Annotated in this window: 82 protein-coding genes and 1 pseudogene (1 of these 83 cut by a window edge); 53 read left to right on the top strand and 30 right to left on the bottom strand. The window is 69.0% G+C overall.

Features of this window, described 5'->3' with window-relative positions; all coding sequences use genetic code 11:
• The 3 genes and pseudogenes from BU124_RS01500 to crtA all read right to left on the bottom strand — a co-directional run.
• Window positions 1-937 (bottom strand): annotated as a pseudogene (locus BU124_RS01500) (magnesium chelatase subunit D); the annotation flags it as partial.
• The gene (gene bchI / locus BU124_RS01495) at window positions 934-1938 is read right to left on the bottom strand and encodes a magnesium chelatase ATPase subunit I (protein WP_084860661.1); all 1005 of its coding nucleotides are present in this window, start codon (window positions 1936-1938) and stop codon (window positions 934-936) included. The pseudogene BU124_RS01500 and the gene bchI, both read right to left, overlap by 4 nt.
• A complete protein-coding gene (gene crtA / locus BU124_RS01490) occupies window positions 1935-2708 on the bottom strand; it encodes a spheroidene monooxygenase (protein ID WP_425442435.1) in 774 nt (257 codons plus the stop codon). Before crtA ends, bchI begins: the two co-directional genes overlap by 4 nt.
• Before the next feature lie 44 nt (window positions 2709-2752).
• Here crtA and BU124_RS01485 point away from each other — a divergent pair, with 44 nt between their 5' ends.
• From BU124_RS01485 to tspO, 3 genes are read left to right on the top strand one after another with little or no spacing between them, the layout of a single operon-like run.
• The gene (locus BU124_RS01485; RefSeq protein ID WP_084860660.1) at window positions 2753-4330 is read left to right on the top strand and encodes a phytoene desaturase; all 1578 of its coding nucleotides are present in this window, start codon (window positions 2753-2755) and stop codon (window positions 4328-4330) included.
• A complete protein-coding gene (gene crtB, locus BU124_RS01480) occupies window positions 4327-5376 on the top strand; it encodes a 15-cis-phytoene synthase (RefSeq protein WP_084860659.1) in 1050 nt (349 codons plus the stop codon). Before BU124_RS01485 ends, crtB begins: the two co-directional genes overlap by 4 nt.
• Window positions 5373-5840 carry a tryptophan-rich sensory protein TspO gene (gene tspO, locus BU124_RS01475; RefSeq protein WP_084860658.1) on the top strand — a complete coding sequence of 156 codons (468 nt, stop codon included), beginning with the start codon at window positions 5373-5375 and terminating at the stop codon, window positions 5838-5840. Before crtB ends, tspO begins: the two co-directional genes overlap by 4 nt.
• Here tspO and crtC read toward each other — a convergent pair.
• Together crtC and crtD are read right to left on the bottom strand one after the other, a co-directional pair.
• Entirely contained in the window at window positions 5837-6709 is an 873-nt protein-coding gene (crtC, locus tag BU124_RS01470) for a carotenoid 1,2-hydratase (RefSeq protein WP_084860686.1), read from the bottom strand. The genes tspO and crtC overlap by 4 nt on opposite strands.
• Window positions 6682-8247, bottom strand: coding sequence for a 1-hydroxycarotenoid 3,4-desaturase CrtD (gene crtD, locus BU124_RS01465; protein WP_084860657.1), 1566 nt, complete (start codon window positions 8245-8247; stop codon window positions 6682-6684). Before crtD ends, crtC begins: the two co-directional genes overlap by 28 nt.
• A 95-nt stretch (window positions 8248-8342) precedes the next feature.
• Here crtD and BU124_RS01460 point away from each other — a divergent pair, with 95 nt between their 5' ends.
• The 13 genes from BU124_RS01460 (at window position 8343) to dxs (ending at window position 21404) form a co-directional block, all read left to right on the top strand.
• Window positions 8343-9218: a polyprenyl synthetase family protein gene (locus BU124_RS01460; protein WP_084860656.1), complete on the top strand. Its 876-nt coding sequence runs from the start codon at window positions 8343-8345 to the stop codon at window positions 9216-9218.
• A gap of 14 nt (window positions 9219-9232) precedes the next feature.
• Window positions 9233-10360, top strand: coding sequence for a methyltransferase (locus BU124_RS01455; RefSeq protein ID WP_245831580.1), 1128 nt, complete (start codon window positions 9233-9235; stop codon window positions 10358-10360).
• Between the two features lie 139 nt (window positions 10361-10499).
• The gene (bchC, locus tag BU124_RS01450; protein ID WP_084860655.1) at window positions 10500-11441 is read left to right on the top strand and encodes a chlorophyll synthesis pathway protein BchC; all 942 of its coding nucleotides are present in this window, start codon (window positions 10500-10502) and stop codon (window positions 11439-11441) included.
• Complete coding sequence (locus tag BU124_RS01445) at window positions 11438-12442, top strand: chlorophyllide a reductase iron protein subunit X (protein ID WP_084860654.1); 1005 nt, start codon at window positions 11438-11440, stop codon at window positions 12440-12442. Before bchC ends, BU124_RS01445 begins: the two co-directional genes overlap by 4 nt.
• Before the next feature lie 10 nt (window positions 12443-12452).
• Window positions 12453-14024 carry a chlorophyllide a reductase subunit Y gene (bchY, locus tag BU124_RS01440; RefSeq protein ID WP_084860653.1) on the top strand — a complete coding sequence of 524 codons (1572 nt, stop codon included), beginning with the start codon at window positions 12453-12455 and terminating at the stop codon, window positions 14022-14024.
• A 106-nt stretch (window positions 14025-14130) separates the two neighbouring features.
• A complete protein-coding gene (gene bchZ, locus BU124_RS01435; RefSeq protein WP_084860652.1) occupies window positions 14131-15606 on the top strand; it encodes a chlorophyllide a reductase subunit Z in 1476 nt (491 codons plus the stop codon).
• 3 nt (window positions 15607-15609) lie between these two features.
• Window positions 15610-15834, top strand: coding sequence for a cytochrome PufQ (gene pufQ / locus BU124_RS01430; RefSeq protein WP_084860651.1), 225 nt, complete (start codon window positions 15610-15612; stop codon window positions 15832-15834).
• Window positions 15835-15975: 141 nt separating this feature from the next.
• Window positions 15976-16125, top strand: a complete 150-nt coding sequence (gene pufB / locus BU124_RS01425; protein WP_084860650.1) for a light-harvesting antenna LH1, beta subunit — start codon at window positions 15976-15978, stop codon at window positions 16123-16125.
• A gap of 14 nt (window positions 16126-16139) precedes the next feature.
• A complete protein-coding gene (pufA, locus tag BU124_RS01420) occupies window positions 16140-16301 on the top strand; it encodes a light-harvesting antenna LH1, alpha subunit (protein ID WP_084860649.1) in 162 nt (53 codons plus the stop codon).
• 115 nt (window positions 16302-16416) lie between these two features.
• The gene (gene pufL, locus BU124_RS01415) at window positions 16417-17256 is read left to right on the top strand and encodes a photosynthetic reaction center subunit L (RefSeq protein WP_084860648.1); all 840 of its coding nucleotides are present in this window, start codon (window positions 16417-16419) and stop codon (window positions 17254-17256) included.
• Between the two features lie 3 nt (window positions 17257-17259).
• The gene (gene pufM, locus BU124_RS01410; RefSeq protein ID WP_084860647.1) at window positions 17260-18249 is read left to right on the top strand and encodes a photosynthetic reaction center subunit M; all 990 of its coding nucleotides are present in this window, start codon (window positions 17260-17262) and stop codon (window positions 18247-18249) included.
• A gap of 3 nt (window positions 18250-18252) precedes the next feature.
• Window positions 18253-19377, top strand: coding sequence for a photosynthetic reaction center cytochrome PufC (gene pufC, locus BU124_RS01405; protein ID WP_084860646.1), 1125 nt, complete (start codon window positions 18253-18255; stop codon window positions 19375-19377).
• Window positions 19378-19475: 98 nt separating this feature from the next.
• On the top strand, window positions 19476-21404 hold the full coding sequence (gene dxs / locus BU124_RS01400; RefSeq protein WP_084860645.1) for a 1-deoxy-D-xylulose-5-phosphate synthase: 1929 nt from the start codon (window positions 19476-19478) through the stop codon (window positions 21402-21404).
• Between the two features lie 211 nt (window positions 21405-21615).
• Here dxs and hemA read toward each other — a convergent pair whose 3' ends face one another.
• The 14 genes from hemA to bchF form a co-directional block, all read right to left on the bottom strand.
• Window positions 21616-22830 (bottom strand): 5-aminolevulinate synthase, encoded by a 1215-nt coding sequence (hemA, locus tag BU124_RS01395; RefSeq protein WP_084860644.1) that lies wholly within the window; start codon window positions 22828-22830, stop codon window positions 21616-21618.
• A complete protein-coding gene (puhE, locus tag BU124_RS01390; protein WP_084860684.1) occupies window positions 22820-23632 on the bottom strand; it encodes a putative photosynthetic complex assembly protein PuhE in 813 nt (270 codons plus the stop codon). The genes hemA and puhE overlap by 11 nt, the downstream gene beginning before the upstream one ends.
• Window positions 23633-23684: 52 nt before the next feature.
• A complete protein-coding gene (acsF, locus tag BU124_RS01385; protein WP_084860643.1) occupies window positions 23685-24809 on the bottom strand; it encodes a magnesium-protoporphyrin IX monomethyl ester (oxidative) cyclase in 1125 nt (374 codons plus the stop codon).
• Entirely contained in the window at window positions 24806-25102 is a 297-nt protein-coding gene (locus BU124_RS01380; RefSeq protein ID WP_084860642.1) for a hypothetical protein, read from the bottom strand. Before BU124_RS01380 ends, acsF begins: the two co-directional genes overlap by 4 nt.
• Window positions 25103-25170: 68 nt before the next feature.
• Window positions 25171-25635, bottom strand: a complete 465-nt coding sequence (gene puhC, locus BU124_RS01375; protein WP_084860641.1) for a photosynthetic complex assembly protein PuhC — start codon at window positions 25633-25635, stop codon at window positions 25171-25173.
• Between the two features lie 13 nt (window positions 25636-25648).
• Window positions 25649-26293, bottom strand: a complete 645-nt coding sequence (puhB, locus tag BU124_RS01370) for a photosynthetic complex putative assembly protein PuhB (protein ID WP_084860640.1) — start codon at window positions 26291-26293, stop codon at window positions 25649-25651.
• 16 nt (window positions 26294-26309) lie between these two features.
• Complete coding sequence (gene puhA, locus BU124_RS01365; protein ID WP_084860639.1) at window positions 26310-27083, bottom strand: photosynthetic reaction center subunit H; 774 nt, start codon at window positions 27081-27083, stop codon at window positions 26310-26312.
• Between the two features lie 25 nt (window positions 27084-27108).
• Complete coding sequence (locus BU124_RS01360) at window positions 27109-28554, bottom strand: PucC family protein (protein ID WP_084860638.1); 1446 nt, start codon at window positions 28552-28554, stop codon at window positions 27109-27111.
• A complete protein-coding gene (bchM, locus tag BU124_RS01355) occupies window positions 28551-29267 on the bottom strand; it encodes a magnesium protoporphyrin IX methyltransferase (protein ID WP_084860683.1) in 717 nt (238 codons plus the stop codon). The genes BU124_RS01360 and bchM overlap by 4 nt, the downstream gene beginning before the upstream one ends.
• Window positions 29268-29290: 23 nt before the next feature.
• Complete coding sequence (gene bchL, locus BU124_RS01350) at window positions 29291-30214, bottom strand: ferredoxin:protochlorophyllide reductase (ATP-dependent) iron-sulfur ATP-binding protein (protein ID WP_084860682.1); 924 nt, start codon at window positions 30212-30214, stop codon at window positions 29291-29293.
• A 160-nt stretch (window positions 30215-30374) separates the two neighbouring features.
• Window positions 30375-33953: a magnesium chelatase subunit H gene (locus BU124_RS01345; protein ID WP_084860637.1), complete on the bottom strand. Its 3579-nt coding sequence runs from the start codon at window positions 33951-33953 to the stop codon at window positions 30375-30377.
• Window positions 33943-35526 (bottom strand): ferredoxin:protochlorophyllide reductase (ATP-dependent) subunit B, encoded by a 1584-nt coding sequence (bchB, locus tag BU124_RS01340; protein WP_084860636.1) that lies wholly within the window; start codon window positions 35524-35526, stop codon window positions 33943-33945. The genes BU124_RS01345 and bchB overlap by 11 nt, the downstream gene beginning before the upstream one ends.
• A gap of 73 nt (window positions 35527-35599) precedes the next feature.
• Window positions 35600-36886, bottom strand: a complete 1287-nt coding sequence (locus BU124_RS01335; RefSeq protein WP_084860635.1) for a ferredoxin:protochlorophyllide reductase (ATP-dependent) subunit N — start codon at window positions 36884-36886, stop codon at window positions 35600-35602.
• Window positions 36883-37371 carry a 2-vinyl bacteriochlorophyllide hydratase gene (gene bchF, locus BU124_RS01330; RefSeq protein WP_084860634.1) on the bottom strand — a complete coding sequence of 163 codons (489 nt, stop codon included), beginning with the start codon at window positions 37369-37371 and terminating at the stop codon, window positions 36883-36885. The genes BU124_RS01335 and bchF overlap by 4 nt, the downstream gene beginning before the upstream one ends.
• Before the next feature lie 388 nt (window positions 37372-37759).
• Here bchF and BU124_RS01325 point away from each other — a divergent pair, with 388 nt between their 5' ends.
• The 8 genes from BU124_RS01325 (at window position 37760) to bchJ (ending at window position 46360) form a co-directional block, all read left to right on the top strand.
• A complete protein-coding gene (locus BU124_RS01325; RefSeq protein WP_084860633.1) occupies window positions 37760-38569 on the top strand; it encodes a cobalamin B12-binding domain-containing protein in 810 nt (269 codons plus the stop codon).
• Window positions 38570-38632: 63 nt separating this feature from the next.
• On the top strand, window positions 38633-40030 hold the full coding sequence (gene ppsR, locus BU124_RS01320) for a transcriptional regulator PpsR (protein WP_084860632.1): 1398 nt from the start codon (window positions 38633-38635) through the stop codon (window positions 40028-40030).
• A 79-nt stretch (window positions 40031-40109) separates the two neighbouring features.
• On the top strand, window positions 40110-41021 hold the full coding sequence (chlG, locus tag BU124_RS01315) for a chlorophyll synthase ChlG (protein ID WP_084860631.1): 912 nt from the start codon (window positions 40110-40112) through the stop codon (window positions 41019-41021).
• Window positions 41018-42310, top strand: a complete 1293-nt coding sequence (locus tag BU124_RS01310) for a BCD family MFS transporter (RefSeq protein ID WP_084860630.1) — start codon at window positions 41018-41020, stop codon at window positions 42308-42310. Before chlG ends, BU124_RS01310 begins: the two co-directional genes overlap by 4 nt.
• 3 nt (window positions 42311-42313) lie before the next feature.
• Window positions 42314-43498, top strand: a complete 1185-nt coding sequence (locus BU124_RS01305; protein WP_084860629.1) for a geranylgeranyl diphosphate reductase — start codon at window positions 42314-42316, stop codon at window positions 43496-43498.
• Entirely contained in the window at window positions 43495-44028 is a 534-nt protein-coding gene (gene idi / locus BU124_RS01300) for an isopentenyl-diphosphate Delta-isomerase (protein WP_084860628.1), read from the top strand. Before BU124_RS01305 ends, idi begins: the two co-directional genes overlap by 4 nt.
• Before the next feature lie 86 nt (window positions 44029-44114).
• Window positions 44115-45764, top strand: a complete 1650-nt coding sequence (gene bchE / locus BU124_RS01295; protein WP_084860627.1) for a magnesium-protoporphyrin IX monomethyl ester anaerobic oxidative cyclase — start codon at window positions 44115-44117, stop codon at window positions 45762-45764.
• 2 nt (window positions 45765-45766) lie between these two features.
• The gene (gene bchJ / locus BU124_RS01290; RefSeq protein ID WP_084860626.1) at window positions 45767-46360 is read left to right on the top strand and encodes a bacteriochlorophyll 4-vinyl reductase; all 594 of its coding nucleotides are present in this window, start codon (window positions 45767-45769) and stop codon (window positions 46358-46360) included.
• A gap of 29 nt (window positions 46361-46389) precedes the next feature.
• On the opposite strand, the gene BU124_RS01285 is transcribed toward bchJ, so the two are convergent.
• The 5 genes from BU124_RS01285 to BU124_RS01265 all read right to left on the bottom strand — a co-directional run bounded on the left by BU124_RS01285 (window position 46390) and on the right by BU124_RS01265 (window position 50276).
• Entirely contained in the window at window positions 46390-47547 is a 1158-nt protein-coding gene (locus BU124_RS01285) for an amidohydrolase (protein WP_179141835.1), read from the bottom strand.
• 118 nt (window positions 47548-47665) lie between these two features.
• Window positions 47666-48409, bottom strand: coding sequence for an alpha/beta hydrolase (locus BU124_RS01280; protein WP_143529842.1), 744 nt, complete (start codon window positions 48407-48409; stop codon window positions 47666-47668).
• Window positions 48410-48693: 284 nt separating this feature from the next.
• On the bottom strand, window positions 48694-49086 hold the full coding sequence (locus BU124_RS01275; RefSeq protein WP_084860623.1) for an MAPEG family protein: 393 nt from the start codon (window positions 49084-49086) through the stop codon (window positions 48694-48696).
• Window positions 49087-49169: 83 nt separating this feature from the next.
• A complete protein-coding gene (locus tag BU124_RS01270; RefSeq protein WP_084860622.1) occupies window positions 49170-49946 on the bottom strand; it encodes a Bax inhibitor-1/YccA family protein in 777 nt (258 codons plus the stop codon).
• 123 nt (window positions 49947-50069) lie between these two features.
• Window positions 50070-50276, bottom strand: a complete 207-nt coding sequence (locus BU124_RS01265; RefSeq protein WP_084860621.1) for a DUF1127 domain-containing protein — start codon at window positions 50274-50276, stop codon at window positions 50070-50072.
• A 114-nt stretch (window positions 50277-50390) separates the two neighbouring features.
• On the opposite strand from BU124_RS01265, the gene BU124_RS01260 reads away from it, so the two are divergent.
• Window positions 50391-51296 (top strand): LysR family transcriptional regulator, encoded by a 906-nt coding sequence (locus BU124_RS01260; RefSeq protein WP_084860681.1) that lies wholly within the window; start codon window positions 50391-50393, stop codon window positions 51294-51296.
• On the opposite strand, the gene BU124_RS01255 is transcribed toward BU124_RS01260, so the two are convergent.
• Entirely contained in the window at window positions 51241-52206 is a 966-nt protein-coding gene (locus tag BU124_RS01255; RefSeq protein ID WP_084860620.1) for an NADPH:quinone oxidoreductase family protein, read from the bottom strand. The two genes, BU124_RS01260 and BU124_RS01255, sit on opposite strands and share 56 nt — an antisense overlap.
• Window positions 52207-52510: 304 nt before the next feature.
• Here BU124_RS01255 and BU124_RS01250 point away from each other — a divergent pair, with 304 nt between their 5' ends.
• The 3 genes from BU124_RS01250 (at window position 52511) to BU124_RS01240 (ending at window position 54587) form a co-directional block, all read left to right on the top strand.
• Window positions 52511-52882: a helix-turn-helix domain-containing protein gene (locus BU124_RS01250; protein ID WP_084860619.1), complete on the top strand. Its 372-nt coding sequence runs from the start codon at window positions 52511-52513 to the stop codon at window positions 52880-52882.
• A 112-nt stretch (window positions 52883-52994) separates the two neighbouring features.
• Window positions 52995-53792, top strand: a complete 798-nt coding sequence (locus BU124_RS01245; protein ID WP_084860618.1) for an inositol monophosphatase family protein — start codon at window positions 52995-52997, stop codon at window positions 53790-53792.
• Between the two features lie 288 nt (window positions 53793-54080).
• Window positions 54081-54587, top strand: coding sequence for a CAP domain-containing protein (locus BU124_RS01240; RefSeq protein ID WP_084860617.1), 507 nt, complete (start codon window positions 54081-54083; stop codon window positions 54585-54587).
• Window positions 54588-54605: 18 nt separating this feature from the next.
• On the opposite strand, the gene BU124_RS01235 is transcribed toward BU124_RS01240, so the two are convergent.
• A complete protein-coding gene (locus BU124_RS01235) occupies window positions 54606-55586 on the bottom strand; it encodes a LacI family DNA-binding transcriptional regulator (RefSeq protein WP_218775089.1) in 981 nt (326 codons plus the stop codon).
• A gap of 129 nt (window positions 55587-55715) precedes the next feature.
• Here BU124_RS01235 and BU124_RS01230 point away from each other — a divergent pair, with 129 nt between their 5' ends.
• From BU124_RS01230 to BU124_RS01170, 13 genes are all read left to right on the top strand, one after another.
• Window positions 55716-56804 carry a carbohydrate ABC transporter permease gene (locus tag BU124_RS01230; protein ID WP_084860615.1) on the top strand — a complete coding sequence of 363 codons (1089 nt, stop codon included), beginning with the start codon at window positions 55716-55718 and terminating at the stop codon, window positions 56802-56804.
• Window positions 56801-57634, top strand: coding sequence for a carbohydrate ABC transporter permease (locus BU124_RS01225; RefSeq protein ID WP_143529841.1), 834 nt, complete (start codon window positions 56801-56803; stop codon window positions 57632-57634). Before BU124_RS01230 ends, BU124_RS01225 begins: the two co-directional genes overlap by 4 nt.
• Window positions 57635-57659: 25 nt before the next feature.
• Window positions 57660-58946: an extracellular solute-binding protein gene (locus BU124_RS01220; protein WP_084860614.1), complete on the top strand. Its 1287-nt coding sequence runs from the start codon at window positions 57660-57662 to the stop codon at window positions 58944-58946.
• 84 nt (window positions 58947-59030) lie between these two features.
• Window positions 59031-60500 carry a sulfatase family protein gene (locus BU124_RS01215; protein ID WP_084860613.1) on the top strand — a complete coding sequence of 490 codons (1470 nt, stop codon included), beginning with the start codon at window positions 59031-59033 and terminating at the stop codon, window positions 60498-60500.
• On the top strand, window positions 60497-61612 hold the full coding sequence (locus BU124_RS01210; RefSeq protein ID WP_084860612.1) for a glycoside hydrolase 5 family protein: 1116 nt from the start codon (window positions 60497-60499) through the stop codon (window positions 61610-61612). The genes BU124_RS01215 and BU124_RS01210 overlap by 4 nt, the downstream gene beginning before the upstream one ends.
• 119 nt (window positions 61613-61731) lie before the next feature.
• On the top strand, window positions 61732-63327 hold the full coding sequence (locus tag BU124_RS01205; protein ID WP_084860611.1) for an alpha-glucosidase: 1596 nt from the start codon (window positions 61732-61734) through the stop codon (window positions 63325-63327).
• Window positions 63324-65516, top strand: a complete 2193-nt coding sequence (gene glgB / locus BU124_RS01200) for a 1,4-alpha-glucan branching protein GlgB (protein ID WP_245831570.1) — start codon at window positions 63324-63326, stop codon at window positions 65514-65516. The genes BU124_RS01205 and glgB overlap by 4 nt, the downstream gene beginning before the upstream one ends.
• Before the next feature lie 14 nt (window positions 65517-65530).
• Window positions 65531-66790: a glucose-1-phosphate adenylyltransferase gene (gene glgC / locus BU124_RS01195; RefSeq protein WP_084860610.1), complete on the top strand. Its 1260-nt coding sequence runs from the start codon at window positions 65531-65533 to the stop codon at window positions 66788-66790.
• Window positions 66787-68208: a glycogen synthase GlgA gene (gene glgA / locus BU124_RS01190; protein ID WP_084860609.1), complete on the top strand. Its 1422-nt coding sequence runs from the start codon at window positions 66787-66789 to the stop codon at window positions 68206-68208. Before glgC ends, glgA begins: the two co-directional genes overlap by 4 nt.
• Window positions 68208-70340, top strand: a complete 2133-nt coding sequence (gene glgX, locus BU124_RS01185; protein WP_084860608.1) for a glycogen debranching protein GlgX — start codon at window positions 68208-68210, stop codon at window positions 70338-70340. Before glgA ends, glgX begins: the two co-directional genes overlap by 1 nt.
• Window positions 70337-71968, top strand: coding sequence for an alpha-D-glucose phosphate-specific phosphoglucomutase (locus tag BU124_RS01180; protein ID WP_084860607.1), 1632 nt, complete (start codon window positions 70337-70339; stop codon window positions 71966-71968). The genes glgX and BU124_RS01180 overlap by 4 nt, the downstream gene beginning before the upstream one ends.
• A gap of 126 nt (window positions 71969-72094) precedes the next feature.
• Window positions 72095-74275, top strand: coding sequence for a sensor histidine kinase (locus BU124_RS01175; RefSeq protein ID WP_143529840.1), 2181 nt, complete (start codon window positions 72095-72097; stop codon window positions 74273-74275).
• Complete coding sequence (locus tag BU124_RS01170; protein ID WP_084860605.1) at window positions 74272-74916, top strand: response regulator; 645 nt, start codon at window positions 74272-74274, stop codon at window positions 74914-74916. Before BU124_RS01175 ends, BU124_RS01170 begins: the two co-directional genes overlap by 4 nt.
• A gap of 156 nt (window positions 74917-75072) precedes the next feature.
• On the opposite strand, the gene BU124_RS01165 is transcribed toward BU124_RS01170, so the two are convergent.
• The gene (locus BU124_RS01165; RefSeq protein ID WP_179141834.1) at window positions 75073-75501 is read right to left on the bottom strand and encodes a GNAT family N-acetyltransferase; all 429 of its coding nucleotides are present in this window, start codon (window positions 75499-75501) and stop codon (window positions 75073-75075) included.
• A 158-nt stretch (window positions 75502-75659) separates the two neighbouring features.
• On the opposite strand from BU124_RS01165, the gene BU124_RS01160 reads away from it, so the two are divergent.
• The 9 genes from BU124_RS01160 to BU124_RS01120 all read left to right on the top strand — a co-directional run bounded on the left by BU124_RS01160 (window position 75660) and on the right by BU124_RS01120 (window position 80173).
• Window positions 75660-76169: a hypothetical protein gene (locus BU124_RS01160; protein WP_084860603.1), complete on the top strand. Its 510-nt coding sequence runs from the start codon at window positions 75660-75662 to the stop codon at window positions 76167-76169.
• A gap of 86 nt (window positions 76170-76255) precedes the next feature.
• The gene (locus tag BU124_RS01155; RefSeq protein WP_084860602.1) at window positions 76256-76624 is read left to right on the top strand and encodes a hypothetical protein; all 369 of its coding nucleotides are present in this window, start codon (window positions 76256-76258) and stop codon (window positions 76622-76624) included.
• Window positions 76625-76635: 11 nt separating this feature from the next.
• Window positions 76636-77154, top strand: coding sequence for a hypothetical protein (locus BU124_RS01150; RefSeq protein ID WP_143529839.1), 519 nt, complete (start codon window positions 76636-76638; stop codon window positions 77152-77154).
• A 29-nt stretch (window positions 77155-77183) separates the two neighbouring features.
• Complete coding sequence (locus BU124_RS01145; protein WP_084860600.1) at window positions 77184-77663, top strand: hypothetical protein; 480 nt, start codon at window positions 77184-77186, stop codon at window positions 77661-77663.
• A 104-nt stretch (window positions 77664-77767) separates the two neighbouring features.
• Window positions 77768-78130, top strand: a complete 363-nt coding sequence (locus BU124_RS01140) for an SEL1-like repeat protein (protein WP_084860599.1) — start codon at window positions 77768-77770, stop codon at window positions 78128-78130.
• A gap of 41 nt (window positions 78131-78171) precedes the next feature.
• Window positions 78172-78561 carry a hypothetical protein gene (locus tag BU124_RS01135; RefSeq protein ID WP_084860598.1) on the top strand — a complete coding sequence of 130 codons (390 nt, stop codon included), beginning with the start codon at window positions 78172-78174 and terminating at the stop codon, window positions 78559-78561.
• A gap of 35 nt (window positions 78562-78596) precedes the next feature.
• On the top strand, window positions 78597-79091 hold the full coding sequence (locus BU124_RS01130; RefSeq protein WP_084860597.1) for a hypothetical protein: 495 nt from the start codon (window positions 78597-78599) through the stop codon (window positions 79089-79091).
• Window positions 79088-79666 carry a hypothetical protein gene (locus BU124_RS01125; RefSeq protein WP_084860596.1) on the top strand — a complete coding sequence of 193 codons (579 nt, stop codon included), beginning with the start codon at window positions 79088-79090 and terminating at the stop codon, window positions 79664-79666. The genes BU124_RS01130 and BU124_RS01125 overlap by 4 nt, the downstream gene beginning before the upstream one ends.
• A gap of 51 nt (window positions 79667-79717) precedes the next feature.
• Complete coding sequence (locus BU124_RS01120) at window positions 79718-80173, top strand: hypothetical protein (protein ID WP_084860595.1); 456 nt, start codon at window positions 79718-79720, stop codon at window positions 80171-80173.
• Window positions 80174-80229: 56 nt separating this feature from the next.
• On the opposite strand, the gene BU124_RS01115 is transcribed toward BU124_RS01120, so the two are convergent.
• Genes BU124_RS01115 through BU124_RS01105 form a run of 3 tightly spaced genes read right to left on the bottom strand, consistent with a single transcriptional unit; the run spans window position 80230 to window position 82351 of the window.
• Window positions 80230-81054 carry a tetratricopeptide repeat protein gene (locus BU124_RS01115; protein ID WP_179141833.1) on the bottom strand — a complete coding sequence of 275 codons (825 nt, stop codon included), beginning with the start codon at window positions 81052-81054 and terminating at the stop codon, window positions 80230-80232.
• Complete coding sequence (locus BU124_RS01110) at window positions 81051-81818, bottom strand: CFI-box-CTERM domain-containing protein (protein ID WP_179141832.1); 768 nt, start codon at window positions 81816-81818, stop codon at window positions 81051-81053. Before BU124_RS01110 ends, BU124_RS01115 begins: the two co-directional genes overlap by 4 nt.
• Complete coding sequence (locus BU124_RS01105; RefSeq protein ID WP_143529837.1) at window positions 81785-82351, bottom strand: hypothetical protein; 567 nt, start codon at window positions 82349-82351, stop codon at window positions 81785-81787. Before BU124_RS01105 ends, BU124_RS01110 begins: the two co-directional genes overlap by 34 nt.
• Before the next feature lie 181 nt (window positions 82352-82532).
• On the opposite strand from BU124_RS01105, the gene BU124_RS01100 reads away from it, so the two are divergent.
• From BU124_RS01100 to BU124_RS01090, 3 genes are all read left to right on the top strand, one after another.
• Window positions 82533-83315, top strand: coding sequence for a spectrin repeat-containing protein (locus BU124_RS01100; protein ID WP_143529836.1), 783 nt, complete (start codon window positions 82533-82535; stop codon window positions 83313-83315).
• A 46-nt stretch (window positions 83316-83361) separates the two neighbouring features.
• Window positions 83362-83847 (top strand): hypothetical protein, encoded by a 486-nt coding sequence (locus BU124_RS01095; protein WP_084860590.1) that lies wholly within the window; start codon window positions 83362-83364, stop codon window positions 83845-83847.
• A 124-nt stretch (window positions 83848-83971) separates the two neighbouring features.
• On the top strand, window positions 83972-85796 hold the 5' portion of the coding sequence (locus BU124_RS01090; protein ID WP_084860589.1) for a hydantoinase/oxoprolinase family protein. The gene runs 251 nt beyond the window's last position; only the first 1825 of its 2076 coding nucleotides appear in the window; the start codon lies at window positions 83972-83974; the stop codon falls past the right edge of the window.

Below are 85796 nucleotides of genomic sequence, written 5' to 3'. Positions count from 1 at the left end.
GCCGCGCCCCGGCACCGCCGCCCGACAGGGGAATGCGCGCGCGGGCGCGGGCCGCCACCCGCTCGAGCAGGCCGTCGGGCAGCAGGGCCGCGATGGCCTCGATCAGCATCTCGTCGGGCAGCTCGGCACCGGGGTCGGTCGCGGTGTCGTCCCCCGCGTCCTCGGTGTCCGGCTCGGGGGTGTCGTCTTGCGGGGCCTCGTCGCTGTCCTCGGGCGCTTCGGGCCGTTGCGTGGCGCGGACGGGGTAGACCAGTTCGGCGGCCTCGCTCAGATGCGCGTCGGTCACCGCGTCGGCCCCGTCGAGCGCGGCCAGCGCCCGCGCTGCGGCCAGCGCCAGCAGCGGCGCGCGAAGGCTGTCGATGCCGAAGCGCACGGCCAGCGTGACGAGCGTGCCGAACGCCGCCTCGGGCCGGGGCAGGGCGGCCAGCCGGGCGCGGGCGGCGTCGATCTCGGCCGGGGCGGGCACGGTGGCGGCCACCTGCGACCAGTGCAGCTCGGACAGGTCGGCGTGAAAGGCCAGCCGGTCTTGCAGGCCGGTCGGGGCGGCCTCGTCAGGCTCGGCCCCCTCGTCGAGCAGCACCAGCGCATGGCCCGGCCCCGCGTCGAGCAATTGCCCCAGCCGCGCGGCCAGCCCCGGCGGGCAGCGTTCGGCCATGGGCAGGATCAGCAGGCCGGGCGTTTCGGCCATCCCTGCGTCGCGCACCATGCGCCCCTCGGCCAGCGAGGCGGCGATGTTGAGCCCGCCGAAAAGCTGGGTGTCGCTGATCTCGGGGTGGAGGCGGCGCTGCGGGCCGGGCAGCTTGGCCAGGGCGGCTTCGGCGGTCTGGCGCACCGGCCCCACGCGGGCGCGCAGTGTCAGCCCGCCCAGGCCGGCCGGGTCCACCGCCAGCGCGGCCATGGCCCGCATCGCGCGGGTCCAGGCCGGTGGCGCGCTCATGCCAGCACGTCCGCGACCGCGCGCGTCACCCGGGCGGTCGATCCGGCTTCGTCCAGGGGATCGCGGCGCAAACGGTGGCCCAGCGCCAGCGGCGCGATGGCGCGCAACTGGTCGCGGGTGATCGCGGCGGCGCCGTCATGCGCGGCCAGCGCCCGCGCCGCGCGCAACAGGGTTAGTTCGCCGCGCAGCCCGTCGGTGCCCAGCGCCAGCGACAGGTTGGCGCAGTCGCGCAGAATGTCCTCGGGCATGGCGACGCCGGCCAGCGCGGCGCGCGCGGCGAGGATGCGGTCGCGCAGGGCCGCGTCCTCGGCCTGCCAGTGGGCGAGGAAGGTCTCGGCCTCGGTCTCGTAGGCGCTGCGGCGGCGGATCACCTCGATGCGGTCCTCGATGCTGTCGGGCGAGGTGACCTCGACCGACAGGCCGAAGCGGTCCAGCAGTTGCGGGCGCAGTTCGCCCTCTTCGGGGTTGCCCGACCCGACCAGCACGAAGCGTGCGGCATGGCGGACCGACAGCCCCTCGCGCTCCACGGCGTTGACGCCCGACTGCGCCACGTCGAGCAGCAGGTCGACGATGTGATCCTCCAGCAGGTTGACCTCGTCGATGTAGAGATAGCCGCGGTTGGCGCGGGCCAGAAGGCCGGGCTCGAAGGCCTTCTCGCCCTGGGTCAGCGCGCGTTCGATGTCGAGCGCGCCGGTCACGCGGTCCTCGGTCACGCCCAGCGGCAGGTCCACGACCGGCGTGGGCCGTTCGACCAACGCGGTGTCGGTGACACCGGCCCAGTCGGGGCAGTCCTCGGGCCGTTCAGAGTTCACCGGGCAGCCGCGCACCGCCGTGACGGGCGGCAGCAGCGCCGCCAGCGCCCGCACGGCCGTGGACTTTCCCGTGCCGCGGTCGCCGAAGACCAGCACACCGCCGATGCCGGGGTCGATGGCCGTCAGCACCATGGCCAGTTTCATCTGGTCCTGGCCGACGATGGCGGAAAAGGGAAACGGCACTGTCATGCGGAAAGGTCCAGTTCTTGCAGGGGGTGCGCGCCGTGCCAGCTGCCCGCGTCGCCGAGGATGCGAAAGCGCGCGTAAAGTTCCTCGCGGAACCAGTCGCCCTCGCGCACGGCGCGCACCGCGCGGGCATGGGGGCCGTCGGCGCGGGCGAAATCGGCCATGCTGTGCGGGTCGGGCCAGATCGAGAAGGTCACCTGGTGCAGCAGCGGCACCTCGCCGATGCCGATCTTGAAGGCGACGTTGCGGTCGGTGCCGATCACCCGGCTGATGTCGGGAACGCGCTGCCAGAAGCGCAGCAGCTTGCCCGGGCGCAGGCTGGCGCGGGTCAGCACGGCCAGCGGGCCATCGGGCGCCGGGCCATCGGGGGCGAAGGGAGCGACGCCCGACCACGCCCCGCGCGCCGAGACCGGTGCGAGAAAGACCGTCCAGGCCTCATCGGCGCGGGCGCGGTAGCGGCGGAAGATGCCCGCCTCAGCCAGCCGTGTGCGCGCGGTGGCCTCGTCGGGCCAGGTCGCCAGGATCGCGTAAACGGCGGTGTTGGGCCGCGGTGTGAACCCCTCGCCGGTGCCCGAACCGCAGAGCTTCCAGAACCCCAGATCGGGCACGCGCGGCAGCGACAGGCGCGCCAACCCCATCATCGCGAAAGCCCAGACCCGGGGCAGCCCCGGGCCGAAGCGGAAAAAGCTGAGGGTGACGGTCTGGATGGTCCGACTCCTGTCGCCGCGCGCGGGGGCAGAATGCCACGGCGCATGTCCCGAAGAAAGAGACATAATGACCGATTGTCAATCAAACTGGACAGGTATAACATGAGGTAATGTTGACACGTCTCGACCCCGGCCTGTTGGACAGGTCCGACACCGCCACGGCGCCCCGCGCGGTGGTCATCGGCGCGGGGCTTGGCGGCCTCGCCTCGGCCATGCGGCTGGGCGCGCGCGGCTACCGCGTGACTGTGCTCGATCGGCTGGACGGGCCCGGCGGGCGCGGCTCGGCGATCTGGCAGGATGGCCACAGGTTCGACCTCGGCCCCACCATCGTCACCGTGCCGCAGCTGTTCCGCAGCCTCTGGGCGGCCTGCGGGCGCGACTTCGACGCCGAGGTGGACCTGCGCGCGCTTGATCCGTTCTACGAGATTCGCTGGCCCGACGGCAGCACCTTCACCGCCCGGCAAGGCGACGCGGCCATGCGCGCCGAGGTGGCGCGTCTGTCGCCGGCCGATCTGCCCGGCTATGACAAGTTCCTCAAGGACAGCGAGCGGCGCTACTGGTTCGGCTTCGAGGACCTCGGCCGGCGGTCCATGCACCGCCTGCCGGACCTGCTCAAGGTGCTGCCCAAGTTCGCCTGGCTGCGCGCCGACCGGTCAGTCCACGCCCATGCGGCGCGCAGGGTCAAGGACCCGCGGCTGCGCATGGCGCTGTCCTTTCACCCGCTCTTCATCGGGGGCGATCCCTTCCGCGTGACCTCGATGTACGCGCTGGTCAGCCACCTGGAAAAGGAATTCGGCGTCCACTACGCCATGGGCGGCGTGGCGGCCATCGCCGACGCCATGGTCCGGGTGATTGCGGACCAGGGCGGACAGGTGATCCAGAACGCCGAGGTCGACGAAATCCTGCTCGACCGTGACGCGGGCCGCGACCGCGCCCGCGGTGTCCGCCTGACGAGTGACGAGATCCTGACGGCCGATGTCGTCGTCTCGAACGCGGACGCGGGCCACACCTACGACCGGCTGTTGCGCAACCACCGCAAGCGGCGCTGGACCCCGGCCAAGCTCAAGCGCTCGCGCTGGTCCATGGGGCTGTTTGTGTGGTATTTCGGCACCCGCGGCACCCGCGACAAGTGGCCCGAGGCGGGACATCACACCATCCTCAACGGCCCCCGCTACGGCGGGCTGGTACGCGATATCTTCCGCAAGGGCCACCTGGCCGGGGACATGAGCCTATACTTGCATCGCCCCACGGTGACCGACCCGAGCGCCGCGCCCGAGGGCGGCGATACCTTCTATGTTCTCAGCCCCGTGCCGCACCTGGGCCACGATGATCCGGTGGACTGGGCGGCCGAGGCCGAACCTTATCGCGCCAAGGTGCAGGCGGTGCTCGAAGATCAGATCCTGCCCGGGCTGGGCGATCACCTGACCGCCTCGCGCGTCTTCACGCCCGAGACCTTCCGCGATCGCTACCTCAGCCCCGTGGGCTCGGGCTTCTCCATCGAGCCGCGCATCCTGCAAAGCGCCTGGTTCCGTCCTCACAACGTCAGCGAAGAGGCCGAGGGGCTTTACCTGGTGGGCGCGGGCACGCATCCCGGCGCCGGGCTGCCGGGCGTGATCTCCAGCGCCGAGGTTCTCGATACCCTGGTGCCCGACCCCGTTCCAGCCGCCGCGAAAGGGCCCGCCCCATGATCGACCCGCGCGACCTGGCCCATTGCGAGGCGGCGATCCGGCACGGGTCCTGGTCGTTCCACGCGGCCTCGCGCCTGTTGCCGGCCAGCCTGCGCGACCCGGCGCTGGCGCTCTATGCCTTCTGCCGGCTGGCCGACGATGCCGTCGACCTGCAGCCCGAAAAGGCCGAGGCGGTGCTGCGTCTGCAGGAGCGGCTCGATCTTGTCTATGCCGGCCGGCCGCGCAATGCGCCCGCCGACCGCGCCTTTGCCGCCCTCGTGGCCGATCACGACATGCCGCGCGCGCTGCCCGAGGCCCTGCTGGAAGGGCTGGCCTGGGATGCCATGGGCCACCGGCCCGCCACCCTGTCGGACCTGCGCGCCTATTCCGCGCGGGTGGCCTCGGCGGTGGGGGCCATGATGTGCGTGCTCATGGGCGTGCGCGACCGCGACGCGCTGGCCCGGGCCTGTGACCTCGGCGTGGCGATGCAACTGACCAATGTCGCCCGCGACGTGGGCGAGGATGCCCGCGAGGGGCGCCTCTACCTGCCCGCCGACTGGATGGAGGGCGCGGGCCTCGCCCCCGAGGCGTTCCTCGAGGCGCCGCATCCCTCGCCGGTGATTTCGGACCTCGTGCGCCGCCTGCTGGCCGAGGCCGACCGCCTTTACATCCGGTCCGAAGCCGGGATCGGGGCTCTGCCGATGGCCTGCCGCCCCGGCATCTTCGCGGCGCGCTACATCTATGCCGGGATCGGCACGCGGCTGCGGCGCACGGGCTGCGATCCCGTCGCGGCCCGCGCCCGCACGGGCCGGGTGCAGAAACTGGGCTGGCTGGCACTGTCGGGCCTGCGGGCAGGGGCGACGGCGGCGCTGCCCACCTCGCCGGTGATCTTCGCCCGGCCGCTGCCCGAAACCGCCTTTCTGGTCGAGGCCGCCGCCGACGCCGCCGCGCCGGCCCAGGGCTGGAGCGAGACGCTCTGCGCGACCATGGCCCAGCTCAAGACCCGCGACGCCGACCGCAGCGCGGCGTTGCAGGCCGGTGGCGCGCGGGTTAAAGCTGTCGCATGATCTGGCTTTATTTCCTGATTTTCTTCGCTGCCTGCTTTGCCGCGGGCAGCACCGGCGGCCTGTTCCCGCCCGGCCGCTGGTACGAGGAGCTGGACAAGCCGCCCTGGACGCCGCCGAACTGGCTGTTCCCCGTGGCCTGGACGACGCTTTACATCTGCATGGCCACCGCTGGCGCGCGGGCCGCCGTCAGCCCCGACAACGGGTTGGCCATGGCGCTCTGGTCGCTGCAGATCGCGCTCAACGGGCTCTGGACGCCGGTGTTCTTCGGACTGGGCCGGATGCGGCTGGGGCTGATCGTGCTTTGTGCCCTCTGGGGGGCGGTGGCCGCGACCATGCTGGCGCTGTGGCAGGTGGACACCCTGGCCGGGGTGCTGTTCCTGCCGTATCTCGCCTGGGTTTCGGTGGCCGGGGCGCTGAACTTCTCGGTGCTCCAGCGCAACCCCGAGGTCGCCAAGGCCGGTTAATCGAACCGCCAGCGCGCCCGGCGGGGCACCCGCACCGCCAGCATCGGCTTGAGCAGGGGCGAGCGGAACCGCCGCAGGTCCAGCGCCTCGTGCACGCCGGTGGTCTCTTCGCCGTCGATGCGCGTGCGCACGGCCGCGCGGGTGTAGAAGGGCGCGTCCAGCATCGACTGGACCTGCCGCGGCGCATGGCCCGTGTCCGCCCGCGTCTCGCGGCGCATCGCCCAGAGGCTGCGCCGCAGCGGCGCCTTGGGCGGCGGGGTAATGGCCCGGGCCGCGCCATCAGCGTCGAACCGCACACCGACACCCAGGTGCGCGCCGTCCAGCCGCGTCGCGTCGTAGAAACAGGTGCTGCCCGTCCCGGTAGGAAAGCGGCCCCAGCTCCAGTGGCTGAAATCCTGTTCCAGCGCGCGGGTGCCGAAATTGGCGTCGAAATAGCCGTGCCCGTCCCATTGCCAGCCGGGGGCCTCAAGATCGACCGAGATAGCGCTGGTCGGGGCGAAGGGCCGCCAGACATGCGCGCCGTCCGGCGTCAGCGGCAGTTCCACGCCCGTTATCGCGCTGGGCCGCACGCGGATCGTGCCACGCACCCGGCCCACGAGGGGCGGCGCGCCGATCTCGTCGACGGAGATCACCAGCTCCTCGCCCGTCCAGTGCAGTGACGACGGCCCGACGGTGAAACGCTCCGCGCTCTGGCGCAGGGCGCTGCGGCCGCGGTCGGTCATGGTGAACCGCCCGCCGGGGCCATAGGTGGCGACGTTGATGCAGACGTTGTTGTCGGGCGCGCGCCGGCCCGACCAGGCATACCAGGGCGAAAAGACCGACCCGATAAAGGCGATGACGCTCAGCGACCGCGTGCCGTCGTCGCTGATCCCGTCGACATACCACCAGGCATAGCCGTTGGGCGGGACGGCGAGGTCGAACATCGGTCCTGCAATATCGCCTCGGCCGCGTGCCGGGCGGAGAGCGTGGCCATCGGCACCCCCGCCCCCGGATGCGTGCCGCCCCCCGCCAGGTAGAGGCCCGCAACCGGCGTGCGCGCCGTCGGCCGGGTCAGCGCCGCGGTCAGGCCGTGCGGGCTCTGCCCGTAAAGGGACCCGGCCGTCGCGGGAAACAGCTGCTCGAAGCCCGTCGGCGTCGTCAGCGCCGCTTCGCCGGGTGGCGGATCGAAGGTCAGGCCGAAGCGGGCCAGCGTGGTGAACGTGCGTGTCCGGCATGTCTTGAACTCCGTCTCGGTGGGGGCCTGCGTCAGCGGGGCGGCATTGGCGATGATCTCGAAGCGTTCGGGCGCGGGGGTGCCGCCGGGCGTGCCGCGATCCTGCGCGCACAGGTAAAGCGTCGGGTCGGCCACGCTCCGGCCCTGCTCGATGGCGTCGAACTCGGGCTTGGGCGCGTCGCGGAAAAACACGTTGTGATGGGCCAGCTCCGGCCCCGTGGGCGTGGCGGCAAAGGCCCAGACCTCGGCCGAGAGGCTGCGCGGCGCGCGGCGCGTCTGCGGCGCGACCTGGTCGACACCCGCGCCGAGCTGGCCGGTGGCCAACGCGCGGGGGTCGCCGTTGAACAGCACGACATCGGCGCGATGGCGCGTGCCATCGGCCAGGCGCACGCCGGTCGCGCGGGCGTTTTCAACGGTGATTTCCGTGACATGCGCGCCGTAGTGAAATTGCGCGCCATGGCGGCGGGCCAGCCCCGCGACGGCCTGCGCAAGACGGTGCATGCCGCCCTGCACCACCCAGACGCCCGCCGCCTCGGCCTGCCAGATCAGCGCCAGCAGGGCCGGGGTGCGATAGGGTGAGCCGCCAACGTAGGTGGCGTAGCGGCCGAAAAGCTGCGCCAGCCGCGCATCGTCGAACTGCCGCGCCAGGCTGCGCGCGAGACCCGACAGCGGCGCCATCGCCGGGATCAGCGCCGGCCGGGCCGCGACATGGCCCGTCAGCCCGGCCAGCCGCGGCGCGGGGGCCTGCATCATCGGCGCGTCGAAGGCCTCGAAGAGCCGGCGGGCGCGGTCGGAAAACCGCGCGAACTGCCGCGCCGCGCGCGCCCCGGCGAAATCGGCGATGGCCTGCGCGTTGGCCTGCGCGTCATCGAAGAGGTCCAGCCGGCTGCCGTCGGGCCAGAAATGGCGCGCCAGCACCGGCTGGCGGATCAGCGTCACGTGATCCCCGAGCCGGGTGCCGAGGTCATGGAACAACGCCTCGAAGACCGGGCGCATGGTCAGCACCGTCGGCCCCGCATCCACCGGCCCGGCGGCCGAGGGCAGACAGCGCATCCGGCCCCCCGGCGCCGCGTGCCGGTCCAGTACGGTGACATCGAACCCGGCCGCGGCCAGCCGCGCGGCCCCGGCCAGCCCGGCGATGCCGGCACCGACCACCAGCGCGCGCCGGGCCCGGGGGGATGTGCGGGGTGTCATGGCGCGAGTGTTGACTCGCCGGCCGAAAGTGTCCAGTTTAATTTACAGACGAGATGTCGCGCAAGGCGGACATACGAGCGAGCCAGGAGGGCGCGATGCCACTATCCCACAGGATCGAAGCCGCGCTGGACCGCGCTCTCGACCGGGCGCGCGCCGGGGCCGCCCCGCCGCGCCTGTCGGCCGCACTGGACTATGCCATCAAGCCCGGAGGCGCGCGCATCCGCCCCACGATCCTGGTCTCGGTGGCCCGCGCCTGTGGCGACGACGCGCCCGCGCTGACTGATGCTGCCGCCGCCGCGCTGGAACTGATCCACTGCGCCAGCCTCGTGCATGACGATCTGCCCTGTTTCGACGATGCCGACATGCGGCGCGGCAAGCCGGCGGTGCATCGCGCCCATTCCGAACCGCTGGCGGTGCTGACCGGCGACAGCCTGATCATGCTGGCCTTCGAGGAACTGGCCGCCGCCGGGGTGCGCGATGCGGCCGAGGCGCGCTCAGGCCAGTTGGTGATGGCGCTGGCGCGGCGTAGCGGGATGCCGGGCGGTATCTGCGCGGGGCAGGGCTGGGAAAGCGAACCGCAGGTCGACCTGCACGCCTATCACATGTCCAAGACCGCCGCACTGTTCATCGCGGCCACCGAAATGGGGGCACTCTCGGCCGGGCACGACCCCGAGGCCTGGCACGATCTCGGCGCGCTGATCGGCGAGGCCTTCCAGGTCGCCGACGACCTGCGCGACGCGGTGCTTGGCGAATCCGATCTCGGCAAACCCGCCGGTCAGGACGACTTGCACGGCCGGCCCAACGCCGTGGCGCAACTGGGCGTGATCGGTGCGCGCGACCGGCTGTCGGACACGCTGGCCGGGGCCATCGCCTCGATCCCGTCGTGCCCCGGCGAGGCGGCGCTGGCCGAGATGGTGCGCCGGCAGGCCGAGGCGATCATGCCCGTCCTGCCCGCGCGCTACTCGGCCTGAGGCCCGTGCCCGCGCTGGATCGCGTGCCCCTCGAAGCGCTGCGGGGGCCCCGCCGCGGCTGGGTCGCCCGCCTCGTGGCCCGGCCCGGAGCGCAGGCCGTGCTGTCCCGTCTGCCCCTAGGCGCGACACTGGCGCGGCGCGACGGGGCCGAGATTTTCGATATTCTGCAGGGGTTTGTCGCCTCGCAGGTGTTGCTGGCGCTGGTCGAGCTGGACCTGCTTGAGGCGCTTCTGGACGGCCCCGAGACGCCCGAGGCGCTGGCCCGGCCCCGCGACATTGCCCCCGACCGCATGGCGGCCCTGCTGCAGGCGGGCGCGGCGCTGGGCTTGTTGCGCCACCACCGCGACGGGCGTTACGGGCTGGCGCGGCGCGGCGCGGCGATCCAGGGCGTGCCGGGTCTACGGGACATGATTCGCCACAACGCCACCTTCTACCGTGACATGGCCGATCCCGTCGCGGTGCTGCGTGAAGAGGGCGAGACGCGGCTGTCGCGGTTCTGGCCCTACGTGCTGGGCGCGGCCGGCGACGTGCCCGCCCCCGAGGCGGCGCGCTATTCCGACCTGATGGCCCGGTCGCAGGTGCTGGTGGCCGAGGACACGCTGCGCAGCGTGTCGCTGCGCGGGGTGCGCCGGCTGATGGACGTCGGCGGCGGGTCGGGGGTGTTCCTGACGGCCGCGCTGACGCGGTATCGCGGGTTGCACGGCGTGCTGCTGGACCTGCCCGAGGTCATCGGCCAAGCCGAATCGCGGCTGGCCCGCGAAGGACTCTCGGACCGGGTGGACCTGCGCCCCGGATCGTTCCGCGCGGGGCCGCTGCCGGGCGGGGCCGACGCGATTTCACTGGTCCGGGTGCTCTACGATCACGATGACGCCACGGTGGCCGACCTGCTGGCGCGCGCCCATGCGGCACTGCCGCCGGGCGGGCGGTTGATCATTTCTGAGCCCATGGCGGGCGAGGCCCGGCCCGACCGGGCCGGCGATCTCTATTTTGCCTTTTACACCATGGCCATGGGCACCGGACGCGCCCGGTCGCCGGCGCGCATCGCGGCGCTGTGCCGGGCGGCCGGGTTCGACCGGGTGCGCACCTGCGGCGCGCGGCGGCCTTACGTCACCCGCGTGGTGACCTGCGTCAGGCCGCACTGACAACCGTGCCTGTCAGTTTCGCGTATATGTAAACTAAGATTGACACCACGCCTTGTTTGAATAGACTTACATTCAGGCGCCGATGCCAACACCGCCGACTCTTTCGGCACACCGGCGCCACGACAGGCAGGAGGCGACCATGCAAACCCGTGCTGTCTATCTGAACGGTCCCCGCGATCTTCATATGGACGCCCTCGCGCTCAAGACGCCGGGGGACGGGGACGTGGTCGTCGACATCGCCCATTCGGGCATTTCCACCGGCACCGAGAAACTGTTCTGGTCCGGCGACATGCCCCCGTTTCCCGGCATGGGCTATCCGCTGGTGCCCGGCTACGAGGCCGCCGGCGAGGTGGTCGAGGCCGCCGCCGGCACCGGGTTCAAGCCCGGCGACACCGTCTTCGTGCCCGGGGCCGATTGCTTTACCGAGGCCCATGGCCTGTTCGGTGGCGCCGCCGCGCGGCTGGTCACCGGGGCCGGGCGGGTCACGCGGATCGACCCCGCCCATGGCGCCGAGGGCGCGCTTCTGGCGCTCGCCGCCACGGCGCGGCACGCCATGGCCGGGCTGGACAAGACCGTGCCCGACCTGATCGTCGGCCACGGCGTTCTGGGCCGTCTTCTGGCGCGGCTGACGATTGCCGCCGGGGCGCCGGCGCCGACCGTCTGGGAAACCCTGCCGGCTCGCCGCGACGGCGCGGCGGGCTACGATGTCATCGCCCCCGAGGACGATCCGCGCCGCGACTACCGCGCGATCTACGATGCCTCGGGCAATGCCGAGATCCTCAACGACCTGATCGGGCGCATCGCGCGCGGCGGCGAAGTGGTGCTGGCGGGCTTCTACCCGCAGGCGCTGTCCTTCGCCTTTCCGCCCGCCTTCATGAAGGAGGCGCGCCTGCGCGTCGCCGCCGAATGGACGCCCGAGGACATGCAAGCCACCGCGGCGCTGGTCGACAGCGGCGCGCTCAGCCTGGGCGGGCTGATCACGCACGAGGCGGCGGCAAGCGGGGCCGACACGGCCTATCGCACCGCCTTCGAGGACCCCGCCTGCCTGAAAATGATGCTCAACTGGAAGGAGCCAGCGTGAAGGACGACGTGCCCAATCTCAAGGATTTCGACCAGCGCCTGCGCGACGAGGCGCACGAGGACCTGGCCGATGTCATCAACGACGGCGAACCTACCCAGACGACCCAGATCATCGCGATCTACGGCAAGGGCGGGATCGGCAAGAGCTTCACCCTGGCCAATCTCAGCTACATGATGGCCGAACAGGGCAAGCGCGTGCTGCTGATCGGCTGCGATCCGAAGTCCGACACCACCTCGCTGCTGTTCGGTGGCAAGGCCTGCCCGACGATCATCGAGACCTCGACCAAGAAGAACCTGGCCGGCGAACAGGTCGAGATCGGCGACGTCTGCTTCAAGCGCGGCGGCGTCTTCGCCATGGAGCTGGGTGGCCCGGAAGTCGGCCGCGGATGTGGCGGGCGCGGCATCATCCACGGCTTCGAGCTGCTGGAAAAGCTGGGCTTTCACGACTGGGATTTCGACTACGTCCTGCTGGATTTCCTCGGCGACGTGGTCTGCGGCGGCTTCGGCCTGCCCATCGCGCGGGACATGGCCCAGAAGGTGATCCTTGTCGCCTCCAACGACCTGCAATCGCTTTATGTCGCCAACAACGTCTGCTCGGCGGTGGAATATTTCCGCAAGCTGGGCGGCAACGTCGGGGTCGCGGGCCTCGTCGTCAACAAGGACGATCACTCGGGCGAGGCGCAGGCCTTTGCCGAGGCGGTGGATATCCCGCTTCTGGCCTCGATCCCGGCCGATGACGACCTGCGCAAGAAATCGGCCAACTACCAGATCGTCGGCACCGAAGAGAGCCAGTGGGGCAGCCTGTTCGCGGGCCTGGCCGAGCAGGTCTCGGCCGCGCCGCCCGTCCGCCCCGGGCCGCTGGACCAGGACGGCCTGCTGGGCCTGTTCGACGGCTCGGACACCGGGGCCGGCGTGACCCTGGAGCCGGCGACCGACGCCGACATGCGCGGCAGCAATGCCGAGCCGAAACCCACCCTCGAAGTCGTCTACGACGACGCCTGAAAGGCCCGCCATGAGTGACGAAGTCACATATGACACCGCCCACACGGCCGAGGTGATCAAGGGCAAACCCGCCGTGGACAGCGCCGCCGCCCCCGAGGGCGCGGGCGACCCCGAGATGGGTTGTCACTCGAGCGCCGAGATGGACAAGGCCGCCCGCATGGCCGGGCAGTCGGAAATCCTCGACCGTTATGCCAAGGATTATCCGCAAGGCCCGCATGACAAGCCGCAATCCATGTGCCCCGCCTTTGGCAGCTTGCGCGTCGGCCTGCGGATGAAGCGGGTCGCGACGGTGCTGTCCGGCTCGGCCTGCTGCGTCTACGGCCTCAGCTTCGTGTCGCATTTCTATGGTGCGCGCCGGTCGGTCGGATATGTGCCCTTCAGTTCCGAGACGCTGGTAACCGGCAAGCTCTTCGAGGATATTCGCGACAGCGTGCACGAACTGGCCGATCCCGACCGGGTGGACGCCATCGTGGTCACCAACCTGTGCGTGCCCACGGCCAGCGGTGTGCCGCTGCGGCTGCTGCCCGACGAGATCAACGGCGTGCGCGTCGTCGGCATCGATGTGCCCGGCTTCGGCATCCCGACCCACGCCGAGGCCAAGGACGTGCTCGCCGGGGCGATGCTCAACTACGCAAGACAGGAGGTCGAGGCCGGCCCCGTCGCCGCCCCCGAAAGCGGCGTGTCGGACCGGCCGACCGTGACCCTGCTGGGCGAGATGTTTCCCGGCGACCCTGTGGTGATCGGGCAGTTGCTGGCCCCCATGGGGCTGGCCGCCGGGCCGGTCGTACCCTGCCGCGAGTGGCGCGAGCTTTACGCCGCACTCGACTGCGGCGCGGTGGCCGCGATCCATCCCTTCTACACGGCGGCCGTGCGCGAGTTCGAGGCCGCCGGGCGCCCCGTCGTCGGCAGCGCGCCCGTGGGCCACGACGGCACCCGGGACTGGCTGCAGCAGATCGGCACCGCCATGGGCGTGGATCCGGCCACGATTGCCGCGGCGCAGGAGGCCGTGCTGCCCGGCATCAACGATGCGCTGGCCGCGGCCCCCATCGACGGCACCATCACCCTGTCGGGCTACGAGGGCAGCGAGCTGCTCGTCGCGCGGCTGCTGATCGAGAGCGGCGCGGATGTGCCTTATGTCGGCACGGCCTGCGCCAAATCGCCCTGGTCGGAGGCTGACGCCGACTGGCTGCGCGCCCGCGGCGTCACGGTGAAATTCCGCGCGTCTCTGGAAGACGATTGCGCCGCCATGGAAGGGCTGACCCCGGACCTGGCCATCGGCACCACGCCGGTGGTTCAGAAGGCCAAGGAGCTGGGCATCCCCGGGCTCTACTTCACCAACCTGATCTCGGCGCGGCCCCTGATGGGCCCGGCCGGGGCGGGCAGCCTGGCCGAGGTCGTCAATGCCGCCATCGCCGGCAAGGCCCGCATGGACCACATGCGCGACTTCTTCGAGGGCGTGGGCACGGGCGACACCGCCGGCGTCTGGGAGGGTGATCCGAACACCCGCCCGGATTTCCGGGCTGCCAACCTGCGCAAGCTGGAAAAGAAGGCCCGTGCCGCCAAGGCACAGGAGATGATCTGATGTCTGGCCCGCTGACATATCGTGTTTCGGGGGCGCTGCCCCCGTCCCCGCCAGGGCGGGGACTCCCCCGGGATATTTCGGGCCAGAAGAGGCACGGGGGTGTGTCATGCTGATCCAGGACCACGATCGCGCGGGCGGCTACTGGGGGGCGGTCTATGCCTTCTGCGCCGTCAAGGGCCTTCAGGTGGTCATCGACGGCCCCGTGGGCTGCGAGAACCTGCCGGTCACGTCCGTTTTGCATTACACCGACGCGCTGCCGCCGCACGAAATGCCCATCGTCGTCACCGGCCTGGGCGAAGAAGAGCTGGGCCGCGAGGGCACCGAGGGCGCGATGAAACGTGCCTGGGGCGAGCTGGACCCCGCATTGCCGGCGGTGGTCGTGACAGGCTCCATCGCCGAGATGATCGGCGGAGGCGTCACGCCGCAGGGCACCAACCTGCAACGGTTCCTGCCGCGCACCATCGACGAGGACCAGTGGCAGGCCGCCGACCGCGCCATGACCTGGCTGTTCACCGAATTCGGCATGACCAAGGGCCGGATGCCGCCCGAAAAGAAGCGGCCCGAAGAGGCCCGCCCGCGCGTCAACATCCTCGGGCCGATGTATGGCACCTTCAACATGCCCAGCGACCTGGCCGAGATCCGCCGCCTCGTCGAGGGTATCGGCGCCGAGGTCAACATGGTCATGCCGCTGGGCGCGCACCTGGCCGAGATGCGCGACCTGGTGAATGCCGATGTCAACGTCTGCATGTATCGCGAGTTTGGCCGGGGCCTGGCCGAGGTTCTCGACAAGCCCTACCTGCAGGCGCCCATCGGCGTGGAGTCGACGACCCTGTTCCTGCGCAAGCTGGGCGAGTTGCTGGGGCTCGATCCCGAGCCCTTCATCGAGACCGAGAAGCATTCGACGCTGAAGCCGGTGTGGGATCTCTGGCGCTCGGTCACGCAGGATTTCTTTGCCACCGCGAATTTCGGCATCGTCGCCTCCGAGACTTACGCCCGCGGCATCCGTCATTTCCTCGAAGGCGACCTGGGCCTGCCCTGCGCCTTTGCCGTGGCGCGCTGCGCCGGCACCAAGACCAACAACGAGGAAGTCCGCGCGATGATCGCGCAGAAAAGCCCGCTGATCCTGATGGGTTCGATCAACGAGAAGATCTACCTGGCCGAGACGGGCGGCGGGCACGGGCCGCAACCGGCCTTCATCCCGGCCTCGTTTCCCGGTGCCGCGATCCGGCGCGCCACGGGCACGCCGATGATGGGCTACGCCGGGGCGACCTATCTGTTGCAGGAGGTCTGCAACGGGCTTTTCGACGCGCTGTTCCACATCCTGCCGCTGGGCTCGGAGATGGATTCCGGCGCGGCCACGCCGACGCCGCTGCGCCGGGATTTTCCCTGGGACGCCGACGCCAGCCGCGAGCTCGACCGCATCGTCGCCGGCCATCCCGTGCTGACCCGCATTTCCGCCGCCAAGTCCCTGCGCGACGCCGCCGAGGACAGCGCCCTGCGCCAGGGCCAGGATCGAGTGGTGCTGGAAACCGTTCAATCGCTTTCGCCCGACACGGGCACAACGTCTCTCAAGGAGGACTGACCCATGACCGACATCTCTTCGCACGTCCCGCCGCGCGCCCGTTGCGGCCGCCCCCGGAGCGCCGAGTTCCATGTCTATTTCACGCTCATCTTCGTCTGCGCGCTGCCCTTCGCCAGCCTGCGCTGGGCGCGCGAGGTGGCCCGCCACCGCACCCTGAACCTGCGCGGGCCGCTGGCCCGGGCCTGGGCGGAAGCGGATCGCATGACGCCCATGATATTCTCGGCCTGATCCCTTCGGGGACCGGTGATCCGGGACACGAGCTGCCTGTCCCCCGCGGGGGGCGGACAGAAACCTGAGGGACCGTGAAGGCCCCGAAGGCACCCGGCCGCGGGGCACGCGGCGTCAGCATAACATTCCGGAGGAAAGTTCATGGCTGATAAATCCGACCTGTCCTTCACAGGTCTCACTGACGAGCAGGCCCAGGAACTGCATTCGGTGTACATGAGCGGCCTTTGGCTGTTCTCACTGATCGCGGTGGTCGCGCATATCGCGACCTTCATCTGGTTCCCCTGGTTCTGAGGAAGGGTTGAGAAATGGCAAAGTTCTACAAGATCTGGCTCATCTTCGACCCCCGCCGCGTTTTCGTGGCGCAGGGCGTCTTCCTGTTCCTGCTCGCGGCGATGATCCACCTCGTGCTTCTGAGCACCGACGGTTTCAACTGGTTTGAAATCGCGGCCGAGAAGTACGGGCGGTGATCGCCTGGCAAGACTGATACCGCGGGCGGGTGCGCTCGCCCGCGGTGACCATCAAGAATTCTTTTGGTCCGTCGCGGCAGACCCCGACAGGCCACAACACGCGGAGACGACGAAAATGGCCTTGCTCAGTTTCGAACGCAAATACCGGGTCCGCGGGGGGACACTGATCGGCGGCGATCTGTTCGACTTCTGGGTCGGACCCTTCTACGTCGGTTTCTTCGGGGTCACGACGACCTTTTTCGCCCTGCTCGGCACCATCCTGATCTTCTGGGGGGCCTCGCAGCAGGGCACCTTCAATCCCTGGCTCATCAATATCGCGCCGCCCGACCTGTCCTACGGCCTGGGCATGGCGCCACTCATGGAGGGGGGCCTGTGGCAGATCATCACGATCTGCGCGCTGGGGGCCTTCATCAGCTGGGCGCTGCGCGAGGTCGAGATCTGCCGCAAGCTGGGCATGGGCTATCACGTCCCCATCGCCTTCGGCGTCGCGATCTTCGCCTATGCCACGCTGGTGGTGTTCCGCCCGCTGCTGATGGGCGCCTGGGGGCACGGCTTTCCCTACGGCATCTTCAGCCACCTCGACTGGGTGAGCAACACCGGCTACGCCTACCTGCATTTCCACTACAACCCGGCCCACATGCTGGCGGTGACGTTCTTTTTCACCACCACGCTGGCGCTGGCGCTGCACGGCGGGCTGATCCTCTCGGCGGCCAATCCCGAGAAGGGCGAGGAGATGAAGACGCCGGATCACGAGGACACCTTCTTTCGCGACTTCATCGGCTATTCCGTGGGCACGCTGGGCATTCACCGCGTCGGGCTTCTGCTGGCGCTGAACGCCGGGTTCTGGTCCGCGATCTGCATCATCATCAGCGGCCCGGTCTGGACCAAGGGCTGGCCCGAATGGTGGAACTGGTGGCTCGAGGCGCCGATCTGGCCCTCTCAGGTGGGGATGTAAACCATGGCCGAGTATCAGAACATATTCACGCAGGTTCAGGTCCAGGGGACGCCCGAGATGGGCCTGGACGCCACCGGCGGCCGGCTGATGGCCGAACGCGCCGGCACGCCCTTCTACTCGAAACTGCTGGGCCTGTTCGGCAACGCCCAGGTGGGGCCGATCAATCTCGGCATGCTGGGGCTGATCAGCCTGGCCACCGGGCTGCTTTGGTTCACCATCGTGGGCTTCAACATGCTGGCGCAGGTCGGCTGGTCGATCCCCGAGTTCCTGCGCCAGGGCTTCTGGCTGGCGCTCGAACCGCCCAGCCCGGAATACGGGCTGTCGATCCCGCCGCTCAACGACGGGGGCTGGTACATCATCAGTTCCTTCTTCCTGCTGATCTCGGTGCTGGCCTGGTGGGCGCGGTCCTATCAGCTGGCCGTCAGCCACAAGATGGGCAAGCATGTCTTCTGGGCCTTCGGCTCGGCCATCTGGCTGTTCCTTGTGCTCGGGCTGTTCCGCCCGGTGCTCATGGGCTCCTGGTCCGAGGCGGTGCCCTACGGCATCTTCCCGCACCTCGACTGGACGACGGCCTTCTCGATCCGCTACGGCAACCTCTATTACAACCCGTTCCACTGCCTGAGCATCGTGTTCCTCTACGGCTCGGTGCTGCTGTTTGCCATGCACGGCGCGACGATCCTGGCGGTGACCCGCTTCGGCGGCGACCGCGAGCTGGAGCAGATCGTCGACCGTGGCACCGCCAGCGAACGCGCGGCGCTGTTCTGGCGCTGGACCATGGGCTTCAACGCCACGATGGAGGGCATCCACCGCTGGGCCTGGTGGTTCGCGGTCCTGACCCCGATCACCGGCGGCATCGGCATCCTGCTGACGGGCACGGTCGTGGACAACTGGTTCATCTGGGCGCAGGAACACAACTTCGCGCCGATGTATGACGGATCCTACGGCTACGAGGCCTACGGGTCCTACGAAGGCTTCATCGGGCAGGAGGAATGACCCATGTTTCCCAAGTGGTATGACAAATGGAACCGGGACAATCCCGTCAACATCTACGGGCCCGCGCTTCTGATCGGGGTCATCGGGGCGGCGGTCTTCACCGCCTCGATGCTGGTCGCCTTCGGCAACCCGGTGCCCACCGACAGCCTGCAGACCGGGCCGCGCGGCACCGGCATGTCGGTGCCCGAGTTCGAGGCCGACCTGGCCGAGCCCGACCCGGATATCGCGCTCCTGCTGGAAGATCCGCCCTTCGTGCCCGAACCGGGCGAGCCGCTGGCCGGTGACATCTACGAGAACGTACAGGTGCTGGGCGATCTGACCGACGCCAACTTCAACCGGCTGATGGCGGCCATCACCCGCTGGGTCGCCCCCGAGGAGGGCTGCGCTTACTGCCACGGCGACGGCGGGCTGGAAACCTACGCCGAGGACAACCTCTATACCAAGGTGGTCTCGCGGCGGATGATCCAGATGACCCAGAACATCAACGAGTACTGGGCCGGCCACGTCAACGCAAACAAGGAGGTCGGCGTTACCTGCATGACCTGCCACCGCGGCCAGAACGTGCCCAGCGACATCTGGTTCAAGATGGGCGACGTCAACGAGTCCGCCATGGGCTGGTCGGCCAACCAGAACCGGGTGACGGCGCAGTCGCAAGCGACCTCGCTGCCCTCGGACGCGCTGGAGACCTACCTGCTGGACGGCGAGATGATCGGCGTTCACGACCTCGCCTCGCGGGTCGAGGGCAGCCCCGCGGACCCCGGCATCCCGGCCATCCAGAACGCCGAGCGGACCTATTCGCTGATGAACTACGTCAGCAACTCGCTGGGGGTGAACTGCCTGTTCTGCCACAACAGCCGCGCCTTCTACGACGGGGCGCAGGTGACCCCGCAATGGGCCACCGAGACCCTCGGCATCCAGATGGTTCTTGAGATGAACAACGACTATCTGGTGCCGCTGCGGGACGAATACCCGCCCGAGCGGCTGGGTCCGGTGCATCAGGACGCGCCCAAGGCCGGGTGCAAGACCTGCCACAAGGGGTATCAGCAACCCCTGCAGGGCACCAACGTGATCGGCGACTGGCCGGAACTGGCCACAACCGGCGCGCCGGTCTACGAGGCCGCCGAATAGTAACACTGCGGGGCGGCGGCCCTTCGTCGCCGTCCCCGACCGGACATCGCGCCCCCGGGCCAGGGCCGCGCGGTGCCGCCACCGCGAAGGGGGGAGCCATGGACGACGACAGACCCGCAACACCGCTGCTCGACAGGGTCGCCGGGCCGTCGGACCTGCGCCAGCTGCCCGATAACAAGCTTGCCGCCCTCGCCGGAGAGTTGCGCGCCGAAGTGATCTCGGCTGTGTCCGAGACCGGCGGGCACCTCGGCTCCTCGCTGGGCGTGGTGGAACTGAGCGTAGCGATCCACGCGGTCTTCAACACGCCGCTCGACAAGCTGGTCTGGGACGTGGGCCACCAGTGCTACCCGCACAAGATCCTGACCGGGCGGCGCGACCGCATCCGCACTCTGCGCCAGAAAGACGGGCTGTCGGGCTTCACCAAGCGCAGCGAGTCCGCGCACGACCCCTTCGGTGCCGCGCATTCCAGCACCTCGATCAGCGCCGCGCTGGGCTTCGCCGTGGGCCGCGACATGGGCCAGCCGACCGGGGATTCCATCGCCGTGATCGGCGACGGGGCGATCAGCGCCGGCATGGCCTACGAGGCGATGAACAATGCCGGGCACGAGGGGCGGCGGCTTTTCGTGATCCTCAACGACAACGAGATGTCCATCGCGCCGCCCGTGGGTGCGATGTCGTCCTACCTCAGCCGGATGTATGCCAGCGAGCCGCTGGCGCGGGTGCGGTCCATGGCCGAGGGCGTCGAATCCGCCATGCCCGCCCCGATGCGCGAAGGCGCCAAGCGCGCGCGCCAGATGGTCACCGGGCTGACCGGCAGCGGCACGCTCTTCGAGGAGCTGGGCTTCGACTACATCGGCCCCATCGACGGGCACGACATGGACCAGTTGTTGCCGGTGCTGCGTGCGGCACGGGCACGGGCCACCGGGCCGGTGCTGATCCATTGCTGCACGGTCAAGGGCAAGGGCTATGCCCCCGCCGAGGACGCCGCCGACTGCGGCCATGGCGTGGCAAAGTTCGACCCCGCCACAGGGGCGCAGGCCAAGAAGGCCGGCGGCGCGCCCTCCTACACCTCGGTCTTCGGAACCGCGCTAACCGAGGCGGCCGCACGCGACGACCGCGTGGTTGCCGTCACCGCGGCGATGCCGGACGGCACGGGCGTCGCCAAGATGGCCGAGCGCTTTCCGGCGCGCGTCTTCGATGTCGGCATCGCCGAACAGCACGGCGTGACCTTCGCCGCCGGGATGGCGGCCAGCGGGCTGAAACCCTTCTGCGCGATCTATTCGACCTTCCTGCAGCGCGCCTATGACCAGGTCGTCCACGACGTGGCCCTCCAGGGCCTGCCGGTGCGCTTTGCCATTGACCGTGCCGGGCTGGTGGGCGCCGACGGGGCCACCCATGCCGGCGCTTTTGACGTCGGCTACCTGTCCAGCCTACCGGGCTTTACCGTCATGGCGGCCGCGGACGAGGCCGAGCTTGTCCACATGGTCGCCACCGCCGCCGCGCATGACAGCGGCCCGATCGCCTTTCGCTATCCGCGCGGGGCGGGCACCGGCGTGACGCTGCCCGACCGCGGCCAGGTGCTGGAGATCGGCAAGGGCCGGATTGTGCGGCAGGGCGCGGACGCTGCGATCCTGTCTTACGGGGCGCACCTGGACGCCTGCCTGAGTGTCGCGGAGGCGCTGGCCCAGGAGGGCATCAGTGTCACCGTCGCCGATGCCCGCTTTGCCAAGCCGCTGGACGGCGACCTTGTAGAGACACTGGCGCGCGATCACCGGGCGCTGCTAACCGTCGAGCAGGGGGCCGAAGGCGGCTTCGGCTCGGTCGTCATGCACGAGCTGGCCCGCCGGGGCTGTTTCGACCGCGGCCTCGCGATCCGCAATGTCTGCCTGCCCGACCGCTTCATCGACCAGGCCAGCCCGGCCGAGATGTATGAAGAGGCGGGCATGACCGCCGCGGATATCGCGGCGACCGCGCGCGCGGCCCTGGCGGGGACCGGCGGGGTCGTTTCCCTCTCCTCCGTCCGCTGAGACGTCGCATTAAAGAATGGCTGGCCCCGCGGCCTGTCGGGCCAGCATGACGCCGCCGCTTTGCCAGACCGAAGCATGGTAACTGCGTATCGTCACTGCGCCCTCTGCCTTCGGGACGGACGGGCGCAGTGCCGCCCCCAGCGTTCGCCGGCAATTATATCCAGCCACGCGGTCGTGCCCCCGGCGCGCCCGCGCGAACGTCGGCGCGGTCTCAGGCCACGGCGTGCGCCAGCGCGCATTGCTTCCAAAGCACCGTCAGCGCCTCGACGAGGTGCACCAGGTCGGCGTCGCTGTGCAGCGGGCCGGGGGTAAAGCGCAGCCGCTCGGTGCCCTTGGGCACGGTGGGATAGTTGATCGGCTGCACGTAGATCCCGAAATCACGCATCAGGATATCGGCCAGCATCCGGCACTTGACCGGGTCCTTGATCATCACGGGGATGATATGGCTGTCGTTTTCCAGGTGCGGAATGCCCTGCCGGTCGAGCATCTCGCGCAGGCGGGCGACCTGGCGGCGCTGCTGGTCGCGCTCGACCTGCGAGGTTTTCAGATGCGCGATCGAGGCCTGCGCGGCCGCCGCGATGGCCGGCGGCAGGGCGGTGGTGAAGATGAAACCGCTGGCAAAGGACCGGATGAAGTCGCACAGCGCCGCCGAGCCGGTGACATAGCCGCCCATGCAGCCGAAGGCCTTGCCCAGCGTGCCCTCGATCAGGGTGATGCGATGGGCCAGTCCGCGCGCCTCGGAAATGCCGCCGCCGCGGGCGCCGTAAAGGCCCACCGCGTGCACCTCGTCGAGGTAGGTCATGGCGCCGTGCTTCTCGGCGACCTCGATGATTTCCTCCATGGGGCAGATGTCGCCGTCCATGGAATAGACGCTCTCGAAGGCGACGATCTTGGGCGCGTTGGCCGGCAGGGCCGACAGCTTGGCGTCCAGGTCCTCTGGGTCGTTGTGCTTCCAGATGACCTTCTGCGCCCGCGAATGGCGGATGCCCTCGATCATGCTGGCGTGGTTGCCCGCGTCCGACAGGATCACCGCGTCGGGCAGGCGTGATCCAAGCGTCGAGAGCGCGGCCCAGTTCGACACGTAGCCGCTTGTGAACAGCAGCGCCGCCTCCTTGCCGTGCAGATCGGCCAGTTCGGCCTCCAGCGCGACGTGGTGGCGGTTGGTGCCCGAGATGTTGCGCGTGCCGCCCGCGCCGGTGCCGCAAGCGTCGATCGTGTCCTTCATGGCCTGGCGCACCACCGGGTGCTGGCCCATCCCGAGGTAATCGTTGGAACACCAGACGGTGACCTCGTCGGGGGCATCCTCCCCGTGGTTGCGCGCGCGGGGGAAGGCCCCGCACTGGCGTTCGAGCTCGGCGAAGACGCGGTAGTTCCCATCGTCCTTCAAGCGGTCCAGCTGCGCGGTAAACATCGCGTCAAAATCCATGGGATCCCTCCGGTCTTATCGTCTTGGTTGGTGTCTTGGGCGCGGGCAGCATCCAGCGCCAGAGTTTCGCATCGGGCAGCGGCAGCACCATGAGCCAGTGCTCAAGCGCGGCCAGCAGGGTCAGCGCGGCCAGCAGGGCATAGCCCACGGCCGCGCCCGGGGTGGGGGCGGCCAGCAGCCGCTCGATCCAGCAGGCGCTGGCCCATGTCAGCGCTGTGATCGAGACCGGAAAAACCCAGTTGAGCCGCGAGATACGGAAGTGGCTGGTCATGTGGGCCAGTGCCTCGGGGATGAACTCGGTGTTGATCCGGGGCACCCCGAAATAGAGGTTCAGCTTGGCCGAGACCCGCGCGAAGTAGAGCGTTGTGAAGATCCAGGGCGCGACGATATTGGCCGCGCCGAAGCCGATGATCCAGATGCCGGCCAGCACAGCGGCCAGCAGAACCTCGTGGTGGGCGATCGTGCCCCAGGCCCGCAGGAAGCGTTCCCACTCCGGCAGGCGCTCGGGGCAGGGGCGCAGGTTGGGGCCGGTGATCGCGCCGGTCAGGAAGGCCAGCTCGATCCAGCCCCAGAGCGCCAGCGCCGACAGGAACGCCCCGTAGGCCGCCGCCGGCCCGGTCTGGTCCAGCGTGACCCAGAGGCCCCAAGCGCCCAGGGCCGGCACGGGCAAGGCCCCCCAGGTCAGCGTGCGCCGGGCCGCGGCGCCGGACCTGTCGGCCCGGCGCACCGCCAGCAGGATGATCCCGGTGGAGAACCACCACAGGAACAGCGCGACACCCGCCGCGATCCAGGGGTTGGCCATCATGGTGCCCCCCCTTCGCCCGCGTGTCCGCGATATGTCCCCGCGGCGATCATCAGTAGGCGGGCTGCAGCCGCGGGCTGTCGGGCACGTCGTGCCGCTTGGCCGGGATGAAGTAGAGCCGGGCAAAGGCCGTGGCCGCGCGCGCCTGCGCCGTCAGGCGGTTGACGACGCCCATGAGCCCGCCCCGCTTGCGCGCAGCGTCCAGGTCGGCATTGGCCCGCTGCAGGCGCTCCAGCCCCGCCTGCCAGCGCGGGTTCTCGATATCCAGCGTGATCGGGAAGACCTGCTTGGAGATCTCGGAGGTCTTTGTGAACACCTCCTGCGCGTACCAGTCGGGATCGACGCCCAGGGCCTGGTGAAAGGCCGGGCGCTGGTGGTCACGCACGTACATCGTGGCAAAGACGGCCGTCAGGAAGAACTTGATCCAGTAGACATTGCGACCGCTGGTGATCCTGGGGTCCGTGCGCATCAGCAGCGCGAAGGCCTCGCCGTGGCTGAACTCGTCGTTGCACCATTCACGGAACCACTTGAACAGCGGGTGAAAGCGATGCTCGGGGTGCTGTTCAAGGTGCCGGTAGATGGTGATGTAGCGGGCATAGCCGATCTTTTCCGACAGGTAGGTGGCGTAGTAGATGAACTTGGGCCGGAAGTAGGTGTATTTCTTCTTCTGCGTCAGGAACCCGAGGTTCACCGCCACGCCCGCCTCGCGCAGGGCGTCGTTGATGAAGCCCGCGTGCCGCGCCTCGTCGCGCGCCATCAGCTGGAACAGCTGCGTGACGTCGGGGTTGGTGCCGCGCCGCTTCATTTCCTTGTAGAGCACGCAGCCCGAGAACTCGGCGGTGCAGGACGAGATCAGGAAGTCGATGAATTCCTTGCGCAGGGCGGGGTCCATCCCCTCCCAGTCGACGTGGTCCCAGTCCTCGTTCTTCTTGAAGTGGCCCTTGTTGGGGTCGGCCTCCATCTGCGCGATCAGCTTGTCCCAGTCCGCCCGCACGGGGCTGACGTCGATCGCGTCGAGCTCGTCGAAATCGGTGGTGTAGAAGCGTGGGGTCAGCAGCGTGTTCGACATGGCCGCCTCGGTGGCCGCGGCGCTGTCGAATTTCGCCTGCTCCTGCTGGATGGCGATGCCTTCCTCGGCGGTTTTCGCGTCGGCGCTGTGATCTGCGTGAACGTTCATAGCGTCACCTCCTCGGAAAAGGAAAACTCGCAAAGCTCCATGACCTCGAAATCGCCGGTCAGCCGTGTCCAGAGCCGCTCCAGCCCGCTGGCGCGCACGATGGTCGCCTCACGGTCCTCGGTGACGATCTCGCCGAAGGGCGCCATGATCTCGGGGCCGTGCACCTTGACCTCGTCGCCCGGATAGACGGTGGCGCCGTTGTTGAACCGCAGGTGCGCGTGCAGCGACTCGAACTTGTGGCTGATCTCCACCGTGCAGGGGGCACGTTCAATTTCCCTGGTAAGCCATCCCATTATTGGCCTCCTTTTCCCTGTTGGCGCATGCCGGTCCCGGGGGGTTCCCGCCCGCCGGGGGACATGCCTCATTGCGCCAGAAGCCAAGCGAAGGCCCCGGCATTGTCCGCGCCGAACCCCATGAGGTCGGCGCTCCAGCCCGTCGAGGGGTCGTGGATGGTCAGGCGGCCGGTGTCGTGCCGCCTCAGTGTCACGGGCCCCTCGAGGGCGACCCGGTGTTTCGTGCGTTCGCGCTCGATGACGCGCATCACCCCGGACACGAAGCCGCCCTTGTCGGGGCCCAGATCGGCGATCAGGCCGCCGTCGGGCGCGCGCACCGTGACCGCGCCGGACATGTCGCCCGACATGACCAGCTCGCGCGACTTGACCACGTCGCCCTCGGGTGGCGTGGCGATCAGCGGCCGGTCGGTCAGCCGCGCGAGGGTGACCAGCACCAGGACGGCCATGACCAGCGCGAACATGGCCCGGACCATGGCGCGCGGGATCAGGTCCTTGTTGTGGATGGCGGTGGTATGGGTCTCGGTCTGGGTCATCTCTCGCACCTGTTTATTCGGCGGCCACGGCGGTGGGCCGGGGCGTTTCGGTCCGGGCCACTTGCGGCGCGTTCACGCGCGCCTCGGCCGCCTCGGCCAGCAGCCCGGCAGTCGTCTCGGCGTCGGGGATGCAGCGCAGGGCGGGCTGGGGGTGGCGGATATGCCAGGGCCGCACGTGCGGCCAGCACACGAGGTAGCTCAGCTTGGTGTCGCCCAGCAGCTCCAGCGCGATGGTGCCGGTGCCGTTCCGGCGCGTGGTCAGGTCGGCGTTCGCGATCTGCGTGAAGGGCAGGTTCAGCGTCACCGTCAGCGCCGCGCCGATGCGCATGGCCACGCGGCGGTTGGTGATGGTGTAGACCGTGCTGCGCGCCTGCACGACGCCGATCAGCAGCAATAGCGCCGCCGCGATGCCGCCCAGGATCAGGAAGGGAAACGAGGCGGCGAAGGCGCTGGCGACGCTGACCTGGTCGACCAGCATCCCGAAGCGCCAGAGCGCCAGCGCCACGAAATAGGCCGCCACCCAGCCGAGGTTGAGCGAGTCCCGCGTCAGCGCCCACCAGTCGGGGCGGCCCTGCCAGAGGATATGCTCGCCCTCGGGCGGGGTCTCGGGCAGGCCCTCGACGGGTTCGGTCGCGAAGTCGTCGTGTTCGGCACTCATGGCAACCTCTCCTTGTTCAGCCCAGTTGCGGCGCTTGCCGCGCCTGCGAGGCATAGAGCGTGCCCCCTGCATAATAGCCGCAGATTTTCTCTTCTTCCAGCATGGTCACCTGGTTGGGCGAGGCGTTCTGCGGCACGCCCGCGAAGTGCTGCCCGAAGATCGAGCGCACCTTGACCTCGGTCGACTTGATCCGGGCCATGGTCAGCGGGATCAGGCGCTTGCCGCCGCCGTGGTCGGCGTCGAGGTCCACCTCGATGTAGCGCACGAGCTGCTCGGGTTCGTCGATCCACAGGTCGGTGATGGCCCCGACGACCTCGCCGTCGCCCGCCACGACCGGAAGTCCGCGCGGATCACGCCCGGCGGCGACGTTGAAGTGATCCGTCGCCGCCATGGGCACGATCTTGGGATGGCCGTGGCCGTCCAGTTCGGGCACGTCGCGCCGCGGCGCCCAGGAGGCCGGGCCGACACCGTCGACCATCGGATCGCCCGTCGGCTCGAGCGGAAAGCCGTTCGTCGCCGAGGTCTTCTCGATCGCGAGGTTGCTGCGCTCGGGGCTCTGGCCCGAGGGCACGGTGACCTCGCCGCGGCCGTGGGGCAGGGTGAAGGTCTTGTCGCGCGGCAGCGGGAACAGCCCCTCGTTGGACGAGGGATTGCCCGCGTCGTCCTCCAGCGGGTAGCCCTCGCGCATGTTCTCGCGCTGGATGTAGAAGACCAGCGCGGCGAAGAAGATCCAGAACAGCCAGAGCGATACGCTGGCCAGGTCCACTTGTCCGAAGAATGTTTCCGTCATGTCCGTGTCCTTTCGCGGGCGGGTCTCATGTGGGGAAGTCGGCCAGGCCGATGCGGGCCGTCTCCTGGTTTGGGGTCTGCGCGCGGGCGGGCGCGTGCCGCACCAGCGGGCCGAGGGCGGCGAGCGTCAGGAACAGCAGGCCGATCTCGAGGTGATAGACGAAGGAATAGCCGGTCGCGGGGCTGTCGAGCGCCGCGCCCAACGCGCCGGAGGTGGCCAGCCCGCCGATCCAGTCGCGCAGGCCGCCGCCCAGGGCGATGGCCAGCCCGGCGGCGGTGGCCTGGGCCGCGCCCCAGGCGCCCAGCGCCAGGCCGTGCCCGGCGGCCCCGGTGGCCGGCATGGTCATGGCCGCCGTCAGCGTCGCGACGGCGAACAGGCCACTGCCCAGACCTATCAGCCCGGCCCCGGCAAAGAACATCAGGCCCGAGCCCATGGGCGCGGCGAAGATGACAACGCAAAAGGCCGCGATCCCGGCCAGCAGCCCCATTGCGGCGATGCGATGGGGGCAGCGGCCCCGCGCCAGCATCCGCCCCGCGCCCGCGAAGCCCAGCAGCGCGCCGGCCGCCCAGACCGCCGTCAGCGTCGTGGTGGCCGAAACCGACAGCCCCAGGATCTCGCCGCCGTAGGGCTCAAGCAGGACGTCCTGCATGTTGAAGGCCATTGTGCCCAGGAAGACCACCGCCAGAAGCCGCCCGGCCTGTCCGCCCGCGGCCAGGTCGGCCCAGGCGGCGCGGAACCGCGGGCGCGGCGCGGCGCGCTCTTCGCGGCTCATCGGCGTGACCTTCTCCTGTTTCCACAGGGCGATCAGGTTGAGCACGATACCGACCACGGCGGCACCTTGGACCACGCGGATCAGGGTGAAGGGCGCGAAGTCACGCAGCAGCCAGCCGATGATCAGCGCCGAGGCACCCATGCCCAGCAGGAACATCACGTAGAGCAGGGCCACGACCCGCGGCCGCGTCGCGTCATCGGCGCGGTCGGTGGCCAGGGCCAGCCCCGCGGTCTGGGTCATGTGTAGCCCCAGGCCGGTCATAAGGAAGGCCAGCGCCGCCAGCACCTCGCCCGCCCAGGTGGGGCCGACGACCTGCTGGCCCGACAGAACCAGCAGGGCAAAGGGCATCACCGCCAGCCCGCCCATCTGCCACAGCGACCCGAACCAGAGGTAGGGGATGCGCTTCCAGCCGATGGCGCTGCGATGCGTGTCCGACCGGAACCCCAGCAGCGCCCGGAAGGGCGCGATCAGCACCGGCAGGGCGATCATCACCGCGACGATCACCGCCGGCACCGACAGTTCCACGATCATGACGCGGTTGAGCGTGCCCAGCAGCATCACCGTCGCCATGCCCACCGAAACCTGGAACAGCGAAAGCCGCAGCAACTGGCCCATCGGCAGCCCCTCGCTGGCCGCATCCGCGAAGGGCAGCCAGCGCGTGGTCAGCGCCATCAGGGGGGAGCGACGGCGCAGGCTCATGGCGTCAGCTCCAGCGCCTGCGAGATGTAGAACCCCGAGCTGACCCGGCCGATGGGGGCCAGGCGGCCCGGCGCCTCGGCCCGGTGCAGCGCCCTTTGCAGCGCCGCCGGGGCGTGCGGGATCATGGTTGGCGCGCGGTCGGCACGCGGAAACAGACGGCCCGTGTGCCACATGGCCATCAGCAGCGGCGTGCGCGGGGCCACGGTGAAAACGATCCCGCCCCGGGTGCGGCTGCCAAGCGTGCCCAGCGCCCGGGCGAGGTCGTGACGGTCGTAATAGATCAGGCTGTCCATCGCCATGACGTGATCGAAGGTGCCAAGGTCGGCCGCCAGCATGTCGCCGGCCTGAAACCGGACCCGGCCCGGCAGACCGCCGGGCAGGCGCGCCTCGGCGATCCCCACCAGCGCGGGCGAAATGTCCACGGCCAGCACATCCGCCCCGCGCGCGGCCAGCTCGGCGGCCATCTGCCCGGTGCCGCAGCCGGCATCGAGCACCCGCGCGCCACGCAGATCCTCGGGCAACCGGGCCAGCATCCGCGCGCGCATGCTGTCACGCCCGCGCCGCACCGTCTCGCGGATGCGCGAGACCGGCGCGTCGCTGGTCAGCCGTTCCCAGGTGCGGGTGGCGGTGCGGTCGAAATAGTGCTCGACCCGGTCGCGCGTGCGCGCCCAGCCCCCGGTCCGGGGCGACAGGTCCCGCGTCGGGGCGGCCATATGGGGGGCACCGCCGTCGGGCATCAGTCGAACCCCAGCAACTCGAAGATGTCGCGATCCTCCATCGGCGCGGGCGCCAGCGGTTCGGTCCCGTTCCACAGCGTCTCGGCCAGGCGGATGTACTCTTTGCGGCAGGCGACGATATCCTCGTCGTCGGGCATGTCGAACAGCGTCTTCTTCTTGAGTCGCGACCGGCGCAGCGCATCCACGTCCGGCATGTGGCCGATCCGGCGGAAGCCGATCCTGTCGCAATAGCGGTCAATCTCGTCTGTATCCTTCGAGCGGTTGGCCATGCAGCCGGCCAGCCGCACCTTGTAGTTCTTGGACTTGGCCTGCACCGCGGCGATGATGCGGTTCATCGCGTAGATGCTGTCGAAATCGTTGGCGGTGACGATCATGGATTGGTCGGCGTGCTGCAGGGGCGCGGCGAAGCCGCCGCAGACGACGTCGCCCAGGACATCGAAGATCACGATGTCGGTATCTTCCAGCATGTGATGCTGCTTGAGCAGCTTGACCGTCTGGCCCACGACATAGCCGCCGCAGCCGGTGCCGGCGGGCGGGCCGCCCGCCTCGACGCATTGCACGCCGCCGAAGCCTTCGGAGACGAAATCCTCGGGGCGCAGTTCCTCGGCGTGGAAATCCACCTCCTTGAGAATGTCGATCACCGTGGGCTGCAACTGGCCCGTCAGGGTAAAGGTGCTGTCGTGCTTGGGGTCGCAGCCGATCTGCAGCACCCGCCGGCCCATCTGCGAAAAGGCCGCCGACAGGTTCGACGAGGTCGAGGACTTGCCGATCCCGCCCTTGCCGTAGACGGCAAAGACCTTGGCCCCCTCGATCTGCGCCGAGGGGTCCTGATGGACCTGCACCGATCCCTCGCCGTCCTGGCCCTTGAGAACCGGCGGCGTCTCGACCTGCCGGCGGGCCTCCAGGCCGGCGGCCTCGCGCATGTTGGCGCGTGCCGAGGGGGGCTGCTTGCTGTCCAGTGGACTCATGGTTTCCTCCTATCGCCGGGTCCAGTCGCCCGGTGTTTCTTCTGGCCGGAAATATCCCGGGGGTGTGGGGGCTGGCCCCCACCACCGCGCGGGTGGCCGTATGCGCCCGGGGCCGTCATTCGGCGGCGATCCCTTCGAGGCGGTCTTCCAGCACGTCGGCCGCATCGCGCAGCGCGGCCAGCGTTTCGTCGTCGGGCGCCCAGTAGGCGCGGTCGTGCGCCTCGAGCAGGCGATTGGCCATTCGCGACGAGGCCACCGGGTTGAGGTCGCTCATCCGCTGGCGCATCGCCTCGTCCAGGACAAAGGTCTCGGACATGCGCTGATAGACCCAAGGGTCGACCTGGCCGGTGGTCGCCGACCAGCCCAGGGTGTTGGTCAGGCTGCTCTCGATCTGGCGCACGCCCTCGGCGCCGTGGCTCAACAGCGCCTCGTGGAACTTGGGGTTGAGCGAGCGCGAGCGCGTCTCCAGCGCCACCTGGTCGGCCAGGCTGCGCACCTTGCCCGCCCCGCGCGTTGTGTCCGAGATGTAGACGGCGGCCTCCGCGCCCTGGCGGGCGCGTTTCACCGCCCGCGAAATCCCGCCCAGCGTATCGAAGTAGTGATCCACTGTCGTCACGCCCAGTTCCACCGATTCGAGGTTCTGATAGGCGACGTCCACGTTGCCCAGCGCCTGCTGCAGCAGCGCGGTCTGTTGCGCCGGCTTGCCGTCGACACCGTAGGCAAAGCTCTTGCGCGCCTCGTAGGCGTCGGCCAGTTCGTCCTCGTCGCCGAAGGCGGAACTGTCGACCAGCTGGTTGACGTTCGAGCCGTAGGCCCCTTCGGCATTGGAAAAGACGCGCAGGGCGGCGGTGTCCAGGTCGCAGCCCATTGTCTCGGCATAGGCCAGGGCGTTGGCGCGGATGAAGTTGCGCTCCAGCGGCTCGTCGGCGTGGGCGGCCTTGTGCGCGGCCTCGGCCAGCAGGCGCGTCTGCAAGGGCAGCAGGTCGCGGAAGATGCCCGACAGGGTCATGATCACGTCGATGCGCGGCCGGCCCAGCGTTTCCAGCGGGATCAGGTCGGCTCCGGACAACCGCCCGAAACTGTCGAAGCGCGGCTGCGCTCCGATCAGCGCCAGCGCCTGCGCCATGGGCGCGCCGTCGGACTTGATGTTGTCCGATCCCCACAGCACCAGCGCCACGCTGCGCGGCAGGCTGGCGTGCGTCTCCAGCAACAGATCGGCCTGTTTCGCGCCCTCGCGGCAGGCAAAGGCCGTGGGCATGCGGAAGGGGTCAAAGGCATGGATGTTGCGCCCCGTGGGCAGGACCTCGGGCGACCGGATCAGGTCGCCACCGGGCACCGGCGGGGTATATCGCCCCTCCAGCGCGTGCAGCAGGGCCGGGATCTCGCTGTCGGTTTGCAGATGCGCGTCGACGCGGGCGCGGGTCTGGGCATCGGCGTCGGTCATCAGGTCGAGGTAATCGGCGCGGGCGTCGTCCGACATCGCCCGGCCCACCACGTGCAGCCCCTCGGGAATCAGCGCGTCCTCGGTTTCCAGCAGCCGCAGCCAGAGCGCATCGGGCGCCTCGCCGCCCATGTCCACCGCCTCGGCCTGGTCGGCGATCAGCGCCTCCAGCTCGCCGCGCTCGGGCGCGTCGGGGGCCATTGCGCGCCAGCGGGTCAGGCTGTCCTTGAGCTCGGCCAGCGCCTTGTAAAGCCCCGAGGCCGCCAGCGGCGGCGTCAGGTGGCTGACCGTCACCGCCCCCGTCCGGCGCTTGGCCAGCGTCGCCTCCGAGGGGTTGTTGGAGGCATAGAGATAGACGTTCGGCAAGTCGCCGATCAGCCGGTCGGGCCAGCAGGCCGCGCCCGGCCCGGCCTGCTTGCCGGGCATGAATTCCAGCGCCCCGTGCATGCCGAAATGCAGCAGCACATCGGCCCGGAACGCGTTTTTCAGCCACAGGTAGAACTGCGCGAAGGCATGGGTGGGGGCGAAGCCGCGCTCGAACAGCAGCCGCATCGGGTCGCCCTCGTAGCCGAAGGCCGGTTGCAGCCCCACGAAGACCTTGCCGAACTGCGCGCCCAGCACGAAGACACCGCGCCCGTCGGACTGCACGCGGCCCGGCGCGGCACCCCACTGCGCCTCGATCTCGTCCAGCCAGGGGGTGTTGGCGACCATGTCCTCGGCCGGCACATGGGCGGCGACATTGGCCTCTTGCCCGTATTGTGCGGCGCTGCCCTGAAGCACGGCGGCTCGCAGCGCCTCGACGCTCTCGGGCGGGGTCAGGTCGTAGCCGCGCGCGGCCATCGCGTGCAGCGTGTTGTAGAGCGAGGCGAACACGTCCAGATAGGCCGCCGTCCCGGCCGCGCCCGCGTTGGGTGGAAAGCCGAAGAGCACCACGCCGACGCGGCGCTCGGCCACCTTGGAGCGGTGCAGCGCGGCCTGGCGCGCGACGCGGGCGGCCAGCACCTCGACCCGTTCGGGGCAGGGGGCCATTTCCTTGACCATCGAGGTCGCGGCGCAGCCCCGGTCGCAGCCGGCGCAGCCGTCCGGCCCGTGGCGCCCGGCAAAGACCGTGGGCGTGGTCGCCCCGTCCAGTTCCGGCAGGGCGATCAGCATGGTCGTCTCGATGGGGCCGAGGCCCCCGGCCGAACTGGCCCATTGGCCCAGCGTCTGGAACTCCAGCGGATGCGCGGCGACGTAAGGCACGTCCAGCGCCTTGAGCGTCTCGACGGCCGCGTCTGTGTCGTTGTAGGCCGGCCCGCCGACCAGGCTAAAGCCGGTCAGCGACAGCAGCGTGTCGATGGTCACGCCGTGGCGGTCGCGAAAGAAGGCCTCGATCGCCGGCCGCCCGTCCAGGCCCCCGGCATATGCGGGCAGCACCCGCAGGCCCTTTGCCTCAAGCGCGCGGATCACCGCGTCGTAATGCGCGGTGTCACCGGCCAGCACGTAGGAGCGCATCATCAACAGCCCTACCGTGCCCGTGGCCTTGGCGGGGGCGGGCAGGTCGGCCGGATCGGTGGTGATCCGCTCGGCCAGGTCGGGGTGATAGAGCCCGGTCTCGGGGTATTCCAGCGGCGCCGGGGCCTCGGCCCCGCGCCAGTCGTCGCGGTGGCTGTAGCGCGAGACCAGGAACCGGACCATCGACTCGATGTTGTCGTCCGAGGCGCCCAGCCAGTACTGCATCGCCAGGAACCAGGCGCGCAGGTCCTGCGCCTTGCCCGGGATCAGCCGCAGGATGCGCGGCAGCCGGCGCAGCATCTTCATCTTGCGCGCGCCGTCGTCGCTCTTGGTGCCGCCCTTGCCGCCGCCGCGCAGCTTCTTGAGCAGCCTGGCGGTGCCGCTTTCGGGGGCAGCCATGTCCAGCGTGCCCATGCGGGTGCATTTCACGATCTGGCCGTCGGCAATCAGCCCGGCCATGGCGTCGCAGCTGTCGCGCCGGGCCTGCAGGTCGGGCAGGATCGCCTGCACGTGTTCCTCCAGAAACAGCAGGTTGGCGATGACGATATCGCCGGTGGCGATGGCGCGGCGGGCCTCTTGCAGGGCCGCGTCGCTTTCGCCCCATTCGGCGGCGGCGTGCACGCTCAGCTCCAGCCCAGGGAAATCCCCGGCCAGCCGTTCGGCCACCCGCGCGCAGGGGCCGGCGGCGTGCGAATCCAGCGTCAGGATCACCACGCGGTAGGGGGCGGGCCCGATGTTCAGTGCCACGTCATCGCGCATAATGGGCCTTCGCTTCGTAAAGGGTGTCGACGCTGATCTCGCCGAGGCCGCGCTCATGGGCGAAGGCCTCGGTGTTGCGCTTGGCCTTGCCGCGCACGAAGAAGGGGATTTTCCTGAGTTCGCGCTCTGCCTCGCTCAGCCAGATCACATCGCCCGCGTCCGTCTTCTGGCCCGAAATATCCCGGGGGGCGGCCGAAGGCCGGGGGGCTGGCCCCCCTTCCTCGGCGGCCGCCGGGTCCGCCGCGGCAGCGGGGCGCGGCACATGGGCGCCGCCGTGATGGCTCGGGCCGGCGTCGTCGTGAAACTCGAAATCCTCGCGGAACATGGTCAGCAGGTGCTCTTCCAGCCCCATGACCAGCGGGTGCACCCAGGTGTCGAAAATGACGTTCGCGCCTTCCAGCCCCATCTGCGGGCTGTAGCGGGCGGGGAAGTCCTGCACGTGCATGGGCGCCGAGATCACGGCGCAGGGAATGCCCAGCCGCTTGCCGGTGTGGCGCTCCATCTGGGTGCCGAGGATCAGTTCCGGTGCCGCCTCGGCGATGGCCGCTTCCACGTCGAGGTGATCGTCCGAGATCAGCGCGTCGACGCCGAACTCCTTGCCCAGCGCGCGGATCTTGCGGGCCATCTCGCGGTTGTAGCAGCCCAGGCCGACGACCTCGAAGCCCATCTCGTCGCGCGCGATGCGCGCGGCGGCGGCGACATGGGTGCCGTCGCCGAAGATGAAGACGCGCTTGCCGGTCAGGTAGGTCGAATCGACCGAGGCCGAATACCAGGGCAGCCGCAGGCGGCTTTCGTCCAGCCGCGCTTCCAGACCGGTGATCCGCGCCACCTCGGCGACGAAGTCGCGTGTCGCGCCGACGCCGATGGGCACGGTGGTGGTGAAGGGCTGGCCCAGTTCGCGTTCCATCCAGCGGCAGGCGGCCTCGCCGGTTTCGGGATACATCAGCACGTTGAAATGCGCGGCCCCCAGCCGGGTCAGGTCCGCGGGGCTGGCCCCGTAGGGTGCGCAGACGTTGACCGTGATGCCCATCCCTTCGAGCAGGGCGGTGACCTCGGGGATGTCGTCGCGGTGGCGAAAGCCCAGCGCGGTGGGCCCGATCAGGTTGGCGGTGATGGTGTCGGTCCGCGCCATGGGCGCGGCGAGCCGACGGACCAGCTGGAAGAATGTCTCGTCGGCGCCGAAATTCTCCTTGCGCTGGTAGCTGGGCAGCTCCAGCGGGATGATCGGGATGGGCATGCCCATGGTCTCGGCCATGCCGCCGGGATCATCCTGGATCAGCTCGGCGGTGCAGGAGGCCCCGACGATCATCGCCTGGGGCTGGAACCGGTCGTAGGCGGCCTCGCAGGCGGTGCGGAACAGGTTGGCGGTGTCGGCGCCGAGGTCGCGGGCCTGGAAGGTGGTGTAGGTGACCGGCGGACGGTGGTCGCGCCGCTCGATCATGGTGAACAGAAGATCGGCATAGGTGTCGCCCTGCGGCGCGTGCAGCACGTAGTGCAGGCCCGTCATGGCGGTGGCCACGCGCAGGGCGCCGACATGCGGCGGGCCTTCGTAGGTCCAGACCGAGAGCTTCATGGCCGCCCCCCGGGGGCGCTTCGCCCCCCGGACCCCCCGAGGATATTTCCGGCCAGAAGACAGACGCGCGGGGTCATTCGGCGGCCTCCAGCTTGAGGCGGTCGCGCCGGTGCAGCGGGCGGGAGAAGAGCCCGGCCAGATCGCCGGCCTGTTCGTAGAAATGCACCGGGGTGAAGACCAGTTCGATGGCCCACTTGGTGGTCATGCCCTCGGCCTCGAGCGGATTGGCCAGCCCCAGCCCGCAGACCGTCAGGTCGGGGCGTGCGGCGCGGCAGCGGTCGAGCTGTTTCTCGACGTCCTGGCCCTCGGCGATGATCGGGCCCTGGGCCAGCAATTCCATGTCGGGGGTGACCAGCGCCTTGTGGATATAAGGTGTGCCCACCTCGACGGCCTGCATGCCGCATTCGCGGGTCAGGAAGCGGGCCAGCGGGATCTCCATCTGGCTGTCGGGAAAGAAGAAGAGTTTCTTGCCCGAAAGTGTCTCGGCGGCCTTGGCGACGGCCTTCCGGGCGCGTGCGCGGGGCGCGTCGATCACGGCGTCGACACGCGACTGGTCGATGCCGAAGTCCCGCGCAACGGCGCGAAGCCACGCGGTGGTGCCCTCTTCGCCGAACGGGAACGGCGCGGGGACGTGACGCGCCCCGCGTCTTTCCAGGGCGGAATGGGTGCCACCCAGGAAAGGCTGTGTCAGGGCAAAACTGGTGTTGGGGCCGACGCCCACCTGGGCATCGGCATGACGGGCCGGCAGGACGGCGACGTTGTTGATGCCGATCCGGGCCAGAAGGTCCAGCGCCTGGTCCTCGGCCACGTCGGGCAGGGCGCCGACCATCATCAGTTGGCGGTCGTCCGTCGCGGGCAGGGCGGGCACCATGGCGGCGAGGCAGGCGTCCTCGCCCTCGGTGAAGGTGGTCTCGATGCCCGAGCCCGAGTAGTTGAGCACCCGCACCTTGGGCGCGTGGCGCGCGCTGAGGCGCTCGGCGGCGCGCGACAGGTCCAGCTTGATGACCTCGGAGGGGCAGGAGCCCACCAGGAACAGCTGGCGGATGTCCGAGCGGCGCGCCAGCAGGCGGTCGACCTCGCGTTCCAGTTCGTCCTGGGCGTCGGCGAGGCCGGCAAGGTCGCCTTCCTCGAGGATGGCGGTGCCGAATCGCGGCTCTGCGAAGATCATCACGCCGGCGGCCGATTGCAGCAGATGCGCACAGGTGCGGCTGCCCACCACGAGGAAGAAGGCATCCTGCATCTTGCGGTGCAGCCAGATGATACCGGTCAGCCCGCAGAAGACCTCGTGCTGGCCGCGTTCCTTGAGGACGGGGGCGTTGCTGCAGCCGATGGCGGGGGGTGTGGGGCTTTGGTCGGTCATGCCGGGGCCTCGGACTGCAGGCGCGCGGCGCGCAGCTTGAGCAGGAATTGCCCGGCGTTGACGACGTAGGCGGCGTAGGCGGCCAGGGCCAGCCACATCAGCGCGACCGGCGTCATGGCCTCGGCGACGAGCGCCCAGACATAGGCGGTGTGCAGGGCGATGACGGCAAAGCTGAAGACGTCTTCCCAGAAGAAGGCCGGGGCGAAAAGATATTGGCCGAACACGATCTTTTCCCAGATCGCGCCGGTCACCATGATGAGGTAGAGTACACCGGTCTTGGCCAGGATCGACAGGGTCGCCGCCTCGTAGCCGGTGCCGGTCAGCAGGTAGCGCATCACCAGGGCCAGGGAGACCAGAAAGACCAGGAACTGGAACGGCGCGAGAAGGCCCTGCACCAGAGTCCACCGGCTGGCGTCGCGCCTTGCGCGCTGGGCCGGCGTGTAGAGGGCGGCGGCGTCGGATGATGTCTGCGCCGAAGGCTTCATCGGATCCCCTGACCGAAAGTGTGACATGGGAAGATGGTAGGGGGCGTGAGGGTAAAGTGTCAATTGTAATTTACACTTCTGTATCCGCGGGAATGTCCACATAATCTGTCATTCCCGAACGCCGAAGCATCCCGCGCATCATGGACTTTTCATGTTTTGTCAGTTGAATTTCTTGAGTGACAGTAGCCAGCACCGCGACAAAATCCTGCGGCTCCCCAGCGAGTTGACCGAATCCGACGAGGAGGGAATGTCAATAAAAATTGACATTTGAAATCGCCCCCAACACACTAGCTGGAAGCGCGAGTGTTGCTGTGGGTGTGGCAGTGCAGGCCACCCTGGTCAGTCACCGCATCGGCCAGGCACCCATGGCGGCCAACGGGAGGGGCACATGGCACAGGATGACGACGACTTCAGGACCACGGGGCAATCGGGAAGCGGATCGAAGTCGATCCGATACCTTGTCGAGTCGGCACTTCGATCGGTCGCCTCGACGTCGCAAAGCGAAAAGCCGACGACCCGCGAGGAGTGGGTTGCCCACCTCGCGACGGCGATGGTCTCCGACAGCGAGACGAGCCACCGGGCGGCGATCTCGTCGCTGATTGCCAGCGGCGTGAGCAGCTCGGAGGTTTACCAGAGCTACATCCCGGCGGTCTCGCGGTATCTCGGCGAGATGTGGGTGAACGACCGGGCCAGTTTCGTCGATGTCACCCTCGGCTCGGCGCGGTTGCAGGCGCTTTTGCGCGAGGCCGGTGAGCCGGCCGAGCTGAGCCTGCTCGACCGCAGCATCCCGCTCGGCCAGTCGGTGCTGATGGTGATCCCGCCCTACGAGGACCATGCCCTGGGTGCCTTCGTGGCGGCCGATCAGTTTCGGCGCCATGGGCTATGGGTTCATATGGGCATCGGCTTGAACCGCGATGAACTGGTGGATCTGATCGCCTCGAGCCGGTTTTCCCTCGTGGGGTTGACGGCCGCGACATGGAAATCGGTTGAAAAAGCCGCTGATTTTGTTGATTACATACGACAGGGGCTTGACCACTGCCCGCCGATGGTGATCGGCGGGCGTGCGGTGACCGAGCCGGAACGGGTCGAAAGATTGACCGGGGTGGACTTCGCCGTGAAAACCGTCCGCGAGGCGGTTGATCGGGCAGGATTGATGTCCATCTCGCAAGAAACGGAGCTGGACAAGCTTAATACCTGACGACCGACTTGTCCGACATGGCGGAGAGACCGAGTGAGCAGGCAGGACCGAGCACGCGAAACGATGACCGCCGGTCTGTTGCCCGAGGTCTCGACCACGGATGGTCTTGTCGAACAGGCCGCCGACCTGGCTGTCATGCTGGACCAAAGTGGTGAAATCCAGGGAATCTCGGTCAATTCGGACAGCGCCTCGCTGGGCAGTCTCGATCATTGGGTCGGGCGCCGGTTCGACAGTTTCCTGACCAGCGACAGCGCCGAGAAATTCGCACAGAGGTTCCAGGCCGTCCTCTCCGACCCGGACCTGGCGCCGCGCCCGATGGAGTTGAACCACAAGGACAACGCGACCTGGGAATTCCCGGTGCGCTACACCCTGCATCGCGTAGGCAACGGCAACATCCTGCTGTTCGGGCGCGACATGCAGCCCTTGGCCGAGGTTCAGCAACGCCTGTTGCGCGAACAGCTGGCCCGCGAGGCCGACCAGCAGAAACTGCGCGCCGGGCAGACCCTGTTTCGCATCGTCTTCGAGGAATCCGAGACGCCCCTGATCCTGCTGGACCCGGAAAAGGCGCGAATCGAGGAAATCAACTCGGCGGCGGCCTCGCTTCTGGGCAGCACCGTCGAGACGCTGTCAGGCAATATCCTGCCGCAGGCTTTCGACGGCCGCCGCCGCAACGAATTCATGGAGGCCATGCGCGCGGCCGCGACCTCGGATATCGAGTGCGGGGTCGAGGCGGTGTCGCGCCGCAACGGGCGGATCCTCAACCTGCGCCCGCGGTTTTTCCGCGTGGCGGGCGACCTTGTGCTGCTGTGCCGGCTCGACGTCGTCGACGACGGCGCTTCGGCCGGGCCGGAGTTTTCGAATCTGCTGCTCTCGCTCTACGGGGCGACGGCCGACGCCGTCGTGCTGACCGACGCCAAGGGCATCATCCGCGAGGCCAACGACGCCTTTCTGACCATGGCCGATGCGATGCAGATCCGCGACGTGCAGGACCAGTCGATGGCCGAGTTCCTGATGCGCGGCTCGGTCGATCTCAAGCTCATGCTGGACAGCGCCGCGCAGAAGGGCCGGATGGGGCACTACGCCGCGCAGGTCAAGAGCACGATCGGCACGCGCACCGACGTCGACATCTCGATCGCGCGGCTGCGCCAGCAGGGGGGCGAGCCGGGGTTCGGCCTGATCATCCGCGATGTCTCGGCCAGCCAGGCGCCCGAGTCGGAGCGGGCGCATGTCATGGTCAGCGACGAGGCCATGCAGAACGTCATGGACCTGGTCGGCACCCGCTCGCTCAAGGAACTGGTCTCGGCCACGTCAGAGGTGGTCGAGAAGCTGTGCATCGAGACGGCCGTGCGGTTGACCGACAACAACCGCGTGGCCGCGGCCGAGATGCTGGGCCTGTCACGCCAGAGCCTTTACGTGAAGCTTCGCAAGTATGGCCTGATCACGCCCTCGGAGGATGGCTAGCGCCGCCGTTGCCCCCGCGGAACGGGTCCGCGACAAGAAACCTCTTTAACGACTCGCCGATGTATAGTTTAGTTGACACATGAGTGTCAGCGATACCTTACAACCCTCCCGGCGGTGGCCGCGCCCGTGCGCGGTGCTGACCCTGCTCAAGCCGGTCACCTGGTTCCCGCCGATCTGGGCCTATCTCTGCGGTGTCGTCGCCTCGGGCGTGGCGCCCGCAACGGCGCCGGTCGCGGTGCTGGTGGGCATGGTTCTGGCCGGCCCCGTGGTCTGCGGCATGAGCCAGGCCGCCAACGACTGGTGCGACCGCCACGTCGATGCCATCAACGAACCCGACCGTCCGATCCCCTCGGGCCAGATCCCGGGGCGCTGGGGGCTGTGGATCGCGCTTTTCATCAGTGCGCTGGCGCTGGGCCTCGGCACGGTGCTGGGGCCCTGGGGCTTCGGCGCGACCGTTTTCGGCGTTGCCGCCGCCTGGGCCTACTCGGCCGAGCCGCTCCGGCTCAAGCGGTCCGGCCTCTGGGGGCCGGGCCTCGTCGGGCTGTGCTACGAAGGCCTGCCTTGGTTCACAGGGGCGGCCGTTCTGGCGGCCGGGGCGCCGCCGCTGACAACCGTGATCGTGGCGCTGCTTTATGCGCTCGGCGCGCATGGCATCATGACGCTCAATGATTTCAAGGCGCTGGAGGGCGACCGCCAGACCGGCGTTAACTCTCTGCCGGTCACGCTGGGCCCGGAACGCGCGGCGCGGGTGGCCTGCTGGGTCATGACGCTGCCGCAGGTGGCGGTGATCGCGCTGCTGCTGATATGGGACCGGCCCTGGCACGCGCTGGTCATTGCCGCGCTGCTGGCCGCGCAATTCTGGGCAATGCGCGTCCTGCTGACCGATCCGAAGGGCCGTGCGCCCTGGTACAACGCGACGGGCGTGAGCCTTTATGTCAGCGGCATGATGGTCGCCGCCGTCGCCCTGCGCAACATGGAAGGGATATCATGACGCTGAGCTGGCTTTCGATCGTCCGCCTCGGCCTGGTGCAGATGGCGCTGGGCGCGGTGGTAGTGCTGACCACCTCGACGCTCAACCGCCTGATGGTGGTGGAACTGGCGCTGCCCGCGGTGCTGCCGGGCTTCCTGGTGGCGCTGCACTACGGCATCCAGATCACCCGGCCCAACTGGGGCTTTCTGTCGGACACCGGCGGGCACCGCACGCGCTGGATCATCGGCGGCATGGGCGCGCTGGCGCTGGGCGCCTATGGCGCGGCGCACGGCGTCGTCCTTCTGGAGTCCAGCTTTGCCGCCGGGATGGCCCTGTCGGTGGCGGCCTACGCGCTGATCGGTGTCGGCGTGGGGGCCTCGGGCACCTCGCTGCTGGCGCTGCTGGCCACCGCGACGGCCGCCCGCCGCCGCGCCGCGGCCGCCACCATCACCTGGCTGATGATGATCGCCGGGATCGCGGTGACCGCCGGCACCGTCGGCGCCTTTCTCGACCCTTACACGCCGCAACTGCTGTTGCGCATCGTCGGCATCGTGACCCTGGGCGCGCTGATTCTGACCACGCTGACCGTCTGGGGCATCGAGGCCCGCGTCGCCCCCGCCGAACCGGAACCCGAGCCGCAGGGCTTCGTCGCCGGGCTGCGCGAGGTCTGGGGTGAGCCGAAGGCGCGCAATTTCACCATCTTCGTTTTCCTGTCGATGACCGCCTATTTCATGCAGGAACTGATCCTCGAACCCTACGCCGGGCTGGTCTTCGGCATGACGCCGGGGCAGTCGACATCGCTCAGCGGGGCGCAGAACGGCGGAGTGTTTCTGGGCATGCTGACCGTGGGCATTGCCGCGACGGGGTTCCGCATCGGGTCGTTGCGGCACTGGGTCGTGGCCGGCTGCCTCGGCTCGGCCACCAGCCTGGCGGCGATCTCGGCGCTGGGGCCGCTGGCGCTGTCCGGCGCGCTGACCGGGGCCGTCGTCACGCTGGGCTATTTTAACGGCATGTTCGCCGTCGCGGCCATCGGGTCGATGATGGCGCTGGCCGGGCAGGGGCGTGGCGCGCGCGAGGGCACGCGCATGGGCCTCTGGGGCGCGGCGCAGGCCATTGCCGCGGGCTTTGGCGGGTTGCTGGGCGCCGGGGCCGTGGATGTCATGCGCCTGGCGCTGGTGCAGGATGCCCGGGCCTTCGGCACGGTCTTCCTGTTCGAGGCGGCGCTTTTCGTGCTCGCGGCCCTGATGGGCCAGCGGGTGATCGCACATACCCAGGGCCGCCACGCGCCCCTGGCCGTTCCGGGGGAATGAGACATGCCTGACGTCGATGTCATCGTGGTGGGAGGCGGTCCCAGCGGAGCCACCGCCGCCGAGGACCTGGCCCGCTCTGGGCACAGGGTTGCCGTGCTGGACAAGGCCGGGCGGATCAAGCCCTGCGGCGGGGCCATCCCGCCCCGGTTGATCGCGGATTTCGACATCCCCGAGGAATTGCTTGTCGCGCGGATCACCACCGCGCGGATGATCGCCCCCAGCGGGCGCCGGGTGGATATCCCGATCGAGAACGGTTTTGTCGGCATGGTCGACCGCGAGGATTTCGACGAGTTCCTGCGCACCCGCGCCGCCGAGGCCGGGGCGACGCGCCTGACCGGCACCTACCAGTCCATCGACCGCGACGGCGGCCACCCGCGCGTCCACTACCGCGATCGCGACAGCGGCGAGTCCCGCAGCCTTTCGGCGCGGCTGGTCATCGGCGCGGACGGGGCGCGGTCGAACGTGGCCCGGGCCGAGGTCGAGGGCGGCGACCGCATCCCTTACGTCATCGCCTATCACGAAATCATCGAGGCCCCCGGCGCGGTGGGCGACTATCACCCCGACCGCTGCGACGTGGTCTACGACGGCCGCATCTCGCCCGATTTCTACGGCTGGGTCTTTCCGCACGGCGGCAAGGCCAGCGTCGGCATGGGCTCGCTGGTGCAGGAGGTGAACCTCAAGCAGGCCACCGCCGATCTGCGCGCGGCCAGCGGGCTGGCCGACTGCCCCACCATCCGGCGCGAGGGCGCGCCGATCCCGTTGCAGCCCCTCGATCGCTGGGACAACGGCCGCGACGTGGTGCTGGCCGGCGATGCCGCCGGGGTCGTCGCCCCCAGTTCGGGCGAAGGGATCTATTACGCCATGGTCGGCGGGCGCGTCGCCGCCAGCGCCGCCGCCGCCTGCCTGCAGACGGGCCGCGCGCGCGACCTACGGCTGGCCCGGCAGCTCTTCATGCGCGAACACAAGACCGTCTTTCGCGTTCTGGCCAGCATGCAGAAGGCCTATTACCGCTCTGATGAGCGGCGCGAACGCTTCGTGTCGCTGTGCCATGACGTGGATGTGCAGCGCCTGACCTTCGAGGCCTACATGAACAAGGCGCTGGTGCGCGCCCGGCCGATGGCCCACGTTCGGATCGGGCTGAAAAACCTCGCACATCTGACGCGGCTGGTCCGGCCGGAGTTCACGTGACACCGCCGCCGCCCGAGGCCGCGACGATCCCCGCCTGGCGGGGCGACGATCTGGTCGCCGTGGACAAGCTGCAGGTCCACCGCGAGGGGCTGCGGCACAAGGCGGTGTCGGTCTTCGTGCAATGCGGCGAGGATCTGCTGCTGCAGCGCCGGGCGCTGGGCAAGTATCACACGCCGGGGCTCTGGGCGAATGCCTGCTGCACGCATCCGCACTGGGGCGAGGCGCCGCGCGACTGCGCCGCCCGCCGGCTGGCCGAGGAGCTGGGCCTCAGCGGGCTGTCGCTGGCCCACCAGGGCCGGGTCGAATACCGCGCCGATGTCGGCGACGGGCTGGTCGAGCATGAGGTGGTGGAACTGTTCCTCGCGCGCACGGCCGCGCGGCCCGTCGTCACCCCCGACCCGGACGAGGTCATGGCCGTGGACTGGATGCCCCTGCACCAGCTGGCGGGTGAGGTGCGCCGCCGCCCCGAGGCCTATACCCCCTGGCTGCGCATCTACCTGGACCGGCACGCGGGTCAGATTTTCGCCTGACCCGGCGGCTGAAAGCGCCCTTTTGATTCATGTCAATTTAAGTTGACATCATCGCTGTCATCCTTGTCGCAGACAAGGGAGGCGACATGCGACTGGTTCTGATTCACCCCAACTATCACTCCGGCGGGGCGGAGATCGCCGGCAACTGGCCGCCGGCCTGGGTGGCCTACCTGGCCGGCCCTCTCAAGGCCGCCGGTTACACCGACATCCACTTCATCGACGCGATGACCCATGACATCGGCGAGGCCGAGCTGCATGCGCGCATCGCCGCGCTGGAACCGGATATCGTCGGGGCCACCTCGATCACGCCCTCGATCTACAAGGCCGAACGCGCGCTGGAGATTGCCCGCGCCGCCGCCCCAGGGGCGGTGACGGTGCTGGGCGGGGTGCATGCGACCTTCATGTACAAGCAGGTCCTGTCCGAGGCCCCGCATATCGACGCCATCGTGCGCGGCGAGGGCGAGGAGGTGTTCCTCGATTTCGTGCGCGCGGTCGAGGACGGGCGCTGGCAGACCGCGCGCAAGGCGATCAAGGGCATCGCCTATACGCAAGGCTCCGAGATCATCGCCACCCCGGCCGCGCCCACGGTCAAGGACCTGGACGCCATCACCCCGGACTGGTCGATCCTCGACTGGGAAAAATACATCTACATCCCGCTGAACACCCGGCTGGCGATCCCGAGTCTGGCGCGCGGCTGCCCCTTCACCTGTTCCTTCTGCAGCCAGTGGAAGTTCTGGCGCGACTACCGCGTGCGCGACCCGCAGAAGGTCGTGGACGAGATCGAGGACCTGGTGAACAATCACAGCGTCGGCTTCTTCATCCTCGCCGACGAGGAACCGACCATAAACAAGAAGAAATTCACCGAGTTCTGCGAAGAGCTGATCCGCCGTGGCCTGCCCGATCGGGTGAAATGGGGCATCAACACCCGCGTGACGGACATTCAGCGCGACAAGGATATGCTGGGTCTCTGGCGGCAGGCGGGTCTGGTGCACATCTCTCTGGGCACCGAGGCGGCCGCGCAGATGAAGCTCGATCTGTTCAACAAGGAAACGAAGGTCGAAGAGAACAAGGAGGCCATCCGCCTGCTGCGCGAGGCCGACATCTTCACCGAGGCGCAGTTCATCGTCGGTCTGGACAACGAGACCGAGGAAACGCTGGAAGAGACCTACCGCTTCGCCCGCGACTGGAACCCGGATCTGGCCAACTGGACGATGTACACGCCCTGGCCGTTCACCCCGCTGTTCCAGGAGCTGCGCGACCAGGTCGAGGTCTTCGACTTCGAGAAATACAATTTCGTTACCCCCATCATGAAGCCCGAGGCGATGGACCGTGCCACCCTGCTGGACCGCGTGATGGCCAATTACCGCCGCTTCTACATGATCAAGGCGCTGTTCCATTACCCGTGGCGCGGGCGCGGGTTCCGCCGCAAGTACCTGCTGGGCTGCCTGCGGGCCTTCGCCAAGGCCGGCTTCGCGCGGACCTTCTATGATCTGGGCAAGGTCGGCTACTGGGGGCCGCAGTCCAAGGAAAAGGTCGATTTCCAGTTCGACGAGACCCGCCAGATCGCCGAGGCGCAGATGGCCGACTGGGATGCCATGGCCGACCGCAAGCGCCGCGCGGCCGAGCGCAAGGCCAGCGTGCGCGACCAGATCAAGGCCGAGAAGGCCCGCGTCGCCGGGCAGGGCGCGGCGGACGCGGGCGTGCCGCGGCTGAACCAAACCACCCCGGCGCAATAGCGATGCCGCCCCGCGCGGCCCATCACGTCGGCCCCAACGCGATCCTGCAGACGCTCGAGGCGCTGCAGGCGCTGGCCGGGCCGCAGGCGCTGACCCGCGTCTGCCAGGCCGCCGGGATGCCGGGGCTTCCCGACGATCCGCCCGAGGCGATGATCCCCGCGCAGGACGCGCTGCGCCTGCACCGCGCCGTCGCCGAGAGCCTGCCCGAGCCTCTGGCCGAGGAGGTCGCCCGCGACGCCGGCCGCAGAACCGGCGACTACATCCTCGCCCATCGCATCCCGGGGCCGGCCCGGGGGCTGGTGCGGTGGATGCCGGGGCGACTGGCCGGGCCGGTCCTTCTCTCGGCGATCGGCCGGCACGCCTGGACCTTTGCCGGCGCGGCCGAGGTGACCTGCCTCCGGCGGCCCGACCTCGAGCTCGTCATCCGGGACAATCCGTTGGCGCTGCCGGGCTGCCCCTGGCATCGCGCGGTGCTGGCGCGGCTGTTCCAGCGGCTTGTCGATCCGGGGATGACGGTGGCGCACACCGCCTGTTGCGCGGTCGGTGATCCGGCGTGCCGCTTCGTCTTGCGCGGCGCGCCCGGCCCGGCCCGGTGACGGCGGGTGCGCGCGCCGGCCCTGCCCGGTCAGGCCGGTGCGCGGCCAAGCAGCCGATCCACGATCCCGATCAGTAGGTCCGCCACGATCGGGATCAGGGCATCGGGAAAGTCGTAGTCCGGCGCGTGCAGCTGCGGGTGATCCTCCCCCGCACCGACATACAGCAGGGCCGCCTGCGCCCCGTCCTCGCCGATGCGCCCGAAATCCTCGGACCAGCGCAGGGGCCGGTCAAGCTCGGCAACATCATGCCCCCCGGCAAGGGCCGCGTCACGGGCCAGGGCGGTGGCCGCGGCGTCGTTGACAACCGCGCGGAAGACGTCGTGCCAGTGCACCTCGACCGCCAGATCGCCCCTGGCCGCCTCCAGCCGGGCCTGCGCCTGGGCGATCAGGGTGTCCATGCGGCCATTGGTCATGGTGCGCAGGGTCACGCGCAGGTCGCCGTCGGCGGGGGCGATGCCAAAGGTCGGCGCGCCCAGACGGGCATGGGTCAGCGTGGCCAGCGCGTAATCGGCCTCGCCGATGGCGGACTGCGACAGGCCCGGCAGCGCCACCATCAGCCCGGCCATGGCCGCCCCCGGCGAAAGGCCGTCCTCGGGCGCGGCGGCATGAGAGCTTCGGCCGTGCAGCCGGACCTGCATCCCGCGCGAGGCGCAGTTGCCCGGCCCGGGGCGCAGCCCGATCTGGCCCAGGGGGCGCCCGGGCACGTTGTGCCAAGCGAAGGCGAAATCGGGGCGCAGGTCCGGCCAGCGCGGATCGGCGATCACTGCTTCGGCCCCGGCGCCGGTTTCCTCGGCGGGCTGGAACAGCAGGATCACCCGGCCCCGCGCCGGACGCCGGGCCAACAGGCGGGCCACGCCCAGCAGCGTCGCCATGTGCCCGTCGTGGCCGCACAGGTGACCCCGCCCCTCGATCGCCGAGCGATAGGGCAGGTCGCTGGTCTCGCGGATCGGCAGACCGTCGAGTTCGCAACGCAGCAGCAGGGTCGGCCCGGCCTCGCGGCCGCGGAATTCGGCGGCGACCCCATGGCCCCCGAGGCCCTGCCAGATCCGGTCCGCGCCACGCGCCCGCAGCTGTGCCGTGATGCGCTCGGCCGTCGCGCCTTCGCGGCCCGACAGGTCGGGGTGGCGGTGCAACGCGTGCCGAAGCGCGGTCAGTTCTGCGATGTCAGCGCGCGGCAGTGACTGCATCATTTCCTCCTCGGACCACCGCGCACAGGCCGGTCATGCAGTCCGGCCGGCCCTCCCCTGTCGCACCGGCCGGCGTTGCGCGTGGCGGTGGATAGTCGACGCGGAGCAGGACCCGCCGTCAATCGAGGCCGAGCAGGTAGTCGCGGACCAGCGCTTCGGTCTGCGGGCTGTCTACAATATCGAGATGGCCCGCACCATCGACAATCTGGTAGCGCCCTTTGTCCGTGACCGCGCCCATCACGGGCGCGTAGCCCTCGGCGTCGAGTGCCTCGTCGTACCGACCAGCAATAACGAGGAACGGCGGCAGCACGGCCACATCACCAAGGTAGTCACCCCGCGGTGCGTAGGATTTGTTGAGCCGCCAGCTGTAGCGCGTGGTCGCATGGGCCCCGAGCGGGCCGTCTAGGACCGCGCGCGGCATGGCGAACTGGATCATCGGCAGATGGTCCAGCGCCGTGATCCCCACGGTGTTGAGCATCGACAACCCGATGACCCGGCGCATGAGCACATGCGCCCAGCCGCCCGAATTGGGCCGTGTCGTGGGCGCGTCATGCTTGAGGAACGGGGCCAGCAGGATGATCCCGTCAACCAGCGCCCCGTGCGCGCCGCCGGCGAAGCGCACCGCCAGCCCGCCGCCCGAGGAATGGCCCAGCAAGATGACCCTGCGCCCGTCACTGCCCCCGCTCTGCGCGATGAGATCGGCGATGTCGTCCTCGAGCTGGCCGGTATAATCCACGTCGCCCCGGCGCGCGGGATCGGTGCCGTGCCCGCGCAGGGTCAGCGCCTTGACCTCGGCCACGTCGCGCAAGGCCCGGGCCAGTCCGGCGAACTGGCCATGATACCAGCCCGAGCCATGAAGCATGATGACGAGCGGCAACTCTTCCGCGCCCGTCGCTGACACATGCGCATAGGTCAGCGCCTGCCCGTCGCGCGCCGTGAAGCTGCGTGTCTCAAGGCTCGCGCGCTCCGTGCCGCCGCCGATGATCCTGCTGAAATCGGGTCCCGCGCGCTCGGGCAGTGGCCCCGGGCGCTGCGAGACGATCAGCCCGAGGGCTATTCCGAAATAGACCGCGACGGAAATCGCCGCGACTGTAAGAACCTTGGAAATCGCTTTTGTTCCATCAGTTCAAAAATGTCATGCACGCTTCATTCCAGCACAACGGCCAGCGTCAGCGCCAGCAGCAGACCCTGGCCGGCGAGCGTGGCCAGCATGCCCCAAAACCGCAGCCGCCAGTGCAGCCCGTGGATAGCAAAATAGGCCCCGTGCATGTAGCGGCCCAGCGTGAACAGGGCGGCCGTAATCGCGAGAGGCAGGAGGGGCGCGCCCTGCGCCTCGGCAAGCGCGCAGAGGATCAGCGCCATCGGCATCTGTTCGGCGGCATTGGCCTGGCCACGAATGGCCTTGGTCAGCGACCGGTCGTCGTTGTCGCCAAGAACGACGCGGTCGCGGCGGCGCTGGAAGATGACCCGTGCGGTCAACCCCAGCAACAGCGCGCCGTTCAACAACGCGGCGAGGGATGTAACGGGCAGGTCGATCATGGTCAGACGTTAGGACAGGGCGGGCTCACACGAAAAGGGCCGCCCCGGAAGGCGGCCCCTGGACGTTGCGTCACGTCGGGCGATTATTCGCGCCCACCAAGAAGTTGCAGCAGGAACATGAACATGTTGATGAAGTCCAGGTAGAGGCTCAGCGCGCCCATGATGGCGGCCTTGCCCAGCCACTCTTGGTCGCCCTGCTCGGCATGGGCGATGTAAGTGTTCTTGATGTTCTGCGTGTCATAGGCCGTCAGGCCCGCGAAGATCAGAACGCCGAGGATCGAGATGGCCAGCGACAGGCCCGGCATCGGCCAGATCAGGTTCACGATCATCGCGCCGATCAGGCCGATCACGCCCATGATGAGGAACGATCCCCAGCCCGAGATGTCCTTCTGGGTGGTATACCCCCAGAGACTGAGCCCGGCGAAGGCGATCGAGGTGATCAGGAAGACCTGCACGATCGAATAGCCGGTGAACACCAGGAAGATCGAGCTGATCGACACGCCCATGGTCAACGCGAAGGCGTAGAACACCAGTTGCGCCGTGGCCGCCGACATGCGGTTGATCATCGCCGAGAAGCCGAAGACGAAGGCCAGCGGTGCCAGCATGACCACCCAGCGCAGCGGCGAGGCATAGAGCGCCGAGCCCAGGCCGGTCAGCAGCGTGCCGTTCTGCATCTCGGCCGCCGCCTGAGACGGATCGGTGGTGACGGCCAGGCCCGAGATCGCCCAGGCCGCGGCAAAGGTGATCAGCATGCCCACGGACATCGTGCCGTAGACCTTGTTCATGTGGGCGCGCAGGCCCTGGTCGATTTCCGCCGTCCGGACACCAGTGCCAGCGCGGACAGTCTGATAATCAGCCATTCGTTTCCTCCAACGGTTAACTTGCTTGGCCCGGTCGCCGATCCGGCGCGGGGTCTTGCATGGAATATCGGCGTTGAGGCGGCGCTTTTCAAGGGAAACCGGCGGCGAACCGCAGTGTTTTCGTCAGCAATTGCGCGGCAGGTCCCAGGCGGGGCGGCGGGATTCGCGCAGCGCCTCGCCTTCGGTCAGGCCGAGGTCGGCTAGCCGGGCGTGGTCGAGCGCGGCGAGCGCGCGGCGCTGGCGCCAGGTTGCAACCATCCTGGCCAGGGGAAAACGCGGAGCACGCGGGGCGATCGGGTCGCGGGTCGGGGTCTGGGTCAGGACGGTCATGGTATGCCCTTTCGTGATAGTGGGTCAGATTTAAATCAGGATGCTTGATATATGCGGCAAACTGGCTCATACTTGAAATGAATGATTGAGCACTAAAGCATGACGGAATGTGATATGCCCCGGAACCTGGACCTGACCGCCCTGCGCTCTTTCGTGACCGTGGCCGACACGGGCGGCGTGACCCGTGCCGCCGGTCTGTTGCACCTGACCCAGTCGGCGGTCTCGATGCAGCTCAAGCGGCTGGAGGAGGGGCTGGGCCTGCGCCTGCTCGATCGTTCGGCGCGCCGGATCGCCCTGACCGGCGAGGGCGAGCAACTGCTCAGCTATGCCCGGCGGATGCTGGCGCTCAACGACGAGGCGGTGGGGCGGCTGACGGCTTCGGACTACGAAGGCGAGATCACGCTGGGCGTGCCCCACGACATCGTGCCGGGCTACATCCCGCAGGTCCTCAAGCGGTTCGCGGCGGATTTCCCGCGCATGCGCGTGAACTTCCTGTCGTCCAACACCCGGGCGCTGTTGCAGCAGTTCGACCGCGGCGAGGTGGACATGATCGTGACCACCGAGGAGGGCTGCGGTGCGGGCGGCGAGACCCTGGCCGAGGTGCCGCTGGTCTGGGTCGGCGCGCCCGGGGGCCGCGTCTGGAGAGAGCGGCCCTTGCCCATCGCGCTGGAAACGCAGTGCATCTTCCGCCCCAGCGTCCAGCGCCGGCTGGACGCGGCCGGTATCCCCTGGCTGATGCGGGTCGAGACCGGGTCGACCCGCACGGTCGAGGCCACGGTCAGCGCCGACCTGGCGGTGCATGCGATGCTGTCGGGGTTCTGGGTGCAGGGCACCGAGCCTGTCGACCACGGCGGCGCGCTGCCCGACCTCAAGGCCTATTGCATCAACCTCTACCGCGGGCCGGGTGGCCCGGGCGAGGTGGAACAGGCGCTGGCGGGTTACCTGCGGGACGCCTACGGCGCGCTCAGGCAGGGGGCGGCACAACCACGACCTTCCCGGTCGCTCGCCGCGACCGGATAAGCTCCAGCGCCTCGGCTGCGCGGTCCAGCGGCAGCACGTGGCTGACATGCGGGCGCAGGCGCCCGGCGGCATACAAATCCATCAGTTCGGTCAGGCTGTCGGTCAGGGCCTCGGGCGCGAAGGTCGCGTAGCCGCCCCAGTAGAAGCCGATCAGGTCGATGTTCTTGACCAGCAGGTGATTGGCCGGAACCGGGGGCACCTCCCCGCTGGCAAAGCCGATGCTGATGATCCGCCCCTCGCGGTTGGTGGCCCTGAGCGCGGCGGTGAAGGCCGCGCCGCCCACGGGATCGAAGACCACGTCGGCCCCGCCCAGGGCCTTGACCCGCGCGGTGATGTCGTCGTCCGCCTCAATCAAGTGATGCGCGCCGGCCGTGCGCGCGACCTCGAGCTTCTCGGGCCCGCGCGCTACGGCGATGACCTGCGCCCCTAGGGCCCTGCCGATCTCGACCGCCGCCAGCCCGACACCGCCGGCGGCGCCCAGCACGAGCAGCGTCTCGCCCGGGTGCAGCCGGGCCCGGCGGGTCAGGGCCAGGTGCGCGGTGCCATAGGCCACCTGGAACCCGGCGGCCACCTCGGCGGGCATGGTCTCGGGCACGGGGCGGCACTGCGCGGCCGGGAACACGCCGCGCTCGGCCAGCCCGCCCTGTCCGGCGAAAACCACGACCCGGGTGCCGACGGCCGGGGCCGCGCCCCCCGCGCCCCGCGCGCGCACGGTGCCGCAGACCTCCATGCCGAGGGTGAAGGGCGGGTCGGGCGTGTCCTGATACGTGCCTCGCGCCATCAGCAAGTCGGCGAAGTTGACCCCGCAGGCGGCGATGTCGAGCAGCACCTCCCCCGGGCCGGGTCGCGGGGTGTCGATGGTCCGGATGGCGGCCGCGGTGTCAAAGCTGGCCACTCGGAATGCGTGCATGGCGGACCTTTGGGAGCGAGAATCGTGTTGCCGCCAGCCTAGATCGAGGCGTGTGGCAGGCCAACCGTGGGGCACAGAAATCCCCTGAAGAAACAGATTCCTATACTAAAGTATAGGCAGTCCGGTTCCTGGACCTGTCTTTAAGGGCAGGATCGGGGATGCAACCCTTGCGTGTTTAGGCGGGCGCGGGCTTCCTTCTCCTACGATAAGCGGATGGACGAGCGCAGCGCCCGGCGAGGGGTCACCTGAGGTGCCCCGCGCCTGTCTCGTCTATCTGTCCTACTGAGGTAACAAGGACACTACGATGAAGCACCCCGTTGACGTGCATGTGGGCAAACGCATCCGGCATCGCCGCTGGATGACCGGCACCACCCAGCAAACCCTGGCCGACAAGGTCGGGATCAAGTTCCAGCAGATCCAGAAATACGAGACCGGCATGAACCGCGTCAGCGCCTCGCGGCTGTGGGACATCGCCCATGCGCTTGGGGTCGACATCGCCTTTTTCTTCGAGGGCTGCGAGGGCGACACGGACGACATGACCGGGGCCGAAGGCTTGCCCGGCGACGTGCTGGCCGACAAGGAGGCGCTGGACCTGCTGCGCTCGTACTACGCCATCCCCGAGAACCAGCGCCGGCGCCTCTTTGATCTGGCGCGCGTGCTCAGCGACGCGGCCTGAGGGGCCCAAGCGCCGGGGCTGATAGGGGCCCGGGCTTACAGGATGGGCCGGTTTGACTTGACCGGCCCGGCACGGCCCCGTTACCCCGCAAGCAATCAGGCGGGCGGGGCAGATGGAACTGGACACGGCGCGGATCGAGGAACTCTGGGCTTGCGCGCGGGCCATGGCCGATGCGGCGCGGGTCGAGACGCTGCGCCATTTCCGTATCGGCGTGGCCAGCGACAACAAGCAGCAGGGTGGCTTCGACCCGGTCACCGAGGGTGACCGCGCCGCCGAGCGTGCCATGCGCGCGGTCGCGGCTCAGCGCCGCCCGGACGACGCCATCCTGGGCGAGGAATACGGCGCGCAGCCCGGCACCACCGGCCTGACCTGGGTGCTTGACCCTATCGACGGCACCCGCGCCTATATCTCGGGCACACCGACCTGGGGGGTTCTGATCGCGGTCACGGATGCGAGCGGCCCCGTATTGGGCCTGATCGACCAGCCCTATATCGGCGAACGCTTCGAGGGCGGGGCAGGACGGGCGGCCATGACCGGGCCCATGGGAACCGCGCCGCTGCGCACCAGGCCCACGCGCAGCCTGGCCGAGGCGACCATCTTCACCACCTTTCCCGAGGTTGGCACCGCGTCCGAGGGTGCCGCCTTTCGCGCGGTGGCCGGGCGGTGCAAGCTGACGCGCTACGGTATGGATTGCTACGCCTATGCCCTGCTGGCCGCCGGCCAGATCGACCTGGTGATCGAGGCGGGCCTGTCCGCCTACGACATCGCCGCGCCGATCGCGGTGATCGAGGCGGCGGGCGGCATTGTCACCGACTGGCAGGGCGGCAAGGTCCACGCCGGCGGCAATGCCCTGGCGGCTGCCACGCCCGAGTTGCATGCCGCCGTACTAGAGATCCTGTCGCGGCGGTGACGTGGCCTGCTGCGCCCTCTGACGGCGGTTTCCACCCAACGCCTTGGGGGCCGGCTGACCGCTTGATCGGCCGACAACCTGAACCAGGGTGGCCGAGACAGACGGTCCTGACGATGGATGTGAATCTCCTGCCGGCTGGGTTGCGTCTTGGCCGGTCACGGCGGCCGAAGGCGATCTGGCCGCGCTTCGCCCCTCGGCGTGGTGTCCAACCCGCCGGTTACGCTTGTCAGCTTTGCCGAGTTGGTGCAGCTTAAGAGCAACAACCAGCCAGCTGGACGGGCCCGGCCCATGAAAATTGCAGTTGCCTTGATCTATGCCGCCCTGCTGGCCGGCTGCACGTCGACCACCACGACCACGACCACGACCGCGCGGGCGACCGATACCTCGCAAAACGTGATCCCCATCGCGATCAGCGCCCCGTTGGACGCGTCAGGGCCGGTGGATGTAACAGCGACGCTTAACCGCCTGCGGGCCGAGAACGGCCGAGGTCCCCTGGCCGAGGACCCGCGTCTGAGCACCGCGGCCCGCGACTACGCGGCCCTGATGGCGCGGACCGGGCATTTCTCGCACACCGGCCCATCGGGGAGTACTTTTGGCCAGCGCGCCCGCGCGGCGGGCTACCCTTGCCCCCGGGCCGAGAACATCGCCTTCGGCCCTATGAGCGACGCCCAGGTCATCGCCAACTGGATGACCTCGCCCGGCCACCGTCGCAACATCCTGCTGCGCGACGCACGGGATTTCGGATTTGGCAGCGTCGATGACAAGTTCGTCCTGATCCTGGGCCGGGGCTGTTAGCAGCCCCCGCGGATCTGTCTACGCACCGTGCGAGCCGCGCAGGACCAGCGGACATTCCATCCGTTCGCGAACCGGACCGGCGCGGCCCGCCATCAGCGTCTCGACGCACCACTGACCCATCTCGCGGTGGGGCAGCAGTACCGTCGACAACGGCGGTGACAGGTGCTGGGCGATCTCCTGATCGTCGTAGCCCATGACGGCGACGGTCTCGCCGGGCCGCTCCCCCAGTTCCTTGAGTGCCTCGTAACAGCCCACCGCCATCAAGTCGTTGGCGCAGAAGATCGCGTCGGGGCGTCGGTCCTGCGCCATGAGTTCCAGCGTCGCGCGGCGCCCGCCCGAGGGCAGGAAGTTGCCCTCGACGATCAGCGACGGGTCGACCGGGATACCGGCGGCGCGCAGGGCACGTTCGTAGCCTTCCATGCGCTGATCGGAGGCCTCCATCCAGGGTTCGCCGGAAATGAAGGCGACGCGCCGGTGCCCCGCGGCGACCAGGGCGGCGGTGGCCACCTCGCCGCCGCGCCGCTCGGCGGGCACGATCGAGCTGTGCCGGCCGTCGCTGTCGTGGCAATTCAGCAGCACCGCGGCGTGGCGCGCCAGCCCCTCGGGGGGGGTCAGCGCCCGCGTGAGGATCGAGCCGTAGATGACGCCGATCGCGCTGTCGCCCGCCCATTTGCGCAGCATCGCGGCCTCGTAGGCGGCATCGCCGCCGGTCATTGCGACCTCGAGCAGGGCGTCGTGCTTGGCGGCCTCCTCCTGGGCGCCCTCGATCGAGATGGCGGCAAAGGGGCTGGTGGCGATCTCGTCGATGATCAGCCCGATCACCCCCCGGCCCGCGGCCTTGGGCGGGCGGCCCGCGCCGCGCGGGCGATAGCCCAGCTCCTGAGCCGCGGCCATCACCCGCCTGCGGGTGTCGCGGCTGATTCGCATGTCCTCCAGCCCGTTGAGCACGAAGGATACGGTTGACTGCGACACCCCCGCCCGCAGCGCGACATCCTTCATTGTGACCCGGGTTTTTTTGTCTTTTGCCAAGGGCCTGACACGCCTTTCAGACGGGGATTGCTTTCGGCTAAATAATATTGCTAATATTTTTAGCACAAGCGGAATCGCAATCGGATCGGGGAGGAGACGATGCGTTCAAGACGTGCCGCGCAGCTCAGCCAGCGGCAGGCGGCCCTGCTGCTGCTCGTGCCCTTTCTCGCGACCTATGCGCTGTTTCTGGTCTACCCGTTCTTTCGCGGTGTCTGGATCAGCATGCACGACTGGAACCTGCTGGCCGTGGCCTTCAACCCCGATGCCAAGGAGTTCGTGGGGCTGCGCAACTATGAACGTGTCATGTGGGGCGAGGATATCGAATGGGGCCTCGCGGCCCCTCTGTGGCAGGGCCTGGGGCTGATCGGCCTTGCACTCGCCGCCGTCCTTCACCGGAGAAGCCGCGTGAGCCGTTTCAACGCCATCGCTTTGGGCGTGGTGTCGCTGCTCCTGGTTGTCCTCCCCGGTTTTCATCCCGGTGAAGTGGGGCGGTGGTATGATCGCCGGTTCTGGCCGACCGTCGGCAACACGGTGCTTTTCGTGGGCCTGACGGTGCCGGGGGTGACGATCTCGGCGCTGCTGCTGGCGGCGGGCATGAATCGCGAAACCCGCGCCATGGGCATCCTGCGCACGCTGTTCTTCCTGTCGCAGGTCCTGTCGGTCACCGTCGTCACGCTGATCTGGCAGATCATGTTCTCGCCGCGGCAGGGTCTGATCGCCAACATCACCGAAGTGGCGGGCGGCACGCCGATCAACTGGCTGACCGATCAGCAGTTCGCCATGGCCGCCATCGTGATCGCCACCGTGTGGTGGTCGCTGGGCATCGCCATGATCCTGTTCCTCGCCGGGCTTCAGGACATCTCGTCGGAGATATACGAGGCCGCGGCGCTGGACAATGCGCGGGGGCCGCGGGCCTTCTGGTTCATCACGCTGCCGAACCTGCGGCGCACGATCACGCTGGTCGTGGTGCTGCAGATCATCCTGCACTTCCAGGTCTTCGGGCAATCCCACCTTATGACCCAGGGCGGCCCCAACGACACCACGCAGGTGCTGGTGCGCTATATCTACCAGACCGGGTTCCGCGACAGCGAGCTGGGCCGGGCCAGCGCCATGGCGGTCTTCCTCTTCGTGATCATGGGGGGCTTCTCGGTGGTCCAGTTCATCATCGGCCGGGAGAAGGACGAATGACCCGCGGTTACTACTGGCTTGTCACCGGCCTTTCCATCCCGGCTTTCATCTGGCTGGTGCCGACGCTGTGGATGGTGTCGCTTTCGTTCCAGCCCAACGACGTGCTGGCGCGCACGACCTCCAGCACCGCCTTCGGGCTGGTGCCGATCCCCTTCACGGCCGAGAACTATGCCGACCTCTTCGCCTTCGGGCAGACGCCCTGGTGGTTCCTGAATTCGCTGATCGTCTCGACGGGCATGACGCTGGGCGTGCTGGCGGTGTCCACGACGGCCGGCTACGCGCTGGCCCGGCTGGACTTTCCCTTCAAGCGGACGGTCATCGCGGTCTGCCTGGTGGGACTGATGGTGCCCGAACAGGCGGTCTTCATCCCGCTTTACACGATGTTCGCCGATTTCGGCTGGCACAACAGCTATCACGCGCTGATCCTGCCGCGCATGGCGGTGCCCATCGGGGTGTTCCTGATGCTGCAGTTCTTCCGCGCCATCCCCCACGACATCGAGGAGGCCGCGCGCCTCGACGGGGTCGGCTGGCTGCGCATCTTCTGGTACATCATGCTGCCGCTGGCCCGCCCGGCGATGATGACGCTGGCGATTCTGACGTTCCTTTACGCGTGGAACGACTATCTCTGGCCGCTGGTCAGCGCCCAGCAGCGCGACTACTACACGATCACGCTGGGGCTGGCCTCGATCCAATCCAACTTCGCGCAATCGGAAGGGCTGGGCCGTGTCATGGCCTCGGGTGTCATCGCCTCGCTTCCGGTCGTCATCCTGTTCCTGATCTTCCAGCGCTACGTGGTGCAAGCCATGACCGCTGGCGGGTCCAAGGGCTGAACCGCACATCAAAGGGAGGAAACCAATGAGACATGTGCTACTGACCGCGGCCGCCGCCGCAACATTCGCCAGCGCCGCCCCGGCGCAGGAGGTGACGCTGGCCCGTTTCTTCGGCGCCTGCGAAGATGCCGGCACCGACACCACCACCAGCGTTGGCGAGGCCTGCATCATCCAGTCGATCATCAACGCCGCCAGCGCCGAGATCGACGGCGTCACGGTCAACACCCTGCCGACCGATTGGGGCAACTACTACGACCAGATCAAGGCGGCCTTTGCCGGGGGCACGCCGCCGGACGTCTTCGTGATGCATGCCCACACTATCCCTGAGTTCGCGAGCCTCGGCGCGCTGGCCGACCTGTCAGGCGATCTGGAGGCGGCCGGGATCGATACCTCGGACTGGGCGCCGCTCGCGCTCGACGGTGTGACCTACGAGGGCGGAATCTACGGCGTACCGATGGATTTTCACGCCAACCTGTTCCACGTCAACCTGGACCTGATGGCAGAGGCCGACCTCGTCAACGATGACGGCTCGCCCATCCTGCCGACCTCGCCAGACGAATTGCTCGCCCATGCCGAGCAGTTCAAGGCGGCGACCGGCAAGAATTACCTGGCCGCCGACTTCGCGCAGTTTCCGATCGGTGTCCGCCTCGTGGTGTCGATGCTCTGGCAGCAGGGCAGCAACATCTTCGACGCCGAGGGCAACGCCCAGGTCGACACGACCGAGACGCGCGCGGCGATCAACTCGATCGTTCAGCTGTTCGAGAACGACCTGGCCGACCCGCGGTTGAACTACGCCGACAGTCAACAGGCCTTCCTGAACGGCGAGGCGGGCATTCTCGTCAACGGGACATGGGTGGTCGACTTCTACGATTCCGAGGCCGCTGACCCCGACGTGCCGCTCACCAACTACTACGTCGCCGATTTCCCGGTCCTTTTCGAGGAAAGCGCGACCTGGGCGGGCAGCCACGGCTGGGCGATTCCGGCATCGCTCAAGCAGGACGACCCCGAGACCTACGAGGCCGCGCTGCGCGTGATCGCCTTCATCCAGGAGCACAATCTCGATTGGGCGCGGACCGGCCACATGTCGGTGCTTCAGTCGGTCCTGGAAAGCGACGATTACAATGCCCTGCCGCACCGCGACGAATACGCGGCCACGGCGACCATGGCTGCCGACCTGCCGCCGACAGAGCATTTCTCGGCGATCCAGGACATCCTGAACCGCGAGCTTCAGGCCATCTGGCTGACGGGCAAGTCCGTCGACAACGCGCTGTCGGACGCGCAGATCGACATCCAGGACGTGCTCGACAGCTGAGCACGGCGCGCAGACCACCAGCCGGGCCGGCATTCCCCGCGGATGCCGGCCCTCCGCCGGACCCCGGGACAGGAGACGGATCCGATGCCCGCATCGCACCCCAACCTCATTTTCGTGTTCGCCGATCAGTTGCAGGCCAGGGCGCTCGGCTGTCACGGATCGGCCCAGGCCGTGACCCCCAATATCGACGCATTCTCGCGGCAATCGCTGATGTTCACGCAGGCCATCGCCAACTCGCCTGTCTGCACGGCCTACCGGGCCACGCTGATGACCGGGAAGTACACGACCAGCCACGGCATGGTCATCAACGAGTTGCGGATGCATCCCGGGCAGCGCTGTTTCGCCCATGTGCTGACAGAGGCGGGCTTCGACACCGCCTATATCGGCAAATGGCATCTCTATGCCAACCAACTTGGGGATCACCGTGACCCGCGCAATTCCTTCGTGCCGCCGGGCCCGCATCGACTGGGGTTCGATGGTGAATGGAAAGCCTACAATTTCAACCATTTGAACTATAGCCCTGATGCCTTCTGGCATGGCGACACGCCCGAGCCGCAGCACTACGGAGAGGGCGTCTTCGAAAGCGACGCCCAGACCGACTTTGCAATCGACTTCGTCCGGCGCCACGCGCACGACGGGACAAATCCCTACGCGCTCTTTCTGTCCTGGGGGCCGCCGCACGATCCCTGGGACGCCGACAATGTCCCCGCGCCCTACTGGCGCATGTTCGCGGACGCCGACTTCCCGAATCCGCCGAACTACCGGGCCTATAACGATACACCCTATTGCGATGACTGGGCGCGGCTGACCGATGGCGACCGGGAGCGTCTGCCCGAGTGGCGGCGCGGCTATCATGCCCAGGTTGCCAGTATCGACGCGGCCTTCGGGCGGCTGCTCGCCGCGATCGAGGGGGCCGACGCGGCCCGCGACACGATTGTAGTCTTCACCTCCGACCACGGCGAAATGTTCGGCGCCCATGGCCGCAGGGCGAAGAACATCTTTTACGAGGAAGCCTGTCATGTCCCGCTGATGGTGCGTTGGACCGGACAGATCGCGCCGGGGCGGTCAGAGGCCTGCATATCTGCTGTCGATCTCATGCCAAGTCTTCTGGGCTTGATCGGGCTGGCGTGTCCCGACGGCGTCGAAGGCGACGATCTGAGCGGGTTCATGCGCGGGCAGGACGCGGCGGCGCCTGAGGATGCGCTCATGCAGATATGCGGGGCCACCGCCGCCTGGGAGGACGGCCATGAATGGCGGGCCCTGCGCGACGCACGGTATACCTACGCGGTCTACCGCCGCGACGGGGCCGAACTGCTGTTCGACCGGCGTCTCGACCCCTACCAGCTTCGCAATCTGATCGGGGACCCGGAGTATATCGACGTGCACGGGCGGCTGCGTGCGCGGATGCTGGCCCGCATGGAGGCGCTGAGCGATACCTTCGAGGCCAGCAGCCATTACCGCGACACCTGGACCGATGGCGCGCGTCGGATCGTCCGCTCGGCGACGCGGGACTTCGGGCCGCAACCCGCCGCCGCACCAAGCGCCGCATCATGACCGGACCGTCCGACCGCTGGAGCGAAACCCGCGCCAAGGCGTGGTGGGCCGCCCGCCGCTGGGTCTGCGGCGTCAATTTCCTGCCGTCGACGGCGGTGAATTTCATCGAGATGTGGCATCCTGACACCTTCGACCCGGCCACCATCGACCGGGAACTGGGCTGGGCCGGCGACATCGGCTTCAACGCCGTCCGGGTGAACCTGCCCTTTCACGGCTGGCTGCACGACCGCGACGGGCTGCTGGACCGGCTTGACCGGTTCATGGGGCTCGCGGCGGGCCACGGGATGGAGACCGTGCCCTGCCTGTTCGACGACTGCGGCTTCGGCGGGGCGGAACCGGTCTGGGGGCCGCAGCCCGACCCGGTACCCGGCGTTACCAACAGCCGCGCCGTGGCCTCGCCCGGCCGGGCGCTGGTCGTCTCGGGCGACCGCGACGCCGAGCTGAAAGCCTATGTCGGCGATTTGGTGCGCGTGTTTCGCGCCGATCCGCGGGTGCTTTTCTGGGATCTCTACAACGAACCGGGCAACCGCATGGTTTTCGCCGGCGACGAGGGCAGCTTCGACAGTGCGCTGGGCGACCATGCCCTGGCGCTGATGGAGAACTGCTTTGCCTGGGCGCGGGCCGAGGACCCGGTGGCGCCGCTGACCGTGGCGGCCTGGACGACGCCACTTCCGAATGAGGACGCGCATCCCTACCAGACCGCGATCGACCGCAGCGCCTTGCTGCAGTCCGACATCATCACCTTTCACGCCTACTGGAACCGCAGGCGCGTGGGGCAATTCATCGACTATCTCGAAGTGCTCGATCGCCCGATCTTGTGTACCGAATGGATGGCCCGCGCGTTGGACAGCCGCATCGCGGATCAACTGGGGATGTTTCACCAGCGCGGCGTCGGCTGTTTCCAGTGGGGGCTGGTCAAGGGCCGGACCCAGACCTGGCTGCCCTGGCCAGCCGACCTGGTGCGGGCCCATGGCGGTGACCCCGACCGGGCGGACTGGTTCCACGATCTGCTGCATCCCGACGGCTCGCCCTACGACCCGGACGAGGTCGCCACGATCCGCGCGATTGCCGGGCCGGCCGCGCCGCGCAAGCGCCGCCGTACCGGCGCCTGACCCCGAGACAGGGGGCGGTTGCCCCGATAGGTTGCGGCGCCTATACAGGCGCGGGTGTTGGGGCCAACACAGATACCCCGGCAGCGCGCGCCGACGGCCAATGAACAGGGGGATCGCGCATGGCGGACGGGCAGGACTGGTGGCGCGGATCGGTCACCTATCAGATCTATCCGCGCTCCTTCATGGATGCCGACGGCGACGGGATCGGCGACATCCGCGGCATCACCGACCGGCTGGATCACGTCGCCAGCCTCGGGGTGGACGCGATCTGGATCAGCCCGGTCTTTCCCTCGCCCATGGCCGACATGGGCTATGACGTTTCGGACTACCGCGATATCGACCCCGTCTTCGGCACGCTGGCCGATTTCGATGAAATGGTCGCCAAGGCGCACGCCCTGGGGCTGCGGGTCATCATCGACCAGGTGCTCAGCCATGCCTCGGACCAGCATCCCCATTTCACCGAAAGTCGCGCCAGCCGCGACAACGACAAGGCCGACTGGTTCGTCTGGGCCGACCCGAAACCGGACGGCACGCCACCCAACAACTGGCTGGCGATCTTCGGCGGGCCGGCCTGGCAGTGGGATGCGCGGCGGCGGCAGTATTACTTTCACAATTTCCTGCCCGAACAGCCCGACTGGAACTTTCATAACCCGGCCGTGCAGGACTACCTGCTCGATTGCGTGCGGTTCTGGCTCGACCGTGGCGTGGACGGCTTCCGCCTCGATACGGTCAACTTCTATGTCCACGACCAGATGCTGCGCGACAATGCCGCCAACCCTTCGCCCTGGGCGCAGGAGGCCGGCCGCCCCTTCGAGATGCAGTACACCCTGTTTTCCAAGAACCGGCCCGAGAACCTCGCCTTTCTGGAACGCCTGCGCGCCCTTCTGGACGAGTACGAGGGCCGCGCCATGGTCGGCGAGGTCGGCGACAGCCACCACGCGATCGAGCTGATGGGCCAGTACACCGCCGGCGACAGCCGCCTGCACATGGCCTACAGCTTCGAGATGCTGGGGCCGGATTTCTCGCCCGGGCATTTCCGCGACCGCATCGAGGCGTTTTTCAAGCATGCCCCCGACGGCTGGCCCTGCTGGGCCTTTTCCAACCATGACGTGCCGCGCCATGTCGGGCGCTGGCTGGACCACGGTGCCGACCAGGACGCGCTGGCGCGGCAGGCCGCGGCGCTTCTGCTGTCCTTCGAGGGATCGGTCTGTCTCTATCAGGGCGAGGAACTTGGCCAGGTCGACACCGCCCTGGCCTTCGAGGAACTGACCGACCCCGAGGGGATCAACTTCTGGCCCGACCGGGTCGGGCGCGACGGTTGCCGCACGCCCATGACCTGGGAGGCCGAGGCGCCCAACGCCGGCTTCTCGACCGCCGACCGCACCTGGCTGCCGGTCAAGCCGCCCCAGCAGGCGCGCGCGGTCTCGACCCAGCAGGGCGATGACAGCGTGCTGGCCTTCTACCGCGCCATGCTGGCCCTGCGCCGGGTCGAGCCCGACCTGCGCCTTGGCAAAACGGTGTTTTTGAATCACGACGATCCGGTGCTAGGCTTTCTCCGAGGAGAGGCCATGATCTGCATCTTCAACCTTTCGCCCGAGGCGGTGACGGTGCCGCTTGAGGCCGACCTGGACCCGCTGCTGGACCAGGCCGCCGAGGTGTCGGGCCGGAGCCTCGCGCTGGGGCCGAACGGCTTCGTCATCGGGCGGGTGACATGACCGACCCCGCGCCGCGCCGCCTGCCGCCACACATGGCCGAGGGCGACGTCGCGGCGCTTGTGAACGCGCGCCACGACCGGCCGTTCGACGTGCTGGGTGTCCATGCGACAGACGCGGGCGCGTGGTGCGTCGCGCTCGTGCCGGACGCCAGGCAGGTCACGGTGACGCTGGCGGGCCGGTCGGTCACGCTGGACCACCTCGACGGGCCACTTTTCGCCGCGCCGGTGCCCGATGCGACAGCCGCTTACACCCTGTCGGCCACCTGGTCCGATGGCACGGTGCAGGAGTTCGAAGACCCCTATCGCTTCGGCCCCGTGCTGGGCGAGATCGACCGCCACCTCATCGGCGAGGGCACGCACCGGCGGCTCTGGACGGCGCTGGGCGCGCATGTGACCGAAATCGACGGCGTCGCCGGCACGCATTTCGCCGTCTGGGCGCCCAATGCCGCGCGTGTCTCGGTCGTGGGGGCGTTCAACGCCTGGGACGGGCGGCGCCACCCCATGCGCCGGGTCGGACAGACCGGCGTGTGGGAGATTTTCCTGCCCGGCGTCGACGACGGGACGCTCTACAAATACGAGATCGCCGCGCCCGAGGGCGCGCCCTTCCTCAAGGCCGACCCGCTGGGGTTCGGCGCGCAATACCGGCCCGAGACGGCCTCGGTGGTGCGTGACATTTCCGGCCGCAGCTGGGCCGATGATGACTGGATGGCGCGGCGGGGGCAGGTGCAGCGGCCCGACCGGCCGATCTCGGTCTACGAGGTGCACCTGGGATCGTGGCGGCGCGGCCCGGAGGGCGAAAGCCTCGGCTACGATGACCTGGCGCGCGAACTAGTCGAGTATGCCGCCTGGATGGGCTTCACCCACCTGGAATTCCTGCCGGTCAGCGAATATCCCTTCGACGGCTCCTGGGGGTATCAACCGCTGGGGCTTTATGCGCCCACCAGCCGGTTCGGCCCGCCCGAGGCCTTTCGCGCCCTGATCGAGGCCGCCCATGCGGCGGGGCTGGGCGTGTTGCTGGACTGGGTGCCGGGGCATTTCCCGGCCGATGCCCACGGGCTGGCGCGTTTCGACGGCACCCATCTTTACGAACACGCCGACCCGCGCGAGGGCTATCACCCCGACTGGAACACGCTGATCTACAACTTCGGCCGCGCCGAGGTGCGCAATTTCCTGACGGCCAACGCCCTGTTCTGGCTGGAGGAATTTCACGTCGACGGGCTGCGCGTGGATGCCGTGGCCTCGATGCTCTACCGCGATTACTCGCGCGCGGACGGTGAGTGGATTCCCAACCGCGACGGCGGCCGCGAGAACTACGAGGCCATCAATTTCCTGCAGGAGATGAACACGCTGTGCTACGCCCAAGCCGAGGGCGCCGTGACCGTGGCCGAGGAATCGACGGCCTTTCCGGGGGTTTCGGCCCCGGTTCACGCCGGCGGGCTGGGCTTCGGCTTCAAGTGGAACATGGGCTGGATGAACGACACCCTGCGCTACATGCAGACCGACCCGATCTACCGCGCGCACGACCATCACCTGCTGACGCATCCGATCGACTATTCGTTTTCGGAGAATTTCGTCCTGCCGATCAGCCATGACGAGGTCGTGCACGGCAAGGGCGCGATGATCGCCAAGATGCCCGGCCCCGAGCGGGAGGCATTCGCCAACCTGCGCGCCTACTACGCCTTCATGTGGGGGCATCCGGGCAAGAAGCTGCTGTTCATGGGCTGCGAGATCGCGCAGGCGGCCGAGTGGAACCACGACACCGCGCTGGACTGGGCCGCCGCGCAGGCCGGGCCGCGGCGCGGGGTGCAATTGCTGGTGCGCGATCTCAACCACCTCTACCGCGACACCCCCGCGCTGCACCGGCGCGATTGCGACCCGTCAGGCTTTCAATGGATCGCCAACGACCCGGCCCGCTCGCTGTCGGCCTTCGCGCGCTTCGGCGAAGAGGGCGACGCGGCGGTCGTCGTCGTCTGCAACTTTACCCCCATCGAAAGGGACTGGCGCATCGGGCTGCCCCGGCCCGGCACTTGGGACGAGGTGCTCAACACCGATGCGGCGGTCTACGGCGGCGGCGACCGGGGCAACGCCGGCCGCGTGCCGGCGCAGGCGGACGCGTGCGATGGTCTGCCGCAGTCGGCCGAGGTTACGGTGCCGCCGCTGGCCGTGCTGATGTTGCGCCACAGGACTTGAGGGAGGAGAGGACCATGGTGGAAAGAAAACGGCTGACGCAGCGGTCCATGGCATTCGTGCTGGCCGGGGGGCGCGGCTCGCGGCTCAAGGAACTGACCGACCGGCGCGTGAAACCCGCCGTCCATTTCGGCGGCAAGACCCGGATCATCGACTTCGCGCTGTCGAACGCGATGAACTCTGGCATCCGCCAGATCGCCGTGGCTACGCAATACAAGGCGCATTCGCTGATCCGCCATTGCCACCGGGGCTGGAATTTCTTTCGCTCCGAACGCAACGAGTTTCTCGATATCCTTCCGGCCTCGCAGCGGGGCGCGGGGGCGCACTGGTATCGCGGCACCGCCGATGCGGTGACACAGAACATCGACATCATCGACAGCTACGACATCGAGTATATCGTCGTTCTGGCCGGCGATCACATCTACAAGATGGATTACGAGATCATGCTGTCCCAGCACGTCGACTCCGGCGCGGATGTCACCGTCGGCTGCCTGACCGTCCCGCGCGACGAGGCCTCGGCCTTCGGGGTCATGGCGGTGGATACCGACAGCCGCATCACCTCGTTTCTGGAAAAACCCGCCGATCCGCCCGCCACGCCCGAGGACCCGGACAAGGCCCTCGCCTCGATGGGGATCTACGTTTTCCGCTGGGCCTACCTGCGCGACCTTTTGCTGGCCGATGCCGAGGACGAGGCTTCAGCGCATGACTTCGGCGGCGACCTGATCCCGGCCATCGTGCGCGACGGCAAGGCCGTGGCCCACCGCTTCGATGACAGCTGCGTGCGTGCCGAGGGGGCGCCCAGCTACTGGCGCGACGTGGGCACGCTCGATGCCTTCTGGGAGGCCAACATCGACCTGACGGATTTCACCCCGGAACTCGACCTCTGGGACACGACCTGGCCGATCTGGACCTATTCCGAGAACCTGCCGCCGGCCAAGTTCATCCACGACCAGAAGGACCGCCGCGGCGTGGCCATATCCTCGATGGTGTCGGGGGGCTGCATCATCTCGGGCACCGAGGTGCGCAATTCGCTGCTGTTCTCAAAGGTGCACACCAATTCCTACGCGGTGCTCGATCATTCGGTGCTGTTGCCCGAGGTGGTCATCCACCGCTCGGCCCGGCTGCGCAAATGCGTGATCGACCGCGGCGTGGAAATCCCCCGCGGCCTGGTGGTTGGCGAGGACCCGGCCGAGGACGCGCGCTTCTTCCGCGTCACCGAGAAGGGCACGACGCTGATCACCAAGCCCATGGTCGAGGCCTGGCAGGCGGCGCAGTGACACGGGTTCTGTCGGTCGCCTCTGAATGCGCGCCGCTGGTCAAGACCGGCGGCCTGGCCGATGTGGCCGGGGCGATGCCCGCGGCGCTGGCCGGGCAGGGCGTCGAGATGCGCAGCCTGCTGCCCGGCTACCCGACGGTGATGGCGGCGCTGGAGGAGGCGACGCCGGTGGCCGCGATCGGGTCGCTCTTCGGCGGGCCGGCGCGGCTGCTGGGCGCGCGCGCGGCGGGGCTGGAGGTGCTGGTGATCGACGCGCCGCATCTGTTCGACCGCGCGGGCGGGCCCTACCTCGACCCCGAGGGGCAGGACTGGCCCGACAATGCCGACCGCTTTGCCGCGCTGGCCCGCGTCGCGGCCGATATCGCCGCCGGCCGGCTGGGCGACTGGCAGCCCGATCTTGTTCATTGCCACGACTGGCAGGCGGGGCTGGTGCCCTATTACCTGCGGCGTGAAAACACCGGCGTGCCCAGCGTGCTGACGATCCACAACATCGCCTTTCAGGGGCTGACGCCCATGGAGCGGGCCGCCGATCTGGGGATCGCGGCGGCGGACCTTGACAAGGACGGCGTGGAATACTGGGGGCAGCTTTCGATGCTCAAGGCCGGGCTGGTCTTCGCCGACCGGCTGACCACCGTCTCGCCCACCTATGCCGAGGAACTGATGCGGCCCGCCTTCGGCATGGGCCTTGACGGGGTGCTGCGCGCCCGGCGGGCCGACCTGCGCGGCATCCTCAACGGTATCGACCTGGCGGCCTGGTCGCCGGGCACGGATCCGCATGTGCGCTCCTACAAGACGCCGCGCGGCAAACCGGCCAACCGCGCCGCCCTGCGCGCCGAACTGGGCCTGCCCGATGCGCCCGGCCCGCTCTGCGTGGTGGTGTCGCGGCTGACCGAACAGAAGGGGCTGGACCTGCTGCTCGAGGCCCTGCCGCGTCTGCTGGACCGCGGCGGGCAACTGGCGCTGCTGGGCAGCGGCGAGCCGGCGCTGGAGGCCGCCTTTGCCGGGCTGGATGAGGCCAACGTCGCGGTGCGCATCGGCTATGACGAGGCCCTGTCGCATCGGATGATCGCCGGGGGGGATGCCATCCTCGTGCCCTCGCGGTTCGAGCCCTGCGGGCTGACCCAGCTTTACGGGCTGCGCTACGGCACCCTGCCGCTGGTGGCGCTGACCGGCGGGCTGGCCGACACCGTGATCCCGGCGACCCCGGCGACGCTGGCGCGGCAGGTGGCGACGGGCCTGCAGTTCCATCCCATCGACGCCGAGGCGCTGGGCAATGCCCTGTCGACCCTGTGCGACCTTTTCGCCGCCCCCGATCTGTGGTCAAGGATGCAGCGCAACGCCATGGCGCACCCGGTTGGCTGGGGGCCATCGGCGGCGGCCTATGCCGCGCTTTACGCCGACCTGACCGGGGAGACCTGATGACAGCCTTTCAACTCAGCGCCGGGCGGCCCAATCCGCTGGGGGCCACCTTCGATGGCGAGGGGGTGAATTTCGCCGTCTTCTCGCAGCATGCCAGCAAGGTGACGCTGAGCCTGTGCGACGAGAGCGGCGCCGAGACCTTCCTGCTGGACCTCGTCGAACGCGAGGGCCACATCTGGCACGGCTATATCGCCGGGCTGCGGCCGGGGCAGCAATACGGCTACCGCGTCCACGGCCCCTATGCCCCGGCCGAGGGGCACCGCTTCAACCCGCACAAGTTCCTGGTCGATCCCTACGCCAAGCAGCTCACCGGGCACCTGGAATGGCACGACGCGCTCTACGGTTACGAGATCGGCCATGCCGACGGTGACCTGAGCTTCGACAGCCGCGACAGCGCGCCTTACATGCCGCGCTCGGTGGTGGTGGACCCGGCCTTCACCTGGGGCCGGCAGGACCAGATGCGGCTGGACACGCGCTGGTCAGACACGATCCTTTACGAGGCGCATGTCAAGGGGCTGACCGCCGCGCGCGACGACATACCCCACGCCGGCCGCTTTCTGGCCATGTCGTCCGAGCCGATGCTGCGCCACCTGCGCGAGCTTGGCGTGACGGCGATCGAGCTGATGCCGGTCCATGCCAGCGTCGACGACCGCTTCCTGGTGGACCGGGGCCTGAGCAACTACTGGGGCTACATGACGCTGGGCTTCTTCGCGCCCGACCCCCGCTTCATGACCGGCCGCGACATCGCCGAGTTCCAGCAGATGGTGGCGCGGTTCCACTCCGCCGGGATCGAGGTGATCCTCGACGTGGTCTACAACCACACCGCCGAGGGCGACCACCGCGGCCCGACGCTGTCCTTTCGCGGCTTCGACAACGCCAGCTATTACCGCCTGGCCGAGAATCCGCGCCATTACGTCAACGACACCGGCTGCGGCAACACGCTCGACCTCGATCATCCCTTCGTGCTGCGCATGGTGATGGATTCGCTGCGCTACTGGGTCGAGGTCATGCATGTGGACGGCTTCCGCTTCGACCTGGCCTCGACCCTGGCGCGGACGGACGGGCAGTTCGACCGTGACGGCCCCTTCTGCCGGGCGATCCGGCAAGACCCGATGCTCAACAAGGTCAAGATGATCGCCGAACCCTGGGACATCGGCCCGGGCGGCTATCAACTGGGGGCCTTTCCTTCGCCCTTTGTCGAATGGAACGACCAGTTCCGCGACAACGTGCGCCGGTTCTGGCGCGGCGATGCGCTCATGACGCGCAAGCTGGCCGGGCATGTCGCCGGCTCGGCGCTGAGCTTCGACCACGACGGCCGGCCGGCCACCGCCTCGGTCAACTTCGTGACGGCGCATGACGGCTTCACGCTGATGGACACGGTCAGCTACAGCGAAAAGCACAACGCGGCCAACGGCGAAGACGGGCGCGACGGCCACGACGCCAACCATTCCGACAACTGCGGCCACGAGGGCCCGACCGAGGACGCCGAGATCCTCGCGCGCCGGGCGCGGCGGCGGCGCAACATGCTGGCCACGGTGATGTTCAGCCAGGGCACGCCGATGATCCTGGCCGGCGACGAACTGGGCAATTCGCAGGGCGGCAACAACAACGCCTATTGTCAGGACAACGCCATCGGCTGGGTCGACTGGGAGGCCGCCGACCCGGATTTCCTGGCCTTCTGCCGCCGCATCATCGCCTTTCGCAAGGCCAACCCGATCCTGCGGCAAAAGCGGTTTTTGCACGCGGGCACCCGCGCGGTGGACGGCAAGCCGGATGTTTTCTGGCGCCGCGCCGACGGGCGGGCCATGCACGAGGACGACTGGTGCAATCCCGACCTGCGCTGCCTGGGGGTCGAGATGCGCATGGCCCGCGGCACCCCCGCCTACGAGCCGCGCACCGGGGCGGTCTACCTGCTGTTCAACGCCGGAGGGCCGACCCGCGCGGTGCTGCCCGAGGCTCTGCCGGGGCATCGCTGGCAGCGCGTCATCGACACCTCTGGCCGGTCGGCCGCGCCGGCCGATCAGGGCGGCGAGCGCATCGCCGAAGACAGCGTCGTGGCCTTCGAACTGGCCCCCTTGACCGAGAGCGCGGCGCGATCAAAACCACAGCACGCCGGGAGGGCGCGGGCATGACCCAGCAGACCGTCGCGACCACGCCGATCGCCGGGCAGAAACCGGGCACCAGCGGCTTGCGCAAGAAGACCCGGGTCTTCATGGCGCCGGGGTATCTCGAAAACTACGTCCAGGCGATTTTCGACGGGATCGGCGGGGTCGCGGGCAAGACGCTGGTGATCGGGGGCGACGGGCGCTATTTCAACGAGACGGCGACGGGCACCATCCTGGCGATGGCGGCGGCCAACGGGGCGGCGCGCTGCATCGTCGGGCAGGGCGGGTTGCTGTCGACGCCCGCGGCCTCGCACCTGATCCGTACCCGCGGCGCTGATGGCGGGCTGATCCTGTCGGCCAGCCACAACCCCGGCGGGCCGGATGCGGATTTCGGCGTGAAATACAACGGCCCCAACGGCGGCCCCGCGCCCGAAGCAGTCACCGCGGCGATCCACGCCCGCACGCTGGACATCACCGAATACCACGTCTTCACGGGGGGCGCGGTGGCGCTCGACCGTCTCGGTCAGGCCCGTCTGGGCAACATGGCGGTCGAGGTCGTGGACCCGGTCGCCGATTACGCCGCCCTCATGGAAGAACTTTTCGATTTCGAGGCCATCTCGGCGCTGCTGCGCGGCGGCTTCCGCGTCCGGTTCGACGCGATGCACGCCGTAACCGGGCCCTATGCGCGCGAAATCCTTGAAACCCGGTTGGGGGCGCCGGCGGGCACGGTCGTCAACGCGGTGCCTGATCCGACGTTCGGAGGCGGCCACCCCGACCCCAACCCGGTCTGGGCGGCGGACCTGATGGCGCGGATGCAGGCCGAGGATGCCCCGGATTTCGGTGCCGCCTCGGACGGTGACGGCGACCGCAACATGATCCTGGGCCGCAACTGCTATGTCGGCCCCTCCGACAGCCTCGCGGTGCTGGCCGACCGGGCCCACCTGGCGCCGGGCTATGCGGGCGGGCTGGCCGGGGTGGCGCGCTCGATGCCGACCTCGGCGGCGGCGGACCGCGTGGCCGAGGCCCGCGGCATGGCCTGCTACGAGACGCCCACCGGCTGGAAGTTCTTCGGCAACCTGCTCGACGCCGGGCGCGTGACCCTCTGCGGCGAGGAAAGCGCGGGCACCGGCTCGGCCCATGTCCGCGAAAAGGACGGTCTCTGGGCGGTGCTGTTGTGGCTCAACATCCTTGCGGTGAGCGGCAAATCGGTGGCCGGGCTGATGACCGACCACTGGGCGCGCTACGGGCGCAACTATTACTCGCGCCACGACTACGAGGGCGTGGACAGTGCCGTGGCCGAGGCGATCATGGCCGACCTGGAGGCCCGCCTCGACGATCTTCCCGGCGCGCAGGCCGCCGGACTGACCGTGGCGCGGGCGGATGTCTTTTCCTATCACGACCCCGTCGACGGGTCGGTCGCGACGGCGCAGGGGCTGCGCGTCTTCTTCGAGGGCGGCGCGCGCGTCGTGCTGCGGCTCTCGGGGACCGGCACCGAGGGGGCGACGCTGCGGCTCTATCTCGAACGGCTGGAAACCGACGCGGGGGCGCTGCACCAGGACCCGCAGGCGGCGCTGGCCCCGGTCATCGCCGCAACCGAGGCCCTGACCGGGATCGCCGCGCGCACCGGGCGCCGGGCGCCCGACGTCATGACCTGAGCCACCGTCCGGGCCGGCGGCGCGACGCGCCATGGGCGAGCGGCATCGCGTCTACCCCCTTCAGGGGAGGTGATCGGCGCCCGAATGTGGCTATAGTCGGGGAACCCATGGCCGGAGGTTTCCCGTTTGCGCGCCCGTTTCACCCCCGTTTTGATCCTCGCCCCGGCGCTGGTTCTGGCCGCGCTCGGGGCGCTGGGCGCCGTCCTGCTGGCACTGGATCAGCCCTGGGCGGGGATTGACCTGGCCGTCACCGGGGACGGGCAGGACATCGTCCTGGCCGACGTGGACCGGGCAGGTCCGAACGACGGCCTGGCGCCCGGCGGCCGGCTGCTGGCACTCGCCACCGCCGACGGTGCGGCCCGCATCGAACCGCGCGCGGCCGACCTGGCCGAGGAACCCGACGTCGCCGACAGTTTCGACGCGCTGGACGGGGTGTTCCTGGTCAGGCAGGGCCGGCTGCACGATATCCTGGCCTCCGGCCGGGCCAGGGCGACGCTGGCCCCCGCCGACGGCCCGGACCGCACCGTCACGCTGGCCACCGCCCCTGCGCGCCCCATCGGCGACCTGCCGGTCGTCTTCTGGGTGCAGGTGCTGGTTGCCGTGACCGGCCTCGTGATGGGCACCTGGGTCTGGAGCCTGCGCGCGCAGGACCTGGCCGCCTTCATGTTCGCGCTGGCCGGGTGGGGGCTGGCGCTCTCGGCGCTCTGCGCCTCGGTCTATAGCACGCGCGAGGTGGCCATGCCCGAGGGGTTGTTCCGCGTGCTGTCCAATCTCAACAACGCCGGTGCATTGACCTTCGGGGCGGGCATGATCGGGCTTCTCCTGCGCTATCCTGCCAGATTGGTAGGTATGCGGGCGACCCTTGGTCCGGCGGTTGTCCTCGCCGCTTTCGTGGCGGCGGACATGCTGCGCCTGGGATCGGGGCCGGCGATCACGCGTTACCTGCCTATCGTGCTTTCGATGGTCGCCATCGTCGCGTGCCTGGGGCTGCAGACGCGCGCCACCCGGGGCGATCCGCGCGGCCGGGCCACCCTGCGCTGGCTCGGGCTGTCGATCCTGGCGGGGGCCGGGGCCTTCACGCTGACGATCATCGTGCCGCAGCTGCTGGGCGCCGACGTCACCCTGTCGCAGGGCTACGCCTTTCTGTTCTTTCTGCTGATCTACGCCGGGCTGGCCTTCGGGGTGCGCCGCACCCGGCTGTTCAACCTCGAAAAATGGGCCTTCCGGATCCTCTTCACCATGGTGGCGGTGGTGCTGATCGTGGGCCTCGACGCGGTGTTGGTCCTGGCGCTGTCGGTCGATCGGGGCCCGGCGCTCAGCCTGTCCTTCGTGGCCGTGACCCTCGCCTACCTGCCCTTTCGCGAGGCGATCTGGCGGTGGATCTTCACCCCGGTGGAACCCCAGCGCCAGCGCCTGTTCAGCCAGATCGTGGACATCGCCCTGACCCCGCCCGGCGGCAGCCAGGCGGCGCGTTGGCGGGCGCTGCTGGCGGACCTGTTCCATCCCCTGCACATCGAGGAGGCCGGCCGCGCCACCGGACCCGGCGCCAGGCTGGACGAGGGCGGCCTGGTCCTGTCGGTGCCCGCGGCGGGCCGCGCGCCGGCGCTGCGGCTGTCCTACGCGGGGGGCGGGCGGCGGCTCTTTCGGCCCCGCGACGTGACACTTGTCGACGAGATGGTCGCCATGCTGGCCCATGCCGGCGAAAGCGGCCGGGCCTACGAAAAGGGCGTGGCCGAGGAACGCGCCCGCATCTCGCGCGACATGCACGACAACATCGGCGCGCAACTGCTCAGCGCGCTGCACAGTGCCGAAGCGCCGCGAAAGGACGGGCTGATCCGCGAGGCGCTGTCGGAGTTGCGCGCGATCATAAACGCCCCGTCCGCCGGCGCGGTGCCGCTGGACGAGATCCTCGCCAACCTGCGCGCCGAGACGGCAGACCGGCTTGAGGCCGCCGGCATCGCGCTGGGCTGGCAGGTCACCGGCGCGGCGGGCGCGGTGCTGGCGCCGCAACAGGCCCATGCCCTGCGCTCGGTCCTGCGCGAGGCCGTCAGCAATGTGATCCGCCACGCCGGGGCCGGGCGCGTCGACGTCGACCTGGCCGCGACGGGGGCCGAGCTGGAGGTCCGCTCCACCGACGATGGCCGGGGCTTCGACGCCGCGCGCACAATTGACGGGCACGGGCTGGCCAACATGCGCAGCCGGATCGAGGGCCTGGGCGGCGCGATCGAGATTGCCGGGGCGGCACCGGGCACCCGGCTGTGCGCCCGCCTGCCCGGCGGGGCCATGCAGGAGGGCGGCCGACCATGAAACATATCCTTATCGTCGAGGACATTACCGAGACGCGCGACTGGCTGGCCGGGATCGCCCGCGCCGCATTTCCCGGATGCGAGATCACCGGCGCGGGCACCATGCGCGCCGGCATCGCCGAGGTGGCCCGGCGCGACTTCGACCTGGCGGTGATCGACCTGGGCCTGCCCGACGGGTCGGGCATGGAAGTGCTGCGCAACCTGCGCCTCGTGCGCCCCGAGACGGTGGCGGTGGTCAGCACAGTGATGGGCGACGACGCGCATATCGTCGCGGCGCTCTCGGCCGGGGCCGATGGCTATCTTCTCAAGGAACAGCCCGAGGACCTGCTGCGCCACCAACTGGGCCAGCTGGCCAACGGCATCCCGGCGCTGACCCCCTCGATCGCGCGCCGCATCATGGAGCATTTCCGCTATACCGGCCCGGCCGAACAGCCCGAGGACGAGCTGACCGTGCGCGAACGCGAGATGCTGGCGTTGATCGCGCGGGGCTTGCGCAACGCAGAGGTCGCTGCCGAGACGGGGCTGGCCGTGGGCACCGTGGCCAGCCACATCAAGTCGATCTACCGCAAGCTGGGCATCTCCTCGCGCGCCGAGGCCGCCTGGCACGCCGCCCGCATGGGCCTGATCACGCCGGGCGACTAGGGCGCGCCACGTCGCGACAGGCCCCCGCGCGGGGCAGCCCCGCGCGCGCAGCGCAGGCCGACGGGGCCGTTATGCGCCGGGGGAGGGGGTGCAGAGACATGGCTGGGTCAGGACGATGGGCCACGGGTACAATATCCGGCGCGGCTCCCGGGTCCATCAATCCCGCGCGCAGTGCGCCGTCTTGAATAGAAGTTCCGGGTCACCGGCATCCAGTCCTGCGATCTGTCCGCAGAACATCCAACCCGTTTTGCTCAACAGGCCGCGCATCGCCATGTTCGACCGATTGGTCGATGTCCATATCTCCGCATGCTCCAGCGCGGCGGCGTCGAGCAAGTTCCGGCCGATGCCGCGTCGCCGTGCACCCCGGTCTACCATGAGAAGTGAGATGAAGACCTTTCCGAAGAAGTAGCGATCATCGAGGCAACAAAACCCAACGGTGCGCCCTTGATCTTCGATCAGTCTGAGACCGCCGCGTTCCGCCACCGCCGCGATGTAGGGGGCTCTTGTCTCCGTGCCCGACGAACCCGCGTCGATCCGGATCGCCGCGGTTATCTCTTCTTCTGTTTCGCCCGTTCGAACCTTCATTGGGCCAGTGTAGCAGGGTTGGAAAGTCATGGCAGCGTCGTCGTGCCTCACGGAATTCACTGAAACCGGGGCGGCGCCTACCCTGTTCGGGGGATGGCGGCAGGGGCGGCGTCGGGCCAGTCTGCCCGTGACGACAGATCCCGAAACCGGAGCGAGCCATGCAGACCTGCCTGACACTTCGATCCGCGGCGCTGGCCCTGGGCCTCTCTGGGCTGGTTGCCGCGCCCGTCACGGCCTGGGAGGCCACGCCGACCCCCGAACGCGGCGTCGACGGTCGCCCCGCGTGCCTGCTCTGGAGTGGCCTCGGCGCCCCGATCCTGATGATCGAGCACCGAAAGGACCGGGCCGCGAGCCTCGCGGTCTACGCCGCCGAACTCTCTGGCGCCCCCGCCGACGCCGAGGGCACGCTGAGCTTTGCCTCCGGGCGCAGCTATCCGCTGGCCGTCACCGTACGCCCGGACGAGGCACCCTATGCCGCCGCGGTCGCCCGGCCGCCCGGCGACGGTGTCAATGCCCTTCTGGCCGATGACATGGCCACGGTGCTGGCCGAGATGATGGCCAGCGGGCGCATGACCCTGACCTTGCCGCAGGCCCCGCCGCTGCGCTTCGCGCTCGATCGCGCCGGGCCGCGGATCCTCGCCTTCATGTCCTGCCAGGAGCGGCTCTGACCCGGCCTCCCCTGTTCGGGGGATATGCGGGGGTGGCAGGCGCGGGCATCATGACCGCAGACAACCGACTTTGGGGAGACCGAACCATGATGGGACTGAAAACACTTTCTCGGGGGCTGGCCGTGGGGGCCTTTCTCGCCCTGGGCGCCTGTTCGGGCGATCTGCTGACCGGCGGGCCACTGGTGCGGCCGGGCGAGCCGACGGGGACCATCGTGGTCCACAACCAGACAGGCATCAGCGTGCCTGCAGTGGCGATCTCGGCTTGCGACGTGGGCAGCTACGGCCTGAACCGTCTGCCCGACGGCATGTGGCTCGACCCGGGCGAGAGCTATGCCTTCACCGTGTCCTCGGGCTGCTGGGATGTGCTGGTCGGCAACGGCTACCGCGAGGTGCGCCAGCGCATGCAGGTGCGCGCCGGGGGCGGTGTGAATTTCTACGTCACCGAGGACGCCTGAGGGGAATGGCCATGACACGCGCAAGACCACCGTTCCGGGCGGCCGTGATCGCCGCCCTTGTCCCGGGCCTGGCCCCGACGACGGCCAGCGCGCAGGAGGACGTCTGGAAATGGACGTCCAGCCCGCAGCAGACGGCGCAGGGCGATCACTGCTGGATGGGCATCGGCCACGCGGGGCGCAAGTTCAGCCTGCACGCGACATCGGGTTTGGGCAATTTCATCGGCCTTGACGCGCCTGTCCTGAGCGGCCTGACGGGCGAGCAGGAGGGCCGGATCACCTTCGCGAGCGACACCCCACAGGGCCAGCGCTACACGCTTTACTGGAACACGGGCGACACGCCCTCGACCTGGGTGGCCAATGGCATCGGCGAGGACGGCGTGATCGCCATCCTGCAGGGCTTCATCATGGCCGACACCTTCGAGTCGGGCATGAGCGTTTCCCTGGGGCACAGCGCGGTGTTGTTTCGCTTCCCGGTTTCCGGTTCCACCGAAGCCGCCGAGGGCTTTGCCGGCTGCTGGGACCAGCTTTGACAGCCACACGGACAGGAGGCGCGCCGCGCATGTTGAAACGAACTCTTCCGATACTGGCGCTCGGCGCGGTCACGGCCACCCCGGCCCCGGCCCAGACCTCGCTGTGGGAGGCCGCTGCCGCCCCGGTAATGCAGGACAATGGCCCTCCCTATTGCCACATGACCCAGAGCGACGGGACGCGACTAATTTCCTTCAGCGTGCAGCCCGGAACGTGGTCAATCGGTGTCTACGCCTCTGCATTGAAGGGCATGGATACAAAGATTGAGGCCACCCTGCAGATCGGCAATGGTCCGACCTACTCGCTGACAATGATGGGCGGCGGTGGCGGATATACCGTAAACCTGACATCCGACGGGATGGCGACGGTGCTCGACGCCCTGATCCTGTACGGCGACGAGGAGACACGACTGACCGTCGGATCGGAGTCTGAACTCGTCATACCAGCAGACGGCACACAGGACGCGGCGCGCACCATGTGGGATTGCCGTGCAGACCTGCCCGAAGGTTGAGGCCGCGCCCGCCTCCCCCGTTCGGGGGATACCGGGGCGGGGTCGGCAGGCTGTAGGCTGACAGCGAAACCGGAATGGCACCTATGATGGGAGGAGACAGGATCATGAAACCATTTGCGGGAGCGGCCCTGGCGGGCCTGATGGCTGTCCTGGCGGCCACCGGCGCGGCAGCCGGGACCTACGACAACATGTTCTTCGTCTTCGGCATCGAGATGTCGGCCACCCTGCAAGAGGCCGACGAGGCAGTGACACGCGGCGATTACAAGCGGGCGGAGGACCTGCTGATCCCGCTGGCCGATGGCGGCGATGCCGATGCGCAGTTCATGCTGGGGATGATGTACGCCAATGAGCAGGTGTCCGAGGTCAAGGAAGGCAACCCCTTCGTTGCCAAATTCCTGATCTGTGCCGCTTACAAACAGGGGCACGTCCTCGCGCAGGAGATCGCGACGGGCGGTGTCTGCGACTGACGCGGGCCGGCCTTTCGCATTCCGAGACGACAGGAGATTTCATGCGATACCTTTCCCTGCCAGCCGCCCTGCTTCTGACCCTGACAGGCACGGGGCCGACGACGGCCGAGGGGCCGATCACGCCGGGCGGCGTTCTCAACACCGCCCATGACGGCTGGTCCGAGGCCGTTGCGGGCGAGAACCCCTTCACCCAGGACGAAGCCGCCGCGACCATGGCCTTCTTCCTGCGCTGCCGCGACGTGCAGAACATGGGCGATATCGATGCCGAGGCCTTCGCCACGGATGTCTGGGCGGGCGGTCTTGACGCGAACGACTTCACCGAGGGCGGCGCGCACTGGGGCCGCGTGCAGGCCTATTACAGCGACTTCAGCACCTACGCCGACGTTGCAATCACCGTGATGTGCGAAATCAATCCCTATCGGCGCGACTGACGCGCCCGAGACCCCGCCCCGAGGAGGCCGCAAAGATGACCCGCAACACCGCACAGCCCCCCGACACGCCCCCCGGTTGGGGTCGGTTCGCGGGGATTGCCGCGCTTTATGCCCTGCTGGGCCCGCTTGTCGGGGCCATCGCGGCGGTCGGGCTGCTGGTGCTCATCGACGTGGCCACGGTTCTTGGCGCGGGGCCGGGTGATGCGGCCGGCGCGGTGCACGGGCGCGGTTTCCTGCTCTTGCTGGCAGCGGGCTTGCCGGTGGCCTACGGCGTCGGGCTGCCCTCCAGCGTCGCCGTGGGGGTGATCGTCGCCCTGCGCGATCGCCGCCAGCGCGCCATCAGCCGGCGTGCGGCGCTGGCCGCGGCGCTTGCCCTCTGGGTGGTGATGTCGGCGGTGGCGGCATTGGTGATCTCGACGCGCGGCGGTTTCCTGGCCTGGCTGGGGATGCTGCTGGCCGCGCATGTGCTGGCCGCGATGGTCTGCACCTGGGTGGCACGCCGCCTGTTCTCGGCCTGGGTGCCGTCATGACCGCGATGCCGCAGATCTTTCGCTACAGGCCCGCCGCGCTGAGCGGCGAGGTCGAGCTTTGCCTCGACGGGTCGACGCTGGTCATCACCGGCGAGGGCACGCTCGACCTGGCCGAGGTCGACAGAGCATTCCTGGAAATGCGCACCTTCGGCGATGCCCGCATGGTGCGGCTGGACCTGTTCCGGGGCGAGGAGCGCCAGTCGCTCGGGTTCAACGCCTCCAGCGTGGGCTATGCCGAGAACCCTGATGCCCGGCAGCACTGGGCGGCGGTCGCCGCGATCCTGCGGGCGCTGGCCGAGGTTCAGCCGGGCGCCGAGGTCACGCTGGGGCCGTCGCGCGGGCCGAACCTCGTCATGTTCGGGATCGGCATTTTCGGGTTGATCGCGGGCGGCACCATCGGCACCGCGGCCTTGGTCGACGGTAAGGTCGAGGCGGCGGTGCCCGCTGTCCTGCTGCTGCTGCTCGGGCTGGCGCTGGTGATCACCCATTGGCCCTGGGCCCCGCGCAAGCGGCGCAGGGCCGCCGATCTGGCCGCCGAGATGGAACCGGGCGCGGAGACGGTCGACATCACCTAGGCCGCGTACCCCCACGGAGGATGAACGCTTAACACACAGGAGACCTGAACAATGCGAAAGACACTCCTTGCGGCCGCGCTGGCCGCCCTCGCCGCGCCGGTCGCGGCGCAGCAGATCGACACGATGGTGCTCGAGAACACCCTGCCGCTGGAAAACCTGCCCGCGGCGCGCGACTGGATCCGGGCCTTTCACGCCGACGTGGCCGCCCATGCCGACAGCGGCGGGATGACCCCCGAGGAAGTCTGCGCCTTCGACGGCTGGACGGCCCTGCTGGACGGGTTGGACCGGGAAACGGCAACGGCGACGATCGATTTCATCTTCCAGCCGGTCATGCCGATCGACTACAGCCTCGAGGGCTGGCTGACCCGCGCTGTCGGGGCCGATGCCGCCGCGGCCCGCATGGCCGACTGGGCGGCGCTGGAGATCACGCAGGCTCGGACGATGTCGCCCGGCCCCGCCGTGGTCAGCGCCGCGCCGCCCGAAAGCTGCGCCGGCCTGCTGGAGTGACGCCGGCCGAGTGACCCTGCCGGGGGGGGGGCGGCCGGCCTCACCCCCGCGCGCCGTTATTGCATGTCGAGCCGCCGGTAGTTTAACGCCGCCGCCAGGTCGCCCTGCTCGGAGGCCTGCTTGTAGAGCCGCTTGGCCGCCTCGATGTCCTTGGGCACGCCATCGCCGTGTTCCAGCAGGTGGGCGAGGTTTGCCTGTGCCGGCGCATGGCCCATGTCGGCCGCGCGGCGGTAGAGTTCAGCCGCCCTGGCGTGATCCTCTGGCAGGCCGCCCAGGCCGCGGTAATGTAAGTTGCCCAGAAGGGTCAGGCCGGTCGCGTCGTCCTGCGCGGCGGCGCGCTCGTACCATGCGCGCGCCTCGACCAGGTTCGTGTCGGTGCCCAGCCCCTGGTGGTACATGTGTCCCAGATCGGCCTGCGCCGGTGCATGGCCCTGTTCGGCGGCCTGTCTGAATAGCGCTATTGCCCGTTCAGGATCCTTCGAAACCTCGCCGCGGCCAACGCCGTAGAAGATACCGAGCCGATGCTGCGCGTCGGCATCCCCCTGGTCGGCGGCACGCCGATACCACCGCGCCGCCGCGGCGTAGTCCTCGGGCGTTCCGATTCCGGCCTCGTGGAGCGCCCCGACCATCTGTTGCGTGGCCGCGTTGCCTGTGGCCTCCGCTACTGCCACGCAGAACGGGAAGGCGTCCGCCTGCCGTTTTTCGAAGCCGTAGTTGCCGTTCAGATACCCTTCGCACACGTTCGCCTGGGCCTGCGCGTCGCCCTCGGTGGCGAGTCGCAGCCACTCCTGCGGGCTGCGGTCGTCCTGCGCCGCGGCGGGCACGGCCAGGCGGAGCGACAGGCTTGCCGCCAGGATCGTGTATTTGGGTGATCGGGTCATGTCAGTTTCCATTCAGGTTTGGGTCGTGTCAATGCCGTGCCCTCGCGGCCTCTCGCGGGGTGCGCGGCGCGGGCCTTGCGGGCCAGGCTGCGCACCAGGTGCCGGTAGACCCGCAGCGCGAGCCGGTTTAGCCCCAGTCGCGCGGCCAGCGCGGCGGGGACCACGCCGAAGGCCCAGGCGCGCAGCCAGACGGCGCGCGCGTCGGCGCGCACGTCGATGCGCCGCACCAGCAACGGTGCGAGCCGGTAGTAGCGCGCGGTCAGCGCCGCGCCGCCGGGATGCCGCGCCAGCCAGCCGTCGCGGAAGGCGCGCAGGGTGGCCAGTTCCCAGCAGTCGTCGGGCAGCCCCACTGTGCCGGCCGTGGCCGTGGTCAGGAAACAGCCGCGCTTCTCGCAGGTGCCGCCCTTTGGGGTATCGGCGCGGTAGCCGTCGTAGGTGCCTTGTGCCTTCGCCCGCACGGCCTGCTGCGCGACAGGCTGCAGACCGGTCATCGCGGCATATTCCGTGGCCCAGTCATAGCCCAGCGGAAGCGCGAGCTCGAACAGGGTCTGCTGGTCTTCGTCCGTCACGCGAAAGGTGACCCGCTCGCCCGCCACCATCCGGTCGGCCAGCATCCTGAGCCGGGCGCGATCCTCCTCGACGATAAGCGGCGACGGCCCTATACCGCCAATTGACGAATCAGCCTCGCTCACCCGATAGATCCATTCGAGGACTGTGTCGCCATCGTCCGTCAGCGCGGTGATGCCGAGACTGTCATTGAACACCCCCGCAAATTTGCCATCGGCGGGAAGCGCAGGATCATCTGTTCGGGCACCAGCGTGTCGAACCGGCCGGGCGGTGTTCGCAGCTGCATCTCGAGCAGGCCGGAGAGGCCCATGGATGCGTCAAACTCCGCCAGATCGATATTGCCGGCGACCAAGTCGCGTTCTCCTTCGGTCGGCACCCGATGCAGGGCCGCGCGTCGCTCGCTAATCGCTTCGGTCATGGCCTGGGCTGGGGGAAGTCCCAGCCCGCGGGTATCCTCGTTCGCGCTCAGCCATTCAGAGGCGTCGAGATCAAAATGCATGACGCCCCGGATCGCCTTCGCCTCGCGGCCCTCGAGGATATATTCCAGCCGGTGCATCCCGAACGCCGTGGGCCGCGAGGCCCCGCAGGCCCAGACCTCGGGGGCGTCCGAGTCCTGCCCCAGCGCCGCGCGCGGCGCCAGCCCCAGCGCCCCCAGCGCCCCCAGCGTGGCCAGCGCCCGCCGCCGCCCCATGCGCCCGCCCTGCGCGGGTGATCCTGTCGCCTGTGCCATCGCGCCCGTCTCCTGTCATCTCCGCGTTCGGCGGCATTGGGCCACAGGTGCGTGTCTCTGTGCATCCCCCGAACAGGGGAGGGGCGTGGTCATATCCGCCACGCGGGTCGGCCTCGGCGTTGACAGCGCCGCGTTCCGGAAAGAACATGGCCGCTATCGATTTCATGTCAGTGATTCCACGATGACCAATGCCAACACCGCGCCCGGCGCAGCCCCGCCAGACCCCCAGGAACCCGCAGCGCAAACACCGGGTCGGCGCAAGGGTCTGCGCGCCCGGCTCGGCCACCTGCGCCGCGCCTGGGGCGAGGCGCGCCAGGCGCCGGTGCTGTCGGGGTTGATAGCCGCGTCCGTCTTCGTGATCCTGATCCTTGCCGAGCAGCTCGTCACCTGGGTCTACGATGCCTACAAGCCCGATGTCCTGGCCGACCAGGCCGAGATCCTGTCGGCCGAGGTGGCGCGAACCAGCGACGAGATCGAGACCCGGGTCACCCGGATTTCGGCCATGCTGGAGGATATGCAGGCGGGCGGCAGCGTGGATCAGGCGGCGCTTCAGGCCGAGATGGACAGGCTCGTGCAGGGGATGGACGCGCTCAAGCCCGATCTGGCGCGGGTGGCGCGCATGGGCGATAACCTGGCCCGGGCCAGCCTGCAGGCCAAACAGCAGGAGCTGACCGCGACCGGCCTGTCGCGCGCGGCGGACGTGGTGCTGGGCATGCGCGACGGCGCGACGCTCTGCCCGCAGCGTTACACGCTGGCGGTCGAGGAATACAGCGGCGAGACGGCCTCGGAACCCACGGTACGGCTGTCCTCGCCCACGGGAAGCGGCGACTGGGACCAGACCATGGAGGTGGGGGCCTCGCTGCTCATCGAGGATGACTTGGGCCGCGTCACCGTCAGCTACATGCGCCACGAAGTCGTCGGCAACGACGCGTATTACAGTTTCAATTTCAATTGCCCGGCGTGACGGGCGCGATCACGTAATCCATGTGATACCCGGCCGGAGGCGACAGATGAACGGCAGGATACTCGAATTCACCATCCAGCAGAGCAGCGGCACGATTTCCGGCGACGACGGGCAACGCTACGCGTTTTCGGCCACCGACTGGAAATCGGACGTCAGCCCCAAGGCCGGGATCACCGTCGACTTCGTCACCGCCGAGGACGGAAGCGCGCGCGAGATCTACGCCAGCCCGGACGACACCGCCGATATCAAGAACATGTCCGGGTCGATGAAGAAATCGATCATCGCCATCGTCTGCGCGGTCCTGGCGTTCTTCATCCCGGTCGTCGGCATCGTGCTGTCGATCGTCGGGCTGGTGCTGGGGCGGCAGGCCCGGATCGCGTCCAAGGCGGACGGCGACGAAAACGCGGCCCTGATCGCGCTGATCGCGATCATCGTGGCGGCGATCTCGCTGATCTTTGCCGCGATCGGGTTGCTGTCGCTGTTGTTCATCGGCTCGGGCCTGGCCATTCTCGGGTCGGGCGGCATGCTGTAGCGGCGCGGCGCCACCGGTCCGGTCCCGCGGGACCGGACCGGTGGCGGGTTTCCCCGCGGGGTCTGGTCATTGCCCCGCGTTTGGCACTAGCCTGCCCGGTACGCGGCAGGGGACGATCACGCGAATGGCGAGGCTGGGCGTCGACATAGGTGGCACCTTCACGGATGTGGTGCTGGAAAACGGGGCGGAGAGGGCCTCGGCCAAGGTGCTGACGACCCATGCCGCCCCCGAGGACGCCATTGTTGTGGGAATGCACCGGGTCTGTCGCCAAGCCGGGATCGGCGCGGACCGGATCAGCCAGGTGATCCACGGCACCACGCTTGCGACCAATGCCTTGATCGAGCGGAGCGGGGCCAAGACCGCGCTGATCACCACGCAGGGCTTTCGCGACGTGATAGAGATGCGCACCGAGAGCCGGTTCGACCAGTACGACCTGAACCTGGTGCTGCCCGAACCGCTGCTGCCGCGCAACCGCCGCTACGTCGTGACCGAGCGCGTGGACGCGCGCGGCGCGGTGCTGGTGCCGCTGGACCGGGCCGAGGTCGAGGGCCTGGTCGACGAGCTGGCCGCGGCGGGCTATGACAGCGTGGCCGTCGGCCTGCTGCACGCCTATGCCAACGATGCGCACGAACGCCTGGTGGCCGAAGTGCTGGCCGAAAGGATGCCCGGCGCCATGGTGTCGCTGTCCAGCCAGGTCAGCCCGCAGATGCGCGAGTACGAACGCTTCAACACCACCATCGCCAACGCCTATATCAAGCCGCTCATGGCCTCTTACCTGGGCCGGCTGAAGGATCGTCTGTCGGCCGAGGGTGCCGATTGCCCGGTCTACCTGATGCATTCGGGCGGCGGTATCATGGCGTTGGAGGCGGCGGCCGAGTTTCCCGTGCGCCTGGTCGAAAGCGGTCCGGCGGGGGGCGCGATCTTCGCCGCCGACCTTGCGGCCCGGCACGGGCTGGACAGGGTGCTGTCCTTCGATATGGGCGGGACCACGGCCAAGATCTGCCTGATCCGGGGCCAGGCGCCCAAGACCGCGCGCGTCTTCGAGGTCGCGCGCAGCTATCGCTTCAAGAAGGGATCGGGCATGCCGATCTCGATCCCCGTCATCGACATGGTGGAAATCGGCGCGGGCGGCGGGTCGCTTGCCAGCGTGGACGCGATGAACCGCATCCGGGTCGGCCCGGACAGCGCTGGATCGGACCCCGGGCCGGCCTGCTACGGGCGCGGCGGCGACCGGCCCGCGGTTACCGACGCGGACCTGGTGCTGGGCAAGCTCGATCCCGAGGATTTCGCGGGCGGCGCGATCCCGCTTTGCCCCGACAAGGCGCGCACCGCGCTTGGGGCGGCGATCGGCAATGTGCTGGACATGGACGCGCAAGAGGCCGCCTTCGGCCTGTCCGAGGTGGTGGACGAGACCATGGCCAACGCCGCCCGGGTCCACGCGGTGGAAAACGGCGAGGACCTGAGCGACTACACCATGATCGCCTTCGGCGGGGCCGCGCCGCTGCATGCCGCGCGTCTGTGCCAGAAGCTGGGGGTCGACCGGTGCCTGGTGCCGCAGGGGGCGGGCGTCGGCTCGGCCATCGGGTTCCTGCGCGCGCCAGCCAGCTTCGAGGCGACGCGCTCGGTCTTTACCGCGATGGACGATTTCGACCCGGCGGCGGTGCGGGCGCTGTTTTCCGAGATGGAGCAGGAGGCCACAGGTTTCGTGCGCGCCTGCGATGCCAGCGCCGAGATCGTGACGGAACACAAGGTCTACATGCGCTACGCCGGGCAGGGCTGGGACATCCCGGTCGCCCTGACGCCCGCGCTGGTCGCCGCGCCGGAGTCCGACGCGGTGCAGGCACGCTTCGCGGCGGAGTACGAAAAGCTTTTCGGGCGAACGGTCGCCGGCCTGCGGGCCGAGATCACGGTCTGGTCGGTCAGGGCGGCCACGCGCGTGGCCGCGCCCG

Origin of the sequence: Salibaculum halophilum (assembly GCF_002094885.1) — a bacterium.
In the GTDB taxonomy this organism is placed as follows: Bacteria; Pseudomonadota; Alphaproteobacteria; order Rhodobacterales; family Rhodobacteraceae; genus Salibaculum; species Salibaculum halophilum.
The sequence above is the reverse complement of the archived record's forward strand: the minus strand, read 5'-3'. Positions and strand labels throughout refer to the sequence as shown.

Bases quoted from the DNA above. Each gene is read 5' to 3' on its own strand.
- tspO (WP_084860658.1), top strand. From the start codon at position 5,373: ATGATCTGGCTTTATTTCCTGATTTTCTTCGCTGCCTGCTTTGCCGCG.
- BU124_RS01215 (WP_084860613.1), top strand. From the start codon at position 59,031: ATGCCCGCATCGCACCCCAACCTCATTTTCGTGTTCGCCGATCAGTTG.
- bchL (WP_084860682.1), bottom strand. From the start codon at position 30,214: ATGCGCGAGGCCGCCGGCCTGGAGGCCCGCCGGCAGGTCGAGACGCCG.
- pufM (WP_084860647.1), top strand. From the start codon at position 17,260: ATGGCCGAGTATCAGAACATATTCACGCAGGTTCAGGTCCAGGGGACG.
- crtB (WP_084860659.1), top strand. From the start codon at position 4,327: ATGATCGACCCGCGCGACCTGGCCCATTGCGAGGCGGCGATCCGGCAC.
- pufA (WP_084860649.1), top strand. From the start codon at position 16,140: ATGGCAAAGTTCTACAAGATCTGGCTCATCTTCGACCCCCGCCGCGTT.
- chlG (WP_084860631.1), top strand. From the start codon at position 40,110: ATGAGTGTCAGCGATACCTTACAACCCTCCCGGCGGTGGCCGCGCCCG.
- bchE (WP_084860627.1), top strand. From the start codon at position 44,115: ATGCGACTGGTTCTGATTCACCCCAACTATCACTCCGGCGGGGCGGAG.
- BU124_RS01140 (WP_084860599.1), top strand. From the start codon at position 77,768: ATGAAACCATTTGCGGGAGCGGCCCTGGCGGGCCTGATGGCTGTCCTG.
- hemA (WP_084860644.1), bottom strand. From the start codon at position 22,830: ATGGATTTTGACGCGATGTTTACCGCGCAGCTGGACCGCTTGAAGGAC.
- BU124_RS01095 (WP_084860590.1), top strand. From the start codon at position 83,362: ATGAACGGCAGGATACTCGAATTCACCATCCAGCAGAGCAGCGGCACG.
- BU124_RS01130 (WP_084860597.1), top strand. From the start codon at position 78,597: ATGACCCGCAACACCGCACAGCCCCCCGACACGCCCCCCGGTTGGGGT.
- pufB (WP_084860650.1), top strand. From the start codon at position 15,976: ATGGCTGATAAATCCGACCTGTCCTTCACAGGTCTCACTGACGAGCAG.
- BU124_RS01345 (WP_084860637.1), bottom strand. From the start codon at position 33,953: ATGCGCGATGACGTGGCACTGAACATCGGGCCCGCCCCCTACCGCGTG.
- bchF (WP_084860634.1), bottom strand. From the start codon at position 37,371: ATGAAGCCTTCGGCGCAGACATCATCCGACGCCGCCGCCCTCTACACG.
- glgX (WP_084860608.1), top strand. From the start codon at position 68,208: ATGACAGCCTTTCAACTCAGCGCCGGGCGGCCCAATCCGCTGGGGGCC.
- bchC (WP_084860655.1), top strand. From the start codon at position 10,500: ATGCAAACCCGTGCTGTCTATCTGAACGGTCCCCGCGATCTTCATATG.
- BU124_RS01150 (WP_143529839.1), top strand. From the start codon at position 76,636: ATGACACGCGCAAGACCACCGTTCCGGGCGGCCGTGATCGCCGCCCTT.
- pufC (WP_084860646.1), top strand. From the start codon at position 18,253: ATGTTTCCCAAGTGGTATGACAAATGGAACCGGGACAATCCCGTCAAC.
- BU124_RS01250 (WP_084860619.1), top strand. From the start codon at position 52,511: ATGAAGCACCCCGTTGACGTGCATGTGGGCAAACGCATCCGGCATCGC.
- bchM (WP_084860683.1), bottom strand. From the start codon at position 29,267: ATGGCCGCCCCGACGCGGGACCTGTCGCCCCGGACCGGGGGCTGGGCG.
- BU124_RS01460 (WP_084860656.1), top strand. From the start codon at position 8,343: ATGCCACTATCCCACAGGATCGAAGCCGCGCTGGACCGCGCTCTCGAC.
- glgC (WP_084860610.1), top strand. From the start codon at position 65,531: ATGGTGGAAAGAAAACGGCTGACGCAGCGGTCCATGGCATTCGTGCTG.
- BU124_RS01240 (WP_084860617.1), top strand. From the start codon at position 54,081: ATGAAAATTGCAGTTGCCTTGATCTATGCCGCCCTGCTGGCCGGCTGC.
- bchB (WP_084860636.1), bottom strand. From the start codon at position 35,526: ATGAAGCTCTCGGTCTGGACCTACGAAGGCCCGCCGCATGTCGGCGCC.
- puhB (WP_084860640.1), bottom strand. From the start codon at position 26,293: ATGAGTGCCGAACACGACGACTTCGCGACCGAACCCGTCGAGGGCCTG.
- BU124_RS01380 (WP_084860642.1), bottom strand. From the start codon at position 25,102: ATGGGATGGCTTACCAGGGAAATTGAACGTGCCCCCTGCACGGTGGAG.
- BU124_RS01285 (WP_179141835.1), bottom strand. From the start codon at position 47,547: ATGCAGTCACTGCCGCGCGCTGACATCGCAGAACTGACCGCGCTTCGG.
- BU124_RS01275 (WP_084860623.1), bottom strand. From the start codon at position 49,086: ATGATCGACCTGCCCGTTACATCCCTCGCCGCGTTGTTGAACGGCGCG.
- BU124_RS01155 (WP_084860602.1), top strand. From the start codon at position 76,256: ATGATGGGACTGAAAACACTTTCTCGGGGGCTGGCCGTGGGGGCCTTT.
- BU124_RS01270 (WP_084860622.1), bottom strand. From the start codon at position 49,946: ATGGCTGATTATCAGACTGTCCGCGCTGGCACTGGTGTCCGGACGGCG.
- ppsR (WP_084860632.1), top strand. From the start codon at position 38,633: ATGACCGCCGGTCTGTTGCCCGAGGTCTCGACCACGGATGGTCTTGTC.
- glgB (WP_245831570.1), top strand. From the start codon at position 63,324: ATGACCGACCCCGCGCCGCGCCGCCTGCCGCCACACATGGCCGAGGGC.
- pufQ (WP_084860651.1), top strand. From the start codon at position 15,610: ATGACCGACATCTCTTCGCACGTCCCGCCGCGCGCCCGTTGCGGCCGC.
- BU124_RS01305 (WP_084860629.1), top strand. From the start codon at position 42,314: ATGCCTGACGTCGATGTCATCGTGGTGGGAGGCGGTCCCAGCGGAGCC.
- puhC (WP_084860641.1), bottom strand. From the start codon at position 25,635: ATGACCCAGACCGAGACCCATACCACCGCCATCCACAACAAGGACCTG.
- crtD (WP_084860657.1), bottom strand. From the start codon at position 8,247: ATGACACCCCGCACATCCCCCCGGGCCCGGCGCGCGCTGGTGGTCGGT.
- BU124_RS01115 (WP_179141833.1), bottom strand. From the start codon at position 81,054: ATGACCCGATCACCCAAATACACGATCCTGGCGGCAAGCCTGTCGCTC.
- BU124_RS01260 (WP_084860681.1), top strand. From the start codon at position 50,391: ATGCCCCGGAACCTGGACCTGACCGCCCTGCGCTCTTTCGTGACCGTG.
- BU124_RS01160 (WP_084860603.1), top strand. From the start codon at position 75,660: ATGCAGACCTGCCTGACACTTCGATCCGCGGCGCTGGCCCTGGGCCTC.
- BU124_RS01120 (WP_084860595.1), top strand. From the start codon at position 79,718: ATGCGAAAGACACTCCTTGCGGCCGCGCTGGCCGCCCTCGCCGCGCCG.
- BU124_RS01280 (WP_143529842.1), bottom strand. From the start codon at position 48,409: ATGCTTCATGGCTCGGGCTGGTATCATGGCCAGTTCGCCGGACTGGCC.
- BU124_RS01165 (WP_179141834.1), bottom strand. From the start codon at position 75,501: ATGAAGGTTCGAACGGGCGAAACAGAAGAAGAGATAACCGCGGCGATC.
- bchY (WP_084860653.1), top strand. From the start codon at position 12,453: ATGAGTGACGAAGTCACATATGACACCGCCCACACGGCCGAGGTGATC.
- BU124_RS01125 (WP_084860596.1), top strand. From the start codon at position 79,088: ATGACCGCGATGCCGCAGATCTTTCGCTACAGGCCCGCCGCGCTGAGC.
- BU124_RS01220 (WP_084860614.1), top strand. From the start codon at position 57,660: ATGAGACATGTGCTACTGACCGCGGCCGCCGCCGCAACATTCGCCAGC.
- BU124_RS01170 (WP_084860605.1), top strand. From the start codon at position 74,272: ATGAAACATATCCTTATCGTCGAGGACATTACCGAGACGCGCGACTGG.
- BU124_RS01105 (WP_143529837.1), bottom strand. From the start codon at position 82,351: ATGGCACAGGCGACAGGATCACCCGCGCAGGGCGGGCGCATGGGGCGG.
- BU124_RS01145 (WP_084860600.1), top strand. From the start codon at position 77,184: ATGTTGAAACGAACTCTTCCGATACTGGCGCTCGGCGCGGTCACGGCC.
- BU124_RS01310 (WP_084860630.1), top strand. From the start codon at position 41,018: ATGACGCTGAGCTGGCTTTCGATCGTCCGCCTCGGCCTGGTGCAGATG.
- BU124_RS01180 (WP_084860607.1), top strand. From the start codon at position 70,337: ATGACCCAGCAGACCGTCGCGACCACGCCGATCGCCGGGCAGAAACCG.
- acsF (WP_084860643.1), bottom strand. From the start codon at position 24,809: ATGAACGTTCACGCAGATCACAGCGCCGACGCGAAAACCGCCGAGGAA.
- dxs (WP_084860645.1), top strand. From the start codon at position 19,476: ATGGACGACGACAGACCCGCAACACCGCTGCTCGACAGGGTCGCCGGG.
- pufL (WP_084860648.1), top strand. From the start codon at position 16,417: ATGGCCTTGCTCAGTTTCGAACGCAAATACCGGGTCCGCGGGGGGACA.
- BU124_RS01485 (WP_084860660.1), top strand. From the start codon at position 2,753: ATGTTGACACGTCTCGACCCCGGCCTGTTGGACAGGTCCGACACCGCC.
- BU124_RS01235 (WP_218775089.1), bottom strand. From the start codon at position 55,586: ATGAAGGATGTCGCGCTGCGGGCGGGGGTGTCGCAGTCAACCGTATCC.
- BU124_RS01245 (WP_084860618.1), top strand. From the start codon at position 52,995: ATGGAACTGGACACGGCGCGGATCGAGGAACTCTGGGCTTGCGCGCGG.
- BU124_RS01265 (WP_084860621.1), bottom strand. From the start codon at position 50,276: ATGACCGTCCTGACCCAGACCCCGACCCGCGACCCGATCGCCCCGCGT.
- BU124_RS01255 (WP_084860620.1), bottom strand. From the start codon at position 52,206: ATGCACGCATTCCGAGTGGCCAGCTTTGACACCGCGGCCGCCATCCGG.
- bchI (WP_084860661.1), bottom strand. From the start codon at position 1,938: ATGACAGTGCCGTTTCCCTTTTCCGCCATCGTCGGCCAGGACCAGATG.
- bchZ (WP_084860652.1), top strand. From the start codon at position 14,131: ATGCTGATCCAGGACCACGATCGCGCGGGCGGCTACTGGGGGGCGGTC.
- BU124_RS01205 (WP_084860611.1), top strand. From the start codon at position 61,732: ATGGCGGACGGGCAGGACTGGTGGCGCGGATCGGTCACCTATCAGATC.
- bchJ (WP_084860626.1), top strand. From the start codon at position 45,767: ATGCCGCCCCGCGCGGCCCATCACGTCGGCCCCAACGCGATCCTGCAG.
- BU124_RS01230 (WP_084860615.1), top strand. From the start codon at position 55,716: ATGCGTTCAAGACGTGCCGCGCAGCTCAGCCAGCGGCAGGCGGCCCTG.
- BU124_RS01100 (WP_143529836.1), top strand. From the start codon at position 82,533: ATGACCAATGCCAACACCGCGCCCGGCGCAGCCCCGCCAGACCCCCAG.
- BU124_RS01135 (WP_084860598.1), top strand. From the start codon at position 78,172: ATGCGATACCTTTCCCTGCCAGCCGCCCTGCTTCTGACCCTGACAGGC.
- BU124_RS01210 (WP_084860612.1), top strand. From the start codon at position 60,497: ATGACCGGACCGTCCGACCGCTGGAGCGAAACCCGCGCCAAGGCGTGG.
- BU124_RS01335 (WP_084860635.1), bottom strand. From the start codon at position 36,886: ATGACCGACCAAAGCCCCACACCCCCCGCCATCGGCTGCAGCAACGCC.
- BU124_RS01225 (WP_143529841.1), top strand. From the start codon at position 56,801: ATGACCCGCGGTTACTACTGGCTTGTCACCGGCCTTTCCATCCCGGCT.
- crtA (WP_425442435.1), bottom strand. From the start codon at position 2,708: ATGTCTCTTTCTTCGGGACATGCGCCGTGGCATTCTGCCCCCGCGCGC.
- BU124_RS01360 (WP_084860638.1), bottom strand. From the start codon at position 28,554: ATGAGCCTGCGCCGTCGCTCCCCCCTGATGGCGCTGACCACGCGCTGG.
- puhA (WP_084860639.1), bottom strand. From the start codon at position 27,083: ATGACGGAAACATTCTTCGGACAAGTGGACCTGGCCAGCGTATCGCTC.
- BU124_RS01325 (WP_084860633.1), top strand. From the start codon at position 37,760: ATGGCACAGGATGACGACGACTTCAGGACCACGGGGCAATCGGGAAGC.
- puhE (WP_084860684.1), bottom strand. From the start codon at position 23,632: ATGGCCAACCCCTGGATCGCGGCGGGTGTCGCGCTGTTCCTGTGGTGG.